The 112,201-nt window shown below is 68.8% G+C and carries 104 protein-coding genes and 6 tRNA genes; 62 read left to right on the top strand and 48 right to left on the bottom strand.

What is annotated here, in order from left to right:
- The first annotated feature begins 20 nt into the window (after positions 1–20).
- Positions 21–752, top strand: a complete 732-nt coding sequence (ctrA, locus tag JJL56_RS00545; RefSeq protein ID WP_145627202.1) for a response regulator transcription factor CtrA — start codon at positions 21–23, stop codon at positions 750–752.
- A 70-nt stretch (positions 753–822) separates the two neighbouring features.
- Here ctrA and JJL56_RS00540 read toward each other — a convergent pair whose 3' ends face one another.
- Positions 823–1,005 carry a DUF1127 domain-containing protein gene (locus JJL56_RS00540; protein WP_145627203.1) on the bottom strand — a complete coding sequence of 61 codons (183 nt, stop codon included), beginning with the start codon at positions 1,003–1,005 and terminating at the stop codon, positions 823–825.
- Between the two features lie 176 nt (positions 1,006–1,181).
- On the opposite strand from JJL56_RS00540, the gene JJL56_RS00535 reads away from it, so the two are divergent.
- Entirely contained in the window at positions 1,182–2,090 is a 909-nt protein-coding gene (locus tag JJL56_RS00535) for a transcriptional regulator GcvA (RefSeq protein WP_145627204.1), read from the top strand.
- Here the strand turns inward: JJL56_RS00535 and JJL56_RS00530 are convergent.
- The 6 genes from JJL56_RS00530 to JJL56_RS00505 all read right to left on the bottom strand — a co-directional run bounded on the left by JJL56_RS00530 (position 2,074) and on the right by JJL56_RS00505 (position 8,811).
- Positions 2,074–2,919, bottom strand: coding sequence for a CheR family methyltransferase (locus JJL56_RS00530; protein ID WP_145627206.1), 846 nt, complete (start codon positions 2,917–2,919; stop codon positions 2,074–2,076). The genes JJL56_RS00535 and JJL56_RS00530 overlap by 17 nt on opposite strands.
- Positions 2,916–4,016, bottom strand: coding sequence for a protein-glutamate methylesterase/protein-glutamine glutaminase (locus JJL56_RS00525; protein WP_186453000.1), 1,101 nt, complete (start codon positions 4,014–4,016; stop codon positions 2,916–2,918). The genes JJL56_RS00530 and JJL56_RS00525 overlap by 4 nt, the downstream gene beginning before the upstream one ends.
- A gap of 138 nt (positions 4,017–4,154) precedes the next feature.
- On the bottom strand, positions 4,155–4,520 hold the full coding sequence (locus tag JJL56_RS00520) for a response regulator (RefSeq protein WP_145627210.1): 366 nt from the start codon (positions 4,518–4,520) through the stop codon (positions 4,155–4,157).
- A gap of 48 nt (positions 4,521–4,568) precedes the next feature.
- The gene (locus JJL56_RS00515; RefSeq protein WP_014198311.1) at positions 4,569–5,069 is read right to left on the bottom strand and encodes a chemotaxis protein CheW; all 501 of its coding nucleotides are present in this window, start codon (positions 5,067–5,069) and stop codon (positions 4,569–4,571) included.
- A complete protein-coding gene (locus JJL56_RS00510; protein ID WP_145627211.1) occupies positions 5,066–7,831 on the bottom strand; it encodes a hybrid sensor histidine kinase/response regulator in 2,766 nt (921 codons plus the stop codon). Before JJL56_RS00510 ends, JJL56_RS00515 begins: the two co-directional genes overlap by 4 nt.
- 335 nt (positions 7,832–8,166) lie before the next feature.
- Positions 8,167–8,811, bottom strand: a complete 645-nt coding sequence (locus JJL56_RS00505) for a histidine phosphotransferase family protein (RefSeq protein WP_200483801.1) — start codon at positions 8,809–8,811, stop codon at positions 8,167–8,169.
- A gap of 230 nt (positions 8,812–9,041) precedes the next feature.
- On the opposite strand from JJL56_RS00505, the gene JJL56_RS00500 reads away from it, so the two are divergent.
- The 4 genes from JJL56_RS00500 to JJL56_RS00485 all read left to right on the top strand — a co-directional run bounded on the left by JJL56_RS00500 (position 9,042) and on the right by JJL56_RS00485 (position 13,376).
- Positions 9,042–9,224, top strand: coding sequence for a DUF3553 domain-containing protein (locus JJL56_RS00500; protein ID WP_145627214.1), 183 nt, complete (start codon positions 9,042–9,044; stop codon positions 9,222–9,224).
- Entirely contained in the window at positions 9,221–9,607 is a 387-nt protein-coding gene (locus tag JJL56_RS00495) for a c-type cytochrome (RefSeq protein ID WP_145627215.1), read from the top strand. The genes JJL56_RS00500 and JJL56_RS00495 overlap by 4 nt, the downstream gene beginning before the upstream one ends.
- A 116-nt stretch (positions 9,608–9,723) precedes the next feature.
- A complete protein-coding gene (locus JJL56_RS00490) occupies positions 9,724–12,144 on the top strand; it encodes a penicillin acylase family protein (protein ID WP_200483800.1) in 2,421 nt (806 codons plus the stop codon).
- Positions 12,141–13,376, top strand: a complete 1,236-nt coding sequence (locus JJL56_RS00485) for a threonine ammonia-lyase (protein WP_247889541.1) — start codon at positions 12,141–12,143, stop codon at positions 13,374–13,376. The genes JJL56_RS00490 and JJL56_RS00485 overlap by 4 nt, the downstream gene beginning before the upstream one ends.
- A 12-nt stretch (positions 13,377–13,388) precedes the next feature.
- On the opposite strand, the gene JJL56_RS00480 is transcribed toward JJL56_RS00485, so the two are convergent.
- Positions 13,389–13,868: a flavin reductase family protein gene (locus JJL56_RS00480; protein ID WP_145627218.1), complete on the bottom strand. Its 480-nt coding sequence runs from the start codon at positions 13,866–13,868 to the stop codon at positions 13,389–13,391.
- 245 nt (positions 13,869–14,113) lie between these two features.
- Between JJL56_RS00480 and JJL56_RS00475 the strand changes: the two genes are divergently transcribed.
- From JJL56_RS00475 to JJL56_RS00450, 6 genes are all read left to right on the top strand, one after another.
- Entirely contained in the window at positions 14,114–15,184 is a 1,071-nt protein-coding gene (locus tag JJL56_RS00475; protein ID WP_145627220.1) for a flagellar motor protein MotB, read from the top strand.
- Between the two features lie 198 nt (positions 15,185–15,382).
- Positions 15,383–16,867, top strand: a complete 1,485-nt coding sequence (locus JJL56_RS00470) for a circularly permuted type 2 ATP-grasp protein (protein ID WP_186452993.1) — start codon at positions 15,383–15,385, stop codon at positions 16,865–16,867.
- Positions 16,864–17,841 (top strand): alpha-E domain-containing protein, encoded by a 978-nt coding sequence (locus JJL56_RS00465; protein ID WP_145627222.1) that lies wholly within the window; start codon positions 16,864–16,866, stop codon positions 17,839–17,841. Before JJL56_RS00470 ends, JJL56_RS00465 begins: the two co-directional genes overlap by 4 nt.
- 91 nt (positions 17,842–17,932) lie before the next feature.
- Positions 17,933–18,673 carry an arginyltransferase gene (locus JJL56_RS00460; protein ID WP_200483799.1) on the top strand — a complete coding sequence of 247 codons (741 nt, stop codon included), beginning with the start codon at positions 17,933–17,935 and terminating at the stop codon, positions 18,671–18,673.
- Positions 18,674–18,896: 223 nt separating this feature from the next.
- Positions 18,897–19,436 (top strand): TRAP transporter small permease subunit, encoded by a 540-nt coding sequence (locus tag JJL56_RS00455; protein ID WP_145627225.1) that lies wholly within the window; start codon positions 18,897–18,899, stop codon positions 19,434–19,436.
- 20 nt (positions 19,437–19,456) lie between these two features.
- On the top strand, positions 19,457–20,968 hold the full coding sequence (locus JJL56_RS00450; RefSeq protein WP_200483798.1) for a TRAP transporter large permease: 1,512 nt from the start codon (positions 19,457–19,459) through the stop codon (positions 20,966–20,968).
- A 119-nt stretch (positions 20,969–21,087) separates the two neighbouring features.
- Here the strand turns inward: JJL56_RS00450 and JJL56_RS00445 are convergent, their stop codons facing one another.
- From JJL56_RS00445 to recO, 3 genes are all read right to left on the bottom strand, one after another.
- A complete protein-coding gene (locus tag JJL56_RS00445) occupies positions 21,088–22,185 on the bottom strand; it encodes a TRAP transporter substrate-binding protein (RefSeq protein ID WP_145627228.1) in 1,098 nt (365 codons plus the stop codon).
- A 492-nt stretch (positions 22,186–22,677) separates the two neighbouring features.
- Positions 22,678–24,936, bottom strand: a complete 2,259-nt coding sequence (gene parC / locus JJL56_RS00440; RefSeq protein WP_200483797.1) for a DNA topoisomerase IV subunit A — start codon at positions 24,934–24,936, stop codon at positions 22,678–22,680.
- An 18-nt stretch (positions 24,937–24,954) separates the two neighbouring features.
- On the bottom strand, positions 24,955–25,677 hold the full coding sequence (recO, locus tag JJL56_RS00435) for a DNA repair protein RecO (RefSeq protein WP_200483796.1): 723 nt from the start codon (positions 25,675–25,677) through the stop codon (positions 24,955–24,957).
- Positions 25,678–25,881: 204 nt separating this feature from the next.
- Here recO and JJL56_RS00430 point away from each other — a divergent pair, with 204 nt between their 5' ends.
- Positions 25,882–28,413, top strand: coding sequence for a sensor domain-containing protein (locus tag JJL56_RS00430; protein WP_200483795.1), 2,532 nt, complete (start codon positions 25,882–25,884; stop codon positions 28,411–28,413).
- Positions 28,414–28,519: 106 nt separating this feature from the next.
- On the top strand, positions 28,520–28,903 hold the full coding sequence (locus tag JJL56_RS00425) for a hypothetical protein (protein ID WP_014198290.1): 384 nt from the start codon (positions 28,520–28,522) through the stop codon (positions 28,901–28,903).
- Between the two features lie 10 nt (positions 28,904–28,913).
- Here the strand turns inward: JJL56_RS00425 and JJL56_RS00420 are convergent, their stop codons facing one another.
- The 3 genes from JJL56_RS00420 to JJL56_RS00410 form a co-directional block, all read right to left on the bottom strand.
- Positions 28,914–29,426: a hypothetical protein gene (locus JJL56_RS00420; protein WP_145627235.1), complete on the bottom strand. Its 513-nt coding sequence runs from the start codon at positions 29,424–29,426 to the stop codon at positions 28,914–28,916.
- Between the two features lie 101 nt (positions 29,427–29,527).
- The gene (locus JJL56_RS00415; RefSeq protein WP_200483794.1) at positions 29,528–31,216 is read right to left on the bottom strand and encodes a DHA2 family efflux MFS transporter permease subunit; all 1,689 of its coding nucleotides are present in this window, start codon (positions 31,214–31,216) and stop codon (positions 29,528–29,530) included.
- A 65-nt stretch (positions 31,217–31,281) separates the two neighbouring features.
- Complete coding sequence (locus tag JJL56_RS00410) at positions 31,282–32,388, bottom strand: HlyD family secretion protein (protein WP_200484308.1); 1,107 nt, start codon at positions 32,386–32,388, stop codon at positions 31,282–31,284.
- Between the two features lie 318 nt (positions 32,389–32,706).
- Here JJL56_RS00410 and JJL56_RS00405 point away from each other — a divergent pair, with 318 nt between their 5' ends.
- Positions 32,707–33,327, top strand: a complete 621-nt coding sequence (locus tag JJL56_RS00405) for a TetR/AcrR family transcriptional regulator (RefSeq protein WP_145627239.1) — start codon at positions 32,707–32,709, stop codon at positions 33,325–33,327.
- Between the two features lie 11 nt (positions 33,328–33,338).
- Here JJL56_RS00405 and JJL56_RS00400 read toward each other — a convergent pair whose 3' ends face one another.
- The gene (locus JJL56_RS00400; protein ID WP_145627240.1) at positions 33,339–34,013 is read right to left on the bottom strand and encodes a zinc-ribbon domain-containing protein; all 675 of its coding nucleotides are present in this window, start codon (positions 34,011–34,013) and stop codon (positions 33,339–33,341) included.
- A 219-nt stretch (positions 34,014–34,232) separates the two neighbouring features.
- On the opposite strand from JJL56_RS00400, the gene ftsE reads away from it, so the two are divergent.
- Genes ftsE through JJL56_RS00385 form a run of 3 tightly spaced genes read left to right on the top strand, consistent with a single transcriptional unit; the run spans position 34,233 to position 36,515 of the window.
- A complete protein-coding gene (gene ftsE / locus JJL56_RS00395; RefSeq protein WP_014198283.1) occupies positions 34,233–34,913 on the top strand; it encodes a cell division ATP-binding protein FtsE in 681 nt (226 codons plus the stop codon).
- Between the two features lie 22 nt (positions 34,914–34,935).
- Positions 34,936–35,838 (top strand): cell division protein FtsX, encoded by a 903-nt coding sequence (locus tag JJL56_RS00390; RefSeq protein ID WP_200483793.1) that lies wholly within the window; start codon positions 34,936–34,938, stop codon positions 35,836–35,838.
- A 35-nt stretch (positions 35,839–35,873) separates the two neighbouring features.
- On the top strand, positions 35,874–36,515 hold the full coding sequence (locus tag JJL56_RS00385; protein ID WP_145627243.1) for a YdcF family protein: 642 nt from the start codon (positions 35,874–35,876) through the stop codon (positions 36,513–36,515).
- A 10-nt stretch (positions 36,516–36,525) separates the two neighbouring features.
- Here the strand turns inward: JJL56_RS00385 and JJL56_RS00380 are convergent, their stop codons facing one another.
- Complete coding sequence (locus tag JJL56_RS00380; RefSeq protein ID WP_200483792.1) at positions 36,526–38,268, bottom strand: calcium-binding protein; 1,743 nt, start codon at positions 38,266–38,268, stop codon at positions 36,526–36,528.
- A gap of 165 nt (positions 38,269–38,433) precedes the next feature.
- Between JJL56_RS00380 and JJL56_RS00375 the strand changes: the two genes are divergently transcribed.
- From JJL56_RS00375 to JJL56_RS00365, 3 genes are all read left to right on the top strand, one after another.
- On the top strand, positions 38,434–39,216 hold the full coding sequence (locus JJL56_RS00375; protein ID WP_145627246.1) for a lysophospholipid acyltransferase family protein: 783 nt from the start codon (positions 38,434–38,436) through the stop codon (positions 39,214–39,216).
- Complete coding sequence (locus JJL56_RS00370; RefSeq protein WP_200483791.1) at positions 39,216–40,193, top strand: alpha/beta hydrolase family protein; 978 nt, start codon at positions 39,216–39,218, stop codon at positions 40,191–40,193. Before JJL56_RS00375 ends, JJL56_RS00370 begins: the two co-directional genes overlap by 1 nt.
- 118 nt (positions 40,194–40,311) lie before the next feature.
- The gene (locus tag JJL56_RS00365) at positions 40,312–42,576 is read left to right on the top strand and encodes an adenosylcobalamin-dependent ribonucleoside-diphosphate reductase (protein ID WP_200483790.1); all 2,265 of its coding nucleotides are present in this window, start codon (positions 40,312–40,314) and stop codon (positions 42,574–42,576) included.
- Between the two features lie 6 nt (positions 42,577–42,582).
- Here the strand turns inward: JJL56_RS00365 and JJL56_RS00360 are convergent, their stop codons facing one another.
- The 3 genes from JJL56_RS00360 to pdxR form a co-directional block, all read right to left on the bottom strand.
- Complete coding sequence (locus tag JJL56_RS00360) at positions 42,583–43,227, bottom strand: DedA family protein (RefSeq protein ID WP_211110780.1); 645 nt, start codon at positions 43,225–43,227, stop codon at positions 42,583–42,585.
- A gap of 112 nt (positions 43,228–43,339) precedes the next feature.
- Positions 43,340–44,041: a glutamine amidotransferase gene (locus tag JJL56_RS00355; protein ID WP_200483789.1), complete on the bottom strand. Its 702-nt coding sequence runs from the start codon at positions 44,039–44,041 to the stop codon at positions 43,340–43,342.
- Between the two features lie 137 nt (positions 44,042–44,178).
- Entirely contained in the window at positions 44,179–45,669 is a 1,491-nt protein-coding gene (gene pdxR, locus JJL56_RS00350; RefSeq protein WP_200483788.1) for a MocR-like pyridoxine biosynthesis transcription factor PdxR, read from the bottom strand.
- Positions 45,670–45,783: 114 nt separating this feature from the next.
- Here pdxR and JJL56_RS00345 point away from each other — a divergent pair, with 114 nt between their 5' ends.
- A complete protein-coding gene (locus JJL56_RS00345) occupies positions 45,784–47,007 on the top strand; it encodes a benzoate/H(+) symporter BenE family transporter (RefSeq protein WP_200483787.1) in 1,224 nt (407 codons plus the stop codon).
- A 12-nt stretch (positions 47,008–47,019) separates the two neighbouring features.
- Here JJL56_RS00345 and JJL56_RS00340 read toward each other — a convergent pair whose 3' ends face one another.
- Positions 47,020–47,949 (bottom strand): LysR family transcriptional regulator, encoded by a 930-nt coding sequence (locus JJL56_RS00340; RefSeq protein ID WP_200483786.1) that lies wholly within the window; start codon positions 47,947–47,949, stop codon positions 47,020–47,022.
- A 96-nt stretch (positions 47,950–48,045) separates the two neighbouring features.
- On the opposite strand from JJL56_RS00340, the gene JJL56_RS00335 reads away from it, so the two are divergent.
- Positions 48,046–48,828, top strand: coding sequence for an NAD(P)H-dependent oxidoreductase (locus tag JJL56_RS00335; protein ID WP_200483785.1), 783 nt, complete (start codon positions 48,046–48,048; stop codon positions 48,826–48,828).
- A gap of 5 nt (positions 48,829–48,833) precedes the next feature.
- Here the strand turns inward: JJL56_RS00335 and JJL56_RS00330 are convergent, their stop codons facing one another.
- Together JJL56_RS00330 and JJL56_RS00325 are read right to left on the bottom strand one after the other, a co-directional pair.
- Positions 48,834–49,286, bottom strand: coding sequence for a DMT family transporter (locus JJL56_RS00330; RefSeq protein WP_200483784.1), 453 nt, complete (start codon positions 49,284–49,286; stop codon positions 48,834–48,836).
- 108 nt (positions 49,287–49,394) lie between these two features.
- On the bottom strand, positions 49,395–50,105 hold the full coding sequence (locus JJL56_RS00325) for a helix-turn-helix domain-containing protein (RefSeq protein ID WP_247890889.1): 711 nt from the start codon (positions 50,103–50,105) through the stop codon (positions 49,395–49,397).
- A 122-nt stretch (positions 50,106–50,227) separates the two neighbouring features.
- Between JJL56_RS00325 and JJL56_RS00320 the strand changes: the two genes are divergently transcribed.
- On the top strand, positions 50,228–51,847 hold the full coding sequence (locus JJL56_RS00320; protein ID WP_200483782.1) for an ABC-F family ATP-binding cassette domain-containing protein: 1,620 nt from the start codon (positions 50,228–50,230) through the stop codon (positions 51,845–51,847).
- A 121-nt stretch (positions 51,848–51,968) separates the two neighbouring features.
- Complete coding sequence (locus tag JJL56_RS00315) at positions 51,969–52,181, top strand: hypothetical protein (protein ID WP_145627259.1); 213 nt, start codon at positions 51,969–51,971, stop codon at positions 52,179–52,181.
- A 59-nt stretch (positions 52,182–52,240) separates the two neighbouring features.
- On the opposite strand, the gene JJL56_RS00310 is transcribed toward JJL56_RS00315, so the two are convergent.
- The 5 genes from JJL56_RS00310 to JJL56_RS00290 all read right to left on the bottom strand — a co-directional run bounded on the left by JJL56_RS00310 (position 52,241) and on the right by JJL56_RS00290 (position 58,234).
- Positions 52,241–53,329, bottom strand: coding sequence for a TRAP transporter substrate-binding protein (locus tag JJL56_RS00310; protein WP_145627260.1), 1,089 nt, complete (start codon positions 53,327–53,329; stop codon positions 52,241–52,243).
- 144 nt (positions 53,330–53,473) lie between these two features.
- A complete protein-coding gene (gene hypD, locus JJL56_RS00305; RefSeq protein ID WP_145627262.1) occupies positions 53,474–54,613 on the bottom strand; it encodes a hydrogenase formation protein HypD in 1,140 nt (379 codons plus the stop codon).
- 123 nt (positions 54,614–54,736) lie between these two features.
- Positions 54,737–55,378, bottom strand: coding sequence for an SH3 domain-containing protein (locus JJL56_RS00300; protein WP_145627263.1), 642 nt, complete (start codon positions 55,376–55,378; stop codon positions 54,737–54,739).
- Positions 55,379–55,474: 96 nt separating this feature from the next.
- Positions 55,475–57,418, bottom strand: coding sequence for a M1 family metallopeptidase (locus JJL56_RS00295; RefSeq protein ID WP_200483781.1), 1,944 nt, complete (start codon positions 57,416–57,418; stop codon positions 55,475–55,477).
- Positions 57,419–57,595: 177 nt separating this feature from the next.
- Positions 57,596–58,234, bottom strand: a complete 639-nt coding sequence (locus tag JJL56_RS00290; protein WP_145627266.1) for a gamma-glutamylcyclotransferase — start codon at positions 58,232–58,234, stop codon at positions 57,596–57,598.
- Between the two features lie 108 nt (positions 58,235–58,342).
- Here JJL56_RS00290 and JJL56_RS00285 point away from each other — a divergent pair, with 108 nt between their 5' ends.
- Positions 58,343–59,356, top strand: coding sequence for a DUF2125 domain-containing protein (locus JJL56_RS00285; RefSeq protein ID WP_200483780.1), 1,014 nt, complete (start codon positions 58,343–58,345; stop codon positions 59,354–59,356).
- Positions 59,357–59,490: 134 nt separating this feature from the next.
- On the opposite strand, the gene JJL56_RS00280 is transcribed toward JJL56_RS00285, so the two are convergent.
- The 5 genes from JJL56_RS00280 to JJL56_RS00260 form a co-directional block, all read right to left on the bottom strand.
- On the bottom strand, positions 59,491–60,750 hold the full coding sequence (locus tag JJL56_RS00280; RefSeq protein WP_200483779.1) for an insulinase family protein: 1,260 nt from the start codon (positions 60,748–60,750) through the stop codon (positions 59,491–59,493).
- 112 nt (positions 60,751–60,862) lie between these two features.
- A complete protein-coding gene (locus JJL56_RS00275; RefSeq protein ID WP_200483778.1) occupies positions 60,863–61,030 on the bottom strand; it encodes a hypothetical protein in 168 nt (55 codons plus the stop codon).
- A 113-nt stretch (positions 61,031–61,143) separates the two neighbouring features.
- Positions 61,144–61,914, bottom strand: coding sequence for a hypothetical protein (locus JJL56_RS00270; RefSeq protein WP_200483777.1), 771 nt, complete (start codon positions 61,912–61,914; stop codon positions 61,144–61,146).
- 31 nt (positions 61,915–61,945) lie between these two features.
- On the bottom strand, positions 61,946–62,371 hold the full coding sequence (locus JJL56_RS00265) for a DUF350 domain-containing protein (protein ID WP_200483776.1): 426 nt from the start codon (positions 62,369–62,371) through the stop codon (positions 61,946–61,948).
- A gap of 26 nt (positions 62,372–62,397) precedes the next feature.
- Positions 62,398–64,077: a DUF2491 family protein gene (locus JJL56_RS00260; RefSeq protein ID WP_247889544.1), complete on the bottom strand. Its 1,680-nt coding sequence runs from the start codon at positions 64,075–64,077 to the stop codon at positions 62,398–62,400.
- 512 nt (positions 64,078–64,589) lie between these two features.
- Here JJL56_RS00260 and acnB point away from each other — a divergent pair.
- Positions 64,590–67,175 (top strand): bifunctional aconitate hydratase 2/2-methylisocitrate dehydratase, encoded by a 2,586-nt coding sequence (gene acnB / locus JJL56_RS00255; protein WP_145627274.1) that lies wholly within the window; start codon positions 64,590–64,592, stop codon positions 67,173–67,175.
- Between the two features lie 241 nt (positions 67,176–67,416).
- Here acnB and JJL56_RS00250 read toward each other — a convergent pair whose 3' ends face one another.
- Positions 67,417–68,217, bottom strand: coding sequence for an AraC family transcriptional regulator (locus JJL56_RS00250; protein ID WP_200483775.1), 801 nt, complete (start codon positions 68,215–68,217; stop codon positions 67,417–67,419).
- Positions 68,218–68,357: 140 nt separating this feature from the next.
- On the opposite strand from JJL56_RS00250, the gene JJL56_RS00245 reads away from it, so the two are divergent.
- The 4 genes from JJL56_RS00245 (at position 68,358) to JJL56_RS00230 (ending at position 70,994) form a co-directional block, all read left to right on the top strand.
- Positions 68,358–69,563: an MFS transporter gene (locus tag JJL56_RS00245; RefSeq protein ID WP_200483774.1), complete on the top strand. Its 1,206-nt coding sequence runs from the start codon at positions 68,358–68,360 to the stop codon at positions 69,561–69,563.
- A gap of 182 nt (positions 69,564–69,745) precedes the next feature.
- Complete coding sequence (gene fldA / locus JJL56_RS00240) at positions 69,746–70,228, top strand: flavodoxin FldA (protein ID WP_145627280.1); 483 nt, start codon at positions 69,746–69,748, stop codon at positions 70,226–70,228.
- Complete coding sequence (locus JJL56_RS00235; protein WP_247890808.1) at positions 70,207–70,593, top strand: DUF2023 family protein; 387 nt, start codon at positions 70,207–70,209, stop codon at positions 70,591–70,593. Before fldA ends, JJL56_RS00235 begins: the two co-directional genes overlap by 22 nt.
- A 110-nt stretch (positions 70,594–70,703) precedes the next feature.
- Entirely contained in the window at positions 70,704–70,994 is a 291-nt protein-coding gene (locus JJL56_RS00230) for a hypothetical protein (protein ID WP_200483773.1), read from the top strand.
- A gap of 78 nt (positions 70,995–71,072) precedes the next feature.
- Here the strand turns inward: JJL56_RS00230 and rraA are convergent, their stop codons facing one another.
- Positions 71,073–71,570, bottom strand: coding sequence for a ribonuclease E activity regulator RraA (gene rraA, locus JJL56_RS00225; RefSeq protein ID WP_200483772.1), 498 nt, complete (start codon positions 71,568–71,570; stop codon positions 71,073–71,075).
- A gap of 58 nt (positions 71,571–71,628) precedes the next feature.
- Complete coding sequence (locus tag JJL56_RS33865) at positions 71,629–72,675, bottom strand: NUDIX hydrolase (protein ID WP_145627284.1); 1,047 nt, start codon at positions 72,673–72,675, stop codon at positions 71,629–71,631.
- Positions 72,676–72,913: 238 nt separating this feature from the next.
- Here JJL56_RS33865 and JJL56_RS00215 point away from each other — a divergent pair, with 238 nt between their 5' ends.
- Both JJL56_RS00215 and JJL56_RS00210 read left to right on the top strand, forming a co-directional pair.
- Complete coding sequence (locus JJL56_RS00215; protein ID WP_145627285.1) at positions 72,914–73,567, top strand: DUF47 domain-containing protein; 654 nt, start codon at positions 72,914–72,916, stop codon at positions 73,565–73,567.
- Between the two features lie 4 nt (positions 73,568–73,571).
- Positions 73,572–74,579: an inorganic phosphate transporter gene (locus tag JJL56_RS00210; protein ID WP_145627287.1), complete on the top strand. Its 1,008-nt coding sequence runs from the start codon at positions 73,572–73,574 to the stop codon at positions 74,577–74,579.
- 141 nt (positions 74,580–74,720) lie between these two features.
- Here JJL56_RS00210 and JJL56_RS00205 read toward each other — a convergent pair.
- Positions 74,721–74,795, bottom strand: a tRNA-Gly gene (locus JJL56_RS00205).
- A 351-nt stretch (positions 74,796–75,146) separates the two neighbouring features.
- Between JJL56_RS00205 and JJL56_RS00200 the strand changes: the two genes are divergently transcribed.
- Positions 75,147–78,188 carry an ATP-binding protein gene (locus JJL56_RS00200; RefSeq protein WP_200483771.1) on the top strand — a complete coding sequence of 1,014 codons (3,042 nt, stop codon included), beginning with the start codon at positions 75,147–75,149 and terminating at the stop codon, positions 78,186–78,188.
- A 16-nt stretch (positions 78,189–78,204) separates the two neighbouring features.
- On the opposite strand, the gene JJL56_RS00195 is transcribed toward JJL56_RS00200, so the two are convergent.
- Positions 78,205–78,513 (bottom strand): ribbon-helix-helix domain-containing protein, encoded by a 309-nt coding sequence (locus JJL56_RS00195; RefSeq protein WP_094303425.1) that lies wholly within the window; start codon positions 78,511–78,513, stop codon positions 78,205–78,207.
- Between the two features lie 231 nt (positions 78,514–78,744).
- Between JJL56_RS00195 and JJL56_RS00190 the strand changes: the two genes are divergently transcribed.
- From JJL56_RS00190 to JJL56_RS00155, 8 genes are all read left to right on the top strand, one after another.
- A complete protein-coding gene (locus JJL56_RS00190) occupies positions 78,745–78,939 on the top strand; it encodes a hypothetical protein (protein WP_145627290.1) in 195 nt (64 codons plus the stop codon).
- Between the two features lie 166 nt (positions 78,940–79,105).
- Positions 79,106–80,368 (top strand): YcaO-like family protein, encoded by a 1,263-nt coding sequence (locus JJL56_RS00185; RefSeq protein WP_200483770.1) that lies wholly within the window; start codon positions 79,106–79,108, stop codon positions 80,366–80,368.
- A gap of 55 nt (positions 80,369–80,423) precedes the next feature.
- Positions 80,424–81,206 (top strand): TfuA-like protein, encoded by a 783-nt coding sequence (locus JJL56_RS00180; RefSeq protein ID WP_200483769.1) that lies wholly within the window; start codon positions 80,424–80,426, stop codon positions 81,204–81,206.
- A gap of 57 nt (positions 81,207–81,263) precedes the next feature.
- Positions 81,264–81,974 carry a Crp/Fnr family transcriptional regulator gene (locus JJL56_RS00175; protein ID WP_200483768.1) on the top strand — a complete coding sequence of 237 codons (711 nt, stop codon included), beginning with the start codon at positions 81,264–81,266 and terminating at the stop codon, positions 81,972–81,974.
- A 105-nt stretch (positions 81,975–82,079) separates the two neighbouring features.
- Complete coding sequence (locus JJL56_RS00170) at positions 82,080–82,466, top strand: ribbon-helix-helix domain-containing protein (RefSeq protein WP_145627295.1); 387 nt, start codon at positions 82,080–82,082, stop codon at positions 82,464–82,466.
- Positions 82,467–82,684: 218 nt separating this feature from the next.
- The gene (locus tag JJL56_RS00165; RefSeq protein WP_200483767.1) at positions 82,685–84,727 is read left to right on the top strand and encodes an MASE3 domain-containing protein; all 2,043 of its coding nucleotides are present in this window, start codon (positions 82,685–82,687) and stop codon (positions 84,725–84,727) included.
- Positions 84,705–85,100: a response regulator gene (locus tag JJL56_RS00160; protein ID WP_247889545.1), complete on the top strand. Its 396-nt coding sequence runs from the start codon at positions 84,705–84,707 to the stop codon at positions 85,098–85,100. Before JJL56_RS00165 ends, JJL56_RS00160 begins: the two co-directional genes overlap by 23 nt.
- 337 nt (positions 85,101–85,437) lie before the next feature.
- A complete protein-coding gene (locus JJL56_RS00155; RefSeq protein WP_200483766.1) occupies positions 85,438–86,385 on the top strand; it encodes an NAD-dependent epimerase/dehydratase family protein in 948 nt (315 codons plus the stop codon).
- An 18-nt stretch (positions 86,386–86,403) separates the two neighbouring features.
- Here JJL56_RS00155 and JJL56_RS00150 read toward each other — a convergent pair whose 3' ends face one another.
- Positions 86,404–88,044, bottom strand: coding sequence for a Na/Pi cotransporter family protein (locus JJL56_RS00150; protein WP_345772526.1), 1,641 nt, complete (start codon positions 88,042–88,044; stop codon positions 86,404–86,406).
- Positions 88,045–88,240: 196 nt separating this feature from the next.
- A complete protein-coding gene (locus tag JJL56_RS00145; RefSeq protein ID WP_200483765.1) occupies positions 88,241–89,152 on the bottom strand; it encodes a DMT family transporter in 912 nt (303 codons plus the stop codon).
- 104 nt (positions 89,153–89,256) lie between these two features.
- Here JJL56_RS00145 and JJL56_RS00140 point away from each other — a divergent pair, with 104 nt between their 5' ends.
- From JJL56_RS00140 to JJL56_RS00125, 4 genes are all read left to right on the top strand, one after another.
- Entirely contained in the window at positions 89,257–90,132 is an 876-nt protein-coding gene (locus JJL56_RS00140; RefSeq protein ID WP_200483764.1) for a LysR substrate-binding domain-containing protein, read from the top strand.
- A gap of 119 nt (positions 90,133–90,251) precedes the next feature.
- Complete coding sequence (locus tag JJL56_RS00135) at positions 90,252–91,037, top strand: HNH endonuclease family protein (protein ID WP_145627304.1); 786 nt, start codon at positions 90,252–90,254, stop codon at positions 91,035–91,037.
- Positions 91,038–91,181: 144 nt separating this feature from the next.
- The gene (locus tag JJL56_RS00130) at positions 91,182–92,867 is read left to right on the top strand and encodes a GGDEF domain-containing protein (RefSeq protein WP_200483763.1); all 1,686 of its coding nucleotides are present in this window, start codon (positions 91,182–91,184) and stop codon (positions 92,865–92,867) included.
- A 157-nt stretch (positions 92,868–93,024) separates the two neighbouring features.
- On the top strand, positions 93,025–93,285 hold the full coding sequence (locus JJL56_RS00125; RefSeq protein ID WP_014197674.1) for a hypothetical protein: 261 nt from the start codon (positions 93,025–93,027) through the stop codon (positions 93,283–93,285).
- Between the two features lie 17 nt (positions 93,286–93,302).
- Here the strand turns inward: JJL56_RS00125 and JJL56_RS00120 are convergent, their stop codons facing one another.
- The 3 genes from JJL56_RS00120 to JJL56_RS00110 all read right to left on the bottom strand — a co-directional run bounded on the left by JJL56_RS00120 (position 93,303) and on the right by JJL56_RS00110 (position 94,287).
- Positions 93,303–93,518: a SlyX family protein gene (locus JJL56_RS00120; protein WP_200483762.1), complete on the bottom strand. Its 216-nt coding sequence runs from the start codon at positions 93,516–93,518 to the stop codon at positions 93,303–93,305.
- A gap of 89 nt (positions 93,519–93,607) precedes the next feature.
- On the bottom strand, positions 93,608–93,859 hold the full coding sequence (locus JJL56_RS00115; protein WP_145627309.1) for a hypothetical protein: 252 nt from the start codon (positions 93,857–93,859) through the stop codon (positions 93,608–93,610).
- Positions 93,859–94,287, bottom strand: a complete 429-nt coding sequence (locus JJL56_RS00110; RefSeq protein ID WP_186453001.1) for a Fur family transcriptional regulator — start codon at positions 94,285–94,287, stop codon at positions 93,859–93,861. Before JJL56_RS00110 ends, JJL56_RS00115 begins: the two co-directional genes overlap by 1 nt.
- Positions 94,288–94,727: 440 nt before the next feature.
- Between JJL56_RS00110 and JJL56_RS00105 the strand changes: the two genes are divergently transcribed.
- From JJL56_RS00105 to JJL56_RS00090, 4 genes are all read left to right on the top strand, one after another.
- Positions 94,728–95,909 carry a GNAT family N-acetyltransferase gene (locus JJL56_RS00105; RefSeq protein ID WP_247890888.1) on the top strand — a complete coding sequence of 394 codons (1,182 nt, stop codon included), beginning with the start codon at positions 94,728–94,730 and terminating at the stop codon, positions 95,907–95,909.
- 47 nt (positions 95,910–95,956) lie between these two features.
- The gene (locus tag JJL56_RS00100) at positions 95,957–97,165 is read left to right on the top strand and encodes a carboxylate--amine ligase (protein WP_200483760.1); all 1,209 of its coding nucleotides are present in this window, start codon (positions 95,957–95,959) and stop codon (positions 97,163–97,165) included.
- 13 nt (positions 97,166–97,178) lie between these two features.
- Complete coding sequence (locus tag JJL56_RS00095) at positions 97,179–98,000, top strand: metallophosphoesterase family protein (RefSeq protein WP_145627315.1); 822 nt, start codon at positions 97,179–97,181, stop codon at positions 97,998–98,000.
- A gap of 337 nt (positions 98,001–98,337) precedes the next feature.
- Positions 98,338–100,041, top strand: a complete 1,704-nt coding sequence (locus JJL56_RS00090; protein WP_200483759.1) for a methyl-accepting chemotaxis protein — start codon at positions 98,338–98,340, stop codon at positions 100,039–100,041.
- 232 nt (positions 100,042–100,273) lie between these two features.
- Here JJL56_RS00090 and JJL56_RS00085 read toward each other — a convergent pair whose 3' ends face one another.
- Both JJL56_RS00085 and JJL56_RS00080 read right to left on the bottom strand, forming a co-directional pair.
- The gene (locus JJL56_RS00085) at positions 100,274–100,450 is read right to left on the bottom strand and encodes a YqaE/Pmp3 family membrane protein (protein ID WP_040134614.1); all 177 of its coding nucleotides are present in this window, start codon (positions 100,448–100,450) and stop codon (positions 100,274–100,276) included.
- 52 nt (positions 100,451–100,502) lie between these two features.
- Positions 100,503–103,283, bottom strand: a complete 2,781-nt coding sequence (locus JJL56_RS00080) for a carbohydrate-binding domain-containing protein (RefSeq protein ID WP_200483758.1) — start codon at positions 103,281–103,283, stop codon at positions 100,503–100,505.
- A 236-nt stretch (positions 103,284–103,519) separates the two neighbouring features.
- Between JJL56_RS00080 and JJL56_RS00075 the strand changes: the two genes are divergently transcribed.
- A complete protein-coding gene (locus JJL56_RS00075) occupies positions 103,520–103,999 on the top strand; it encodes an RT0821/Lpp0805 family surface protein (protein WP_145627320.1) in 480 nt (159 codons plus the stop codon).
- A gap of 73 nt (positions 104,000–104,072) precedes the next feature.
- Here the strand turns inward: JJL56_RS00075 and JJL56_RS00070 are convergent, their stop codons facing one another.
- On the bottom strand, positions 104,073–105,392 hold the full coding sequence (locus tag JJL56_RS00070) for a class I SAM-dependent methyltransferase (protein WP_345772525.1): 1,320 nt from the start codon (positions 105,390–105,392) through the stop codon (positions 104,073–104,075).
- A 177-nt stretch (positions 105,393–105,569) separates the two neighbouring features.
- Here JJL56_RS00070 and JJL56_RS00065 point away from each other — a divergent pair.
- From JJL56_RS00065 to JJL56_RS00025, 9 genes are all read left to right on the top strand, one after another.
- Positions 105,570–105,644, top strand: a tRNA-Thr gene (locus tag JJL56_RS00065).
- A gap of 1 nt (position 105,645) precedes the next feature.
- Positions 105,646–105,721 (top strand) — tRNA-Ala (locus JJL56_RS00060).
- Positions 105,722–105,820: 99 nt separating this feature from the next.
- Positions 105,821–105,897: transfer RNA gene (locus JJL56_RS00055), tRNA-Asp, on the top strand.
- Between the two features lie 36 nt (positions 105,898–105,933).
- A tRNA-Val gene (locus JJL56_RS00050) sits at positions 105,934–106,008 on the top strand.
- Position 106,009: 1 nt separating this feature from the next.
- Positions 106,010–106,083: transfer RNA gene (locus JJL56_RS00045), tRNA-Gln, on the top strand.
- 148 nt (positions 106,084–106,231) lie between these two features.
- Entirely contained in the window at positions 106,232–106,441 is a 210-nt protein-coding gene (locus JJL56_RS00040; RefSeq protein WP_145629739.1) for a hypothetical protein, read from the top strand.
- Positions 106,442–106,509: 68 nt separating this feature from the next.
- Positions 106,510–106,995: a hypothetical protein gene (locus tag JJL56_RS00035; RefSeq protein ID WP_200484344.1), complete on the top strand. Its 486-nt coding sequence runs from the start codon at positions 106,510–106,512 to the stop codon at positions 106,993–106,995.
- Positions 106,996–107,115: 120 nt separating this feature from the next.
- Positions 107,116–107,457: a Gas vesicle protein V gene (locus JJL56_RS00030; RefSeq protein WP_145629740.1), complete on the top strand. Its 342-nt coding sequence runs from the start codon at positions 107,116–107,118 to the stop codon at positions 107,455–107,457.
- Between the two features lie 252 nt (positions 107,458–107,709).
- On the top strand, positions 107,710–108,474 hold the full coding sequence (locus JJL56_RS00025) for a Crp/Fnr family transcriptional regulator (protein ID WP_145629741.1): 765 nt from the start codon (positions 107,710–107,712) through the stop codon (positions 108,472–108,474).
- A gap of 19 nt (positions 108,475–108,493) precedes the next feature.
- Here JJL56_RS00025 and JJL56_RS00020 read toward each other — a convergent pair whose 3' ends face one another.
- The gene (locus JJL56_RS00020; protein WP_145629742.1) at positions 108,494–108,994 is read right to left on the bottom strand and encodes a hypothetical protein; all 501 of its coding nucleotides are present in this window, start codon (positions 108,992–108,994) and stop codon (positions 108,494–108,496) included.
- Positions 108,995–109,134: 140 nt separating this feature from the next.
- Between JJL56_RS00020 and JJL56_RS33595 the strand changes: the two genes are divergently transcribed.
- Positions 109,135–109,263: a hypothetical protein gene (locus tag JJL56_RS33595; RefSeq protein ID WP_257792917.1), complete on the top strand. Its 129-nt coding sequence runs from the start codon at positions 109,135–109,137 to the stop codon at positions 109,261–109,263.
- Positions 109,264–109,270: 7 nt separating this feature from the next.
- Here JJL56_RS33595 and JJL56_RS32860 read toward each other — a convergent pair whose 3' ends face one another.
- Complete coding sequence (locus tag JJL56_RS32860; protein ID WP_247889694.1) at positions 109,271–109,720, bottom strand: hypothetical protein; 450 nt, start codon at positions 109,718–109,720, stop codon at positions 109,271–109,273.
- Positions 109,721–109,833: 113 nt separating this feature from the next.
- Between JJL56_RS32860 and JJL56_RS00010 the strand changes: the two genes are divergently transcribed.
- Positions 109,834–112,065: a helicase-related protein gene (locus JJL56_RS00010; protein WP_200483756.1), complete on the top strand. Its 2,232-nt coding sequence runs from the start codon at positions 109,834–109,836 to the stop codon at positions 112,063–112,065.
- 7 nt (positions 112,066–112,072) lie between these two features.
- Here JJL56_RS00010 and JJL56_RS32855 read toward each other — a convergent pair.
- Positions 112,073–112,201: 4Fe-4S dicluster domain-containing protein (locus JJL56_RS32855; protein WP_247890923.1), on the bottom strand; the 129-nt coding region annotated here is incomplete at its 5' end.

The raw sequence follows: 112,201 nt of genomic DNA, 5'->3' as shown, positions 1-112,201 counted from the left end.
TCAAACATCGGGATATCGCCATGAGGGTTCTGCTGGTCGAAGACGACTCCTCCACGGCCAAAAGCATCGAACTGATGCTCCAGTCGGAAGGCTACATCGTCGACTCTACCGACCTCGGTGAGGATGGACTCGAAATCGGCAAGCTGTACGATTACGACATCATCATCCTCGACCTGATGCTGCCGGACATCGACGGCTACGAGGTGCTGCGCCGCCTGCGCGCCGCCCGTGTGACCACGCCGATCCTCATTCTTTCCGGCCTGTCGGAGCTTGACCATAAGATCAAGGGTCTGGGCTTCGGCGCCGACGACTACCTGACCAAGCCCTTCGACAAGCGCGAGTTGATCGCCCGCATCCAGGCCATCGTCCGCCGCTCCAAGGGCCATTCCGACAGCATCATCCGCACCGGCCGCCTGACCGTGAACCTGGACACCCGCACGGTGGAGGTGGACAACCAGCCGCTTCACCTGACCGGCAAGGAATACGGCATCCTGGAGCTGCTGTCCCTGCGCAAGGGCACCACCCTGACCAAGGAGATGTTCCTGAACCATCTCTACGGCGGCATGGACGAGCCGGAGCTGAAGATCATCGACGTCTTCGTCTGCAAGCTGCGCAAGAAGCTGGCCGCCGCCACCCAGGGCGACAACTATATCGAGACGGTGTGGGGCCGCGGCTACGTGCTGCGCGACCCGCACGAGGAAGCGTCCCCGCTCCCGCGCGTCCCGCACCAGCAGGCCCAGGCGGCCGGCTGACCGCCGGCTGCCCAGAAAAGCCATTTTTCATACCGGCAGGCGGCGGGCTCAGGCCTGCCGCCTGCCGCGGTCATTCCTGCCAGAACGCCTTGTCGGATTCGCGGCGGGCTTCGGTGCGGCTCAACCCGACATCGCGCAGCAGATGGTCGTCCAGCGCCGCCAGGGAGCGGCGCTGCCGGTGGCGCTCGATCATCCCCAGCATCTCCCCGAACGCCCGCGCCACGAACCGCCACGCGCCGCCGGGGGACGTCATGTCCCGGTCTGCGGAAACGACGCCCAGCGCTCTCCTGCCCATGATCCGACACTCCGCTTGATGAATTCCGTTCCCTAGGAATGCACCCGGAAGCGGCTTGTCCGCAAAGGATGCTTTCTCTAACCTGCATGAGAGAATTTCATGCGGCCGGGCAACAATCCGGCGGATGCGGACCCATGCAGATCCCTCCCCTCAACGGCCTGCGCGCCTTCGAAGCGGCGGCGCGCCATCTCAGCTTCACCCGCGCGGCGGAGGAGCTGAACGTTACCCAGAGCGCGATCAGCCACCAGATCCGCACGCTGGAGGATCGGCTGGGCATCCGGCTGTTCCGCCGGCTGAATCAGGCGCTGGTTCTGACCGATGCCGGCCAGCTCCTGCTGCCCAGCGTGCGCGACGCCTTCGCACGGCTGGCCACCGGTCTGGAGCGGGTGATGGAGCATGAGCGCTCCGGCGTGCTGACGATGAGCGTTTCGCCCTCCTTCGCCAGCCGCTGGCTGATGAGCCGCATCGGCCGCTTCCGCGCCCGCCACCCGGAAATCCATCTGCGGATCAGCGTCAGCCAGCACGAGATCGATTTCGAGCGCGAAGCCGACATCGACATCGGGCTTCGCCATGGCCTCGGCCGGTGGGAGGGGTTGCGGGCCGACCGCTTCCTCGACGACGCGGTGTTCCCGGTGTGCAGCCCGGCCTTGCTGCAGGGACCGACGCCGCTGCGGCAACCCGCCGACCTGCGCCATCATGTTTTGGTCGAGGAAACCGGCCACAGCTATTGGGCGACGTGGCTGGCCATGGCCGGGTTGGGTGATCTGAAGCCAAGCTCCGAGATGGTCTTCGACGAGATCGGCATCGCCATCGAAGCCGCGGAAAATGGTCAGGGCATCGCCATGGCACGCGGCACCCTGGTGTTGGAGGAGTTGGCGAGTGGGCGGCTGACCCGGCTGTTCGACCTCGCCCTGCCGGGAGACTTCGGTTACTACCTCGTCTGCCCGGAGGTGACCGCCGACCGGCCCAAGATCGCCGCTTTCCGCCGTTGGATCATGGAGGAAGGCGCCGCCGACCGCCTCACCATCACACCGCCGCCTTGAGCCCGCTCGGCACCTGGAAACCGCCTAGGCTGTAGAGGCCGCGCTGGCCTTCCACCGGCTTGAAGCGGTCGGTGATGCCCAGCACGGTTTCCGCACCGCCCAGATAGAGCACGCCGTCCTGCGGCATCTGACGGGCGATCGCCTCCAGCACCTTGGTCTTGGTCGGCTGGTCGAAATAGATCAGCACGTTGCGGCAGAACACGATGTCGAACTGCCCCAGCCCCGACAGGTCGCCCAACAGGTTGAATTCGCGGAAGGAGGCCATCTGGCGAAGCTGCTGGCTGATCTGCCATTTGTCGCCCTGCTGTTTGAAATGCTTCACCAGCATTTGAATCGGCAGGCCGCGCTGCACCTCGAACTGGGTGTAGATGCCCGACTTGGAGCGTTCCACCATCTCCGCGGAGATGTCGGTGCCGACGATCTCGATCCGCCAGCCGGCCAGCTTCGCCGAATCATCGTTCAGCAGCATGGCCAGCGAATAGGCCTCCTGCCCCGACGAGCAGGCCGCCGACCAGATGCGGATCGACCGCTTCGCCGACCGTGCCTCGAGCAGCCGCGGCAGGACGATCTGCTTGAACTGGTCGAAGGGCTTCTGGTCGCGGAAGAAGGACGACTCGTTGGTCGTCATCGCCTCCGTGATGTCGCGCAGCAGGGCTTCGTCCTTGCGCGTCCGCACGGTGGAAGCCAGTTCCTCCAGCCCCTTCATGTTCCACTTGCGCGCCACCGGCATCAGCCGGGATTCGAGCAGGTAGGCCTTGTCGCGGGTCAGGACCAGGCCGGAACGCTGCTTGAGCAGCGTGGAGAACATGTCGAAATCTTCGACTCTCATGCTGCCCTCGATGCGAACTTGCGGATGTAGGGACCGATTTCCTTGAGCGGCAGCACCGCGGAACAGATGCCGGCCTGGGCGACGGCGCCCGGCATGCCCCACACGACGCTGGACGCCTCGTCCTGCGCGATCAGGGTGCCGCCGGCGTTCACCACCTCGGTGCAGCCCTTCAGCCCGTCCTGCCCCATGCCCGTCAGGATGCAGGCGAGAACCTTGCGCCCACCGAAGGCGCGGAGGATCGTCCTCATCATCGGGTCAACCGCCGGACGGCAGAAATTCTCCGGCGGGTCCTTGGTCAGCGAAATCACGTTGGCGCCCGCGCGCTGGGTCACCAGCATGTGGAAGTCGCCCGGCGCGATGTAGCAGCGCCCCGACACGATCGGCTCGCCGTCCTTCGCCTCCTGGGCGTTCAACCCGCATTGGCGGGTGATGTGCTCGGCCAGGATGGTGGTGAAGGTCGCCGGCATGTGCTGGGTGATCAGGATCGGCTGCGTGACGCCGGCCTTCAGATGGGCCAGCACCTCGAACAGCGCCTGCGGGCCGCCGGTGGAACTGCCGATCGCGATCACGTCCGGCTTGACCTGCCCGGCGGAGCCGACGGCGGGGGCCGGGCGCAGCGTGACGGGCGGCGTCTCGCGCTTGAGGAAGGCGGCGGGCATCGGGGTCAACGGGCGCAGCTCGCCGCGGGTGCGGGACCCGGCGCGCCGCGCGGCGGCACCCAGCGCCTTGACCTTCGACACCAGCTCGCGCTTGAAGGCGTCCGCCCCGCCGATTTCGCGGGTGGAGGTCGGCTTGGGGATGTAGTCGGCGGCCCCTGCGGACAGGCAGCGCATGGAGATGTCGGCCCCGCGCAGCGTCAGCGTCGAGGCCATGATGATCTTCACCTGCGGCGCCACCGCCAACAGCTTCGGGATGGCGGTCAGCCCGTCCATCACCGGCATCTCGATGTCGAGGACGATGACGTCGAGCGAGTTGCGCTGCAGGGCGTTGACCGCCATCTGGCCGTCGCCGACCGACGCGACCACGCGGATTTCGGTATCGCCTTCCAGCGCGCGGGTCAGAAGGCCACGAATGACGGCGGAATCGTCGACCACCATCACCCGGACGGGGTCGCCACCGGCCGCACCGGTCGGATGCCCCGCCGGTGCGGGGGGAGGAGGTCTGCCGAAACGATCGGACATAACGCAATCAGCCTTTCAGGGTCGGAACGGTGCGCGGCGCGGTGGTCCCGCCGGTCACAGCAGCCCGACCTGCTGGAACTTGGTCTGGATGATGTCGCTGTCGAACGGCTTCATGATGTACTCGTTCGCCCCGGCGGACAGCGCCTCCTGGATGTGGGCGAGGTCGTTCTCCGTCGTGCAGAACACGACCTTGGGAAAATCCCCGCCGCTCATCTTGCGCAAACGGCGCAGAAACTCGATGCCGTTCATCACCGGCATGTTCCAGTCCAGCAGGATGGCGTCCGGCATCTTATGCGCGCAGGCCTCCATGGCCTGTTTGCCGTCCTCCGCTTCGGTGCAGGCGAAGTGCAGCTCTTCCAGGATCTTCCGCGCGACCTTGCGGACCACGCGGCTGTCGTCGACGACCAGGCAAACTTTCATGGTGAACGGGCCTCAGGCTTCGCTTTGCACACCGACCGGGGTTTCGCCTCAGGCCGCTTCCATCGTGGTGAAGTTCAGCAGACGCGGCACGTCCAGAACCACCATGAGCTGACCGTTCAGGCGATAGATGCCCGTGGACACCTCGCGCCAGCGCGGGTCGAGGGTGGCCGGGTTGCGCTCGAAGTCATCATTGGAGAGGCTCAGCACCTCCCCCACCGAATCGACCATCAGGCTGTAGAGTTCGCCGCGCAGGTCCACCACGATGGACATGCCCGGCTTGTCCTTCGGGCGCGACGTCAGGCCGAGCCGCAGGCGCACGTCGATGGCGGTGACGATGCGCCCGCGCAGGTTCAGCGAGCCGGCGACCTCCGGCGGGGCCAGCGGGATGCGGGTGATCCTCTGGTGCCCCAGCACGTCCTGGACCTGCAGGACCGGGATGCCGAACAGCTGGTCGGCGATCGTCATGGTCACGTAGTCCTGGCTGCCACCGGAGGTGATCTCGTCGCCCTTGGACTTCTTGGTGGTGGCGGGCAGCTTGGCGTTGCTCATGCGGCACCTTTCTGCTCGGACAGGGTCTGCTGCAGCGCGTACAGCAGCGCGTCACGGTCGAATTTGGCGACATAGTCGGTGAACCCGGCCTGACGGCCGCGGTCGAGGTCGCGCGGGGAGGCGTGGCTGGACAGGGCGACCATCGGCGTGCCGCTCCAGCGGGTGCCGCCCTGGCGGACCGCCTCGGCGAAGTCGAAGCCGCTCATCCCCGGCATCTCGATGTCGGAGACGATGACGTCGAAGTCCTCGCCCGCCTCGCAGAGCGCCAGCGCCTCGTTGGCGTTCTCCACGGCGGTGACGTCGTAGCCGGCGACCGACAGCAGCGGGGTCAGCAGGTTGCGGAAGAAGGGGCTGTCGTCGACCAGCAGAACGCGCTGCAGCGCCCTCTCCTCCTCGTACGCATCGGTCGAGGACGAGCCGAACCAATCCTTGTAGGCCTGGGTCAGGAAGAAGCCGGCGTCGAGCACGTCCGTCGCCTTGCCGGCGATGATCGCCGAGCCCATCAGGCCCGGACGGTCGGCGGTAAGCTGCACCACCAGACGCTCCTCCACGATGTCGACGATCTCGTCGACGATCAGCCCCATCGAGCGGTCGCCGTCGGCGAAGACCAGAACCGGCTGGCGGCCTTCCTGGCCGATCATGAAGCCCGGATCGATCGGCACCAGCGGCATCAGCTTGCCGCGGTACTGGACCACCGGCATGCCGTTGGACGATTCGACGCTGGCGAGGTCCACATCCTCCAGGCGGGCGACCAGCGACAGCGGCACCGCCTTCGGCGCGCCGGCCCCGGCGCGGAACAGCAGGAGCGCCATCTTGTCCTCCTGGCGGGTCGCCTGGACGGAGGTCGCCTCCTTCGACGCGGTCTCGCCCATGGCCATCTCGCCGGTCGCCGACGCGATGCCGTTCGGGTCGAGGATCATGATGACCGAGCCGTCGCCGAGGATGGTGTTGCCCGAGAACATCTCGATGTGGCGCAGGATCGGCGCCACCGGCTTCACCACGATTTCCTCGGTGTCGAACACGCGGTCGACCATGATGCCGAAGGTGTAGGTGCCGACCTGCGTGACCACGATGAAGGTCTCGTCGGTCTTCTTCTCCCCGCCCTCCTGGTCGTCCAGCCGCAGCAGCTCCTGCAACGAGACCAGCGGCAGCAGGCGGTTGCGCAGGCGCAGGACCGGCGTGCCCTTCAGCCGCTCGATGGTGTGCTCGCTGTCGGCGGCGGCGCGCACCAGCTCGACCACGCTGATCTGCGGGATGGCGAAGCGCTCGCCGGCGCACTCCACGATCAGGGCGGAGACGATGGCCAGCGTCAGCGGGATCTTGATGACGAAGGTCGAGCCCTTGCCCTGCTGGGACTTGATCTCGATCGTGCCGCCGATCTTCTCGATGTTGGTCTTGACCACGTCCATGCCGACGCCGCGGCCCGACACGTTGGTGACCTTCGCCGCGGTCGAGAAGCCGGGCTTCATGATGAACTGGATGATCTGCTGGTCGGACATCGCCGCCAGCTCGCCTTCCGAGGCCATCCCGTTCTGGATCGCCTTCTGCTTGATCCGGTCGATCGCCAGGCCTTTGCCGTCGTCCTGGATCTCGATGATGATGTGGCCGCCCTCGTGGTAGGCGTTCAGCGTGATCCGCCCGGTCTCCGACTTGCCCGAGCGCACCCGGTCGGCGGGCACCTCCAGGCCGTGGTCGGCGGAGTTGCGCACCATGTGCGTCAGCGGGTCCTTGATCAGCTCCAGCACCTGACGGTCCAGCTCGGTGTCGGCGCCGAGCATCTGGAGGTCGATCTTCTTGCCCAGTTCGTGCGACAGGTCGCGCACCAGGCGCGGCAGCTTGGCCCAGGCGTTGCCGATGGGCTGCATGCGCGTCTTCATGACGCCTTCCTGCAGCTCCGACGTCACGTGGTTCAGACGCTGCAGCGGGGCGGCGAACTCGCTCTCCTTCTGCGACCGCAGGATCTGGAGCAGCTGGTTGCGGGTCAGCACCAGCTCCGACACCATGGTCATCAGGTTTTCGAGCAGGTCCACGTTGACGCGGATGGTCTGCGCGGCGACCGCCGATTCCTTCGTCGCGGCCTCGCCGCCCGCACCGGCGCCGGACGCGGCGTCCGCGGCGGGAGCGGGCATCTTGGCGGCGGCGGGGACCGGATCGGGGTCCGGCACCACCAGATCGTGCGAGGGGGCGGGCTCTTCCGCCGGTTCCGCGGCGACCGGGGCCAGCGCGGTGCTGGTCGGGCCGGGCGTGGAATTCCAGATCGCCTCAAGCTCGTCCAGCGTGAGGTTGCCCGAGGAGGCCGGGGCCACCTCCGCCGCCGCGACCGCGGGGGCCGGCGGGGGCTCCGGGGCCGGGGCGGGCTTGGCCGGGGCGGCGCCGGAGCCCAGCTTGCCTTCGGCGCACAGGTTCAGCCGCTCGATCAGCGGCAGATCGTCGCCCGGCGGCTCCGCCTCCGTCGCCTCCAGCACCGCCAGCAGGCTCTTGATGGTGTCCAGCGCCTGAAGGATCAGCGAGACCGCTTCCGGGTTGATGGTCAGTTCACCGTCGCGGAACTTGCCCAACACGTTTTCCGAGGCGTGCGCGACCTTTTCCAGGCGCGGCAGGCCGAGGAAGCCGCAGGTGCCCTTGATGGTGTGCACAAGACGGAAGATGTTCGACAGAAGTTCCGGATTGTTGGGATTCTGCTCCAGACGGACCAGTTCCACGTCGAGAACCGACAGGTTCTCGTTGGTTTCCGTCAGGAATTCGGAGAGCAGATCATCCATGTCGCGATCCCCACGCCCGCAATTGTATCCGTTTCCGGCCGGGCCGTCCGGAGGGCGGCGTGCGCGACGCCGCCGGTACGGGCCTTTCCAGCTATGGTGGGAGCCTGTCAAACACTGATTAAGAGAACCTTACCTCCTTCGATACCACTCTCGGGGCTCCGCCGTCTTGCCAAGCCAGCCGGCACAAGGTCACAGCCCGCAAGGCCGCTGCCGCGGCAGCGGCTTATGACCGCCCGGCACGCGGTGCGCGAACACGACCAAGCGCCGCGCACCGGACCGGCGGCGGTTTGAAACACGTCGTCAATGCGCGGGTTGCGCCCCCGGCGGAGGCCGCGTCACCACTCCACGGTGAAGACCAGCCGGTCCGGTCCGGCCGGGGTGGCGGCGACGCGGTAGCCGTCGTCCTCCGCGAATCGCCCGGTCATATAGGCGTGGATGCTGCGCGGGGTCAGGTCGGCGGCGGCCACCGTGCCGGCCAGCGCCGCCGCGGACTCGTCCTTCAGGGCGCCGGGCCGCCCGGCGGCGGTGATGATGAAGCGGCCCGCCTGCTCGTCCCCCTCCGCCGCGACGGTGATGGTGCCACCGTGGGTCAGCGCCTCGTCGGCCAGGATGATGACGTTGAGCAACACCTTCGACGCACCGCGCTTGAAGGCGAGTTGATCGTTCGGCACCCCCGCCGGCCAGTCCAGCGAGGTGCGCCCGCCCTCCAGCAGCCCCTGCGCGGAGGAGCGGGTGTCGCCGAAGCCCTTCTGCTCCCGTCCGGCGAGGCCGTAGGCCAGCCGGAAGACGCGCAGCCGCCGGTCGGCCTGCCCGGAGGAATGCTCGATCAGCTTCACCGCCTCGCCCATAAAGCCCCCGGCGGGCTCGTCCTCCATCTCCTCGATCAGTTCCAGCCCGTTGCGGATCGCTCCCACCGGGCTCACGAGGTCGTGGCAGATGCGGGAAGCGACAAGCTCGATCACGCGGATGTCCAGCGGCACGGGTGGTCTCCAGATCGTTGATGGCCGATGGTCGGCGAAGCGGCCGTCGGCCAAAGCCCGGACATGGGAACTTCCCCCGGCCGGGCGGCATTCTGTAGCATGCCGGTGCCCCATGGGGATGGCCGGCGACGTCGTTCGTTTGTATCATTCCAGGGGCGCGGATGCCGCCGCTTTTCCGCGGTCATCCCGCGAAAGCGATAACCGATTCCGGGGGATGGAGGAGACGCGGCATGGACGATTCACTGGTTCCCGGTGCCTGGGTGCGCCACCCTGCCCGCCCCGACTGGGGTCTTGGGCAGGTGCAGTCGGCCATCGGCGACCGCGTCACCGTGAACTTCGAGAATGCCGGGAAGCTGCTCATCAACACGTCGGTGGTCTCCCTGACCGTCACCGATCCGGACGACGCGCCGTGAATGGAAGGTGGCCGCTGGCCGTCCTTCTCCTGCTGGCCGCCGGCAGCCCCGCGCTGGGCGACGACGCGCCCGATCCGGAGCGCGGCAAGACTTTGTTCCGCGCCTGCGCCTTCTGCCACACGCTGACGCCGGACGGCGGCAACCGCGCCGGCCCGACGCTGTGGGGTCTGTTCGGGCGCCCCGCCGGTGCGGTGGAGGGCTACCACTACTCCCCGGCGCTGAAGGGCAGCGGCATCGTCTGGGACGAGGCGGCGGTGGCCCGGCTGTTCGAGATCGGCCCTGACGTGATGACCCCCGGCAGCAAGATGCCGATGCAGACCATCGCCAGCGCGTCCGACCGCCGGGATCTGGTCGCATACCTTAGGGAAGCCACGGCGCCGTAAATCCGGATTGCGAGGCCTGCAAGCGGAATTGAGGAGCATGGCCCCGGACGAACCCCATCCCCATCTCTGTCTGTCGAACCCCCTTTCCGAGCCCCCTTTCCCAGCACTGGCCCCCGATGATTCCCCGCGCCGTCCGCAAGCCCCTGGCCATCCTGGTCGCCGTTCTCGCCCTGGTGGTCGTGGTGCCGGTGCTGGGAGCGGGCGGAGTCCTGCTGTGGCTTCGCCAGCAGACCCCAGCCTACGAGGGCGCGGCCACCGTTCCGGGGCTGGAAGGCCCGGTGGAGATCCTGCGCGACCGCAACGCCATCCCGCACATCTTCGCCGCCACCGAGCGGGATGCCTATTTCGCGCTCGGCTACGTCCACGCGCAGGACCGGCTGTGGCAGATGGAGACGATGCGGCGCAGCGCCGCCGGGCGGCTCGCCGAGCTGGTCGGCACGCGCTTCGGCGACTGGGCGCTGCGGCTCGACCGCTCCATGCGCACGCTGGGCGTCCACCGCCGGGCCGAGGAGGCCTATGAGGAGCTGTCGCCGGAAGCCCGCCTGGCCTTCGACGCCTACGCCGCCGGGGTGAACGCCTGGATGGAGACGCGCCCCGAAGCGCTGCCCATCGAGTTCCAGCTCCTGCGCCACACGCCGGAGCCGTGGCGGCCCGCCGACAGCCTCGTCTGGGGCAAGCTGATGGCGCTCCAGCTCTCCGGCGATTCGCGGGACGAGCTGTTCCGCGCCAGCGCCCTGAAAAGCCTGACGCCGGAGCAGATGCGCGATCTGTTTCCGGACTCGGACCCCACCGCCCCGGTGACCCTGGCGGCGGCGCTCGACGGCATGGACCTGCAAGGTATGCTGGCCGCCTTGCCCGACCTCGGTTTCGACACCGCGTCCAACGAATGGGCGCTGACCGGGGTGCGCAGCGCGACCGGCAAGCCGATCATCGCCAACGATCCCCATCTCGGGCTGGAGGCGCCGATCCTGTGGTATCTGGCGCGCATCGTGACGCCGGAACACCGCATCGCCGGAGCGACCATCCCCGGCGTGCCGCTTCACATCCTGGGGCACAACGGGCGCGTCGCCTGGGGCTTCACCACCACCCACAGCGACACCCAGGACCTGTTCATCGAGAAGCTCGACCCGCAGGACCCCGGCCGCTACCTGACGCCAGACGGCAGCGCGGCCTTCGGGACGCGCCGGGAGACGATCCGCATCGCCGGCCAGCCGGACGAGACGCTGACGGTGCGCGAGACGCGGCATGGCCCGGTGCTGACCACGCCGGACGCCGCCGACGCCGCGCCGGAGGGCCATGTGCTGGCGCTGGCCTTCCCCGGCCTGACCGCCGCCGACACCACGGCGGAGGCGCTGTACCGCCTCAACCACGCCGCCGACGCCGCGGCGGTGCGCGAGGCGCTGTTCCTCCACGTCGCGCCGCAGCAGAACGTCGTCTATGCCGACACGGCGGGAACGCTGGGCTTCCTGTCGCCGGCACTGGTCCCCGTGCGGCGCGGCGGCGACGGGCGCGTTCCGGTGCCGGGCTGGACCGGCGAATACGACTGGATCGGCTACATCCCCTTCGACGCGCTGCCCCAGGCGGTCGATCCGCCGTCGGGCCAGTTCGTCAACGCCAACAACGCGGTGGTCGGCCCCGGCTACCCCTACGCCCTGGCGACCGAATGGCCGGACCCCGCCCGCGCGGAGCGGATCGTGCAGATGCTGGGCGACGGCCCGCACACGGTGGAGGAAGTCGCCGCCCAGCAGATGGACGAGCTGTCCCTGCCGGCGCGCGCCCTGCTGCCCCTGATGCTGGAGCCGCTGCGCACCGTGCCCGACCTCGACGGACAGGCCCGCGCCGCGCTGGACCGTCTGGCCGGCTGGGACGGGCGGATGGACCGCGACCGGGCCGAGCCGCTGATCTTCTCCTGGTGGGAGCGGGAGTTGGTGCGCAGCGTCTTCGCCGACGAGCTGGGGCCTCTGTTCCAGAGCTATTGGGACCTGCGCCCCCGCGCCCTGCACCGCGTGCTGACCCAGGCGCCGCAGTGGTGCGACGACCGCACGACGCCGGACCGCGAGGACTGCACCGCCATGCTGGCCAGATCCCTGAAATCGGCGCTGGCGGAGATCGAGCGGCGCCACGGAACGGACATGAACAATTGGCGCTGGGGGGCAGAGCACAAGGCCGCCCTGAACCACCGGCTTCTCGGCCGCGTGCCGCTGCTCGGCGAAATGTTCGACCTGTCCATCCCGACCGGCGGCGGCGCCTTCACCGTCAACCGCGGCACCACCCGCGTGCGCGACCCGCAGGACCCCTTCTCCCACGTCCACGGTCCGGGACTGCGCGCGGTCTATGATCTGGCGGATCTCGGCAACTCCCGCTTCTCCATCGCCACCGGCCAGTCGGGCAACCCGCTGTCGCCCCATTGGGGGGATCTGGTGCGGGGCTGGCGCGACGGCGTCGGCCTGCGGCTGACCGGCGACCGCGGCACGCTGGCCCGCGACGGCGCCACGCTGCTGACGCTTTCCCCCAGCCGTCCAGGGAGTTCCCAATGACTGAAGACGTCCCCGAACTGCCCCTGACTCTGGACGACGTCCGCGCCGCCGCCGCGCGGATCGGGAACCGCCTGCCGGTCACCCCCACCGAAGCCTCGCCCCGCCTGTCGGAGATCACCGGCTGTTCGGTGGTCCTGAAGCTGGAGAACCAGCACCTCACCGGCTCCTTCAAGGAGCGCGGGGCCCTCAACAAGCTGCTGTCGCTGGGCGAAGCGGAGCGGCAGGCCGGGGTGATCGCCATGTCGGCGGGCAACCACGCCCAGGCGGTGGCCTGCCACGCCACGCGGCTGGGCATCCGCTCGGTCATCGTGATGCCGTCCTTTACCCCCTTCACCAAGGTGGAGCGCACGGAAAGCCTCGGTGCGCGGGTCGAACTGCACGGCGAGACGCTGAGCGACGCCGCGGCCTATGCCCAGGAACTTGCGGCGCGCGAGGGGCTGGTCTTCGTGCACCCCTACGACGATCCGCTGATCGCCGCCGGCCAGGGCACCGCCGCCCTGGAACTGCTCGACGCCGCGCCGGACCTGGAGATGCTGGTGGTGCCGGTCGGCGGCGGCGGGCTGATCGGCGGCATGGCGGTGGCGGCCAAGGCGCTGAAACCGGACATCGCGGTGATCGGGGTGGAATGCGCCATGTTCCCGTCGATGCGCCAGGCGCTGGCCGGGCAGCCCATCACCTGCGGCGGCGCCACCATCGCCGACGGCATCGCGGTCAAGGCCCCCGGCGCCGTCACCCTGCCGCTGGTCCGCCGGCATGTGGACGCGGTGGTCGAGGTGGGCGAGCCGCGGCTGGAGGAGGCCGTCTACCGCCTCGCCACCGTGCAGAAGCTGGTCGCCGAGGGGGCCGGGGCGGCGGGGCTGGCCGCGGTGCTGGACGATCCGGAGCGCTTCCGCGGCAAACGGGTGGGCATCGTCGTGTCCGGCGGCAACATCGACGCGCGCATCCTGGCGCAGGTCCTGACGCGCGGGCTGGTCTACGAGGGGCGCATGGTGCGGCTGCGCATCGGCATCACCGACGCCCCCGGCGCGCTCGCCCGGGTGGCCCGCCTGCTCGGCGAGGCCGGGGCCAACATCGTGGAGGTGCACCACCAGCGCCTGTTCCACGACGTGCCGGTGCGCATGGCCGAGATCGACGTGGTGCTGGAAACCCGCGGGCGCAGCCACGTCCAGCGCCTCGTCGCCCACATGGAGGAGGCGGGCTTTCCGACGGAGCTGATGACGGATATTTCCTGACCCGGACCCGGCTCAGGGAAGCTGCGAATAGACGCCGCGGAAATAAAGCAGCGGCTTTCCGTCCTCGCTGCCGGACAGGCGGCGGACGCGGCCCACGATGATCACGTGGTCGCCGCCGTCATAGACATGCTCCCGGTCGCACTCCAGGCTGGCGAGACAGCCGGTGAGGATCGGCACGCCGCTGTCCCAGCGCTCGACACCCACCCCGTCCCAGCGCTCCTGCAGGTCGCGGCGCGAGAAGCGGTTGGACAGTTCCGCCTGCCCTTCGGCCAGGATGTTCACCGCGAAGGACGGCGCGGTGGTGAAGGCCTCGAACGACATGGCCGCGCGGCCCAGACAGAACTGCACCAGCGGCGGGTCGAGCGACACCGACGAGAAGGAGTTGACGGTCACGCCGATCGGCTCGCCGTCCGGGGCGACGGTGGTGACCACGGCGATGCCGGTGGCGAAGCATCCGAGGGCATTGCGGAAGGCCCGAGAGTCGATGGTCATGGCGGCCTGTGTGGGCTCGTCGGTTATTGGGGCGAGGGTGCGACGGCGAAACAGCGGGATTATCCCAGCCGGACCCTCGGTGCAAGCCGCATCTGCCCCGGACCGTCCGGAAGCGGCCGCCTGCCGCGTTGGCCGGAAGCCGCCATCCGCCGCATTAAACGGATCTTAAGGATGATGGCCCACCCTTCGGGCGTCCGCACTGGCCGCGAATTCCCGACCTCAAGGCCCCATACAGCCAAGGCTTCATGTCAGCGAACCCGTCCGGCGGCGAACGGCCGATCATCATCAAGAAGAAGAAGGGCGGCCACGGCGGCCACCATGGCGGCGCCTGGAAAGTCGCCTACGCCGACTTCGTGACGGCGATGATGGCCTTCTTCCTGCTGCTGTGGCTGCTCAACGTCACCACGTCGGACCAGCGCAAGGGCATCGCGGACTATTTCTCGCCCACCTCGGTCAGCCGCGAAAGCTCCGGGTCCGGCGGCATGCTGGGCGGGCGCACCATCACCGCGCCGGGCGCCCAGATCTCCCCCTCCTCCCCGATGTCCGCCGACGTTCCGGTCTCCGGCCCGCCCGGCCATTCGACCCAGGAGGACGAGGAGGCCAACGATCCCACCGACGCCGCCCCGCCCCCCTCTTCACCCCCGGCCTCGCCCGCCGAGCAGAAATCCAGCGAGTCGCGCCTCGACTACCAGAAACGGCTGGAGGAGCAGGCCAAGCAGCTCGGCATCCCCGGTCAGAAGCCGGGCGAGCGGCTGTCCGATTTCGCGGAACGGGTGAAGGAAGGCGGCGAGAAGCTGCAGGATGCCCAGAAGGAGGCCCGCCAGTTCCAGCAGGCCGCCACCGAGATCCGCCAAGCCATCCAATCCGTGCCGGAACTGGAGCCGCTGGCCCAGAACCTGATGATCGACCAGACGCCCGAGGGTTTGCGAATCCAGATCGTGGACCAGGACCGCGTCTCGATGTTCCCCGGCGGATCGGGCCAGATGTACCCGCAGACCCGCCAGCTCGTCATGCAGGTGGCCAAGGCGCTCGCCAAGCTGCCCAACAAGCTGTCGATCAGCGGCCACACCGACGGCATCCCTTTCACCTCCGGGGCCGGGCGCGACAACTGGGACCTCTCCACCGAACGGGCCAACGCCACCCGCCGCGCCCTGATCGCCGGCGGCATCCCGGAAGAGCGCGTCCAGGACGTGATCGGCCGCGCCGATCGCGATCTGCTGGTGCCCGACCAGCCGGGCAGCCCGCGCAACCGGCGCATCAGCATGGTTCTGCTGCGCGAAAGCAAGACCCCAGCCGCTCCCGCCGCCACGAACTGATACCAAAGCCGATGCGGCGCTGGTACCAAGGCGTTAGTTCCTTGCCTTTGAACGTGCCCCTTCTTGTTTTGTCGATGCGCCGCACAACGCGGGGAATGTTTGCCCTGTTCAAATGGCGAAGCGATGGTTCATACTTCGCGGCAGACACCATTGCCACATGGCATCGGTCAATCAAGGGCGTTAGCTGCGGGGGAGTCTGTGAGCGTACCCGAAGGCAAGGCGACTGACCTTTTGACGAACTACGATCCCGGCCTTTACTACGACGAATTGTTCGGAGGCCGTGATTATCCAGCCGAGCACTCGGCACTGATCCGGCAGAGACTGGCCGGTCTGAACTTCGGGGATCTGTTGCGGCGGTCGCAGGACGCCGAACGAGAACTGTACAATCTGGGCATCACCTTCCTCGTTTACTCGAACAAGGATGCGGTGGACCGGATTCTTCCCTTCGACATCATTCCACGGGTCATTTCGGCCAAGGAATGGGCGCATCTGGAGGCGGGGATCACTCAGCGCGTCACGGCGCTGAACCTGTTCCTCCACGACATCTATCACGACCAGAAGATCCTGAAGGACGGGGTGATCCCCACCGACCTCGTGCTGGGCAACGGCTGCTTCCGGCCGCAGATGGTCGGGCTGGACGTGCCGTTCGACACCTACATCCACATCATGGGCACGGATCTGGTCCGCGACCGCGAGGGGACCTTCCGCGTGCTGGAGGACAACGGGCGCGTGCCGTCCGGCGTGTCCTACGTGGTCGAAAACCGCCACATGATGCAGCGCGTGTTCCCCGACCTGATGCAGGACATTGGCATCCGCCCGGTGGACAATTACGGGCACAAGCTGCTCGACGCGATGATGGAGATCGCGCCGCAGGACGTGGCCGACCCACAGGTCGTGCTGCTGTCGCCCGGCTCCTACAACTCCGCCTATTTCGAGCACATCTTCCTGGCGCGCGAGATGGGCGTGCCGCTGGTCGAGGGCCGCGATCTGGTGGTGGAGAACGACCGCGTCTACATGAAGACCACCAACGGTCTGGCGCGCGTCGATTCGATCTACCGCCGCATCGACGACGCCTTCATCGATCCCAAGGCCTTCAACCCGGACAGCATGCTGGGCGTGCCGGGCCTGCTGGAGGCCTACCGCAAGGGCAACGTGGCGCTGGCCAACGCCATCGGCACCGGCGTGGCGGACGACAAGGCGATCTACTGCTACGTCCCGCGGATGATCAAATACTACCTGGACCAGGAGGCGATCATCCCCAACGTGGACACGCGCATCTGCCGCGAGGCCGACGCGCTGCGCTACACGCTGGACAACCTGGACAAGCTGGTGGTGAAGCCGGTCGGCGAGGCCGGCGGCTACGGCATCACCATCGGCCCGCGCGCCAGCAAGGAGGAGTTGGCGGATTGCCGGGCCAAGCTGCTGGCCGATCCGTCCAACTACATCAGCCAGCCGGTGGTCGACCTGTCGGTCTGCCCCACCGTGACCGACGACGGCATCGATCCCCGCCACGTCGATCTGCGCCCCTTCGCCATCACGGGAAAGAACACCTGGGTGCTGCCCGGCGGCCTGACCCGCGTGGCGCTGAAGAAGGGCACGCTGATCGTCAACTCGTCGCAGGGCGGCGGGTCCAAGGACACCTGGGTTCTCCAGGATGGCGCACAGGAAGGGAGCGCGTCGTGAATCTGCTGGCCCGTTACGCCGAATGCATTTTCTGGATGGCGCGTTACATGGAGCGCGCCGAGAATCTCGCCCGAATCCTGGACGTGCATGAGACCTTCGCGCGCGACACGCGGGGGATGACCAATTGGTTCTCCATCGTCCAGCTCAATGCCGACGAGAAGGACTTCTTCAGCCGCCACGACCGCCCCACGGCGGAGGCGGTGGTCCATTACTACATGTTCGACACCCAGCACACGAACTCGCTGGTTTCCATGCTGCGCATGGCGCGGGAGAACGCCCGCGTCCTGCGCCCCTGGATCTCCACCGAGATGTGGACGCAGATCAACGTGTTCCACAACAAGCTGGTGGAGATGAACGGCAAGGACGTCGCCCTGTCCAACCTGTCCAAGGTCTGCACCTGGATCAAGGAGGAGTGCCAGACCCACACCGGCATCACCGAGGGCACCTTCTACCGCGACCAGGGCTGGTACTTCTACCAGCTCGGCAAGTACATCGAGCGGGCGGACCAGACCACCCGCCTGCTCGACATCAAGTACCACACGCTGCTGCCCTCCCCCGTGGTGGTCGGCTCCACGCTGGACATGAGCCAGTGGACGACGGTGCTGCGCTCCGCCGCCGGGTACCACGCCTTCCGGCGCGTCTACCCGCGCGGCATGTCGCCCACCACGGTCGCCGGCTTCATGATGTTCAACGAGGGATTCCCGCGATCCGTTGTGATGTGTGTGCGACAGATCGACGGCCTCTTGACCCGCCTGAAGTCCCGTTACACCCTGCGCAACGGCAGTGATGCGATGGAGAAGGTGGACGAGTTGCTCGGCGCGCTTCTGGCACGCCCGATCGAGGAGGTGATCCAGCTCGGCCTGCACGAGTATCTGGACGGCGTGCAGGCCCAGCTCTGCGGCATCACCACCGAGATCGGACGCGCCTTTTTCGGCCAGGACACCGTCACCATGACCCAGAGCCAGTCCCAGTAACTTCCGTTAAGGCAACCTCCGTTCAGCACCTCTCCAGCCGCCGAACCCCAACAGCCGGCCCCGGGCCGGTGATTCAGAAGTCAGCCAGCCGATGTCGGTCATCCAGCCGCAACTCCGCCCGCTCCAGCAGTTCTTCCGGTCCGGGCCGATGCCCTGCCCCTATCTGCCGGGCCGGGTGGAGCGCAAGCTGTTCACCCGGCTGTTGGGCCCCCATTCGGCGGAGGTCAATTCCACCCTGTCGCGGGCCGGCTTCCGGCGCAGCCACGACATCGTCTACCGGCCCGTCTGCCCGAACTGCCAGGCCTGCGTCCCGGTCCGCATCCCGGTGGCCTCCTTCGCCCCCACCCGGTCGCAGAAGCGCGTCCGCCGGGCCAACGGCGACCTGACCCTGGCGGAGGCCCCCGCCGCCGCCACGACGGAGCAGTACCGGCTCTTCTCGCTCTACCAGAACTCCCGCCACGGCGAATCCGACATGGCGCGCATGGCGATGGCCGATTTCGCCGCCATGATCGACGAGGGGCGGGCCGACACCAGCCTGTTCGAAGCCCGCGACGCCGAGGGGCGGCTGGTCGGCTGCATGCTGACCGACCGGCTGACCGACGGCTATTCCGCGGTCTACAGCTTCTACGACCCCCGCCAGGACCGCCGCAGCCTGGGCAGCTTCCTGATCCTCAGCCTGCTGGAGCGCGCCCGGGCGGACGGGCTGCCCTACGTCTATCTCGGCTACTGGATCGCGCAGAGCCGCAAGATGGCCTACAAGGCCAAGTTCCGCCCGCTGGAGGCGTTGGGCCGCGACGGCTGGTTCCGCCTGCCGAACGGTTCGACCGACTGACTGAACGCCTTTCGGATTGCCCATCACTGGGGAATATTGGGGCAATCACGTATAAGGGCCTTCAAGCCCTTGCATAGCGGGGCCGCCTGCGGAATATTGCCGCAGAATACACACCCTTGGTGTTACCATAAAAGATTGAACCGGCGCCCAGCGCCACCGTTCACAGGGCAACAAAAGGAACGGACGGGGTATACCCGTTCCAAACCAACAGGGAGGCTCTCCGTTGAGGTTCCTGCTCCGAATCAGCGGGCTGATCGATGCTGTCAACAACGGCATCGGCAAACTCGTTTATTGGCTGGTGCTGGTCGCCGTGATTGTCAGCGCCGGCAACGCGGTCATCCGCTACAGCCTCCATTACAGCTCCAACGCCTGGCTTGAGCTGCAATGGTATTTGTTCTCCGCGATTTTCCTGTTGTGCTCGGGCTACACGTTCCTGCGCAACGAACACATCCGGATCGACATCGTGCTCGGTCGCTTCTCCAGGCGCGTCCAGTGCATGGTGGACATCTTCGGGATCGTCGTCTTCCTGTTCCCGATGGCCATCCTGATCATGTGGCTTTCCTGGCCGATGTTCTGGGACAGCTTCATCACCAAGGAGATGTCGAGCGACGCCGGCGGCCTGATCCGCTGGCCTGCCAAGATCCTGGTTCCCGCCGGTTTCTTCCTGCTGACCATGCAGGCGGTGTCCGAGCTGATCAAGCGCATCGCCTTTCTGGCCGGTCTCATTGACGAGCCCGGCGAGAAGATGCACAGCCACTCCTAAGAGACCGGGGACCACACACGATGGCCGCCTTCCTCATTGAGAACATGGCGCCGCTGATGTTCGCGGCGCTTGTTCTTTTCCTATTGATGGGTTTCCCGGTCGCCTTCGCGCTCGCCGCGAACGGCCTCCTCTTCGGTCTGATCGGCATCGAGCTGGGTCTGCTGACCCCGGCGCTGTTCCAGGCGTTGCCGGAGCGCGTCTTCGGCATCATGCGCAACGACACGCTGCTGGCCATTCCCTTCTTCACCTTCATGGGCCTGATCCTCGAACGATCCGGCATGGCCGAGGATCTGCTCGACACGGTCGGGCAGCTCTTCGGCCCGCTGCGCGGCGGTCTGGCCTACGCCGTGATCTTCGTCGGCGCGCTGCTCGCCGCCACGACGGGCGTGGTTGCCGCGTCGGTGATCTCGATGGGCCTGATCTCGCTGCCGATCATGCTGCGCTACGGCTATGACCGGCGGGTCGCCACCGGCGTCATCGCGGCGTCGGGCACGCTGGCTCAGATCATCCCGCCGTCGCTGGTGCTGATCATCCTGGCCGACCAGCTCGGCCGTTCGGTCGGCGACATGTACGCCGGCGCCCTGGTCCCCGGCCTGGTGCTGACGGGTCTCTACACCGGCTACATCCTGATCACCAGCATCGTCCGCCCCGAGTACACCCCGGCCCTGCCGCCGGAGGCGCGGAGCCTGCGCGGCTTCCAGCTCCTGTTCCGGGTGCTGACCTCGCTGGTGCCGCCGCTGGTCCTGATCTTCCTGGTGCTGGGCACCATCTTCCTCGGCATCGCGACGCCGACGGAAGGCGGCGCCATGGGCGCCACGGGCGCCATGATCCTGGCGCTCATCAAGCGGCAGCTGAGCTGGTCGCTGATGCGTCAGGCGATGGACACGACGGCGAAACTGTCCTCCTTCGTTATCTTCATCCTGATCGGCTCGACGGTCTTCGGTCTGGTGTTCCGCGCCGTGAACGGCGACCTGTGGGTGGAGCATCTGCTGACCGGCCTGCCGGGCGGCGAACTGGGCTTCCTGATCGTCGTCAACATCATGGTCTTCCTGCTCGCCTTCTTCCTCGACTTCTTCGAGCTGGCCTTCATCATCGTGCCGCTGCTCGCCCCGGTCGCGGAAAAGCTGGGCATCGACCTGATCTGGTTCGGCGTCCTGCTGGGCGTCAACATGCAGACCTCCTTCATGCATCCGCCCTTCGGTTTCGCCCTGTTCTTCCTGCGAAGCGTCGCTCCACGGGAGGATTACAAGGACAAGATCACCGGGAAGATTATCAAGAAGATCACCACCGGCCAGATCTACTGGGGTGCTGTGCCATTCGTCTGCATCCAGCTGATCATGGTGGCGCTGGTCATCATGTTCCCGGAGATGGTCTTCTCCGGCCTGGACCGCGGCGAGCCGATCGACATCGACAACATCCAGATCGAGATCCCGGCCTTCGATTCGGGCGAACCGCCGCCGCCCTTCGGCGCGCCGGAACAGCCCGCCGAGGACCCCAACGCCGACCTCATGCGGCAGTTGCAGGGCAAGTAACCGGCCTACCTCTCCCTCCTCTCCCGCCCTGCGGGGGAGGACCCGGGAGCGGAAAGCCAACCGGGTCATCGGCACAAAAAAAGCCCCGCTTTCGCGGGGCTTTTTCGTGTCCGGCTTTGTCAGGACTTCTTTTTCGGCGTCGGGGCCGAGTAGACGAAGTTGTCGAAGGTATTCTCGGCGACGCGGAACCACAGATATTCCTCGTCGCGGAACTTGCGCCACTGCTCGTAGACCTTGCGGAACTTCTCGTTCTTCGCGGCCTCCTCCTCGTAGACGTCGAAGGTGGCCTGATAGCAGGCCTGCAGGATGTCGCGCGGGTAGGGCTTCAGCACCGTGCCGGCGCCGACCAGACGCTTCAGCGCGTGCATGTTCACCACGTCGTACTTGCCGACCATGTCGGCGGTCGCGTCGGCGCAGGCCGCTTCCAGAACCGCCTGATAATGCTTGGGAAGCTGCTCCCATTGCGGCAGGCTGACGAGGAAGGAGACCTGCGGACCGCCTTCCCACCAGCCGGGATAGTAGTAGTATTTGGCGACCTTGTTGAAGCCCAGCTTTTCATCGTCGTAGGGGCCGACCCACTCCGCCGCGTCGATGGTCCCCTTCTCCAGCGCCGGATAGATGTCGCCGCCGGCGATCTGCTGCGGCACGACGCCCAGGCGTTGCAGGATGGTGCCGGCGTAGCCGCCGATGCGGAACTTCAGGCCCTTGAGGTCCTCAACGGACTTCAACTCGTTGCGGAACCAGCCGCCCATCTGGGTGCCGGTGTTGCCCGCCGCGAACTGGATGATGTTGTAGCCCTTGAAGAACTCGCGCATCAGGTCCATGCCGCCGCCGTGGGTCATCCAGGCGTTCTGCTGGCGGGCATTCAGGCCGAAGGGCATCGCCGCGTCGAAGGCGAAGGTCGGGTCCTTGCCGACGTAATAATAGGAGACGGTGTGGCCGCACTCCACGGTGCCGTCCTTCACGGCGTCCAGCACCTGCAGGCCGGGAACGATCTCGCCGCTGGCGAAGGTGCGGATCTGGAACTTGCCCTCGGTCATCTCGGCGACCCGCTTGGCCACCCGCTCGGCACCACCGTAGATGGTGTCCAGGCTCTTGGGAAAGCTCGAGGCGCAGCGCCACTTGATCTCGGGGTTGCTCTGCGCGATGGCGGGGGCGGCCAGCGTGCTGGCGGCGACACCGACACCGGCGCTGGTGATGAAGGTACGGCGTTTCATGGCGGTCTCCTTGGGTCCTCTCGTCCCGGCGCGGGTGCACGCCGCCGTTCCGGCCCCCGGAAAGGGAGCGCGGCGTGCGAACCGAAAGGCTGTTGTTTGTTGGAAGTTATCTGGCAACGCCGGATCGACGTCACCGTGCGGGTCACGGACCGGGACTGCCGGAGCCGATGGGACCCCGTGCCACCGCTGTGCCTTCACACGGATCTGTGGTGACCATGCGCGTGCCTCCCCTGTCGCCCGGTGTTCCTTCGGCCCTGATGCCCCCGTTCGGGGCACCGCTTCGGCCGACGGCACCGAGTTCCTTTTGATACGATGACTATGCCGGAATCGCGGGTCAGAGTTCAAGTCCGAGCATGGCTCAACCCTACCAATTCGGGAACTTTCCGTCGGGAATTCCGCCAAAAGTGAAACGGGGAGCCAAAAGCCCCCCGTTTGCGTGCAACGTTAGGTCATCCAGGTCAGATGAAGCGCCAAACCGCGCGAACCGCCAAATTACGTAAAGCGGTTGACCTTGGGGAAGCCGTTGGGCGGCATCTTGCCCACGCCCGCGCGGTTGCCCAGCCAGCCGGTCAGGTTGGTGACGTTGAACTGCCGCTCGCCGTGCTTCCAGCTCAGCCCCTCGGCGATGGTGAAGACCTTGAGGTCGGACAGGCTGCCGTCCTTGTACTTCTGAAGCTGAACGCCCTTGCCGCGGGCCATCACCGGCACCTGATCCAGCGGGAAGACCAGCAGCAGGCGGTTGTTGCCGATGACGGCGACATGATCGCCCTCCGCCGGGATGCAGATCTTGGCGTCCTTGTTGTCGTCGGGGTTGAGGATCTGCTTGCCGGAGCGGGTCTGGGCGACGATTTCGTTCTCCTCGACCTGGAAGCCGCGTCCGTCCTCCGACGCGACGAGCAGGCGCCGGTCGGGCTGGTGCTTGAACAGGGTGATGATGTCCGCCTCGTTGCCGAGGTCGATCATCAGCCGCACCGGCTCGCCGAAGCCGCGCCCGCGCGGCAGCTTGTCGGCGGACAGCGTGTAGAACTTGCCGTTGGTGCCGAAGACGAGGAGCTTGTCGGTGGTCTCGCAATGGACCCAGAAACCTTCCTTGTCGCCTTCCTTGTACTTCACGTCGAGGCGCTCGGCGTCAGTCAGATGGCCGCGCACCGCGCGAATCCAGCCCTTCTGCGAGCACAGGACGGTCAGCGGCTCGCGCTCCACCATGGCGTCGACGGGGATGTCGATGATCGCCGTCGCGACGGCCACCTGCGTCCGGCGATCCTCGCCGAAACGCTTGCGCGTGTCCTCCGTCTCCTTGCCGATCCGTTCCCAGCGCAGGACCGTGTCGGAGAGAAGCTCCGTCAACCCGGCCCTCTCGGCGCTCAGCGCGTCGTTCTCGCGCTGGATCTCCATCTCCTCCAGCTTGCGCAGGTTGCGCAGCCGCATGTTGAGGATGGCCTCGGCCTGCACCTCGGTCAGGGAGAAGGCGCGCATCAGCTCCTGCTTCGGCTCGTCCTCCTCGCGGATGATGCGGATCACCTCGTCAAGATTCAGATAAGCGATGAGATAACCGCCCAGCACCTCCAACCGGTGGTCGATCTTGGCCAGCCGGTGACGGGAGCGGCGCTCCAGAACCTCCATCCGATGGTCGAGGAAGGCGTCCAGCACCTCGAACAGGTTCATGACGCGCGGGGCGTTGTCCTTGCCCAGCACGTTCATGTTCATGGCGAAGCGGATTTCCAGATCGGTCGTCTGGAACAGCGAGGCCATCAGGACCTCGGGGTCGACGTTGCGGCTCTTCGGCACCAGGACGAGACGCACGTCCTCCGCCGACTCGTCGCGCACGTCCTCCAGCAGCAGCAGCTTGCGGTTGGTCAGAAGCTCCGCGATCTTCTCGACCAGACGGGCCTTCTGCACCTGATACGGGACCTCGGTGACGACGACCTGCCAGGTGCCCTGCCCCAGCTTTTCCACTTCCCACCTGGCGCGAAGGCGGAAGGAGCCGCGCCCGGTCCGGTATGCCTCCACCACGTTGGCCCGCGGCTCCACCAGCACGCCGCCGGTCGGGAAGTCGGGGCCGGAGATCAGGGTGACCAGATCCTCGATCGACGGAGGGGGCGGCGCTTCCTTCTCGGCCATGAGCGCCTTCTCGCGGCGCTGCCGGTACTTCACGATCAGCCGCAGGGCGGAGCAGAGCTGGGCGGCGTTGTGCGGCGGGATGTTGGTCGCCATGCCGACCGCGATGCCGCTGGAGCCGTTGGCGAGCAGGTTGGGGAAGTTGGCGGGCAGAACCGCCGGCTCATCCCCGTCGCCGTCGTAGGTCGGGCGGAAATCGACCGCGTCCTCGTCGATGCCCTCCAGCAGGGCCTTGGCGACGTCGGTCAGGCGCGCCTCGGTGTAGCGCATGGCCGCGGCGTTGTCGCCGTCGATGTTGCCGAAGTTCCCCTGCCCGTCCACCAGCGGGTAGCGCACCGCGAAGTCCTGCGCCAGACGGACCAGCGCGTCGTAGACCGAGGTGTCGCCGTGCGGGTGGAACTTGCCGATCACGTCGCCGACCACGCGGGCCGACTTCTTCGGCGGCGTCGAGGGGTCGAGCCGCAGCTGGCTCATGGCGTAGAGCAGCCGCCGGTGCACCGGCTTCAGCCCATCGCGCACGTCGGGCAGCGACCGCGCCATGATGGTGGACAGCGCGTAGCTCAGATACCGCTCGCTCAGCGCGTCGCGGAGCGGCTTCTCCTGGATGTCGAGGACGGGGTCTTGGGACGTCATGGCGAGTGGATACCAAATCTAGCGGCCACGCGCCACAGTGTTCTCGTAACGTTCTCTTAATCGTTGCCTTGCGGGCGGCAACGGGCCGTTGAGCAGATGACGTTCCAGGAAATGGCCGGTCAGGCGCAGCCCGTCCTCCACCGCCTGCGGCCCGCCGCCGCCCAGCCCGATCAGGAATCCGGGCAGCGGCAGCAGCCGGTCGCGGTAGGGTTCCCCGGCCGACGCCGACACCGCGCGACCGGTGCGCGGGCTGACATAAGCAAGATAGTCGTTCGCCCCGGTGACCGCGCAACGGTCGAGATCCAGCCCGAATCCGAGATCCGCCAGCAACCCGACCTCCCACCGCACGTAGGATTCGGCCCAGGCGTCACCGCCCAGCAGGCCGAAGAGCGCCAGAAGGCCGTCGAACAGCGCCGGGTGCGGCTGATGTTCCGGCAGGGCGGCCTCGGTCAGCGCGCAGGCCGCGGTCAAGGTCGCGAGTCGCAACGGGTCATCCAGGAAGGCCGCGGCGTAGCCCTGCACCACCTCCAGCGTCAGCGTGCCCAGATGCTCCGGCAAACGCCCGCGCCAGCGCGCCGACACCAGCGTGCCGGGCTCCAACGCAGCGCGCGTGCGGCTGGACCGCCCGCCCATCACCATGCCGGCGTGCCGCCCATGGTCCCGCGTCAGCAGGGTGACCACCGCCGAGGTCTCGCCATGCGGACGGGCCGACAGCACAACCCCCTGATCGGACCACTCCATGGGCCTGCTTCCTTACGTTGACGGGCCACGACCTGTTCGCCCACGGCGCCCTGGCATGCCGCAGGGCGCCCGCAAGGCGGGTTCGGTCAATTTTTTCGCCAGCATGGCGTAAATCCTTTGCGACGGGGCTTCATTTCTCATTCACCATTCGGGCACTATGTTGCGAGTCACGGAATGCGGGCGTGCCGCGGCGGTGAGGGGGCTTTGAGCAGCACGATCGAGCGATATCTGCTGGCCGAGAAGGCTGGCTCCGAGGGCGTCTGGGACTGGGACCTTCGCAACGATACGATGTTCCTGTCTCCCCGCTTCAAGGAGTTTCTCGGCCTGCCGCCGGGCGAGATCAATCGCCCGGAAGATTGGCTCGACCATGTCCACCCCGACGACATCGACTGGCTCTACGCCTCCTTCGAAGGCCAGATGGTCGGCGTCTCGCTTCCTTTCCAGATCGAACACCGCGTCCGCCGCGTCGGAGCCGGGGTGTCTCCGGACACTATCGACTCCAACCGGGTTGACTCCAACTGGCGCTGGCTGGTCTGCCGTGGCATGGCGGTGCCCGACGAGTCGGGCGATCCGGTCCGTCTCGTCGGGTCGGTCGCCGACATCACCGATCGCAAGCACGCCGAACGCCAGCTGCGCAGGAGCGAGGAACGCTACGCTCTCGCCGCCGCGGCCAGCAACGATGGGTTGTGGGATTGGGACCTCGACGCCGGAACCGCCTATTATTCGCCGCGCTGGCTGTCGCTCCTCGGGCTGGCGGAGGGCAGCATCGGCACCAGCCCGGACGAATGGATGGAGCGCGTCCATCCCGACGACCGCCGCTCGTTGCGCGAGGCGCTCGACGTCCTGGGCGGCGACAACACCGTGTTCCAAATCGAATACCGCGTGCACCATGCCGATGGCGGCATCCGCTGGATGGCCTGCCGCGGCATCGCGGTGCTGGACACCCAAGGCCGCCCGGTGCGGCTGGTCGGCAGCCAGGCCGACGTCACCGACCGCAAAACCGCCGAGCAACGCCTGCTGCAGAGCGAGGAGCGCTACGCGCTGGCCGCTGCCGGAGCCAACGATGGGCTGTGGGACTGGCGGCTGGACACGGACGAGGTCTACTACTCCCCGCGCTGGGCGGCGATGCTCGGCTTTGCCGTGGACAGCCTGTCCAACCGCATCGGCGAATGGTTCGACCGCGTGCATCCCGACGATCTGGCCGGGCTGCGCACAGCCTTCGACCTGCATCTGACGGGCGAGCGGGAGCATCTCCAGCATGTATTCCGCATCCGCGCCGCCGACGAGGACGAGTTGTGGATGCTGGTCCGCGGCCTTGCCGTGCGCGACGGGTCGGGCCGGTCGGTGCGGATCGCCGGCTCGATGACCGACATCACCGCCCAGAAGCGGGCGGAGCAGCAGCTTCTGTTCGACGCCTTCCACGACGGCATGACCGGCCTGCCCAACCGCACCCTGCTGCTGGACCGCATCGGCCAGGCGCTGGACCGCAACCGGCGGGCCGGCGGCAAGGCTTTCGCCGTCATTTTCATCGATCTCGACCGCTTCAAGTCGATCAACGACGCGCTGGGGTCCGGCGTTGGCGACCGGCTGCTGAAGACCATCGCCGAGCGGCTGGACGAAACCCGCCGCATGGGCGACACGCTGGCCCGCCTGTCGGCGGACGAGTTCGCCGTGCTGCTGGACGGCATCGACGACGTGGGCGACGCCCTGTCCGCGGCGGAACGCATGGGCGAGGCCGTCGCGCGGCCGCTGGCGCTGGACGGGCACGAATTCGTCCTGTCCGCCTCCATCGGCATCGCGCTCAGCGTCTCCGGCTACGACCGGGCGGAGGAGATGCTGCGCGACGCCAGCCTCGCCATGTACCGGGCCAAGTCGGGCGGGCGGGCGCGCATCGATGTCTTCGACAGCAACCTGCGCCGTCAGGCGATGGCCCAGATGCGCACGGAAACCGACCTGCGCACGGCGTTGGAGCAGAACCAGCTGGTCCTCTATTACCAGCCGATCGTCGCCCTGTCCTCGGGCCACATCGCCGGCTTCGAGGCGCTGATGCGCTGGCAACACCCGCAGCGCGGGCTGGTCCCGCCGGGTGAGTTCATCCCGCTGGCCGAGGAGTCGGGCCTGATCGTCCCGATGGGCCGCTGGGCGCTGCGCGAGGCGGCGCGCCAGCTCGGCCAATGGCAGACCCGTTTCCCGCGCTCCACCCCGCTGTTCATGAGCGTGAACGTCTCCTCCCGCCAGTTCAGCGACGACGACCTGATCGGGCTGGTGAGCGAGGTGCTGCAGGAAAGCCGGGTCCCGCCGTCCAGCCTGAAGCTGGAGATCACGGAAAGCCTGCTGATGAAGGACCCCGCCAAATGCCGGGTGCTGATGCAGGGCATCCGCGACATGGACGTGCGCCTGTCCATCGACGATTTCGGCACCGGCTATTCGTCGCTGTCCTACCTGCACAAGTTTCCGGCGGACACGCTGAAGATCGACCGCAGCTTCGTCCAGGCCATCTCGTCGGGCGAGGGCAACGCCGCCATCGTGCAGGTGATCGCCACGCTGGCCGCCATCCTGGGCATGGAGGCGGTCGCCGAAGGCGTGGAAACCGAGATGGAGTCAGAGTTCCTGCGCGACATCATGTGCAAGTACGCGCAGGGCTACCTCTACGCCCGACCGGCCCCCGCCGACGCCATCGAGGCGCTGCTGGCCCGCGAGGCGGAGAAACCGCTGGCCGTTCCCAGCCTGGCGTAGCCTCCGCATCCCCCATCCCGGCCCCATCCAACGGACACTTTCCCCGGCACCGTTCTTTGTGCGAGTGTCCGCGCTCTTTCATTGGGACAGATCAGGATCTCGCGTTATGGCCGACCGCAACTGCGGAGAATGCACGCTGTGCTGCAAGCTGATGGGCGTGCCCGAACTGAAGAAGCCTTCGGCCAAATGGTGCGTGTCCTGCGACCAGGGCAAGGGCTGCACCGTCTATGAGGAGCGCCCGCAATCCTGCCGGAACTTCCAGTGCTTCTGGCTGATGGACGAGAATTTCCCCGATGAGTTCAGGCCCGACCGCATCCACGCCCTGGCCGCCTTCAACGACGTGAAGGACAGCTGCGTCCTCCACGTCGATCCGGCCAAGCCGCGGGCCATGTCCAGCCCGAAGGTCAACGCCCTGATCGACGCGCTTCTCAAGAGCTACGCCAAGGTGTTCGTGCTGTCCGGCAAGGAAAGCGCGCTGATCCAGCGCTGACCGCCTGCGGTCACCCCCCGCGGAAGTTGAGCAGGCTCGGCGCCTTGTCGATGATCTCCTCCAGGATCAGGGAGGCTGTTTCCAGATCGCGCTCCAGGTCCGTGCCCAGCTTGCCGGCGTAGTTGGGGCGCTGCAGCTTCTCGTGGGCGTCGTGCAGGCTGCGCAGTTCCGCCACGAATATCTCGCGGGCGCCCATCGGCAGGATCGGGTTGGCCGACAGCACGAAGAAGAAGCGCATGCTGGCCCGCACCAGGAGGGCCAGCATCACCGTGTCCAAGCGCTCGAACTGATCGCGCAGATCGTCGGACCGGGTATCAACGAGGTTGCGAAGCCGCTGCTCGATCAGGATGACGAGCGCCTGGAACTCGCCCACCTTGTCGCGGAACTCGCGGTAGGCGCCGAAGCTGTGCTTGCTCGCCTCGTGCTCGGCCAGCTGGGCGAGCTTCGACGCCTCCCGGCACTGGCGCTCCAGCGCGGACAGCAGTTCCTTGACCTCGGCGCGGGTGTATTGGCGCTTGCTCATGACGGTGGAGAAACCCTTCGACGCGACGGCCTGCCCTATAGCACGAAGACAAGCGCCGGTCACCGGGATGCTTCACCGGCGCACAGGAAAGGCAGCCGTCCTCAGTGATCCGCCGCCGCCGGCTTGCCGCCCGGACGCCGCACCAGCGGCATCAGCAGGAGCCCGGCGAAGAACACGCCGGCCATCAGCAGCAGGCAGTCGTTGAAGGTCAGCACCATCGCCTCCCGCTCCACCATGCGGGCCAGCGTCTTCATGGCGGCGGCCTGCGGATCGGCGACCAGCCCGTCGAACTTGGTGGCCAGCCCGTCCAGCGTCTCCTGCACCAGCGGGCGGGCGAGGTTCAGATTGTCGCCCAACCGGTTCATGTGCAGGGCCGCCCGCTCCAGCAGCACGGTGTTGATCGCCGCCAGACCGATGGCGCCGCCCAGGTTGCGCATCAGGTTGTAGAGGCCCGACGCGTTCTTGAGCTGCTCCGGCGGCAGGGTGCCCAGCGCGATGGTGTTCACCGGGATGAAGCACAGCATCAGCGACAGGCCGCGCACCGCCTGCGGAAGGAACAGCTCCCAGAAGCCGGACTGGTTGGTCAGGTGGGCGTTCAGCCAGACGCCGGTGCCGAACAGGCACAGCCCCAGCGCCAGCATCACCCGCAGGTCGAGCTTCTTCGACAGCACCCCGGCGATCGGCGCGGACAGGAACTGGAAGGCGCCGGTCACGAACATGATCGTGCCGATCTGCAGGCTGTTCAGCCCGCGCACCCGCGCCAGGAACAGCGGCTGCAGATAGACCGCCCCGTAAAGCCCGATGCCGATGATGAAGCTGTAGAGCGAGCCGATGGCGAAGTTGCGGTCCAGGAAGGCGCGCAGTTCGACGATCGGGTTGCGGTAGGTCAGCACCCGCCAGAAGAAGCCGACGGCGGACACCGCGGCGACCACCGCGAAGATCGCCACATACTCGTCCTGGAACCAGTCCTGGCGCGGACCTTCCTCCACCACGAACTCCAGGCTGCCGAGGAAAGCGGCCATCAGGCCCAGACCGATGAAGTCGAAGCCCTTGCGCAGCGCCGGGTTGGGCTTGTCCACGTCGACCAGCGTCCACACCAGCGAGGTCACGGCGATGCCCGGCAGCACGTTGGCCAGGAACAGCCAGTGCCAGGAGAAGCTCTGGGTCAGCCAGCCGCCCAGCGTCGGCCCGAGCGTCGGCGCCATGGTGGCGACCAGACCGATCATCACCGACACGCCCGCCCGCCTTTCCGGCGGGAACAGGGAGAAGCTGGTGGCGAAGACGGTCGGGATCATCGCGCCGCCGATGAAGCCCTGCAACGCCCGCCACACGATCATCGATTCGATGCTGGAGGTGAAGGCGCAGGCGACGCTGGTCAGGGTGAAGCCGGCGGCGGCGATGGTGAACAGCACGCGGGTGGACAGAATCCGCGCCAGCATGCCGGACAGCGGGATCATCACCACCTCGGCGATGAGGTAAGAGGTCTGCACCCACGAGATCTCGTCGGCGCTGGCCGCGAGGCCCGCCTGGATCTCCGACAGGGAGCTGGAGACGATCTGGATGTCCAGGATCGCCATGAACATGCCGACGACCATGGACAGGAAGCCCAGCCAGTCGCGCGTCGTCACCGGACGCGGTCCCGCCGTGGGCGGGGAAGAGGGAGCCGCCGCGCCCCGGCCCGCGGGGGGCGGGGGAGTTTGGAGCCGGGACGCGGCGGTCTCGCCGCCCGCATCCGCCGGGGGATTGGCGTCGCGGGCGGTGGGCGTGTCGTCGCTGGTGATGGCGGTCATGGTCGCCCTCTCCAGGACGAAAGAGATTGGAACGAAAGCGGTTGTCGTCTCACGCTAAGGCGCGGTTACTTCGACGCGACCGTCCGGCCGGGGACCAGCGCGCCCATGACGGTGCCCGCGTGGTGCGGCTGGTCCTCGGCGCCGCGGGTGTCCACCTCGGCGACCACCGACAGGCCGGGGCGCAGCAGGCCGGACAGCGCGCTGTCGCGCGGCAGGGCGATGCGCACCGGCACGCGCTGGACGATCTTGGTGAAGTTGCCGGTCGCGTTCTCCGGCGGCAGCAGGCTGAACTGCGAGCCCGACGCCGGGGCGAAGCTCTCGACCCGACCCAACAGGCGCCTGTCCGGATAGGCGTCCACCTCCACCGTCACCGGCTGGCCGGGGCGCATGCGGGCGAGCTGCGTCTCCTTGAAGTTGGCGACCACATAGACGTCGGGCAGCGGCACCAGCGAGAGAAGCTGCACGCCCGGACGCGCGTACTGGCCGACCTGGACGCCGCGGTTGCCGACCACCCCGTCCACCGGGGCGCGGATGACCGTGTTGTTCAGATCGTTGCGCGCGGTCTGCAGGGCGGCCTCGACCTGGCGCAGCCGGGCGTCGGTCTCGCTGCGGCTGGCGTTCAGCACGCCGACCTGGTCCTGTTCCGCCACCAGCGCCGCACGGGCGCGGGCGGTTTCAGCCACCGCCTTGCGCAGATCGGCGTCCGCCGTCTCGAACTTCTGGCGGCTGGCCCAGCTGTCGTTGGCCAGCGCGCGGGTGCGGTCGAAATCCTGCTGGGCGCGGCGCTGCTCCGCCTCGGCGCTGGTCACCGAGGCGGCGGCCTGATCGATGATCGCCTTCTGGAGCTGCAGCTTGCTGTCGATGGTGCCGAGAGCCGCCCTCTGCGCGGCGACGTTGGCCTCAGCCTCCGCGACCTTGGCGCGGAAGTCCTGATCGTCCAGAACCGCCAGGACGTCGCCGGCGGCGACCTGCTGGTTCTCGGCCACCCGGACGTCCCGCACATAGGCGGACACCTTGGGGCTCACCACCGTGATGTCGCTGTGCACATAGGCGTTGTCGGTCGACTCGAAGAAGCGACCCTCGGTCCACCAGCCCCAGCCGGCGTAGCCGCCACCGGCCAGCGCCGCCACCGCCACACCCGACAGAACGATCTTCCGCACGGCCTTGACCATCGTCTTCCAACCCACCCGTTTCGGTTCTTCGCCCGTCACGGGCCGGCTTGCCGCCGCCCCACCGGAACTGAACCGTTCAGTTTAGTCTTGCGGAAAAATGATCGAGGCCCTACCTGTTGTCAAGAGTGAACTGAACGGTCTAGTTTTAACGTTTGGGATTGTGGTTGAATGCGGAACGCGCTACGGCAGCGGGGACTCGGCGCACGAAGTCCCGCAAGCACCGCCGGCACCGTGGCCGGCACCGTGGTAGAACAGGACGCAGGGTCGGTTGCAGGACACCCGGTTGCAGCACACCCGGTTTCAGGATACGAGGAACGCATGAGCACGCTGGTCGCCCCCACACCGGAGGCAGGATCGAAGCCCGCGCAGATCCTGGAGGCCGCCGGAAAGCTGTTCCTGGACCATGGCTATGGCGCCGTCAGCATGGACGCCATCGCCAAGACGGCCAACGTGTCCAAGGCGACGCTCTATGCCCATTTCGGCAGCAAGGACGAGCTGTTCCGCGTCATGGTCGCCCGCGAATGCAAGGGGCAGGCGATGGCCGCCGTGTGCGACGAGGCACGCGCGCTCGACATGGCCGACGGGCTGCGCCTGATCGCCCGCCATTTCGTCACGCTGATCCTGTCGCCGCAGGCGCTGGCCGGCTACCGCGTGGTGGTCGGCGAGGCGCACCGCTTCCCCGAGCTGGCGAGCGCCTTCTACGAAGCCGGCCCGGCCCGCACCATGGAACACATCAGCGCCTTCATGACCGACCTCGACCGTCGCGGCCAGCTGCGCATCCCCGACCCGCTGCTGGCGGCGGAGCAGTTCGTCGGCCTCGTCAAGTCGCACACGCATCTGCGTTTCATGCTGTGCCTGTCAGAACGCCCGACGGAGGAGCAGCTGACCCGGATCGTCGACGGCGCGGTCTCCCTGATCATCCGGGGCTACGCGCCATAACAGAACTGGGCTCAGCGTCCCCCGTCGAAGGTGATCATGACCTCCTGCACACCGGCGGCGTCCGCCTGGACATCGCGGAAGGTGGCGATCTCACCGGGAAGGATCTGCGGCGGCACCGGTTCGACGGTCCAGTTCCTCAACGGCTGACGGTCGGCGCCCAGCGCGGTGACCCGCAGCGTCGGCACCATGCGCGCCGTCTCGGAGACGTTGAGAATCTGCCCTTCCACCAACAGAGCCGTCTTGCCATCCTCGGCCTTCTGTTCCGAGCGGACGTTCTGAAGCTGGAGGCCGCTGCCCGGCGGTTCCACAGGCAGGCCGACCGTCTCGTAGAACAGGGCGGCCGGAGGCCACAGCCGCACCACGGTGGCACGGCCGAAATAGCCGGCGGCGCCGATGACCACCAGCACCGCCACGAAGGCCCCCCAGCCGACCAGCGCCCGGCGCCGCGCTCCCGCCGCCGCCGCGGACTTGGCAGGCGCCTTCTTCTTGGAGGATGGCGTTTTGGAGGATGGCGGCGGGACCGGGTGGAACTCGGTCACCTCGTCCGGATGGAAGACGGAGTCGTCCTGCGGCGACTGCCACCACATGTGGCCGCATTGGGCGCAACGCACCTTCCGGCCCTGCGGACCGACCGCCGAATCGGCAAGAGTGTACCGTGTGTCGCAGGCCGGGCAGGTGATGATCATAGATGCCGATCGTTGTCACCGAATTTGCAGACTGTCCTTATAGGTAGTCATGAGGTGTGAAGCAAGGAACGCACGGGCGCCACGTGCGGCCGTCCCAAACCGGATGATCGGTGCCGCAGGACGGACAGCGGTGGACGCGCCGGCCCCTGCCGGTGCATTGTCCATCCGCGCACCCGGCGGGACGCCGCCGGGGCCTTCCGTTGCGCCTTTGGTGGGACCGTGATCCGTTTCGAGAATGTGGGACTGCGCTATGGCACCGGACCGGAGGTGCTGCGCGACATCAGCTTCACCCTGCCGCCCGGCTCGTTCCACTTCATGACGGGGGCGAGCGGGGCCGGCAAGTCGTCGCTGCTCAAGCTGATGTATCTGGCGCTCCGCCCGTCGCGCGGGCTGGTCACCCTGTTCGGCAAGGACATGGCACGGGTCAAGCGCACCGACCTGCCGGCGCTGCGCCGCCAGATCGGGGTGGTGTTCCAGGATTTCGCCCTGCTCGACCATCTTTCGGCGCTCGACAACGTGGCCCTGCCGCTGCGCATGGGCGGTGCCCGCGAATCGGACGTGGTGGAGCACTGCACGGAGATCCTGCGCTGGGTCGGCCTGGGCAACCATCTCAATTCCCTGCCCTCCACCCTGTCGGGCGGGCAGCAGCAGCGCGTCGCCATCGCCCGCGCGGTCATCAACCGCCCGCGCCTGCTGCTGGCCGACGAGCCGACCGGCAACGTCGACGACGGCATCGGCATGCGCCTCCTCTATCTGTTCGAGGAGCTTCACAAGCTGGGCACCACCGTGGTCATCGCCTCCCACAACGAGGCGCTGATCCGCCGTTTCGAGCACCCGCGCCTGATGCTGGAGAACGGGCGTCTGCACGTCCTGCCGGCGCACGCCTCGCGCTGGGCCTGAAGCGGAGGAAAGGAGACACGTCATGGCCCTGCCGCCGCTGACACGCCGAAACTCCGACCTGCCACTGGCGAAGGACCCGACCTCGCGCTTCCTCATGGGGCTGACCGCGCTGATGGTCTATCTGGCGGCGCTGGCGCTGGCCGGGGCCCTGCTCGTCTCCGACATGACCAGGCGCTGGGACAGCGGCTTGGCCGGCGGGCTGACGGTGCAGATCATGCCCTTGCCCGACAGCGCCCAGGCCGACCCGCTGGAAGAGCGGACGGAGGCCGCGCTGACCGTCCTGCGCTCCACCCCCGGCATCGCGACTGCCAGCGTGCTGTCCAGCGGCGACGTCGGCCGGCTTCTCGAACCCTGGCTGGGCAAGGAGGCCGCCGACCCGCTGCTGCCGATGCCCCGGCTGATCGACGTGATGACCAACGGGCCGGTGGACACGGCGGCGCTGTCGTCGCGCCTGACGTCCGCCGCCCCCGGCGCGACGCTGGACGACCATGCGGTGTGGCTGGCCGATCTGCGCCGCTTTGCCGGGGCGATGCATCTGGCGGCGCTGGGCATCGTGGCGCTGATCGGCGGAGCCGGCGTGATGGCGGTGATCTTCGCCGTGCGCTCCGGCCTCGCCATCCACCGCCATGTGGTGGAGTTGTTGCACCTGATGGGGGCCACCGATCGCTATGTGGCGCGACAGTTCGAATCGCACGTCATCGGCCTGACCCTGCGCGGCGGGCTGACCGGGCTGCTGCTGGCCGCCGGCACGCTGGGCGGGATCGGCCACGCCGCCGCCGGGCTTCACGCCAGCCTGCTGCCGGACCTCGCCACCTCGCCCTGGTGGGCCGTCGCCGCGCTGGCCGCCGTGCCGCTGGCCGCCTGCCTGCTGGCCGCCCTGACCGCGCGCTGGACGGTGCTGCGCACGCTGGAGTCGATGCCGTGACCGCGCTCCCGCTCCGTCCGTCCGGAGGCTGAGGGATGGCGACCCACACGCGGCGCGCCCGGGTCCTGCGGGCTTTGCGACGGCTGCTGCTGCTGGCGATGCTGGGCGGGCTGGCGTGGCTCGGCGGGCTGTTCTGGTTCGCCGCGTCGATCCCCCGCACCCCGCCGCTGCCGGGCAGCGCCGAGGCCACCCGCAACACCGACGCCATCGTCGTGCTGACCGGCGGCAGCGGGCGGCTGAGCACGGGATTGGAGCTGCTGGCCGACGGGCGGGCGCACCGGCTGTTCGTCTCCGGCGTCTACGAAGGGCTGGAGGTGCAGGAGCTTCTGAAACGCTCCCGCCAGTTCCCCGGCGAGATGGAATGCTGCATCACGCTTGGCTATTCGGCGGACAGCACGGTCGGCAACGCCTACGAGACGGCGGACTGGCTGCGCGCCCAGGGCTTCACCTCGATGCGGCTGGTCACCGCCAACTACCACATGATGCGCAGCCTCCTGGAGTTCCGCATGGTGATCCCGGAGGTCGAGGTGGTGCCCCACCCCGTCGCCTCCCCCAACGTCCATCTGAACGACTGGTGGCTGTGGCCGGGCACCGCGAATCTGCTGATGACGGAATACAACAAATACATTGTGACCTACGCGCGGTCCTTGCTGGCGTCCGTCATCGACAGCCGGTGAGGCCTTCCCTTCACGTGAACCACGCGTCCGAGATGCCGGTGCGCCCGATCACCGTGAGGGTGCTGCCGTCGGACAGGGAGAACACGGTGCTGCCGCCCGAGACTCTGGCTCCCGCAATCAGTTGGGTGACGGTGGCGTCGCCGAAGCTCAATGTGTCCTCCTCCGGGTTGAAATCGAACACGAGGTCGTGACCATCGCCGAGGCCAAACGAGAAGACGTCCCGTCCGGCTCCGCCAACCAACCAATCGTCACCGGCGAAACCACGCAGGAGGTCGTCACCGCCCCCACCGAACAGCGTGTCGTTCCCGGCGTCCCCAATCACCGTGTCGTTGCCGGCGCCGCCATCGATCAGATCGTTGCCGCCGCCGCCGCCCAGCAGATCGTCGCCGTCGCCACCCAGGATCGAATCGGCTCCGTCACCGCCGACAATGGTGTCCGCGCCCTCGTCACCGGTCAGCAAATCATCGCCGGCCATTCCGAAGATGAGATCGGCACCCCAACCGCCGATCACGGTGTCGGTTCCGTCCTCCCCAATCAGCGTGTCGTCACCGTCGTCGCCGCTGATGAGATCGGCGCCGTCGCCGCCCCCGATGAGATCGTTTCCGCCGCCTCCCAACAGCGTGTCGTCGCCGCTGCCGCCGGAAAGGGCGTCGTTTTCCCCTCCTCCGGAAACAAAGCGGTGGTTGCCAGACGGACCGCCATTGCCAGGCGGGTTCTCCGGAGGCGGTTGGTAGCCTGGCAACACCAGGACGCCCGGCGCTCCGGGCAGCTGGTTCAGGACCAGCCCCTTGTCCAGAATGATGGTGCGGTCCATCATGCCGTCACCGTCCCGATCGATCTCGATCAGTGTGGATTTGGCAGTGGTCCGGTAATAAATGAATCCCCGACCCCGATAGCCGTCCGGCACGCCGGGATACGGCAGCTCCCCGAGAAAGGGCATGCCCAGGGCTGACAGGTCGATACGGTCGTCCTTGCTGAAATCGGTGATCTGGACGGGGTCATGTCGGTCCGTAGGCAGGATGCGGAAGACATCATGCCCGGCCCCGCCGGTCATGACGATGTGCCCGCCACCACTCACCAGCGTGTCGTTCCCATCTCCGCCGGCCAACGTATCCGCACCACCCCCGCCGATGAGACTGTCGTCACCGTCACCACCGTCCAAGCTGTCGTTGCCTCCAAACCCGCGCAAAGTGTCGTTCCCGGCACCGCCCGTCAGGGTGTCATGGCCGCCTCCACCATCCAGCAAGTCGTTTCCGCCGGTGCCGCCGACCGCACGGTCCTGCACGCGAACCAGAACGCCCGAGGAACCGGCAAGCTCCTCAAGGGCATGCCGCCCCTCCAGCGTGATGGTCCGGCTCAACATGCCGTCGCCATTGTTGTCGATGACGATCTGGGTGTTGCCCGCCACGACGCTGTAGCGAATGTGCCCTATCCCGTGGTACCCGGCGGGCATTCCCGCAATCGGTGCTTCTCCAATGAAGGGCAGGTTCAACGCCGCCAGATCGATACGGTCGCCGTCACTGAAATCCTTGATGATGGCGTAGGGATAGCCCGTTTCCGGAGCGAACCGGAACACGTCGTTCCCAAGGCCGCCAAACAAGGTGTCGGCACCCGCCCCGCCATACAGCGTATCGTCACCGTCACCGCCCACCAGATGATCGTCACCCGCCTCACCGAGAATATAAGCCACGACAGCAACCTCGAAGAAGTATTTATGGATTTTCCATCTACCATTTCGCGAAATTTTCTTCAACCCATGATGATTTCAGGCCGATGCAGGCTGCTATTTTAACCAAAAGGCGCATCGCGCGCTTGCGTCTCGGGCTTGGAGCGCCGACCGGCGCCATCATGGGCAGCACCGTGTCCGGACCGTGCTCCGAGCTTGAGAAGCGGAGCGAATCCTGACAAGTTCTCGGCCATGATCTTCCTGCGCTCCCTCGCCTTCAACGTCGCCTTCTACGTGTGGACGGCGGTCATCTGCGTCGGCATCCTGTGGACGCTGCTCCTGCCGCGGCGGAGCATGATCCGCGTGATCACGTGGTATTTCGGCACCGTCTCGTGGCTGGAGCGCACGCTCGCCGGCATCCGTTACGAGGTGCGCGGGCGGGAGCACGTCCCCAAAAGCGGGTCGTTCCTCCTGGCCGCCAAGCACCAGTCGGCCTGGGAGACGATGAAGCTGCACTTCCTCGTCAACGACCCAGCGATCATCCTGAAGCGCGAGCTTCTGTGGATTCCCATCTGGGGCTGGTACGCCGCCAAATCCCGGATGATCGCCGTGGACCGCGGCGCCAAGGGCCGCGCCGTCGCCTCGATGGTCCGGAACGCCCGCCCGGTGCGGGACGAGGGGCGGCCCATCGTGATCTTCCCGCAGGGGACGCGGGTCGCCGTCGGCGCCTATCGCCCCTACCGGATCGGCGTGGGCGTGCTCTACGACCATCTCAAAATCCCCATCGTGCCGATGGCGCTGAACGCCGGCCTCTATTGGGCGCGCAACAGCTTCATCAAGCGGCCGGGCACCATCATCGTGGAATTCCTGCCCCCCATCCCGCCGGGCCTGGGCCGCGCCAAGGCCATGCAGGAGTTGGAGGAGCGGCTGGAGGCGGCCACCGACCGGCTGGTCGTCGCCGCGGGCGGCCCGGCGACCTTGCGGCCCAAGACGGCGGAACCGGTCACCGCCGACGTGGCCGAAACCGCGTCCTGATGCGCCGCGGCGAGGCCTTCGCCATTATCGCGGGGCTCACCCTGGCGATGGCGACGGACGCGCAAGCCCAGTCCAAGCCGAGCGCGGAACGCTTCTCCAACGCCGCGGTGACCGGGGGCGTCACCATCACCCGAAAGGCCTGCGCCGCGTTGGAGGCGCAGGAAACCGCCGCCTGGGTCGAGGTGGACGGGCGTGGGGAATGCCTGCGCTACTACGCGGCGGGCCTGCGCCCCGCCCCCGATCCCAACCCCATCGCCGCGGCCTGGATGCACGGCGACATCATGGGGACCAAACCGACCTCCGTCGGCCATCAGGAGGGATTGGGCGTCGCCGCCATGATCGACCAGGAACGGGCCTTGTCGGAGCGGTTCGGCATTCCCTTCCTGTTCCTCGCCCGGCCCGGCGCCTATGGCAGTTCCGGCCGCTTCTGGACGACGCGCCACACGCCGCGCGAGGCGGCCTTGATGAACGCGTTGCTCGACGTCCTGAAAGCCCGCTACGGCGTGACGAGTTGGGCGCTGGGCGGGCACAGCGCCGGGGGCACGCTGACCGCGGAGTTCCTGGCCCGCCGCAATGACCTGCGCTGCGCGGTCATCTCCTCCGGCGCGCCGGCCTACCGCGCCTATCTGGAGGCTCGGGGGCTGCGGACGCTGCTGGCCCGCCCGCAGGGCTGGTTCGACCCCGCTGACTCGCTGGACCGCATCCCGCCCGATCCCAAACGCCGCGTCTTCATCATCGGCGACCCGCGCGAGACCAACATCCCGTTCCACACCCAGCGCGGCTATTTCGACGCCTTGACGTTGCTCGGGCACGCGGCGTGGCTGGTGCCGCTGGAGCGGGCGCCCGCCCCGCGCCACCACAGCCTGGTGGACTTCGGCGAAACCGCTCTCGGCCTGTGCGGGTCCGGCGCCGACAGCGGACAGATCCTGGCGACGCTCAAGGCCATGCCGGACCAGCGGGAGCGGATCAGCAACTGACAGCCGGAACGCATGAGGAACGGGCGGGTTGACCCCGGCAAGGGCGCCCCCTACTCTTCGGGCACCGCTGTCGGCGGGCCGGCGCTGCGGACCGGCCGCCCGCGCGAAGGGAGGACGCATGACGGGGATCGCCGCCATATCCCAGCGGATCTGGGACATGAAATACCGCTTCAAGTCCGCCGCGGGCGACCCCATCGACCAGACCGTCGCCGACACCTGGCACCGCGTCGCCATGGCGCTCGCCGCGCCGGAAGCCGACCCGCCGGTCTGGGCGCCGCGCTTCGAGCGGGCGTTGTCCCGTTTCGAGTTCCTGCCCGCCGGGCGCATCCTGGCCGGGGCCGGCACCGGGCGGACGGTGACGCTGTTCAACTGCTTCGTCATGGGGCGGATCGAGGACGACCTCGGCGCCATCTTCGCCCACCTTCGCGAAGCCGCGCTGACCATGCAGCAGGGCGGCGGCATCGGCTACGACTTCTCCACCCTGCGGCCCAAGGGCGCGCTCGTGAAGGGCGTCGGCGCCGACGCCTCCGGCCCGCTGTCCTTCATGGACGTGTGGGACAGCATGTGCCGCACCATCATGTCGGCGGGCGCCCGGCGCGGCGCGATGATGGCGACCCTGCGCTGCGACCATCCCGACATCGAGGATTTCATCGACGCCAAGCGCGAGCCCGGCCGGCTGCGCATGTTCAACCTGTCGGTCCTGGTCACCGACGCCTTCATGAACGCGGTGCGCGAGGACCGGCCCTGGCCGCTGGTCTTCGACGGGCAGGTCCACCGCGAGGTGCGGGCCCGCGGCCTGTGGGACCGCATCATGCAGGCCACCTACGCCTATGCGGAGCCGGGCGTCATCTTCATCGACCGGGTGAACGGGCAGAACAACCTGAATTATTGTGAGTCCATCTCCGCCACCAACCCCTGCGGCGAGCAGCCGCTGCCCCCCTACGGCGCCTGCCTGCTCGGCTCGATCAACCTCGCCGCCCTGGTGCTCGACCCGTTCGAGGAGACGGCCCGGCTCGACACCGACCGGCTGAAGGAGCTGACGGCGCTCGCGGTCCGGATGATGGACAATGTGGTGGACGCCTCGCGCTTCCCGCTGGAACCGCAGGCGCGGGAGGCCCACGCCAAGCGCCGCATCGGGCTGGGCGTCACCGGGCTGGCCGACGCGCTGATCCTCTGCCGCGCCCGTTACGGCGGCGAGGCGGCGGTGGCGCTGACCGACTCCTGGCTGAAGACGATCCGCAACGAGGCCTACCGCGCATCCGCCCGGCTGGCGGGGGAGAAGGGAGCCTTCCCGCTCTACGACCGCGACGCCTATCGGAACGCCCCGATGGTGCGGGGACTGGACGAGGACGTGCGCGGCCTGATCGCCGAGCATGGCATTCGCAATGCGCTTCTGACCTCCATCGCGCCGACGGGCACGATCTCGCTGTTCGCCGACAACGTGTCGTCGGGGATCGAGCCGGTCTTCTCCTACAGCTACGAGCGCACCGTCCTGATGCCCGACGGCACCCGTCGCACGGAGGAGGTGAGCGACCACGCCTACCGCCTGTTCCGCGCACGGTTCGGAACCGAACAGCCCCTGCCCGATTATTTCGTGGACGCGCAGTCCCTGACCCCGGCGGAGCATGTGGTGATGCAGGCGGCCGCCCAGCGCCATGTGGACAGCTCCATCTCCAAGACCATCAATTGTCCGGAGGACCTGCCCTTCGACGCCTTCAAGGACGTCTATTGGCAAGCCTATGAACTCGGCTGCAAGGGCTGCACCACCTACCGCCCGAACGCGGTCACCGGCTCCGTCCTGTCGGTGAAGAAGGAGGGCACAGCATCGCCTCCCGTTCCGATGGCCAAGCCGCCCGATCGTCCGGAGACCCTGCCGGGCGAAACCTACAAGGTGCGCTGGCCGGACAGCGACCACGCCATGTACATCACCATCAACGACATCGTGGAGGACGGCCGCCGCCGGCCCTTCGAAGTCTTCATCAACTCCAAGAACATGGAGCATTACGCCTGGACCGTGGCGCTGACGCGGATGATCTCCGCGGTGTTCCGCCGCGGCGGCGAGGTCGGCTTCGTCGTGGAGGAGTTGAAGGCGGTCTTCGATCCACGCGGCGGCGCCTGGATGCAGGGCCGCTACGTCCCCTCCCTGCTGGCGGCCATCGGGGACGTGATCGAACGGCATCTGAAGGCCATCGACATGCTGCCGGACGACGGGGCGCTGAGCGCGCCGCCGTCCGCCGATTTCGAACCCGCTTCCGCGACCGTGGTCAGCGGAACCGAGCCGGCCAATCTCCGGCAATGCCCGAAATGCGGCCAGCCCGGCCTGATCCGGCAGGAGGGCTGCGACACCTGCCTGAGCTGCGGCTACTCCAAATGCGGTCCGTGAGGGGGATCAGCAGCGGGACGGCTGGCCGGAAATCGGTGGTGCCAACACGCAGGGCCTATCGCCTCCATTCCGAGACGCGGCAGGCGTCGCCGTGGCGCCGGACAGGAGTTCGTCGATTCCGACTCCCTTCGCGATGGCGAAGCCGGGCGTCATCATCAAAGGCACCCAGATCACCGCGGACAACAGGTTGGCGGTCTGGAAGCTGTGGTGAGGCATCGCCATCATTCCGGCGGTGATCGGCACCACCGGCCGCAGCGGCCCGAGGAAGCGGGCAAAGAAGACGCTCTTGCCGCCGTGGCGCAGGAAGAAGCGGCTGCCCCGCTCCAGGAGTTCCGGCCGCTGGCGAAAAGGCCAAACAGCCGGGACACGATCACCGAACACCCGGCCGAGCCAATAGGACACGGCGTCGCCCAGCACCGCGCCCAGCGCGATGGCGGCGTAGACCTGCCAGAAGCCGAGAGCGCCGGAGGCGACCAGCGCGCCCCCCGTGGCGATCAGCACCACACCCGGCACCACGAGCCCCACGAAGGCCAGGGACTCCGCGAAGGCGCACAGGAAGAGAATCACCTCCGCCCAGGATGCATTCGCTTCGATGAAGGCCCCCCAACGCTCCATGCCGTCGATCAGCACGTTCCTTGCTGCGTCGTTCATTCAAGTTCCCTGTGAGGCGGCTCGTTGGAGCGGACTGTGCCACAGATCGGCGCCACAGATCGGCAGCGTCGTGCAGATCAGTGAAAATCCCATCCCGCCTCGCCGCACAGGGTCAGGCCACACCCTGAAGCCACTCGGCCAGCATCCTTTGCCCGGCCTCGCGCAACTCCGGACCGATCCGCGCCGCTTGGCCGCGCAGCACGCGCGGGTCGATGCCGGCCCCGGCCAACTCGGCGGCATGCCCCGTCAGCCATCGCTCGATGCCGGCGGCCACATCGACCTCCGGATGGAATTGCAGGGCCAGCGCATGGCGGCCGAGCGCGAATCCCTGGGTTGCGCAGAGCGGCGTCGACGCCAGGTTCTCCGCCCCGGCGGGGATCTGGAAGGCGTCCCCATGCCAGTGCAGCACCGGAACGCCCTCCAGATGGCGAAGCGGTCCAGCCCGTCCGGCATCACTGAGCGTGAGCGGGCCGAATCCGATTTCCTTGTGGCCCATGGGGCGCACCGCCGCGCCGAGCGCCTTGGCGATCTGCTGCGCGCCCAGGCAGATGCCGAGCGTCGGTCGCTCCGCGGCCAGCCTGTCCGCCAGGAGGGAGGTTTCCTCGGCGAGATACGGATAGGCGTCGCTTTCGTAGACCCCGACGGGACCGCCGAGGACGATCAGCAGATCCGGCTCCAGCGGGTCGAGCGTCGCGAAAGGGGCCGCGTCGAGATCGTGATAACGCACCGTGTAGCCGGCCTCCGACAGCACCGCGCCGAAGATGCCGAGGTCTTCAAAATGGACGTGCCGGATCGCCAGCGCCGTTTTGTGCATGGGTCGCCTTCCCTTTCCAAATGGGAATCATCAAGGATTGGTCGGCTTTCCGATAGCAGGAAAATGGCACGCCATACCCAGCCATTCCCAGACACCCAACCAGACCAATTGATCCGATGCCGCGCGCCCGCGCCATGCTATGGCTTCGTCGCCGCGCGAAACGCCTTCTCCAGCGTCCTGACCGCCGTCTCGATCTCAAAGGGCGTGTAGGCCGCGAAGCCCATCAGGAAACCGGCCTTGCCGTCGCCGGCGGCGTGCAGCGCCGACAGGCCGAGGAGTTCGATCCCGGCCCGTCGCGCCGCGTCGACGGCGGTGCGCTCCGCAAGGCCGCCGGTCAACAGGCAGGGCATCTGCAGCCCGCCGATGGGAACCTGCGGCTCGACGAAATCCGACAGGTGCTTGCCGACGAGGCCCGCCAGCACGTCGAGGCGTTCGGCGTAGACGCCGCGCATGGCGCGGACATGCGCCCCGAAATGCCCACCCTCCATGAAGCGGGCCAGCGTGAGTTGCGCCATGGGGGCCGTGTGCCCATCCAGCAACGTGCGCGCGACGGTCATCGGCTTCACGAGCTGGGGCGGCAGCACGGCGTAGCCGATCCGCAGTCCGGGAAAGAGCGATTTGGTGAAGGTGCCGATGTAGATGGTGCGTCCATGCGGATCGAGACCCTGCACGCAGGCCGTCGGCTTGCCCGCGTAGCGGAACTCGCTGTCATAATCGTCCTCGATGATCCAGGACCGATGCAGGGCCGCCCATTCGATCAGGGCCAAGCGGCGGTCCAGTGCCAACGTCGCGCCGGTTGGGAACTGATGGGACGGCGTCAGGAAGACCGCCTTCGCCCTGCGCGGCTCGGCCAGTATCTGATCGACGACGATGCCGTGCCGGTCGACGCGGATCGGAACGCAGTCCAGGCCCGCCGCCTCGAACGCCTTGCGCGCGCCGTAATAGGCCGGGTCCTCCAGGAAGATCCCGTCGCCGGGGTCGAACAGCATGCCCGCGCAGAGCGCCATGGCCTGTTGCGAGCTGGTCAGCACCAGGACGCGGTCGGCGGTGGCGCGCGCGCCGCGTTCGAGGTTCACATAGTCGGCGATGGCGCGGCGAAGCGGCTCGGTCCCCTGCGGATCGCCGTGGAACAGGCTTTGCGCGCCGACCTCCTTGCGAACCTGCCGTTCCAGGCGCTCCCAGAGCGCAAGCGGAAAGGTCCGGGTTTCCGGAACGCCGTGAGCGAAGGGCCGCGGCACCGGCATCTCTCGCACGCCGCCACCGCTGAACACGGCGGCCCCGCGCCGGCTGAGAGCCGGTGCCTGATCGCTCGGGAACGTGTCACGCCGGGGCAGGCGTCGGCCGGGGGTGAACTCGGTGATCTCCGCGACGAAGCTGCCGCTGCCCACGCGCCGGTCGATGAATCCTTCGGCGTGAAGCTGGGCGTAGGCCGCCTCGATCGTGTCGCGCGACACCCCCAGCGATACGGCGAGCGCGCGCGAGGCGGGCAGCGGCTTGCCCGGCCCAAGCGCGCCGTCGACGATCAGTTGCCGGACAGCCCGCTGAATCCGCGCGTGGAGCGGCATCGCCGCGTGGGCGGGGTTGGCGATCCACGCCTTCACGGACTCAAGCTGGGAATGCCGGAACAAATGGTCTGGCCTTCTTTGGGAAAGCGGATGGGCACATCAGGCCATTGGTCGGGTAGTTGTCAAGGCCGCTCATCGCCCTTGCGGCTCACAACCGTCCGGAGGTCCCGCTCAACCATGCCACCCAAGTCGACTCCCATCCGCCTCAACGATCTCACCCACCCCGTCGTGGCGGGCCTGATCTCCGTCATCGTCAATTATGGCGGCACCTTCATCCTGGTCTTCCAGGCGGCGAAGGTCGCGGGCCTCGGCCCCGACCTCACCGCCTCCTGGGTCTGGTCGGTCTCCATCGGCGTCGGATTGACCGGGCTGTTCCTGAGCTGGCGCCATCGCGAGCCGATCATCACCGCCTGGTCCACCCCGGCAGCGGCGTTCCTCGTCACCGCGCTGGCGACGACGCCCTATGCCGAGGCGGTCGGCGCCTACATGATTTCGGCGGCGGCCTTCGTTGCGCTCGGCCTGTCGGGCTGCTTCGAGAAGGTCATCCGGCTGATCCCGCCCGGCATCGCCTCCGGCCTTCTCGCCGGCATCCTGCTCCCCTTCGGCATCGGGGCGTTCGGCGGGGCCAGCGTCGATCCGCTGCTGGTCGGCCTGCTGATCGTCGCCTATGTCGCGCTGAAGCGGCTCTCCGCCCGCTACGCCGTGGTCGGCATCCTCGTCCTCGGGCTGGCCTTCCTGCTGACGCAGGGCCGCGTCGATCTGTCGGGGTTGTCGCTGGAGTTCGCCGCCCCGGTCTTCACCGCGCCGGACTTCTCGCTGAACGCGCTGCTGTCGGTCGCGCTGCCGCTGTTCCTCATCACGCTGTCCGGCCAGTACATGCCGGGAATGCTGGTTCTGCGGAACGACGGCTTCACGACGAGCGCCAACCCCATCGTGACCGTGACCGGCCTCGGCTCGCTGCTGATGGCTCCGTTCGGCTCCCACGCCTTCAACATCGCCGCCATCACCGCCGCCATCGCCACCGGCAAGGAGGCGCATGAGGACCCGGCCAAGCGCTGGATCGCCGGGATCGCCGCGGGTGTCTTCTACGTGCTCGTCGGCGTGTTCGGGGTGACGCTGGCCGCCGTCTTCATGGCGTTTCCCGCGACCTTCATCACCGCGCTCGCCGGTCTGGCGCTGCTCGGCACCATTGGCGGCAGCCTGGCCGGGGCGATGGCCGACCCGGCGTCCCGCGAGGCGGCGCTGATCACCTTCCTGGCGTCCGCCGCGAACATCAAGCTGCTCGGCATCGGCGGGGCCTTCTGGGGCCTGCTGATCGGCCTCGTCGCCCACCTCGTCCTCAACGGGCGCCTGCGCCTGCCGCGCCGCAGCCTGGCGGTGACCGAGGGCGCGGCCCCGTAATCGCCCTATCGGCTATCCCCGGGACGACCTCTCGATCCCGGGGATGGTCGCGACCGTCTCCGCCAGGAACTCCACCAGCAGCCGGACCCGCGCGATGCCGGCCCGTTCCGGCACGATCAGCAGGTTGAGCGGCACGGCGGGCGGCGCGTGGTCCGGCAGGAGAACCTCCAGGCGGCCGTCGGCCAGCAAATCATCCACCAGCCAGACATGGGCCGGGCCGATGCCGCGCCCGGCAAGGTAGGCCTCGCGCGCGGCCAACCCGTGATCGACCCGCAGCCGTCCCCCGAGGGACACGGCGTGAAGAGCGCCGTCCGGCCCTTCGAGCGTCAGCCGGTCGCTCCCCGCGATGTTCGACATGCGGACGCCGTCGAACCCCGCGAGGTCGTCCGGCGTCGTCGGCCGGCCCTGCCGCTCCAGACAGGCCGGCGACCCGACGAGGACGCGCCGGCTCAGCCCGAGCGCCCGCCGCTTCAGGGAGCTGTCGGCGAGGGGACCGAGGCGGATGGCGATGTCCACGCCGTCGCGCACGAGGTCGATGCGCTCGTCGGTCAGGCCGAAATCGACGGCGATGTCCGGATGACGGTCCTGAAAGGCGAAGATCAGCCGGCTGATATGCCGGACACCGAGCGCCGCCGTGCAGGACACCCGCACCGTTCCGGCCGAGGCGCGGCCGGTGTCGCGCGCCTCGTCGCCCGCCTGTTCGACGAGGCGCAGGATCTGGACGGCGTTGGCGTAGTAGCGCTCGCCCTCCGCGGTCAACGCGACGCGCCGGGTGGTCCGGCTGAACAGGGCGACGCCGAGCGCCTCCTCCAGTTCGCGGATGTGCCGGGTGACGCTCGATTGCCCGATGGCCATCTCGCGCGCCACCGCCGACAGGCTTCCCCGTTCGGCGACGCGGATGAAGCTGCGCATGCGGTCCAGCGTGACGTTCGATTGATCCATTTTACGGCAGAGTTCTATTCAGTCACCCCATCTACCGGATCAATTTCCACCCGCATAGCTTGAGGCGCAAGCGTTTCAAGCGAACAGGTGCCTGTGATGAACGTGCTGATCGTATTCGCCCATCCCGATCCCCGCTCCCTCAACGCCGCCCTGCGCGATGCCGCCGTCGCGGAACTGGAGGCGCAGGGCCATACGGTGCGGGTCTCCGACCTATACGCCATGAGCTGGAAGGCCACGGTGGACCACGCCGACTTCCCCAGCCTCGGCGAGGGGGAGCGCCTGAAGGTGGCCGCCGCCTCCGGCGCCGCCTTCGCCGCCGACGCGCTGACCAACGATGTGAAGGCCGAGCAGGAAAAGCTGCTGTGGGCCGACGCGCTGATCCTGCAATTCCCGCTCTGGTGGTTCACCATGCCGGCGATCCTCAAGGGCTGGGTCGACCGCGTCTACGCTTACGGCCTCGCCTATGGCGTCGGCGAGCACAGCGACCGGCGGTGGGGCGACCGCTACGGCGAGGGCCGCTTCGCCGGCAAGCGCGCCATGCTGGTGGTGACGACGGGCGGCTGGGCCGAGCACTACGCGCCGCGCGGCATCAACGGCCCGATCGACGACCTTCTGTTTCCGATCAACCACGGCATCCTGCATTACCCCGGCTACGACGTGCTGCCGCCCTTCGTCGCCTACCGGGTGGACCGCTTCGACGAGGCCGGCTTCGCGCAGGCGGCGGAAAGCTTGCGGGAGCGGATGCGGACGCTGGAGACGGCGCCGCCGATCCCTTTCCGCCGCCAGAACGGCGGCGACTATGCGATCCCCAGCCTCGAACTCCGCCCGGAGTTGGAAGCCCCCGGCGCGTCCGGCTTCGCCCTGCACCGGAGTCTTTGAGCGCGCTACAGCCGGATCAGGACGACGCCGAGGATCAGGGAGGCGGCGCCGGCCAGCCGGGTCGGGCTCACCGGCTGCTGCGGCAGGCCGAGCAGACCGACATGGTCGAAGGCGAGGGAGCCGAGCATCTGGCCGACCACGATCAGCGCCAGCACCGTCGCCGCCCCCAGGCGGGGCACCATCAGGATCGCGGTGCCGATGAACAGCGCGCCGAACAGCCCGCCGGTCCAGGTGACCCATGATCCGGCCCCGCTCACCGCGTCGGCAAGGCGGGGGCCGGGTGCGAGGAGCGCGACCGCCAGCATCGCCAGCATCCCGACGACGTAGCTGACGAAACCCGCCCACCAGGGCGAGCCGAGATCGGCCCGCAGATTGGCGTTCAGGACCTGTTGCAACGCGACGCTGACCCCGGCGCCGACCACCAGGAGGTACGAGACGGCGGACACTGCGATGGACATGCCATGCTCCCAAGCTTGCCTGTGGCCGCACCGCCGGACCGTGTCCGTGCGGCGCTCTCGGACGGATGGTTAGCAGGCGGACCGGCGGCGGTCTGGTACGGATGTGACCTATCCGGCGCGGTAGCGGCCCGGCGTCACGCCGAAGGCGCGGCGGAAGCAGCGCCCCAGATGGCTCTGGTCGGCGAAGCCGGTGTCCGCCGCGACCGCCGCGATGGGCTCACCGGCGCGGAGCAGGAGCCGCGCGTCGTTCAACCGGTCCTGAAGCTGGAAGGCGTGCGGCGGCACGCCGTGCTGCTTGCGGAAGCGACGGGAAAAGCCCTCGCGGCTCATCCCGGCGCGCCGCGCCGCCGCGCCGACGGTGTCCCACGGTTCGTCCCCCGTCAGTTCCACCAAGGGCTCCACCCCAGTCCCGATGGCGAGCCGGTGGTCCTCGGCGATCCGCGTCAGGTCGGCCCATTCCAGCCCGCCCGTCCTCCGACAGTGCCGGGCCAGCGCGGCAACCATCTCCGGCGCGGCGTGGAGGCCGGGCGGCGTGTAGAGGTTGATGCAGACGACCTCGTCCGGCCCGCACAGGGAGCGATGAGGCGTTCCCGCGGGGATATGTACCCCCTCGCCGGGACCGGCCTCGCACAGTTCGCCCGCGATGACAAAGCGCCGCCGCCCCGCCAGGACGAAGGTCAGCTGATCCTCGCGATGGAAATGCACCGGCAAGGCCACGTCGACGCCGCGCACCGTCCCCAGCTCGACGATGCCGCCGCCGATGGGGCGCCAATAGTCCCAAACCTGCGGCGGACGCCCCATGACGACGATCCTTCCCATGACACTGTTCTCGGATTGCGATTTTCGCATGGCACCGATCAGGACTCCATCGCACCGCGCATCCTGTGGCATAAGAGCCCCCGCCACGCCATGGGAACAACGCCGCAGGAACGCAGCCGCACATGATCCGCTTCGACAACATCAGCAAGCAGAATGGTCACCGAATCCTCTTCCTCGAAGCATCGGCGGCGTTGAACCGGGGCGAAAAGATCGGGCTGGTCGGTCCCAACGGGGCGGGCAAGACGACACTGTTCCGCATGATCACCGGCGAGGATTTGCCGGACACCGGTCAGGTGGCGATCGAGAAGCAGGCGACCATCGGCTACTTCAACCAGGACGTCGGCGAGATGTCCGGCCGCTCCGCCGTCGCCGAGGTGATGGACGGCGCCGGCCCGGTCAGCACCGTCGCCGCGGAACTGGCCGAACTGGAGGCCGCCATGGCCGACCCCGACCGCGCCGAGGAGATGGACGCCATCATCGAGCGCTACGGCGAGGTCCAGGCCCGCTTCGACGAGCTGGGCGGCTACGAGCTGGAGGGCAAGGCGCGCGAGGTGCTCGCCGGCCTCAGCTTCAGCCAGGAGATGATGGACATGGACGTCGGCATGCTGTCCGGCGGCTGGAAGATGCGCGTGGCGCTGGCCCGCATCCTGCTGATGCGGCCCGAGGTCATGCTGCTCGACGAACCGAGCAACCATCTGGACATCGAAAGCCTGATCTGGCTGGAGGGCTTCCTCAAGGGCTTCGAGGGCGCCCTGCTGATGACCTCGCACGACCGCGAGTTCATGAACCGCATCGTCAACAAGATCATCGAGATCGACAGCGGGTCGCTGACCAGCTACTCCGGCGACTACGGCTTCTACGAGCGCCAGCGGGCGCTGCGCGAGAAGCAGCAGGAGGCGCAGTTCGAACGCCAGCAGGCCATGCTGGCCAAGGAGCTGAAGTTCATCGAGCGCTTCAAGGCCCGCGCCTCACACGCCAGCCAGGTCCAGAGCCGCGTCAAGAAGCTCGACAAGATCGAACGCTTCGAGCCGCCCAAGCGCCGCCAGATCGTGACCTTCGACTTCCCGCCGGCCCCACGCTCCGGCGACGACGTCGCGGTGCTGAAGAACGTGCACAAGGGCTACGGCAGCCGGACCATCTACGAGGGGCTGGACCTGACGATCCGCCGCAAGGAGCGCTGGTGCGTCATGGGCGTCAACGGCGCCGGCAAATCGACGCTGCTGAAGTTGGTAGCGGGTGCCACCGAGCCGGACAGCGGCACCGTCGCGGTCGGCGGCAGCGTGCGCATGGGCTATTTCTCCCAGCACGCCATGGACCTGCTCGACGGCGACAAGACCATCTTCGAATCGCTGGAGGCGTCCTTCCCGCAGGCGAGCCAGGGGTCGCTGCGCGCGCTGGCCGGTTGCTTCGGCTTCTCCGGCGACGACGTCGAGAAGAAGTGCCGGGTCCTGTCCGGCGGCGAGAAGGCCCGGATGGTCATGGCGACCATGCTGTTCAACCCGCCCAACTTCCTCGTGCTGGACGAGCCGACCAACCACCTCGACCTCGACACCAAGCAGATGCTGATTTCGGCGCTGGGCGCCTATGAAGGCACCATGCTGTTCGTCTCGCACGACCGCCATTTCCTGGCCGCCCTGTCGAACCGGGTGCTGGAGCTGACTCCGGAGGGCATCCACCAGTACGGCGGCGGCTACACCGAGTATGTGGCGAGCACCGGGCAGGAAGCGCCGGGCATCCACTGACGCCGGCCGGTCAAAGCGGGGATGCGTGCGCCGCAACAAGCGGCTTGCGCAACCCGTGGCCTCCATGGAAACTCGTCCCCGTGTCGTTCGGGCTGGGTTGCGCAACCATGGAGATTTTGGAATGGCTGGGTACGACAACGCCGACGGCCCCGCGGGGCTGGTCATCCGCCTGATCGACACCGCGGTGAAGGCCTTGAACGAGATGTCCGACGCCGCGGGCGAGATCGCGCCGGACGTCGGCAATCTGACGGACACGCTGGTGGCTGCCCAGCGCGTCGCCGACCGCGCGTCGCAGGATCTGCAACGCCTGTCCCAGAAAGTGTCGGCCCAGTAGCGGCCGAAACGGTGCGGCGCCGCGACGCGCCGCACCGACCCGCCCTTACCGGCCTTTGATCAACGACGTTGCCCGGCGGTGAAGGTGAAGTTGTCGAAGCTGTTCTCGGCAACGCGGAACCACAGATACTCCTCGTCGCGGAACTTCTTCCACGGCTCGTAGATCTTGGCGAACTTCGGGTTGTTCTTGGCCGTCTCGTCGTACAGTTCGTAGGCCGCCTTGTAGCAGGCCTCCATCACCTCGCGCGGGAAGGGACGGAGCTGGGCGCCGCCGGCGACCAGACGCTTCAGGGCGGCGGGGTTGTCGGAGTCGTACTTGGCGTTCATGATGGCCAGCGCCTCGAAGCAGGCCGCTTCCAGCGCCGCCTGATAGGGCTTCGGCAGTTCTTCCCACTTCTGCTGGTTGACCAGAAGCGACACGTTCAGGCCGCCTTCCCACCAGCCGGGATAGTAGTAGTACTTGGCGACCTTGTTGAAGCCCAGCTTCTCGTCGTCGTAGGGGCCGATCCACTCGGCGGCGTCGATGGTGCCCTTTTCCAGCGACGGGTAGATGTCGCCGCCGGCGATCTGCTGCGGCACGACGCCCAGCTTGGTCAGCACCTGACCGGCGAAGCCGCCGATGCGGAACTTCAGGCCGCTCAGGTCCTGGACCGTCTTGATCTCCTTGCGGAACCAGCCGCCCATCTGGGTGCCGGTGTTGCCCGCCGGGAAGTTGACGACGTTGTAGCCCTTGAAGAAGTCGCGCAGCAGCTCCATGCCGCCGCCCTGGAGAATCCAGGCGTTCTGCTGGCGGGCGTTGAGGCCGAACGGGACCGTCGAATCGAAGGTGAAGGTCGGGTCCTTGCCGACATAATAATAGCTGGCGGTGTGGCCGCACTCGACCGTGCCGTTCTGCACGGCGTCGAGCACCTGGAGGCCGGGGACGATCTCACCGGCGGCAAAGGGGCGGATCGTGAACTTGTTGTCGGTGATGGCGGCGACGCGGCGTGAAATCACGTCGGCGGCGCCATAGATGGTGTCCAGGCTCTTCGGGAAGCTGGAGGCGAGGCGCCAATGCACCTCCGGGGTGCTCTGCGCGATGGCCGGAGCCGCCAGGGTGCTGGCCGCGACGCCGACACCGGCGCTGGCGAGGAATGAACGGCGTTTCATGCGGGAAGTCCCCTCCTGTTCTTTTGTTCGGGAACGAACCTATCAGCGTCCTCCGAACCCCCGCAAAAGGTTAGCCGTGCAAGGAGCGAATAGCTTCCCTGACGAAATATTTCGTGACAAACGGTTTGCCGCTGAAACCAACGGTCACGGCACCGCCGATCGGTGGTCGCGGAAACGCCCATAGGTGTAATGGGCGGCACAGCCCCCCTCCGCCGACACCATGCAGGAGCCCATCGGGTTCTCCGGCGTGCAGACCGTGCCGAACAGCTTGCAATCGCTGGGTCTCTTCACCCCGCGCAGGATGTCGCCGCACTCGCAGCCCTTGTGGTCGGGCACCGCGCGCCCCGGCACGGCGAAGCGCCGCTCCGCGTCGAAGGCGGCGAAGCCCTTCTTCAACCGCAAGCCGCTGTCGGGAAGCGACCCGAGGCCGCGCCATTCGAAGCTGGGACGCACGTCGAAGGTATCGGCGACGATCCGCTGGGCCTTCCGGTTGCCGTCCGGGGTCACGGCGCGGGTGAACTGGTTCTCCACCTCCGCCCGCCCCTCGTTCGCCTGCCGGATCAGCATCAGGATGGCCTGGAGCACGTCCAGCGGCTCGAACCCGGCGATCACCACCGGCTTGCCGTAACTTTCCGCCACGAACTCGTAGGGACGGCTGCCGATGACCACGGAGACGTGCGCCGGCCCGACGATGCCGTCGAGCGGCAGCGTGCCCATGCTGCGCACCTCCGGGCTGTCCATGATGCCCCGGATGGCCGCCGGGGTCAGGACGTGGTTGCAGAAGACGCTGAAATTCCGGAGGCCCTTGGCCTGGGCGGCATGAACGGCCACCGCGGTCGGCGGCGTGGTCGTCTCGAAGCCGATGGCGAGGAAGACGACCTCGCGGTCCGGGTTGTCCTCGGCGATGCGCAGGGCGTCCTGGGTGGACAGGACCATCCGCACGTCCGCCCCCTCGGCCTTCGCCTTCAGCAGGCTGACCCGCCCCGATCCCGGCACGCGCAGCACGTCGCCGTAGGTGCACAGGATCACGCCGGGCTGACGCGCAATGGCGATGGCGTCGTCGATCCGCCCGACCGGCAGGACGCAGACCGGACAGCCCGGCCCATGGATCATCCGCACGTTGTCCGGCAGCAGGTCGGGAATGCCGTAGCGGGACACCGCGTGGGTGTGGCCGCCGCAGAACTCCATCAGGTGATAGGTCCGCCCGCTCGCCGCCTCTCGCCCGATGGCGGCGGCGATGCCGCGGGCCAGCGCCGCGTCCCGGAATTCATCGACGTACTTCATCGCTTCCCGCCCCCTCCGCCTGCCACAGCGGCATTTGGACGGCGGCGGGGAGCGCTGGCGTTGATGCGGATCAAGAATGGGGCGCGGCGGGAGGCATCACGCCCTCCCCGCCGCGAAGCCCCTTTACTTCGAGGCGCCCATCATGGGCAGCGACAGCTCCGGCCCCCGCCCCGAATCCTCGATGGCGATCGCGGAGGAACCGGGGGAGCCCAGCGCCACGCTCACCGGACGCCCGTTGTTGTGGTTCTTCCACATCTCGTAGAGGGCCAGCGCCGCGTAGATCTTGGCCTCGCGGCTGGTGTTGTAGAGCCATTCCTGGGTCGGGATGACGCGCAGCGCGCCGTTGCCCGGCTGCTCCACCCGCTCCGCGAAGCGGTAGCCGAGCTGGTTGTTGATGCCCGCCAGCAGCCCGTCGAATCCCGAGGAGATCCGCCCGAACCCGGCGTCCGACGCCGCGGACGACGCGCCGCCCAGCGTGCTCGGCGTCTGCCGTTTCACGAGGTCGCCGAAGACCCAGCCCTCCTCGCCGGTGCGCATCGACCGCACGCCGATCCAGTTGCCCTCCTGCTTCAGCTCGATCACCTCGTCGCCGCGGGTGACCGTGGAGCGGACCGAGGCATTGTCGGAGGGGGCCGCGCGCAGGTTCACCTTCTCGCCGGTCACCGTGTGGATGTCACCGGGGGCCGCCGCCGCGGGCAGGGCCAGCGCCGCCGCCACGCCGAGACCGGCCAGGGTTCCGAGGAAAGTCTTCGTCATCCGAGACATGTGCATTCTCCCGCAGAACGCGCGCATCGCGCGCCGTTTCCCCTACAACAGGCAAAGGCGGGGTATGCTCCATGGACAGCTGCCGGGCGGTCGGGGCTACTCGAAAGACACACGCAACGGGCTGTCGCCGGCGGGCCAGACGCCGCGGTCCACGGCGCGGACGCCCTCGAAGACCAGCCAGCTCTGCCGCCCGTAATGGGGCAGCGGGCGCAACAACGCCTGGAGCGCCGCCGCGTCATCCGCCGCCACCACCAGCAATGGGCGGCCCTGCGGGGTTCTTGCGGTCCACACCCGCGCCGTGCCGCGCCCTTTGAGGCTGTCCGGCATCGGCGGCAGGCCGAGCCGGGCCAGCAACCGCTCGACCTCCCCCGCCGTCCCGATCACGGCGAGCGGGGCGGCGGGATCGGAACGCTCAGCGGCGGCAATGCGCGGTTTGCCATCGGCCAGACGCTCGGCCAGCGCGCGCGCAGGCGCTGCGGCCGGACCATCGGCGGCGATCACCGTGGTGGCCGCGTGGTCCAGCGTCACGTCGCGCAGGGTTGGCGGCGCCTCCCCCGGCGCGAGACGGCGGAACAGGCCGAAGCCGGGATCGACCGCGAGGGCCTGCGGCACGCCGGCGGTCCGGATCGCCACAGTGGTCTCATTCCCGTCGAGACGGATGGTGTGGCGCTCCGTCCCCGCCGTGGTCCGCACCTCCACCGGCACGGTCAGGCCATAGGCCGGCTCGCCCTGGCGCAGGGTCAGCACCACCCCGTCGCCGTCACCCCTCGCCCCCACCAGTTCCAGTGCGGGCGCCCCGACGCGGGTCAGCCATTGGTCGAAGAAGGGTCCGAGCTCCCGGCCCGACGCCGCCGCGAAGGCGCGGCGCAGGTCGTCCCACCCCGCATCCTGAAAGCGCCTCTCCTCCCAGAAGCGGCGGATGCCCGCGTCGAAGGCCTCCGCCCCGATCTCGGCGCGCAGCATGTGGAACAGCATCGCCGCCTTGCCATAGCCGACGATCTGGGCGGCGTCGTGAACCTTGGCGCGGAAGTCGGTCAGGGCGGAATCGCGCTCCGCCGGCAGGGCGGCGTAGTCGCGCAGCCAGTCCAACCGCATCGCCCGCGCCGCGTCCTCGCCGCGCGTCTCCGCCGCCGCGTAGTCGGCCATGAAGGTGGTCAGCCCTTCCGACCAGTTGCCGGGCCAGTTTCCGCCCTCGCCGACGCGCACCCCATTGCCCCACCAGTTGTGCAGGATCTCGTGGGGCAGCGACTGGGCGCGGACGAAGGGCAGCGGCATCACCTGCCGCCCGATGTAGGTCAGGCCGGGAAAGCCCAGACCGACCGGCAGCGGCGCCGACAGGACGGCGAATCCGGCAAAGGGATAGGCGCCGATCCGCGCCGCCTGCGCGTCGATGGTCCGGGCGCTGAGGTCCAGATACTCCTCGGCCAGCGGGGCCTGCTCCGGATGGAAATAGGTGCGGAGACGAAGACCACCGTGCATCCGCTCCGTCACCCGCCACGGTCCGGCAAAAAGCGACGGTTCCTCGACGCTGCAGTCCTCGGCGAAGGTCGCGGCATAGCCCATGCCGTCGCGCGTCTCCTCGACCAGACGGCCGGTCGCCACCGCGACGAAGGGCGCCGGCACCCGGACCGACAGGCGCCAGGAGGGCGGGGACTCCGCGGTCTCGGATGTCGGAATCCAGCCGGTGCCGGCGGGCAGATAGGCGCCCTCCGCCCCTCCGCCCCCGCCGCGCGACTCCGGCGTCAGGGGCGGCAGGGTTCCGGCGTAGCGCAGGCGGAGTTCCCCGCCACCCTCCGGCACGGTCACCGGCAGGGCGTTGCCGCGCACCGCGACCGGCTTCCCGTCGAGCAGCGCTTCCCCCACCGCCAGCCCCGGCGCCAGCCGCAGCCGGTGCGGACCGGCGGGCAGGCGCAGACGGTCCTCCACCTCCAGCCGCCGCGCGGCGGGGTCCAGCGTGACGGTCAGATCATGGTGCAGGCCGGCGGCCCAGCCGGGCGAGGCGGCGAGGATGCCGCATAGGGCGAGAAAGAGGGTGCGCATGGCCCAGGAATATAAGGCTTGGGCTGCGCCGCGCCAGCGGTGGTGTGGGTGTTGCGCTTGCCCCCACCCCGGCCCTCCCCCCGCTGCGCCGGGGAGGGAGAATCCCGCAAAGCGGCGGCAGTCCGCTCCCCTGCGATAGCGGGGGAGGGTTAGGGTGGGGGCAACACCGGAACCACCTCACCCCACCCGCGCGCGCACCGCGGTCAGCAGGCTGCACAGCCCGCGGTCGTGGATGCCGATGGCCTCCAGATGGGCGACCGTGTTGGCGAGGTAGTCCAGGTTCGGGCCGCGCTCGCCCCGGCATCCGGCGATGCGCTCGGCCATGGCGGTCTCGTCCATGCAGCCGCAATATTGCCGGTGGCGGCGGTCCACCACGAAGGTGCAGGCGGTGACCGGCGCCCCGCCGTCGCGCGGGCGCACCGGCAGCAGCTTTGGCCGGTAGACGCGGTTCAGCATCTCGCGGTCCCACAGGCAGTCCAGCGTCTCCGGCACCCGCTCCGCCGCCACCCGGAAGACGATGCCGCGGCAGGAGCCGCCGCGGTCCAGCCCGAGCACCAGACCGGGCCGCTCCGGCGTGCCGCGGTAGCGGTGGGAGGACACGCAGAAGCGGCGATGGTAGCCGCCCAGCACCGCCGGATGGCGCTCCAGGAAGGGGAACTCCGGGTTCCACATCAGCGAGCCGTAGGCGAAGACCCAAAGGTCGTCGCCGGGCGTCACGGCGATGTCGGCGGACCAGCAAGAGGCGGCGGTAGCCGTGCGCTGCGTCGGTGCGGTGACCGGAAGCTCGGCAACAGGCGATTGCGTATCGAGCAGCATGACCCTTAAGTAATGCAGCGTGCGCCGACTGGTGGCGACACGGTGAATGCTAGCACGGCCCCAGGCCGCCCGCTATAAGGTGGGTGCCACAAAACGGAAATGCCACAGATGCGCGTTCGGAAGATCTTGGGCTTCGCCGTTCTCGCCCTCGCCCTGCTGGCCGGCGCCTATTCGGTCTGGTGGTGGCAGGCCGCAGCGGCGGTGGAGCGCGGCGTGCTCGCCTGGATGGACGAGCAGCGGGCGGCCGGTGCGGTGGTAAACCATGGCGGGCTGAGCGTCGGCGGCTACCCCTTCACCATCCGCGCCGCGCTGGAGGCGCCGCAGTTCGCCACCCGCGACATGGAATGGCGGGGCACCCGGCTGGTGGCGGAGGCGCCTCCCTGGAACCACACGCGCATCGCCCTGACCCTGCCCGGCGAACAGCGGGTGACGGTGGTGCAGGCGAACCAGCCGCCCTTCACGCTGGTAGCCCGCGACGGCGGCCAAGGCCAAGTCGGCCTCACCCTGACTGGCCAGCCGGTCGAGGCGCGGCTCGCCTTCACCAACCTGGTGGCGCAGCCCGACGCCCTGCCCGTTCCGATCGCCGCCCTGGACCTGACCGCCACCCAGCCCGCCGCGCCGCCGGCCAGCCACACCGACACCGGCCTGTCCGTCACTCTGGAGGCGCGCGGCGCCACCCTTCCCGACGGCGCGCCGGACTCGCTGGGTCGCGAGGTGCAGCGGCTTCTGCTGACCGCCCGCATCCTCGGCCAGCCGCCGAAGCCGGAGCCGGTCAGCCTGTCGGCCTGGAGCCGCGACGGCGGCACGCTTCAACTCGACGGGCTGAATTTGGATTGGGGGCCATTGAAGCTGGCGATGAACGGCACGCTGGCGCTCGACGCCGCCTTGCAGCCGCAAGCCGCGCTGACCGCGGAGGTGCGCGGGTATCAGGCGGTGCTGGACGCGCTCCAGGGGATGTTCCGGCCCAAGGAGCTGGCGATGGCCCGCACCATGCTGGGCTTGCTGGCCCGCCCCACCGGTCCGAACGGCGAGCCGGTGCTGACCGCCCCGGTCACCGTGCAGAACCGTGGGCTGTTCCTGGGTCCGCTGAAGGTCGCGGCGCTGCCGGTGGTGGTCTGGTAGAGGCGACGTATTGCCCCCACCCTAACCCTCCCCCGCTGGGCGGGGGAGGGAACGGAGGCTACGGCGCAATCATCTCCCTCCCCCGCTGGGCGGGGGAGGGCCGGGGTGGGGGCAAGCGTCGCTGCACAACAGCCTCACGCCGCCTTCAGCATCCCCTGCATGTCCTCGTAGGACGGCAGATGGTCCAGCTTGCCGACCGCGGACACGGCCATCGGGCCGGCGAAGACGCGGTTGGCCGCCACCGCCACATCCTCCGGGGTCACGGAGTCGATGCGCTCGAAAATCTGCTCGATGGTCCGCACCTCGCCGGTGCGCAGCAGGGTACGGGCGAAGCGGTCGGCGCGGCGCATCGTCGATTCCAGCGACTTGCCCACCGAGAAGCGCATCTGCTCCTTCGACCGCTCCAGCTCCACCGCGGTCACGCCGTCGCGGGCCTTGCGCAGTTCCTCGAAGAAGACCGGCACCAGCTCCGCCACCTCTTCCGGCCCGGTGCCGGCGTAGAAGCTGAGCGCACCGCCGTCCGCGTACTGGATGGGTGCCGCGTAGACCGAATAGACCAGCCCGCGCTTCTCGCGGATCTCCTGGAACAGGCGCGAGGTCATGCCGCCGCCCAGGATGTTGGCGAGGTGGCGCAGCGCGTAGCTCGCGGAATCCTCGGTGCCGACGCCGGGGAAGGCCGCCATGAAATGCACCTGCTCGGCGTCGCGCTTCAGCAGCGCCGCCCCGCCCTTGTTGACGACCGTCTCCTGGAACGGGTCGTCCTTGGCGGTCAGATGGCCGAACAGCCCCTCCACCCGGCGCACCACGGTGCCGTGATCGACGTTGCCGGACACCACATAGACCATGCGGCGCGGGTCGTAATGGGACACGTAGTCGAACAGATGCTCCCGCCCGAAGCCCGCGACGTTCTCTTTCGGGCCGAGGATCGGACGGCCCAGCGCCTGCCCGTCGAAGGCGGTGCGGCGCAACGCCTCGTAGACCACGTCCTCCGGCTCGTCGGCGTAGCGGCCGATCTCCTGGATGACCACGCCGCGCTCCTTCTCCACCTCCTCCTCCGGGAAGACGGAGTTGAGGACGATGTCGCCGATGATCTCGCAGGAGACGTCGACGTGCTTGGCCGCCATCTGCGTGTAATAGGCGGTGACGTCGTAGTCCGTGTAGGCGTTGAATTCGCCACCGCGGTTCTCGATCTCCAGCGCGATGCCCAGCGCGTCGCGGCTTTCCGTTCCCTTGAAGATCATGTGCTCCAGGAAATGGGCGATGCCGTTCACCGCCGGCCGTTCGTTGCGCGCCCCGACGCCGACCCAGACGCCGCTGGTCACCGTGCCGAGATGCGGCAGGTGGTCCGTCAGCACGCGGAATCCGTTGGCGAGGGTGGTCAGTTGGATCGTCACACAGGGTCTCCTGGTTGGGCACGGGATCGCCCGGAACATCGGGGGCGTTGCATTGACGTGGGGCGCCGTCCGCGCAGGAACAACGCCTCGCGGGCTGGGGTCAAGCCTGCCGTCAACCGCGCGGCGGCGCCAAAGCGGCGCTGAGGGCCCGGCGGTTGCGGTGGGCGCGCATCAGCAGCGGGGCCGGAACATGGCCCTGCACCAGCAGGCGCCCACCCGGCAGCAGCCGCACGCCGTGCCGTTCCAGTTCGTTCAACAGCTCCGCCATAGACCTGCGCATCGGTTCCTCCAGCGAGCAGACGTTCACCGTCTGGCATCATGGCGGAGGAATCCGATAGGATCTATGCGGATCATCCTATTCGATCAATAGGATGATCCTATTCATCATACCCTTCAATGCCGGCCTTTCAGAGAGGCCAGACGGTCGGACAGGGTGCTGGGCGCCGGCTTCGCTCCCGAAGCCGCATCGAGCGCCGCCTTGATGTTGGGATCGTCCTCCTCGGGCTTGGACGGCTTCAGCAGGCGGGCCTTGGCGCTGGACGCCTCCGCCTGGGCAAGGTCGCGGGCCGCCGCGTCCTGCATCGCCTTCAGCGCCGTGCCGAGGCTGGAGGTGGCGCCGCTCAGCCCCGCCGCCTGCCGGGCCGCCTCCGCCCGCTGCTCGGCCATGTCGCGCTGCTGGGCGGCGCGGCCCATGTGCCGTTCGGCCCGCTGCAACGCGCTGCGGGCGGCCTTCAACTTGCCGCCGGCCTCGGCGTAGGTCGTTTCCAGCATGGTCAGGAACTCGCGCGCGTCCACGGCGTCCTGCTCCTCCCGATCGATGTCCGGAGCCATCTGCTCCAGCATCCCCACCAGCGTTTCCAGGCTCGTTTCGAGCTGGGCCTTGCGACCGGCGTCGGTTTCCGCCTCCATCTGACGCTGAAGATGCTCGGCGGCGGCCATGCGCTGGCTGGAAAGTTGAAGGATGACCTCGGCCTCCTTCTGCTCCTTCTCATAGGCGGCGCGCGCCTGCGCGACCTGAAGGCCGAGACGGTCCAGATGCTCTTCCATCGTGCGCAGTTCGGCCTCCGTCGCGGCTTTCGGGTCCCAGCGGACCAGGGCTTCCACCGCCGACTGGACGGCCTGATCGGTCTTCACCCCGACGAGGTTGCGGATGAACGAGATCATGGTTGCGGTTCCTCTCTGTTTGGGCGGGTCTTCATCCCGCCATGGCTCCGGCGTTCAGCAGCGCGACGGCGATCTGGAGCCCGGCCAGCGCCGTGCCCGCGGCGACGTTGCCGGATTCGATCATGGCGCGCAGGTCGCGGAACAGCCAAATGGCGATCAGGAAGGTAATCAACTGCAGCACCAGGGCAACCGACCCCCAGATCAGGATGTCCACCAGGACGAGGCTGGTCGCCAGCGTCGCCGCCAGCGGGATCGCCAGCGCCACCAGCGTGCCGCCCAGCACCACACCGGCGGCCTGGTTGCCGCTCGCCAGCAGGTCGCGCTCGTGCAGCGGCGTGACCGCGACGTAGACGGCCACCCCGATCAGAAACAGAGCCAGGGTCGCTCCGAAATGCAGAAGCAGCAGCGGCAGGCCGGATTCGAGGCCTTGCAGGATTTGCGCGACGCTGGTGTCCATGGTGTCTTCCATACGGGCTGGCGGGATCAGGCGAGCGAAAGTGAGGCGGGGTTGACGTCGATGCCGGCGCGGACCTCTACCCACGCCTCGCCGCCGTCCTCCACCGCCGCCGCCAGCACATATTCGGTCCGGGGCGCGGGGTCCGCGGCGCCGGTGGGGGCGGCGTAGAGCATGGCGGTCAGGCGGCGGGTGCGGCTGCCGCGGTGGTCGGTCAGCGTCTCGTCGAAGGTGATGGGAGCGATGCGGGACGCGCCGGGCGACCACAGCCGCCCGTACAGCTTGCCGTCCTTGGTCTGGAACTGCGGGTAGCCGATCATCCCGTCGCCAGGGTCCAGCCAGAAGCCCCATTCGTCGTTGTCGGTGGGGTGGACCTCGTCCAGAACGCTGAACCAGCGGCATTCGTCCGGCGCGCCCCCGGCTCCCAGATGAAGCTGGTAGAAGCCGCGCCCGCCCGGAAGATACAGCCGGTGCAGCGTCACGCCGCCTCCCGTCAGCGTGCCCACGGCCTCCACGCTGACCATCGTGCCGGCTCCCTCCGGCGCCACGGCCTTGATCGCGCCGCCGCCCAACAGGAAGGGCGTGGGATCGGGCGTCAGCGTCATGCCCACGCGGAACAGCGACGGTTCGTAGGAGGCGCCGGTGGCCTTGGCCTTGACGATGCCGGCGGCGGTACTCCAGGGCGAACGGGTCATGGCGGAACCTCCGGAGCGGGAGCCCGACGAGCGGCGGCGCAGCACGGTCACGGCCACCACCATCCCCCCGACGAGCAGAATCAGAAGGAGCAAGGTGCCCATGCCTCCCCCGGAATCACCCGAGGAAGACGGCGTCTCCGGCGCGGCCTGCGCGACGTCGCGCGGGATGTCCGGCGGCAGGTAGCCGGGATCGCGCGGACGGTCGTCCTGCGCGCGGAGGCGGGTGTCGAGATCGTCCAGGCGACGGCGCAGGTCGGGGTCGTCCTGCGCGCGCCGCTCCGCTTCCGCGCGCCATTCCGCGTAGCCGGGGTCGCCCTGGTGGTTGTGGAACCAGTCGGCGTAGCCGGGGCGCGACAGATTGTCGAGCAGGAACCACAGGAACAGCCCATTCCACAGGCCGAAGCTGGGACGGCTGCCATAGGCCCAGCCCGGCGGGCGCCAGCCGCCGTACCAGCCGCCCGGCCCATAGCCGCCGGTACGCCGCTGCCCCCAGCCCGAGCCGGAGTTGCCGCCGCCCTGCCACCCTCCCCCGCCCCAGCCGGTCCCGGAGCCAGAGCCGGAACGGGGAGGCGGCGCGGCGACCGGCGGGGTGCGTTCCCGCTGTTGCTGTTGCTGCTGCTGTTGCTGCTGCGCTCGGTAGCGGTCCAGCGCCTCGCCGCTCGACCGCCGCGACACGCCCAGATCGCCACCGCCGGACGGCGCCCCGCCTGGCAAGCCGTAGGACGGCCCGCTCTTGGGCCGGCTGTAGCCGCCGCTGCCGGTGGACGGCGCGCGCGACGGGGCGGAGCGGGTGGAGAAGGACGGGGTACGCACGGACGGGCGGCTGTATCCCCCGCTGGAACTGCGCCCCCCACCGGCCCGCGCCTCCGCCGCCTGCGGCCAAAGCAGCGCGGCGGTGGCCGCGGCCAGCCCGACGGGCACCGCCGCGGGGATGGCGGCGGGCAGCGGCTGGAGCGGAGCCAGCGCCAGAAGAAGGCTCAGGAACCGGGCGGCGATCCGGTTCCGAATGGGCATGGGGCCAGGGGACATGGAACCAGGGGGCGTGGAGCCAGAGGGCATGGGGCCTGCGCGGTGCCGTGGATGCACAGCCGGAACACCCTACATGCCCAATTGTTCGCCATCAACCTCTTCGCCGACGGGCTAGTCATGGTGATGCGACGGCCTGCGCAGAAACCCCGCCGGGGCGTTCATTGCAAAAACGATGAGGAATTCAGCAAATCGACACCCCTCCACAAGCCCGGCGGGAGCAAGTTGTAATACCACTTCTATGGCCGGCGCCTGAAAACGTGTCGCAGGCGGAGCGTTGACTTGACGACTCCCAAGGCGGCGACGTAAGACATCTCCGTTCCGCGGAAGTTCCTTCCGGAATGGAAGGACCGGCGGCGTGGGGTGCGCATCCGGCCCTTTCCTTTTCGTCCCGCAGTGTGGGAAGGCGCCGCAAGGGCGAGGAAACCGGACCCGCGAGCGGACCCCCAGGTCGGGGAATCGGACGACTGTCGAGCAACCTTGGATGAGAGGATCGCACCGTGCTTGAAGCTTACCGCCAGCATGTCGCTGAGCGTGCCGCGCTCGGAATTCCCGCCCTGCCGCTTTCGGCCAAGCAGACCGAGGAGCTGGTCGACCTTCTCCTGAACCCGCCGCAGGGCGAGGAAGCCTTCCTGGTCGATCTCATCACGCACCGCGTTCCGGCGGGCGTCGACGACGCCGCCAAGGTCAAGGCCGCCTTCCTGGCCTCGCTCGCCAAGGGCAACGAGACCTCGCCGCTGATCTCCAAGGTCAAGGCGACGGAGCTGCTGGGCACCATGCTCGGCGGCTTCAACATCAAGCCGCTGATCGACCTGCTGGGCGACGCCGAGTGCGGCGAGGCCGCCGCCGCCGGCCTGAAGACCACGCTGCTGATGTTCGACTACTTCCACGACGTCAAGGAGCTGGCCGACAAGGGCAACGCCAACGCCAAGGCGGTGATCCAGTCCTGGGCCGACGCGGAGTGGTTCACCAGCCGCCCGGCCGTCCCGGAAAGCCTGACGCTGACCATCTTCAAGGTGTCGGGCGAGACCAACACCGACGACCTGTCGCCGGCCCCGGACGCCTGGTCGCGCCCGGACATCCCGCTGCACGCCCTGGCCATGCTGAAGAACCCGCGCCCCGGCATCGTGCCGGAGGAAGCCGGCGTTCGCGGCCCGATCAAGCAGCTTGAGGATCTGAAGGCCAAGGGCAACCTCGTCGCCTATGTCGGCGACGTGGTCGGCACCGGCTCCTCGCGCAAGTCGGCCACCAACTCCGTGCTGTGGTGGACGGGCGAGGACATTCCCTACGTCCCGAACAAGCGCTTTGGCGGCGTCTGCCTGGGCTCCAAGATCGCCCCGATCTTCTACAACACGATGGAAGACGCCGGCGCCCTGCCGATCGAGCTCGACGTCTCGCAGATGGAGACGGGCGACACGGTCGAGCTGCGCCCCTACGAGGGCAAGGCCCTGAAGAACGGCGCGGTGATCGCCGAGTTCACCGTCAAGTCCGACGTGATCTTCGACGAGGTGCGCGCCGGCGGCCGCATCCCGCTGATCATCGGCCGCGGCCTGACCGCCCGTGCGCGTGAGGCGCTGGGCCTCGCCCCGTCGACCCTGTTCCGTCTGCCGTCCTCCCCGGTGGACAGCGGCAAGGGCTTCACGCTCGCCCAGAAGATGGTCGGCCGCGCGGTCGGTCTGGCGGAAGGCCAGGGCGTGCGTCCGGGCACCTATTGCGAGCCGAAGATGACCACGGTCGGCTCGCAGGACACCACCGGCCCGATGACCCGCGACGAGCTGAAGGATCTGGCCTGCCTCGGCTTCTCCGCCGATCTGGTCATGCAGTCCTTCTGCCACACCGCGGCCTATCCGAAGCTGGTGGACGTCAAGACCCACCGTGAGCTGCCGAACTTCATCTCGACCCGCGGCGGCGTCGCCCTGCGTCCGGGCGACGGCGTGATCCACTCCTGGCTGAACCGCCTGCTGCTGCCGGACACGGTGGGCACCGGCGGCGACAGCCACACCCGCTTCCCCATCGGCATCAGCTTCCCCGCCGGCTCGGGCCTCGTCGCCTTCGCCGCCGCGACCGGCGTCATGCCGCTGGACATGCCGGAATCGGTGCTGGTCCGCTTCAAGGGCACGCTGCAGCCGGGCGTCACGCTGCGTGACCTCGTCAACGCGATCCCGCTCTACGCCATCCGCCAGGGCCTGCTGACGGTGGAGAAGAAGGGCAAAAAGAACATCTTCTCCGGCCGCATCCTGGAGATCGAGGGTCTGCCCGAGCTGAAGGTGGAACAGGCGTTCGAACTGTCCGACGCCTCGGCCGAGCGCTCCGCCGCCGCCTGCACCGTCCGGCTCAACAAGGAGCCGATCATCGAGTACATGCGCTCCAACATCACCCTGATGAAGTGGATGATCGCGAACGGGTACGAGGACGCCCGGACGCTCGGCCGCCGCATCAAGGCGATGGAGGACTGGATCGCCAACCCGTCGCTGCTGGAGCCGGACGCCGACGCCGAGTACGCCGCGGTGATCGAGATCGATCTGGCCGACATCAAGGAGCCGATCGTCGCTTGCCCGAACGACCCGGACGACGTGAAGCTGCTGTCGGAGGTTGCCGGCGACAAGATCGACGAGGTCTTCATCGGCTCCTGCATGACCAACATCGGCCACTTCCGCGCCGCCGGCAAGATCCTGGACGGGAAGACCGACATCCCGACCCGCCTGTGGATCGCCCCGCCGACCAAGATGGACGCCCAGATCCTGACCGAGGAAGGCTATTACGGCGTTCTCGGCAAGTCGGGCGCGCGCATGGAGATGCCCGGCTGTTCGCTGTGCATGGGCAACCAGGCGCAGATCCGCAAGGGCTCGACGGCCATCTCGACCTCGACCCGCAACTTCCCGAACCGCCTGGGCATCGACACCCGCGTCTATCTCGGCTCCGCCGAGCTGTCGGCCGTCGCCGCCCTGCTGGGCAAGCTGCCGACCCCGGCCGAGTATCTGGAGCAGGTGAGCGTCGTTAACCAGAAGGCCGGCGACATCTACCGCTACATGAACTTCGACCAGATCAAGGAGTTCCAGGACGTCGCCGACACGGTCGCCGCCTGATCCACTCTTCCCCTCCCCCCGCCCAGCGGGGGGAGGCCGGGAGGGGGGCCGAGTGAGAGAATATCTGCGTTGATGAAAAGCCCCGCCGGGATCGCTCCGGCGGGGCTTTTCTTTTTTGGTATCAAGATTTGAACCACAGAGACACGGAGAGTTTCAGGCTACGCGCCATTGCCTCTCTGTGTCTCCGTGTCTCTGTGGTTCAACTTTCTTAAATGCCAAGACCCGCCAAATTTGCGCGGCTTCAGGCCGAACGCTCCGGGCCATGACCACCAGCCTTCGCAAGATACGCCCTTGGTGACGCCCCCAATGTCCGCTTGAACATCGTCGTGAAGGCCGCCGGGTTGTCGTAGCCGAGGTCCAGCGCCACCGTCGTCACCGGAACCCCGGCGACCAGCCGCGGCAGGGCGGACACCAGACAGGCCTGCTGGCGCCATTCCACGAAGCTCAGCCCCGTCTCGCGCCGGAACAGCCGCGTGAAGTTGCGGCGGCTCATGCCCAGCCCGTCGCTCCACGCCTCGATCGTCACCTGGATCGTCGGCTCCTGCAGGAACCGCCGGCAGCGCTCCGCAAGGGCGGCGTGGGCAGGGAAGGGCAGCGACAGCGGCTCCACCGGAAGCCGCCGCATCTCGTGCAGAAGCAACGCCATCACCGCGCCGTCGTGGCCGTCCGGATCGTAGTCCACCGGCACATCGAGCGCCCGCGCGATCAGGCTGCGGAAGAAGGGCGACAGCGCCACCACCTCGCAACGGCCCGGCATGGTGTCAGCGAGCGCGGGGGCCAGATAGAGGCTCTGCGTCATGACCATCCCGATCATGCGGACCTCGTGCGGGACGCCCGGCGGAATCCACAGCCCGCAATGGGGCGGCATCACCCAGCGCCCCTGGGCGGTGGACAGCACCAGTGTTCCCGTCGCCCCGGACAGCAGTTGCCCCCGCCGGTGCGTGTGGGCGGCCAGCAAGGTGCCGTCCGCGTGATCCTGCCCCAGGGCGATCAGCGGGCTGGGCGACTCCTCGACCGTGTCGATGCGCAGGTTCCGGACCATGGCCCAGTCTCGTAAGAAATCGGCCTGACCGCGGTGGCAGGCCGCCACGGCTCACCATAGGCTGTTGCCCTACACCAAGCAACGCGCCGCCCGCCGGCCAAGCGCCAAACCCGGCCAAGCGCCAAAAAAGGCTTTCCTTCGTGACCGACACCACCCTGTCCCGGCCCAAGGCCGGGGGGACGGCGCTGCCCGTCCTGGGGACGATCAGCGTCTGCCATCTGCTGAACGACCTGATCCAGTCCCTGCTGCCCGCGATCTATCCGCTTCTGAAGGGCGGATTCGACCTCAGCTTCGCGCAGATCGGCCTGCTCACCCTGACCTACCAGATCACCGCCTCGCTGCTTCAGCCGATCATCGGGCTCGCCACCGACCGGCGGCCGGCGCCCTACTCCCTGACCATCGGCATGGGGGCGTCGCTGGTCGGGCTGGTCACGCTGGCCTTCGCGCCGAACTACGCGGCGCTGCTGATCGGGGCGACCCTGCTGGGCTTCGGCTCCTCCGTCTTCCACCCCGAGGCGTCGCGGATCGCCCGTCTGGCCTCCGGCGGCGCGCACGGGATGGCGCAGTCGCTGTTCCAGGTGGGCGGCAACGCCGGCTCGGCGCTGGGGCCGCTGCTGGCCGCCTACATCATCCTGCCGCGCGGGCAAGAGAGCCTGTCCTGGTTCGCGCTGGCCGCCCTGGGCGGCATGGCCTTGCTGACCGGCATCGGGCGCTGGTACGCCCGCAGCGACCACGCCCGCCCGGTCCGCCGCGGCGCCGCGGTCCGTCACCCCGGCCTGACCAGCGGGCAGGTGAACCGGGCGCTGGCCGTGCTGATGGTGCTGATCCTGTCCAAATACGTCTATCTGGCCAGCCTCACCAGCTACTACACCTTCTTCCTGATGGAGCGCTTCGCCCTGGCGCCGGATTCGGCGCAGCTCTGCCTGTTCGTCTTCCTGGCGGCGGTCGCGATGGGCACGATCATCGGCGGGCCGGTCGGCGACCGGATCGGGCGCAAGACGGTCATCTGGGTGTCCATCCTCGGCATCCTGCCCTTCACGCTGCTGCTGCCCCATGTCGGGCTGACGGCGACGGTCGTGCTCAGCGCGGTGATCGGGCTGGCGCTGGCCTCGGCCTTCCCCGCCATCATCGTCTACGCGCAGGAGCTGATGCCCGGCCGCGTCGGCATGGTCTCCGGCCTGTTCTTCGGTCTGGCCTTCGGCATCGGAGGCATGGCCGCCGCCGGGCTGGGCGTCCTGGCCGACTGGAAGGGCATCGGCTTCGTCTTCCAGGCCTGCTCGGTCGTCCCGCTGCTCGGCCTCGCCGCCGCCCTTCTGCCCAACGTTTCCCCGCACAAGGCTTCCTGAACCGTCGACGAGCCGCGCCGTACCCCTGGCGCGGTGCGTCCCTCGACAAATTCCCGCAATTTCCTCATGGTCATATTGCAAATGCGAATCATTCTTATTATCATTCTCCTCAGGCCGGACGTTCTCGCCTTTGCTTGCCGGCCCTGATCCGATTGCCCCACAGGATTGCCCAGAGAGAGACCATGAACGTCACGATCATCTATGGCTCCGACGGCGGCGCGACCAAGTCGGTCGCCTCGCGCATCGCGAAGAAGATTCAGGGGAAGACCGTCGACATCGCCCGCGCCTCCACCGCGGATTTCGAGAATTGCGACCTGCTGATCCTCGGCGCGCCGACCTACGGGGTGGGCGATCTGCAATGCGACTGGGAGGCCAATTTCGCCACGCTGAAGGCGGCCAACCTGAACGGCCGGAAGGTCGCCCTGTTCGGCACCGGCGATCAGGTGACCTACCCGGAGTCCTTCGTGGATGCCATGGGCACCCTCTACGATCAGGTGGTGGCGCAGGGCGGGGTCGTCGTCGGCTTCACCGACACCACCGGCTACGAGCATTCGGGCTCCACCGCCGAGCGTGACGGGCGGTTCGTCGGGCTGGCGCTCGACCAGGACAACCAGTCCTCCCAAACCGACAAACGGATCACCGCATGGATCAGCCAACTGACGTGATTCCCAATGACGGGCCGGCCATGCCCGTTCATCTGCTCGGGCACCATCTGTACGAGTACAGCAAGGGCGTCCGGCCCATGGTCATGATGACGCTCAGCACGCGGGACGCCGACACGGTGACCCGCAAGCTGGCGGAGCGGTTCGTCGACTACCACGTCCAGACGGTGACGGAGGCCAAGGTCAACGTCTTCTTCGGCAACGCGGCCTGTGTCGCGATGGTGCGCAGCGTGGTGCGCAAGCCGCTGAACCAACTGACGCCGGAGGAGGATTTCATCCTCGGCACGCTGCTGGGCTACGACCGCGAACAGCAATGCCGGCGCTTCCTGGCCATGACGCAGGCCGGGCGGAGCGGAGCGGCGGCCTGATCCATCCGTCAGGGCGCCGTCTCCACCATCCGGAAAAACTTCGTCGCGGTCTCGACAGACCGGGCCGCCGTCGTCAAATCTGATTCCCAAACAATCAAAGGGAGGCAGGGATGGCAGCGGCTCCGTCCGGGATGGTGTTCGAGAATCCGGAGAGCGGCCAGCGGGAGGCGGTGACCAACCGCGAGATCCTCTGGGCCTTTCTGCTCGGCCCCGTCTACTTCGCGAAAAAGGCCGAATGGCTGCACGCCGGAATTCACGCGGCGCTGATCCTCATCTCCATCCCACTGTGGCCGACCGGCGTTCTGATGACGTTGGGCGTCTGGGTCGGCTACGCCTGCGCGGCGCCGACGATCCTGGAGTACCGGTACCAGAAGATGGGATGGGAGAAGGTCGCGGGCTGAGGTGCGACAGGGCGCCGTCGTTGGTGCCCCCACCCAACCCTCCCCCGCGCGGCGGGAGAGGGCTTTCGATCGGCCGGGTCAGGCGGTTGCGCCGAACTCCTCGGCAGTCAGCACCAGCACGCCATCCTCGTCGGCGAAGACCAGATCGCCGGGGGTGATGCGGATGCCGGCCAGAGTCACCGGCAGATCCTTCTGCCCCTCGCCATAGCGGACGGTCTTGCGCGGGATCGCCGCCAGCGCCTTGATGCCCAGGTCCAGCGTGGCGAGCACGGCGGCGTCGCGGACGCAGCCGTGGATGACCACGCCCTCCCAGCCGTTCTTCACCGCGTCCTTGGCGATCAGGTCGCCCATCAGGGCGGCGCGCAGGCCGCCGCCGCCGTCCACCACCAGCACCTTGCCCTGCCCCGGCGTGCCCAGCGTCTCCTTGACGCGGGAATTGTCCTCGAAGCACTTCACGGTCACCGCCACGCCGCTGAATTTGCAACGCCGGCCGAAATCGCGGAAGACGGGGTCGGCGACGCGGGCGGTCCTCTCGAACCGGTCGTAGAGGTCGCAGGTGCTGTCGAAATCGGTCATGCGCGTTCGCTCCCCTTGTTTCGGTATTGGCGGCAGGATACCCCCTAAACGGCGATGGTCAATCCTCCGGGGAGGCGATGGCTCCCGTGCTGGTCCGCTCCAGGATGGCGCTGCGGCGGAAGCGGTAGAGCTCGGCGGGGCGCCCGCCGGTCTGGCTCTCATACTGGCCGGTCGGCTCCACCAGCCCGCCGGAGATCATCAGGCGCCGGAAATTCTGCTTGTGCAGCCGCTCGCCGGACAGCGCCTCCACCACCTGCTGAAGCTGGTGCAGGGTGAAGGTCGGGGGCAGCAGCTCGAACACGATGGGGCGGTATTTCAGCTTGCCACGCAGACGTTCCAGCGCCGTCGCCAGGACGCGGCGGCCGTCGCGGGCCATCGGGCGGCCCAGCGCGCGGGGCATCTCCAACCGTACCGTGCGCTCCTCCACCCCCGCCCGGCGGGCCAGGTCATGGTCGCGGAACGCCTCCACCACCAGCCCGGCCTCGTAGAGAAGCTCATAGCGTTCCAGCACCCGTTCGGAATCCCAGTCCCCGCCGTCCAGGGCGAAGGCCATGCGGGCGCGCTCGCCGCGCCGGGCACGGGCGGGCTCGTCCGGCGCTGCGGCGACCCAGCGGGCCAGCGCCGGGCGGATCACCGAATCGAGCAGCGGCGGCGGCGCATCGCGCCAGTCCTCCCAGGGGAAGAACTCGTACAGGCCGCGCCACTCCGCCCCGTCGATGCGCAGCGGCGCCTCGCGCAGCAAGGCCAGATAGCCGACCACCAGCGAGCGCGGGCCGCCGAACAGCTCGTGCGGGTCGCGGTAGCGGTCGCCGAAGCTGTAGAGCTGCTCCACATAGCGCAGGGTCAGCCCGGCCGCGTCCTCCGCCACCGCGCGCAGGCCGTCCTGAAGGGTGCGGAAGCGCTCGGGATCGAAGGGCGCGCCCGGCAGGGCGTCGCGGTGGGGCGGCGGCTCGTCGCCGCGGCGGTGCGATTCGGGGATCTCGAAGCCGCTGCGCACGGTCACCACGCGCGGCTCGGCGCCGTTCGCCGAGGACACGCCCACCGAAACGATGGCCGCCGTTAGCCCGATCTGGGTTTCCGTGCCGATCTGCGTTTCCCCTGCCACGCGCCACCCGCCTCCCCGCTGCCGATCCGTCGGCGGCAGGATAAGCGGCCCGCCGCGGCAAATCACCGGTCTTTCCGCCGGGCACCCCCGTGAAATCTCGCCGCAAGCCGGCCCGGCATGACACTTTTGTGACTCCCCATAAGCGCCGGGGATGTTACACCAGCCGCGACGCTGGGGCTCGCGCGCGTCCGTGCGGGGTCCCCAGCGGTGCAGGCCGGCGTAAGTTGGAGAACCACGCATGCTGAATTTGTTCCGGGCCCTGATGCCGCGCGAAGAACGGTTTTTCGACCTGTTCGCCGACCATGCCCGGACCGTCGCCACGGGCGCCGAGGCGCTGCGGGCGATGATGGCCAGCGGCCAGGACCTGGAGGAGCGGTTCCAAACCATCCGCCGGGTCGAGAGCGAGGCCGACGCCATCGAGAAGGACATCCAGCTCGCCGTCCACCGCAGCTTCATCGTGCCCTTCGACCGTTCGGACATCCAGGAACTCGGCAAGCGGATGGACGACGTCCTCAACCTCATCGAGGAGACCGCGCGTCACCTCGTCGAGGCGGGCTTCAACGACTACACGCCGGAAATGCACGCCCAGGCCGATGCCATCGTGCGCTGCACCAATCGGCTGAGCGCGGGCATCCCCCTGCTCCGCGACATTCCCAAACACGTCGAGCAACTCCACGCGATGACCGCCGAGGTCTCGCGGATCGAGAGCGAAGGCGACCGGCTCCTGCGCGAGGCCAACCATCGGCTGCGCGACGAGAGCGGCGGGCTCGACGCCCCCATCACCCATCGCCACGCCCTTCAACGCGAGATCATCGAGCTGCTGGAACGCGTGCTCGATGCGTGCGAGGACGTGGCCGACACCATCGACGGCATCATCGTCGAACAGGTCTGATCCCATGGAAGCCGCTACCCTCGCCCTGCCCATCCTCATCGGGCTGATCGGCGTCGCCCTCCTCTTCGATTTCCTCAACGGGCTGCACGACGCGGCCAACTCCATCGCAACGGTCGTCTCCACCCGCGTGCTGTCGCCGCGGACCGCCGTCGCGATGGCCGCCTTCTTCAACTTCATCGCCTTCCTGTTCTTCGGGCTGCATGTGGCGACCACCATCGGTACCGGCATCGTCGGGGCGGGGGTGGTGGACCCGCACGTCATCTTCGGCGCGCTGATGGGCGCTATCGTCTGGAACGTCTTCACCTGGTGGCTGGGCATCCCGTCCAGTTCCTCCCACGCGCTGATCGGCGGCCTCGTCGGGGCCGGCGTGGCGAAGGCCGGGCTGGACGCCGTGGTGGTGTCGGGTCTGGCGAAGACCGCCGCGGCCATCGTCGTCTCGCCGGTGGTCGGCTTCCTGCTGGCCAGCGTGATGATCGTGGCGGTGTCCTGGCTGTTCCGGCGCACCACCCCCTTCGCGGTCGACCGGCTGTTCCGCCACCTGCAGATCGGCTCCGCCGCGCTCTACAGCCTGGGGCACGGCGGCAACGACGCGCAGAAGACCATGGGCATCATCGCTGTCCTGCTCTTTTCCCAGGGGCTGCTGGGGCCGACCTTCCACGTGCCCTTCTGGGTGGTCATCACCTGTCAGGCCGCGATGGGGCTGGGCACGCTGTTCGGCGGCTGGCGCATCGTCAAGACCATGGGGTCGAAGCTGACCGACCTGAAGCCGGTCCAGGGCTCCTGCGCGGAGACGGGCGGCGCGATCACTTTGTTCGTCGCGACATGGCTCGGCGTTCCGGTCAGCACGACCCACACCATCACCGGCGCGATCATCGGCGTCGGCGCCGCCCGCCGTACCAGCGCGGTGCGCTGGGGTCTGGCGCAGGGCATCGTCATGGCCTGGGTCATCACCCTGCCGGCGACCGCCATCGTCGGCGCGCTTTTCTACGAGGTGTCGCGGGTGCTGTGGTAGCCGCGACGCCGGAGCGCGGCACGGCGGGCCGAAAAGGCCCGCCACCGGCTTACGGACCGTACTCACGGCTTGGCAAAGAAACGCAAAACGCGAAAAGGGCGGCCCGAGGCCGCCCTTTTTCGTACCATCCGCGCTGTGTCATGGAGCGGGCGAAGGGATTCGAACCCTCGACCCCAACCTTGGCAAGGTTGTGCTCTACCCCTGAGCTACGCCCGCGCCGCTCCAGCGGAGGAGCGCCCGTATACGCCCCGGCGACGGCCAAAGCAAGTCTATTTTTTCACGCGACGCCAATCCGTGCGTCGAAGGAGCCTCGGCACGGCAGGAATGCAGGCGGGTGGAGGCCGCCGCTTGCGGATTGCGCAATAAAACATACCAACATATGTTACGCTGCCTCGTTCAGAACGGAATTACCCAACCGTTGTTTTGAATGTCTGCGCATTCGAATTTGTTTCCTCTAACATGCCGATGACGCTCCGCAGGGGGGCTTCGATGGCCGGAACGGATATGGACCTGGGCGAATCGCGACCGATGCCCACGGCGGCGCCTCGGGAGGCGTTGTGCCGGCCCATGCCCGCGCCAGACGTCACGCGCGCCGCGGATTCAGCGGATGGCGGAGCGGCCCGGCGCAACAGCGCGGAACGCAAGGTCGTCACCGTCCTGTTCGCCGACATCGTCGAATCCTCCAGCATGGTGTCAGGCCGCGACCCGGAGGAGGCCGACCAGACCCTTCTCACCATCCTGCAAGTCCTCACCGACTCGGTGGATCGCTACGGCGGCACGGTGGCCCAGGTGCTGGGCGACGGCATCATGGCGGTGTTCGGCGCGCCCTCCGCGCAGGAGGACCACGCGCTGCGCGCCTGCCTCGCCGCGCAGGACATCGCCCGCTCGGCCATCGATTCGGACGAGTTCAAGATGCGGGTCGGCATCAGCTCCGGCGAGGTGGTGGCCCAGATCATCGAGACGGGGGTCTGGACCGACTACCGCACCGTGGGCGAAACCGTTCATATCGCCGCCAAGCTGCAGCAGCGGGCGCAGCCCAACAGCGTGCTGCTGAGCCGCGAGACGCTGGATCTGGTGCCCAAGGGCCTGACGGTCCGCCCGGCGGGAACCCTGCGCCTGTCCGCCACGGCGGAGCCGGTGACCGCCTTCGCGCTGGAAGCGGCGCGGGCGATGCGGCTCACGGCGATGGACCTGCTGTCGGCCGAAGGCACCCTGTTCGTCGGGCGCCAACCCGAACTGGCGGTGCTGACCGGAGCGCTGCGGCGGGCCGAGCGGGGCCGCGGCGCCTGCGCCATCCTGATCGGAGAGGCCGGCATCGGCAAATCCCGGCTGACCGGAGAGCTGATGCGCAGCCCGGAAGCCGGGGCTTTCACCATCGCCATCTGGCCGCAATTCCCGATCCGCCGCCTGGGTGACCCCGACGACCTGGAGGCGGCGGCCTGTTGCCTCGCCCTGTCGGTCTGCGGGGTGGTGGACGGCTCGGCGGTGGCGCGGCTGACCGCCGCCGCGGCGCGCAACGGTGGCGAACTGGCCGGCGAGGCGATGCGGGAATTGCTTGGCCAGCTTTCCGTCCACCCGCTGTGGCAGGGGCTCGACCCGGCCCAGAAGGCCGATTTCAGCGTCGAGGGGCTGGTCGCGGCGATCCGCGAGCTGTCCGTGGAGCGCCCGCTGCTGATCCTCGTCGAGGATGCGCACTGGACGCGCGGGCTGACCAACCGCCTGCTGGACGCCCTCGCCGAAGGGGTGGAGGATGCCCGCGTCCTCGTCCTGGTCACGTCACGGCCGGACACGCCGGGCGGCTGGACCGCGCCGGACTCCGTTCACGCCCTCGCGCTCGAACCGCTGGAGCCGCTGCAGGCCGACGAGTTCCTGGACCATTGGCTGGGCCACAGCCCGTCGCTGGCCGACCTGAAGGCGCGCGTCGCGGCGCAAAGCCAGGGCGTGCCGCTCTATCTGGAGGAATCGCTGCGCACGCTGGAGACGACCGGGGCCATCGTCGGCAGTCCGGGCCGCTACAGCCTGGGCAAGGCGGACGCCCGGATGGCCCTGCCGGCCACGGTGCACGGCCTGCTCGCCTCGCGGATCGACGCGCTGGAGCCCGGCCCGCGGCGGGTGCTGATGCACGCGGCGGTGATCGGCACCTCGGTCGATCTGGGCCTGCTGCGCGCGGTGTCCCCGATTCCCGCCGCCGAACTGCCGTCGGCTCTGGCCCGGCTGGAGCAGAGCGGCTTCTTCGCGCGCTCCCGCCTGCTGCCGAACCTGGAGCTGACCTTCCGCCACGCGCTGGTCCAGGAAGTCGCCTACGCCACCCTGACCAAGCGGGAGCGCCAGCCGCTGCACGGGCGCGTCCTGCACGCCCTGCGGCGGCGGTCCGACCGCAACCTGCCGAACCGGGCGGAACTGATCGCCCATCACGCCTTCTACGCCGAGAATTGGCCGCTCGCCTGCGCCTATGGCCGCCGGGCCGGGCGCCGGGCGGAGATGCGCTGCAAGCATTTCGACGCCGGACGCTTCTACGAGCAGGCGCTGAAGGCCCTGGACCATCTGCCGGACACCCGCCGCAACACCCAGCGGCGGATCGACCTGTGGGTCGGCATCCCTCTCGTCCTGCTGCCGCAGGGGCGCCAATTGGCCGGCGACCCGCTGGAGGAGGCGCGGGACATGGCGCTGGGCATCGACGACCGCATCCGCTACGCCCGCGCGACCTCGCTCAAGGCGTCCTTCCAATGGGTCTACGGCGTGCTCGACGGAGCCATCGCGCTCAGCCGCAGCGCGCTCGACCATCTGGGCAACCAGGGGACGATGGAACTGCGCATCCAGGGGCTGATGCGGCTGGGCGGCATGCTGGTGGACAAGGGGCATTTCCCGGAAGCCCAGGAGAAGCTGGAGCAGGCGCGCAGCCTGGCGCTGGCCCATGCCCCACGCGCGCGGTTCGGCCTGACCGCGGTGGCGGTCGCCATCACCGCCGCCTACCAGGGCCGTTGCCTCGCCGAGTTGGGGCGCGACGAGGAGGCCGTCCGGGTGATGCTCCACGCGCTCGACATCGCGGAAGGGGTCGGGCACGCCTTCTCCGTGTCGTCGGTGAAGGTCCATTTGGCGCTGGTCCACATCATCGGCGAGCGCTTCGCCGAGGCGCTGCCGCTGCTGAAGGACGCCGTGACGATCACCGAGGCGACGCGCCTGCACATCTTCCAACCGATCACGCTGGGCGCGCTGGGCTACGCCATCGCCCGCACCGGCGGCTCTGCGGAGGGGGCGCGCCTGCTGAACGCCAGCCTGGAACAGGCGCACATCCTGAATCACTCGCTGCCCAGGCCGCGGATCTTGAACTGGATGTCGGACCTGGCCCTGGAAACGGCGCAGCACGACACCGCGATCGGCTGCGCCGCCAAGGCGCTGAGCATCGCGACGGACGCCGGACAGCTGTCCGAACAGGGCTGGTCGCACTTCGCCCTGGCTCAGGCCTTCACCGCCACCGGCCAGCGCCGGGAGGCCATGGAGCATCTGGCGGCTGCCGAGACGATGAGCCGCCAGCTGTCCATGATGCCGCTCTCCGACCGCTGCCGGGCCTTCCGCCGCTGCCTCGCCGCGTCCGACCTGACCCGGTGAACGCCCCGCCGGAGCGTCAGGCGACCAGCGTGGTGGTGCCGGCGGCGGTGCTGCGGAAATGGTTCAGCACATAGACCCGGACGCTGGTGGCGAAGGGGATTCCCTCCGTCCGGCTGTCGTGGATGTCGGCGCACAGCGCCTCCAGCGACTTGCCCTGGGACTTGGCGATGTCCTTCAGCCCATCCCAGATCGTCGCCTCCAGCCGCAGGCTGGCGCGGCGCCCCCCGATCGTCAGCGAGCGCGTCACCACGGCGGGCGGAGCCGCGAGCGAGCTGAGGTCGGCCATTTCGTCGAGGCTGCGGGGAATGCGGCGGTCCAACTTCATCGGTACGCTCCTGTCTCGGCTGGCCGGTTCTCGGCTTGGCGAATTTTTCCCGGGTCGCCGGAATTTTTCCGGGACTGAACATGCGTGTGTGCGCGTGTAAGCGATTTTTACCCGGCGCCGGGGCGTCCGGCATGTGAAGTTCTTCACAGTCCGGGCGGGTCATAGCGGCCAAGGTTTCGACATACCGCAGTATTCGCGGTTCCTCGAAACCCACGCCCAGGAGCTGTTCCCATGACCGCCATCATCGACCAGGCCGCCCTCATCCGTGGTGCCGACGGCCGTCTCTTCGCCGTGACCGCCCAGGGCGTGACCGAGGTTGCCGAGCAGGCCACCACCCTGACCGCCGCCGCCCGCATCGGCGACCGCCGCGCCTTCAACAGCGACGACCACGAGGCCGCCCGCCACGCGATCACCCCGGGCCTCTGACCGGCGGGGCGAACCCGCCAAAGCCCATCGTTCGGGCATTTTTCTTCGGGCCGTGGCGGCCGGCGTTTTCCCTGACCGGCCTGCCACGGTCCCCGCCCGCTCCCTCGTCCTTCGCCTGTTTCCATTCCGGTCCACAACGGGCCTTCCACGGCGGAGACCCTCTCCCATGCCCCTCGATTTCGTCCGCGGCATCGCGCGGGACCCGGCCATGTCCGACCAGCCGCTGAAGGTCCACACCACCGGAACCCACCGGATCGCCACGCCGGACCAGACGCTGGCCCGCGTCGCCCCCTTCCTTCCCGTCATGGGCATCACGCGGGTGGCGAACGTCACGGGGCTGGACCATGTCGGCATCCCGGTGGTGATGGTGACCCGGCCGAATTCCCGCTCCATCTCCGTCGCCCAGGGCAAGGGCGTGACCCTGGCCGCCGCCAAGGCGTCGGGCGTCATGGAGGCGATCGAGAGCTACCACGCCGAACGCATCACCCTGCCGCTGAAATACGCCAGCTACGACGAGCTGCGCTGGACCCACCGGGTGGTGGACGTGTCCCGCCTGCCGCGGCTGTCGACCAGCGCCTTCACCCCCCACACCCCGATGCTGTGGATCGAGGGCGACGACCTGCTGGGCGGCGGGCGGACATGGGTGCCCTTCGAGACGGTGCATCTGAACTTCACGTTGCCGATGCCGCCGGGGTCCGGCTGCTTCCTGGCCGGGTCGAACGGGCTGGCCTCGGGCAACAGCCTCGCCGAGGCGACCGCGCACGCCATGACCGAGCTGGTCGAGCGCGACGCCGCCACCCTGTGGCGCCTGACCTCTGCGGAGGCCCAGGCCGCCACCCGCATCGATCCGGCCAGTGTCGCCGATCCGGTGTGCCGCTCCCTGCTCGACCGCTTCGACGACGCGGGAGTCGCGGTCGGCCTGTGGGACATCACCAGCGACATCGGCCTGCCCGCCATCCTCTGCCGCATCGCGACGCTGGACGACGCGCCGCAGCACAGCATCCGCCCGGCGATGGGCATGGGCTGCCACGCCGCGCCGGAGGTCGCGCTGTCCCGCGCGCTGACCGAAGCGGCGCAGAGCCGGCTGACCTTCATCGCCGGGGCGCGCGACGACATGCCCCGCTCCGAGTACGAACGCCACCTCGACCCGGCGCAGCACGCGCGCTGGAAGGCGCTGATCTCCGAGGGCACCGGGGGCCGCGACGTCGCCGCCATCCCCAGCCTCGCCGGGCGCACCATCGAGGAGGACCTGGCCTGCCAGCTCGACCGGCTGCGCGCCGCCGGCATCGAGGAGGCCGTGGCGGTGGACCTGACCAAGCCGGAGTTCGGCATCGCCGTGGTCCGCCTGGTCATTCCCGGCCTGGAGGGGCTGGACTCCTCCCCGGACTATGCGATGGGTGCGCGGGCGCGCGCCGTCGCCGGCCTCTGACACCGGCCCTCATGATCCGGCCCTTATGATAGAGAGAGCGAAGGCGGAGACTCCCATGCAGACGCCGGACGGCCTTTACGTCTTTCTCGGCCCCACCCTGCCCCGCGGCGAAGCGGCCCGGCGGCTCGACGCCACCTATCTGCCGCCGGTCGCCCAGGGCGACATCATCCGGCTGTGCGAACGCAGACCGCGGGCGATCGGCATCGTGGACGGCTACTTCGAGAACATCCCCTCCGTCTGGCACAAGGAGATCCTGCACGCCATCCACCAGGGGGTGGCGGTGTTCGGGGCGTCCAGCATGGGCGCCCTGCGCGCCGCGGAGTTGCATCCCTTCGGCATGATCGGCGTCGGCGCCGTCTTCGAAGCCTTCCGCGACGGGCGGCTGGAGGACGACGACGAGGTGGCGGTGATCCACGGCCCGGCGGAACTCGGCTATCCCAGCCTGTCCGAGGCCATGGTGAACATCCGCCGCACCCTGGCCGACGCCGCGCAGGAGAGGGTCGTCCCCGCCGCCACGGCGCGGCGGCTGGAGGCCATCGCCAAGGCCCTGCCCTATCGCGAGCGCGGCTTTGGCCGGATGCTCCGCCTCGCCGCCGCCGAGGGGCTGCCGGAGGAGGAACTCGCCGATTTCCGCCATTGGCTGCCCACCGGGCGGTGCGACCAGAAACGGGAGGACGCGCTGGACCTGCTCCAGGCCATGCGCCGCTGGGCGATGGGCGGCGGCCGGGCGCCCGAGGCGCGGTTCCATTTCGAGCACACCGCCCTGTGGGAGCGCGCCCTGCGGGACGGCGCGCATCGTCCCGCCCCGCATTCCACGGCGGGGAATCCGCTGGACTGATCGTCCGCCGGGTGCCATCAACGGTCCGACGGCACTCAACCGGGGACCGCGAACGCCATGGCCTTACTGAAGGACGTCGCCGGCATCCTGCAGCGCAACCGAATGTTGGGGGTTCTCGACGACGCCCGGATGCAGGAGCTGGTCGCGCTGGGCCGGGTGTCGCGGTTCAGTGAGAACCAGACCGTCTTCAGCAAGGGCGATCCCGGCGATTGCCTGTACGCCATCATGAAGGGGCAGATCGCCGTCTCGACCTCGTCCGAGGACGGCAAGACGATGCTGCTCAACATCCTGAACCCCGGCGACGTGCTGGGGGAAATCGCGCTGATCGACGGCAAGGACCGCACCGCCGGGGCCACCGCGCTGCGCCCGGCGGAACTGTTCCGCATCGACCGTCCGGAATTCATCTCCTTCCTGGAGCGGCATCCGTCCCTGTGCATCCGGATGATGGGCGTGCTGTGCGAACGGCTGCGCTGGGTATCGGAGAACATCGAGGATGCGGTTTTCCACGACGTGCCGCGCCGGCTGGCCCGGCGAATCCTGTTGCTCGGCGACACGTATGGGCAGAAGACTCCAACAGGCTTGCGAATCAACCAGCCCGTGTCGCAGGAGGCCTTGGCAGCAATGTTGGGTGTTACCCGCGAGATGGTGAACAAAAGTCTGCGTGCACTGCGCAACTCCGGAGCTATTACCTATAACAAAGGTTTTATCGTCGTTACCAATCTGTACATGCTGAAGGATATGGCGGGAGAGTCGGGTGACGTGCCGTAAGGCCACCCTGCACGTCTGAGGAGTTTTATCGTCGCAAATTTTTTCAATCGCGCTATATTGGCTGCGTGACTTCAAACACGACTGACATTCAAGGAATACAGGGCTATGTCGGGTCAGGATTCGCAGGCGTCCAACGCGCCATCGCCGCTGAGCGCCATCCCGCTGGTGACGCGCACCGTCAAGCTGTTCGGACAACCGACGCCGCTTCGGCTGGAACCCTCCTACTGGGAAGCGTTGGACGACATCTGCCACCGGGAAGACCTGACCGTGGATGAGCTGTGCAGCGACCTCAAGGACCGCCTCGATTCGCAGTCCCGGCGGTCGCGCGGGGTTGCCGTGTCGCTGGCCAACGCGGTCCGCGTGTTCATCGTCGGCTATTACCGCAAGGCGGCGACCGAGAAGGGGCACGACCGCGCCGGCCATGGCCGCGGCGATCCCTTCGTCAGCACGCCCTTCGACCAGCCTCCGGCCCAGCCCGCCAAGGAAGGCTGAATTCTCTGGCGGCATCCCGCTGAGCCGCGCGTGTGCCGACAACAGGACGGTTTCAACCACTCGCCTGTGAGGAATCGCCGCGTCCGATTGAACGAAGCAACGTCCGGCTTGCGCTGCGGCGGGATTTGGTGTGTTGATCGGTCCAGCGGCATCGCCACGGTCGGCTGATCGGGCCATCCGTGGGCCGCCCCTCCCGTCCACCGCGGAGCCGACCGTTCATGAGCGGGACCCAGCCGTCCGCCATCAGACCGACGTTCACCCGCTGGCTCCGGGAGCGTTCCTTCCTGTCCGGCCTGACCGCCCTGCTGATCCTCATGGCGGTGCTGGGCACGGTGATGCGCCACAACTACCTGCTGTTCCATCTCTGCGTGGAGTTGTTCGCCGTCGCCATCTCCATGACGATCTTCACGATCGCCTGGAACACGCGCGACACGAATCAATCGCCCTTCCTCGCCTTCGTCGGCCTGTCCATGCCGGGCATCGCGCTGCTGGACCTGCTGCACGCCATCGCCTTTCCCGGCATGAACGTCATCGGCGGGGCCGGCGCCAACCAATCCACCCAGCTCTGGATCGCCGCCCGCGGCCTTCAGGTCGCGGTCTTCCTGGCCGCGCCGCTGCTGACCGAAAGGCGGCTGCGCGCGGGCGACGTGCTGCTGGTCCAGGCCGCGGTCGTGGCCTGCACCCTGCTGTCGATCTTCACCTTCGGCATCATGCCGGACAGCTTCGTTCCAGGCATCGGCTTGACCTCCTTCAAGGTGGGCGCCGAGTACATGTTCAGCGCCGCGGCGGTCGTCGCCTGCCTTCTGCTGTGCCGCAAGCGCCGGCAGTTCGAGCCCAGGGTGTTCGGCCTGACCTTCGCCGGCATCGCCCTGCTGGCTCCGCAGGAGTTGATCTTCACGCTCTACACCGATCCTCACGGGCCGATGAACGCGCTGGGTCATTTCATCAAGATCCTGTCCTTCTACCTGCTGTACCGGGCGATCATCGTCACCGCCCTGCAAAACCCCTACGACCTCGCCTTCTACCGGATGCGCCGCAGCGAGGAGGCCCTGCGCGACCATCTGAGCGGACTCGAATCGCTGATCGCCACCCGCACCGCCGAACTGCGCGAGAGCGAGGCGCGCTGGCGGGCGCTTCTGGAATGCTCCAACGACTGGTTCTGGGAGACCGACGAGCGCGGGCGCTTCACCGCCCTGTCGCCACGCGCCCAGGAATCCACCGGGCGCGGCGGGGCGGAGCTTCTGGGTTTCACCCACGCCGACCTCCTGGATCGCAACCGTCCGGAGGAGGATTTCCCCGCCCTGGCCGAGGCGCTGCACCGAAGGGAACCCTTCCGCCGCCTGTCCTTTCCGCTGGCCTCGCCGGGGGGGAGTGCGCGCTGGGTGATGGTCAGCGGCACGCCGCGCTATGACGGCAGCGGCACCTTCCTCGGCTACCGCGGCACGACCAGCGACATCAGCGCGCGGCGCCAGTCGGCGGAAGCGGCGCGGCAGAAGCAGACCATGGCGGCGCTCGGCAGCCTCGTCGGCGGCCTTGCCCACGAGATCAACAACCTGTTGCAGCCGGTCATCAGCCTGTCCGATCTGGCGCGCGGCCGCGCCGGAGAGGACCGCAAGCTCCACGCCTATCTGAACGCCATCCACGACAGCGGGGTGAAAGCCCGCACGATCATGCGCGACGTCCTACAGTTCGCCCGCGTCGAGGTGGCCGAGTCTCCGCCGGGCAACCTCGAGGAGGCCGTGCATTCCGCCCTGGAACTCGCCGCGCCCTCGATGCCGGCGTTCATCGAAACGCGCACGCGGCTGGAATCCGGCCTGAACGCGGTGACGATCACCGCGACCGAACTGACCCAGGTGCTCCTGAACCTGATCCAGAACGCCCGCGATGCCATGCCGCAGGGCGGCGCGCTGACCATCGGCGCCCATTCCTTGAGCCTGAAGGAGCGGGACGCATCCCGCCGCCAGCTCGGCGAAGGCGATTATGTGCGGCTGACCGTCGCCGACACCGGCACGGGAATGGACGAGGCGACCCGCCAGCGCGTGTTCGACCCCTTCTTCACCACCAAGCCGGTCGGCACCGGGACGGGGCTTGGGCTTTCGGTGGTATATGGTATCGTAAGGAACGGGGGCGGCGACATTCTGGTGGAGAGCGCCCTCGGACGCGGAACGTCCTTCATCATCGACCTGCCCACCGCCCCGCCCGGCGGACCGGGCCAAACGACACATGGGATGCTGGTTCATGGCGAAGGTGCTGGTCGTTGAGGATTCGGCCGCCGTGCGGCTGGCGGTCACCGAAGTGATCGAACAGGCCGGCCACGAGGTCGCGGAGGCGGAAAACGGCCGCGTCGCCATCGCCCTGCTGGACGGCGGCGCGGTCTTCGACCTGATCGTCACCGATGTGCTGATGCCCGAGGCCGACGGGGTGGAGGTCATCAAGGCCGCGCGCACCCGCAACCCCGGAGGTCGCGTGCTCGCCATGTCCGGCGGGGCGCCGAACCTGCCCGCCGGGTATGCGCTGAAGATGGCCGAGATGTTCGCGGCCGACGCCGTGCTCTACAAGCCCTTCCTGAACGAGGAGCTGCGCAAGGCCGTGGCCCGCCTGCTGTCGATGACGGGCGAATCCGAGGCCGGCTGACAGCGGGGCCATCTCTTCCGGATGTTGCTCAAAACACACGATGACACCCCTGTGACACCCTGGGGGCGCTCCGGCGGCCATCGCTCTCCTTGACCGAAGTTATCCACAAAATAGTGCATAAGATGGTGGATAAGGCTGTTGAACCCTCGGTCCCGCCTGCCCGCCGCGGGGGTGCCGGGAAACGCCCCTGAATCGGCGCCGATTCGGGATGCGACACCCCGAACGGCCAGGATCGGCGCACCCCTTGCGCCCTTCGCTACCCCTAAGATGGGCTGGTCCGCCCCGCACCGCCTCGCCACTATGACACCATGCATTGCCTAGGTGGAAAGGACGGCGCATGGCCCATTTTCTCGTGACCGGCGGCTGCGGATTCATCGGATCGCATCTGGCCGACCGACTGATCGGCGACGGGCACCGCGTCACCATCCTGGACGACCTGAGCACCGGCCGGCTGGAGAACAAGCCGCTGCTGGCGAAGCTGGTGGTCGGCGACGTCGCCGACCCGGACGCGGTCCAGCAGGCGATCCAGGGGGTGGACGGCGTGTTCCATCTGGCCGCCGTCGCGTCCGTCCAGCGCTCGCGCGAACTGTGGGCGGAAACCCACCGCACCAACCTGTCGGGCACCGTCACCGTCTTCGAGGCGGCGCGCAGCGCCCGCAACGGCAACCCGGTGCCGGTTGTCTACGCCTCCTCCGCCGCGGTTTATGGCGACAACACGGCCACCCCGCTGCGCGAGGACGCCGCGACGCGCCCGCTGTCCGCCTACGGCGTGGACAAGCTGGGCTGCGAGTTGCACGCCAACGTCGCCTGGGCCATCCACGGGGTGCCGACGACGGGCTTCCGCTTCTTCAACGTCTACGGACCCCGGCAGGACCCGTCCTCGCCCTACTCCGGGGTGATCTCGATCTTCGCCCGCCGGGTGGCGCAGGGCGAGGACGTGACGATCTTCGGCGACGGCGAGCAGGTGCGCGACTTCGTGTTCGTCGGCGACGTCGTGCGCTTTCTCGTCAAGGCGATGGAGGTCAAGGCGATGGAGCGCCGCCCCGAAGGGGCCGAGGTCTTCAACCTGTGCACCGGCCGGCCGACCTCGCTCCTGATGCTGCTGGAGGTGTTGCAGGAGCTGTGCGCCAGCCGGGTGCGCCGCCTGCACCAGCCGGCGCGGGCGGGCGACATCCGAGTGTCCATCGGCGACCCGGCACGGCTGCGCGCCGCCTTCGGCGAGGGCTGCCGGTTCGGCCTGCTGCAGGGGCTGAGCGCCACCCTGACCGGGCAGATGCCACGGTAACGCCGCGCTTCCCCTTCCCTACACGTCGCGGCTTTCCAGCCGGGGCAGCCCGACCACCTTCAGGCGGCTTTCGCGGAGTTCCCCCACCTGATCAAGGATCGGCAGGGCGACCGCGGCGACGTGGGCGTTGATGCGCTTCAGGTCGCGCAGGATGTCCAGCACCAGGGCGCTGGTCTCGATGCTGGCGGCGTCGCCGCGGCGCACGCGGTCGAGGTGGCGGGCGGCGGCGGTGCGCTCCAGCGCCCGCACCGCGTCCTTCCCGGCGATGAGCTGCCGGGCCAGCCGCCGATCCTCCCCGATCAGGATGCCGAGCGCCGTGCGCAGATTCTCCACCGTGCGGCGGTGCAACTCCTCCACCTCCCGGAAATCCTCCGGCGCGAAATGCAGGTGGTGGCGGATGCGCTTGGCGGCGAGTTCCATCAGGCTCTTATCGATGATGTCGCCGATGTGCTCCAGGTTGATGGCGAAGGCCATCAGGTCGTCGACCCGCCGGGTCTCCTCGGCGTCGAGGTGGCGGCGGCCGAGCTTGGCGAGGTAGAGCTTCAGCGCGGTGTGCAGCCGGTCCACCCGGTCGTCGGCGCGGCTGACCTCGGCGATCGGGCGCTCGTCGTTCTGGCGCAGGGCGGTCAGGCTGCGGCACAGCATGTCCTCCACCAGATCGCCCAGCCGCAGGGTCTCGCGCACCGCGCCGGCGATGGCGACGGAAGGGGTTTCCAGCGCCGACTCGTCGAGATGCCGGGGCGTCGCCGCGTCCTCGCCCACGTCCGCCGGTTCAGGCAGCAGCCCTTCGGTCAGCCGGGCGAGCGGCGTCACCAGCGGCAGGAAGAGCAAGGCCAGCGCCGTGTTGAAGGCGACATGCGCGGTGACCACCGCCGTCAGCGGGGCCATCCCGGCCAGGAACGACGCCGCCATCGGCACCAGCGGCAGGGCCAGCAGCGACCCGGTCACCCGGACCAGCAGGTTGCCCAGCGGCACCCGCCGCGCCGCCGCCCCGTCCGCCGACGTGGCCAGCACCGCCGGCACGGCGCCGCCCAGATTGGCGCCCAGGACCAGGGCCACCGCCGTCTCGGTCCCGATCACCCCCGCCCCGGCCAGGGACCCCGCCAGCATCACCGTGGCGAGGCTGGAATGCACCGCCGCGGTCAGCGCCGCCGCGACGATCAGGGCGAACAGCGGCTCGCCGCCCAGCGCCTCCAGCATCGCCTGGACCAGCGCCGACTCCCGGACCGGCAGGGTGGCGGCACCGAGCAGCTTCAGGGCCAGCAGCATCAGCCCGATGCCGACCAGGATGCGGGCCAGCGCCCGGCGCCCGCGATGCTCGCCGCCCGCCGCGTGCAGCGCCCCGCCGATCAGCAGCAGGCTGGGCGAGAGCCAGTGCAGGTCGACGGCGAGCAGCCGGGCGACGAGGCTCGTCCCGACGTCGGCGCCCAGCATCACCGCCAGCGCCATGGCGGTGGTCATGAAACCCTGCCCGGCCATCGAGGCGGTCATCAGGGCGGTGGCCGTGCTGCTCTGCACCGCGATGGTGGCGGCGACGCCGGCCAAAAAGGCGGCCAGCCGGTTGCGCGTGCCGTAACCGACCCAGCGGCGGACCGCCGCTCCGCCCCACCGGAAGACGCCCGTCCGCACCAGCCGTAGCGCCCACAGCAGCAGCGCCACGGCGCCAAGGATGTCGATCAGGACGAGGGTGGGCGAGACGGCGGCGGTCGTGATGGCGGGCCTCCCGGCGTGTGGGCCTCAACAAAAGGACGATGGAGAGTGGGGCGTCATGAAAACGTAACAATCGCAGGGCGCAACCTGATCCCCCGCGAAAGGCGTATCCCCTTTGCCGGGACGCCGCACTCGGGCCTTCCGCTCACCCCCGCGTGACCAGCCAAATGCCCAGGGCCACCGGCAGAATGCCCAACAGGTCCCAGGGCTGCACCGCCTCGCCCAGCAGCAGCCAGCCAAACAGCATGCCCAGGGGCGGCATCAGGAAGTGATAGGCGCTGGCCTCCGTGGCGCTCGTCCGCTGCAACAGGCGAAACCACAGCAGGTAGCCGCCGATCGACACCACCAGCGCCTGATAGACCAGCGACCCGGCGAAGCCGGCGGTCAGCCGGATCGACCCGGCGTCCTCCAGCAGCAGCCCGATGGGCAGCAGCGCCAACCCCGCCGCCAGCACCTGCACGCCGGTGCCGGCGAGCAGCCCCGTCTGCGGCGCCAGCCGCTTGAACAGCAGCGTCCCCGCCGACAGCGCCACCAGCGCGCCGACCGCCAGCGCCATGCCCAGCGGTGCATCCATTCCGCTGCCCAGCCGCCCGCGCACCACCAGCGCCACCCCGGCCACCCCCAGCGCCAGCCCCGCCGCCTTGCGCCGGTTCATCGCCTCGCCCAGCAGCAGGGCGGCCAGCGCCGCGGTCAGCACCGGGTTGGCGCTGACGATCAGCGCCGTCAGGCCGGAGGACACGTAGGTCATGCCGCTGTAGCTCAACCCCAGATAGAGCGCATGGTTGAGCAGGCCGAGCAGCGCCAGCAGGCCGAGCGTCCGTCCGGCTATCCCGCGATACTCGCCCCGCCACGCCGCGACGGCGGCGAGCAGCGCCCCGGCGATCAGGAAGCGGAAGGCCAGCAGCAGCAGCGGCGGGCAGTCGGCCAGCCCGATCTTTCCCGCGGCGAAGGCCGAACTCCAGGCGAGGCAGAAGGGCACGACCAGGGCGAGCGGCGCCGCCCGCGGGTCGGTCAGGGGTAAGGGGTGCGTGGCGGCGTGCGTGGCGGCGTGCGTCATGGCCGATCCTCTCCCATGCGGAATGCTCTGCGTTGGGGAGAGGATGGCGCGGACTCTTTTCATTTGGAAATTGGATGATATCATCCATTGCATTCGAAACCTGAATGGTCGGTCCGGTGCGTGAGATGGATCTGGGCCTGCTGCGCACCTTCGTCTCGGTGGTGGACGCCGGCGGCTTCACGCGGGCCGGAGAGCGGGTGCACAAGACGCAATCGACGGTCAGCCAGCAGATCCGCCGCCTGGAGGAGCAGGTCGGCCTGCCGCTCCTCGACCGCAACAGCCGCGCCGTCGCGCTGACCGACGACGGGGAGCGGCTGCTCGGCTACGCCCGCCGGCTGCTGGCGCTGAACGACGAGGCGAACGCCGTGCTGTCCGGGCGCCCGGCGGCGGAGGTGGTGCGGCTGGGCGTACCGGAGGATTACGCGGTGGAGCGGTTGCCCCGCCTGCTCGCCGACTTCGCGCGGGCGAACCGGCGGCTGCGGCTGGACGTGCGCTGCGATCTGTCGGTGCGGCTGCGCGCGGACGTGGAGTGCGGCGACCTCGACATCGCCCTGGTCAAGCAGGAACCCGGACGCCCCGGCGCGCTGCGCGCGTGGCGGGAGCCGCTCTGCTGGGTCGGCCCGGCGGTGGAGGATCTGCACCGCGATGACCCGCTGCCGCTGGTGCTGTTCCCCCAGGGCTGCGTCTACCGCAACCGCGCGGTGCATGAGCTGGAGCGCGCCGGGCGGCGCTGGCGGGTGGCCTATTCAAGCCCCAACCACGCCGGGGTGCGCGCCGCGGTGTCCGGCGGGCTGGGCGTCAGCGTGCTTCCCCACAGCGCCCTGCCTGCCGGAGCGCGCTTCCTGGGCGTGGCGGACGGATTGCCCGCGCTGCCGGAGACGGAACTGGCGCTGCTGACCGGAGGCGCGGCGCGGGGTGGCGGGGTGGAGCTGGTCACCGGCCTGCTGATGGAAAGCCTTCCGGAGCCGGTGTGGGCGTGACGGGGCTACCCGGCGCAACCACTCCTCTCGCACCGTTGCGCCACGTCCCCAAAGCGCCATAGAACAGGCCAGGAACCATATCCAGGTATGGCGAAGAACAGGGTTGAGGGACCAAGGGCATGGCGCGACGGAGAAGCGGAGCACCGCGAGGCGGCCGGAGGGGCCGTCCGCTGACGCTGGGCGGGCTGATCGCCGTTCTGCTGGCGCTGGCTGCGGTCTATGCGGCGGAGCGCTTCCACCTCGTCCCGCCCGGCACGCTGGATTCCATCTTCGGGGAGGAGAAGACGCAGCGCCCCCGGCCCATTCCCCGTCCCGTCCCGGACGCCAGCATCGACTACGCCGCGGTCGCCGCCCAGCTCGACCGCATCCGGGTGGAGGAGGAGCGCCGCCGCGGCTATGTGCGGGACGAGTGGCCGCACTGGCTGACCCTCGACGCCAAATGCCTGAACACGCGCGAGCAGGTGCTGATCCGCGATTCCGCGAAGCCGGCGAAGCTGTCCGCCAACGGCTGTTCCGTGCAGTCCGGAGTCTGGAACGATCCCTACACCGGCGAAACCTTCACCGAGCCGAAACAGGTGGACATCGACCACCGCGTGCCGCTGGAGGAGGCCCATGCCAGCGGCGGCTACGACTGGCCGCGCGAGAAGCGCGCCGCTTATGCCAACGACCTGAGCGACCCGCTGACCCTCGTCACCGTCTCGGCGGCGGCCAACCGCGCCAAGGGGTCGAAGGGACCGGAGGACTGGCTTCCCCCGCGGGAGGAGTACATCTGCGCTTATGTGGCGGGCTGGATCGCCGTGAAAGCGCGCTGGGAGCTGACCATGGACGAGCGGGAGCGCGTCACCGTCGGCAACATCCTGTCCGACTGCCGCCGCACCGCCGTGGGGACTCGGCCCGCTCGCTGACCCGCCTTCCCAACAAAATCATGCGCCGGTATGCACGGCCATCCCCTGATGTCACTTTTGAAACCTGGCCGAACTTGTTAGAACCTTCGTATGCGGTCTTCCTGACGGAACGGCGGCGGGTGTCGAGGGGAGCGGCCGGACGTCATGGCGAGGGAACGCGGTCTGCGGACGACGGTGGCTCTGACCGGCGCCGTTCTGGTCCTTGGCGTCTCCGTTGTGCTGGCGGCACTGACCGGCCTGCGCTCCCGCGAGCGGATCGAAAGCGAGATCGGTCACTCGCTGGCGGAAGCCGCGCACAACATGGCCGACCGGCTGGACCGCTCCATGTGGTCGCGCGCGAGCGAGATCGGCATGCTGGCCAAGCTCGGCATCACGCCGGCCATGGACGATCCGGTCCGGCTGCGCTGGCTGCTGGAGCAGTTCCAGGAGTTCTTCCCGACCGTCTCCTGGATGGGCGTGACCGACACCAAGGGCAAGGTGCTGGCCGCCACCGGGGGCCTGCTGGACGGCGTTGACATTTCCCAGCGACCGGTCTTCCGCAACGGGCAGAAATCGCAGTTCGTCGGTGACGTGCACGACGCGGTGATGCTGGCCTTCCTGCTGCCGAACCCGACGGGCGAGGCCATGAAGTTCGTCGACATCTCCACCCCCGTGCACAACGACCGGGGCGAGGTCGTCGGTGTGCTGGCCACGCATCTGAGCTGGGAGTGGACGCGCGAGATCCGCCGCTCCCTGATGGACACCATGCGGGGCCGCTCCGAGTTGGAGCTGATCGTGGTCGCGGCGGACCGCACCGTGCTGCTCGGCCCCCGCGAAATGCTCGGCACCAGCCTGGACATCGCGGCGGTGCGGAGCGCGCAGAAGAACGAGAGCGGCTGGATCGTCGAACGCTGGCCGGACGGGCAGCGCTACCTGACCGGCTACGCCTATGGCAACGGCTATCTGAGTTACCCGGGCCTGGGCTGGAGCGTGGTGGCCCGCCAGCCGCTGGCCGTCGCCTACGCCCCGGCCACCGCCCAGATGGTCGAGACCGTGCTGGCCGGCGGCGCCATGGTGCTGCTGTTCAGCGTGCTCGGCTGGATGGCCGCCGGGCGGGTCACCCGGCCGCTGCGTCGCATCGCCCAGGCGGCGGAGCGCATCCGCAGCGGCGAACGCGGGGCGGAAATGCCGGTGCTGGGCGGCAGCGCGGAAATCACCTCGCTGTCGGCGACGCTGCGCGATCTGGTGGACGGGCTGACCCACCGCGACGCCGCCCTGGTCCGGCTGGAGGACATCGCCTATCAGGACCGGCTGACCGGCCTGCCGAACCGCCGCTACTTCGAGCAGTATGTGGAGGCCACGACCGCCGGCAACGGCTCCGCCGCCTTCCTCTACATTGATCTGGACGGCTTCAAACCGGTGAACGACCGGCTGGGCCACGATGCGGGCGACCTCGTGCTGCGTCAGGTGGGGGAACGTCTGGCCGCCTGCTTCCGCGGCGACGACGTGGTGGCCCGGCTGGGCGGCGACGAGTTCGCCGCGGTGCTGCCGCAACGCGCCGGGGTCGAGCCGCCGGACCTGGACGGGCTGGCCCGCCGCATCATCGAGGCGGTGAACGAACCCGTCGGCATCGACGGCGAGGCGGTGCGGGTCGGCTGCTCCATCGGCATCTCCCTGTGGCCCGAGGATTCGCCCGACGTGGCGGAAACCCTGCGCCGCGCCGATCAGGCGCTCTATCAGGCCAAGCGCGCGGGCCGCAACCGCGGCATCCGCTGGACGGCGGACCTGCCGCCCTCCCCCGCCGAGAGCCGGGGCATAGCCGCGGAGGCGACAGAGACCCCAGCGTCCTAGGCCCCGCGGCCAAGCCTCCGCCAAGCGGGGAACCGCGTCCGGCGGGGCGCCCGGCCAGCGGTGGGTAAGGCCGTTGCACGCTGGAGCCTTGGCCCTTTTCTGCCGTTTCATGTCCATCGGAGCACGATTCGGACGGCCATGGCGGGAGATTTGGAAGATGAGCCTTGACACCAAGGGACAGCGGGCCCGCATGCTGCGTCTGCTCGCCGTCGTCGAGCATTATGAGCGCAACAGCGCGGCCGGCGCGCAACTGATGCGGGGCACGCGCTACGAGCTGGCGGTGCAGGCCACCGACGTGAACGGCGACCGCTGCCTGTTTCCGGCCTGCAACTGCGCCCAGGCCGACTGCTCGCGCCAGCCGCCCGCCGGCCCGCAGCTCAGCTGGTGCGGTCCGCGCGGCGGCTGGAAGATGCGGTGACGATCCGCAAGGAATGATCAGTAATGGGGCGGGGGCGGCTCGTCCTGCGGCGCGCGGGAAACCCCGGACTCCAGTTCCGCGATCCGGTCGCGCAGGCGACGCATCTGCGCCGTCATGAGGTCGATGGCCCGCCCCTGCTCGAACAGCACGGCGGACATCTCCTCGGCCATACGCTCGTGATGGGCGAGGCGGGATTCCAGCTCGGTCAGGCGGCTTTCGGCGTCGGCGTCCATAATGGCCCTGCGGTGTCGCGGTAGGGACAGAGCTTTAGAACCGCTCCGCCGGCCAAGGCAAGATCAATGCACCATCAATGCAGCCGGTATCAATGCAGCCGGCCTTGTGCGATCACCCAGCGCTCAACGATCTGAAGCGCCTGCGGCACGTCCAGTTCCGGATGATGCCAGCGCAGCACCACCGTGGCGGCCTCCAGCGCGTGGCGGTCGGGGCGCCCGCAATCGACCAGTTCGCGGTAGGCCCGCTCCACCACCGGACGGCAGCCGCAGACCGCGGCCTCGCAGGCGGCGAAGCGCTCCGCCGGATCGCGCTCCGGCCCGGTTCTCCGCTCGGCCGCCATCAGGTCGTCTCCGGGCCTTTGCGCTGGACGCGGCGCCCGAAGATCTCCAGTCGCTGCCCGATCATGTCGAAGCCGAGATGCCGGGCGATCCGGGTGACGGCGGCCTCCAGTTCCGGGTCCTGGAACTCCACCACCTCGCCGGTTTCGATGTCGATCAGGTGATGGTGGTGGTCGCCCCGCGCCTCCTCGTAACGGGCCCGCCCATCACCGAAATCGTGGCGCTGGATGATCCCGATCTCCTCGAACAGCCGCATGGACCGGTAGACGGTCGCCAGACTGATTCCGGCGTCGATCGCCGCCGCGCGGCGGTAGACCTCCTCCACATCGGGGTGATCGGCGGCTTCCGACAGGACGCGGGCGATGATCCGGCGCTGGCCGGTCATCTTCAACCCCCGCTCGGCGCAGGCGCGTTCGAGCCGCGACGGCAGGGCTTCTTCGGGCGTGGTCACGGGGCCGGTCCTTTCCGATGCCTAACCCATGGACTCAAAGAGATGGAGAGGAATCCCGAAAAGGACAACGGTCATCCGCAAGACCTGGACAAATGGCCGGGGACGGATGGCCGGCCCTCCGACCCATGGCATCGGGCGAACGGCTTCCACGAGGCAGACGGACACCCCCATCTCGCAGTCGCATCACCACCCGATACCCCGGATGACCCGGACGGGCTCCCCCACCGGGACACCGCAACCCACCTTCCGCCACCGCGTTTTTTGCCGCAGTCATCCGTACATGAAGCAGACGCCGGAACACAGGAAAGATCGGATGAAATCCAAGTTTTCGAGATGTCGATCCAATTCCATTTTATGCACGTAGACATTCGAAGCCGCCCCTTCATCAACATCCCCCAGGGAAGACCGAGCCCATGGACATGAGGACTCTTGTTGAGGACGACGGCGACTCCATCGACATCACGCTGCACCCTCTGGAAAATCCGCGAAAATTTGAGAAGATTTGGATTGATCTGGAACGGCGCGCCGACGGATCCTTCTTCCTGAGCTGGCAGTGGATCGGCAATTGGCTGGCCTCCCTGCCCCCCGGCACGCGGCCCCACGCGCTGGTTGCCCGGCGCGGCGGACAGGTCGTCGGGTTGGCGCTCCTCTGCCCGCGCACGCAATGGCGTTTCGGTCTGCTGCGCACACGCTGCTGGCTGCTGCACGAGACCGGGGAGCGGACCTTCGACCGGCTCTTCGTGGAATACAACGGCATCCTGGCGGACCGGAGCTGCGCGGACGCCGTGCTGGCCGCCTGCTTCGACTGGCTGGGACGCCGCCTGACCAATTGGGACGAGCTGGTGCTGGGCGGGCTGGAGCCCGGGGCGGAAGCGGCGGTGCGGCTCGCCGCGGCGCGGCAGGGCCACGAGTTGCAGGTCCGGGTCGCCGACAGCTGCCAATGGGTCGATCTGGACGGCGTGCGCCGGCAGGGGGCCGGCTACCTCGCCAGCCTCGGCAAGAACACCCGCGCCGCGGTGCGCCGGGCCATGCGGCTCTACACGGAGCGCGGCCCCCTGACCTACCGCGTCGCCGCGACGGCGGACGAGGCGCTGGAGGATTTCCACGCCATGGAGATCCTGCATCAGGCGAGCTGGAACGCCCGCGGTCAGTCCGGCGCCTTCTCGAACCCGGCCTTCCGCCCCTTCCACGAGCGGCTGATCGCCGGCGGCGTGCCGGCGGGGACGGTGCGGCTGTGCCGGGTCAGCGCCGGGGACGCGGTCATCGGCTATCTCTACAACTTCGTCCATCGCGGGCGGGTGATGAACTACCAGGGCGGTTTCGCCTATGAGGCCGACAACCGGCTGAAGCCCGGTCTGGTCGCCCATGTCCTGGCCATCGAGGACACGCTGGCCCGCGGCGAGGACTGCTATGACTTCATGTCCACCCCGGCGGGGCACAAGCCGCTGCTGTCCAACACGGAGCAGCCGATGAACTGGATCGCGCTCGGCCCCGACCGGCTGAGCCGCCAGATCGACACCCGCCTGCGCCGAGTCAAGGCGGGTTTGGCCGACCGGATGAGGCGGCTGATCCGCAGCCCGCTGCCCCTGATGAACCGCTAGAGACGCAACCGCAGGGCCGCCGACCGGGCGGTTGGAGGATGCCGAGAATGAAGAACACCCCCGCCGCCATGAAGTCCGCCGCCATCAACCCCGCCTTGGCCTGCGTGATGGGCGACATGGACATGGTCCGCCCGCTGGGGCTGGCCGGGCTGCGCTGCGCCGTGGTCACCCATCCCGGCGCCCCCGCCCTGCACTCCCGCTTCACCAGGGACGCCATCCTGTGGGACGACCCTGCGCGCAACCCGGACGGGCTGGTCGAGGTGATGATGGCCTTCGCCAAGGACCAGCCGGAAAAGCCGGTCCTCTATTTCCAGGACGACACCCAGCTCCTGCTCGTCTCGCGCAACCGGGACCGTCTCGCGGAGGGGTTCCGCTTCGCCATCGCCGACGCCGAGCTGGTGGAGGATCTGGTCGACAAGGGCCGCTTCCAGGCGCTGGCCGAGCGGCTGGACCTGCCCGTCCCGGCGACCCACCGCCTTTATCCGACCCGCGAGGCGGCACCCGACGTGGTGGACCTGCGCTTTCCCCTGATCGTCAAGCCGCTGACCCGCCGCCGGGTGTGGGACGAGGCGGACGGCTTCGCCAAGGCCATCCAGGTCGACTCCGCGGAGGAACTGCGCGCCCTGTGGCCGCGGCTGGCGGCGGTCGGGCTCGACCTGCTGGTGCAGGAGATGATCCCCGGCCCGGAAACCCGGATCGAGAGCTACCACGTCTATGTCGATGAGCGCGGCGGCGTGGCCGGGGAGTTCACGGGTGCAAAGATCCGCACCTACCCGCTCGCCTACGGGCACAGCACCGCCCTGACCATCACCGACGCGCCGGACGTGGCGGCGCTGGGCCGCTCGCTGACCGAACGGCTGGGCCTGCGCGGCGTCGCCAAGTTCGATTTCAAGCGCGCCCCGGACGGCTCGCTGCATCTGCTGGAGGTCAACCCGCGCTTTAACCTGTGGCACCATCTGGGGGCGGTGGCCGGGGTCAACCTGCCGGCGCTGGTCCACGCCGACCGGCTCGGCCTGCCGCGTCCGGCGGTGGGCAAGGCGCGGGCCGGGGCGCGCTGGTGCCACATCACCAAGGACCGGCTGGCAGCAAAGGACAGCGGCCTGTCGATGGCCACGTGGCTGCCCTGGGTGCTGGGCTGCGAGGCCAAGGCCATCGCGCTCGACGACCCCATGCCCTTCCTGCACAACCAGCTCGCCCGTTTCCTGCCGTCGCGTGCGCCTCACGACGCGCCCGGCGGCGCGATGACGGCGCAATGAGGGTGCCGCGGCGATGAGGATCGGCATCCTGTCGGACATCCACGCCAACCGCGAGGCGCTGGAGGCCACGCTCGCCGACATGCGCGGCGCCGGGGTGGAGCGCGTCGTCTGCCTGGGCGACGTGGTGGGCTACAACACCGACCCGTCGCCCTGCATCGCCCTGCTGCGCGAGGCCGGAGCGGTCTGCGTCGCCGGCAACCACGACCGCGCGGTGACCCGCCAGATCCCCACCGACGGCTTCAGCGTCCGGGCCATCCGGGCCATCGCCTGGACGCGCAAGCGCCTGCCGCCGGAGGACGTCGCGTGGCTGTCCGCCCTGCCGCTGAAGACCAGCGTCGGCGACCAGCTCGTCGCCGTTCACGGGGCCTTGCATGTGGACCGGGGCTGCGAACTGGTCCGGCTGAACAGCGATGATCGACTGCGGCGCACGGCGCAGGCCCTGCTCGGCCACCCCTCCGGCGCCCGCGTCTGCGCCTATGGTCACACGCACCGGCTCGGCATCCACGAATACCGCAACGGCGAACTGTCGGAGCACGATCCCGACAGCGAGGTCGCCCTGCGCGGCGGCTCCTGCTATCTGCTCAATCCCGGCACGGTGGGGGAGCCGCGGAGCGAGGAGCGGCGGGCGACCTGGATGCTGTTCGACACCGGCCGCAGGACGGTGAGCGTGCGGCGGGTCGCCTACGACGACCGCGCGGCCTTCGACAAGACGCGCCGGGCGGGGATCGAGCCGCGGCGCCTGCTGTCCATTCCGGCGCCGTTGCGCGCCGCCCTTCAGGGCGGGCTGCGGCGGATGGGGATTTACGAGATGGTGCGGCGGGTCATCAACTCGTGACCCGTTTCCTCATTGAACCGTCGCCAGCATCAGCAGCGACGCGCCGAGCGGCAACAGGGCGAGCAGCAGCTTGAGCATGGGTCCAGCCATCGGGGTCTCGCAAGGGGGGGCTTCAAACGCGCGCGACTTTAGCCGGACGGCGGGCAATTATCTGTGACAAATCCCTCAACCCAGCCATCCCCTCCCGCGTCCTGAAAAATTTTCCTTTTGATCCAATCTCTCGGCAAATCCGTATCAACTCTTTGGTGCTATCGTCGGTTCCGCCGCAGGACGGGCTATCGGCAACCGGCGGCATCCAACGAGTCTTCGACGACACGGACCGGCGGGAGTGTGGACAATGAATTGGTTCCGAAACGCCAAGGTCGGCCTTCGGCTGATGCTGAGCTTCTCCAGCATCCTGGTGCTGATGGTCGCCCTGGCGGCCATCGCCATCTACAAGGTCAACAGCATCAACGACAGCCTTTCCACCATCAACGACGTCAACAACGTCAAGCAGCGCTACGCCATCAACTTCCGCGGCAGCGTGCATGACCGGGCGATCAGCCTGCGCGACGTCACGCTCCTCTCCGACGACGCCGCGCTCAAGGCCGAACTCGCCACCATCGACCGGCTGGCCGCCGATTACGCGCGCTCGGCCGAGCAGTTGGACCGCATGTTCGCCGTCGGCACCCACATCAGCACCAAGGAGCGCGAGATCCTCGCCTCCATCAAACAGACGGAGGCCAAGACCCTGCCGCTGGCCCGCGGCGTCATCGAGGCGCGCCAAGCCGGCGACACCGCCCGCGCCGTCAAGATCCTGGTCGAGCAGGCCCGCCCCGGCTTCACCGAGTGGCTGGCCCGCATCAACGCCTTCATCGACCTTCAGGAAGCCGAGAGCCAAGCGGTGGCGAAGCACGCCCGGACGGTGTCCGAGAGCTTCCAGGTTCTGATGATCTCGCTGTGCGCGGTGACCGTCCTGCTCGGCGCCGGACTCGCCTGGTGGTCGATCCTGACGGTGCGGCCGCTGCGCCGCTTGACCGACACGACGCTGAAGCTGGCCGAGGGCGACCTGACCATCGCGGTGCCGCAGGCGACCAGCCGCGACGAGGTCGGCGAGATCATCCGCGCCGTCCAGGTCTTCAAGGATAACATGGTCCGCGCCCGCCGCATGGAGTCGGAGAAGGAGGAGACGGAACGCCGCGCCGAGGCCGAGAAGCGCGAGGCGATGAACGGGCTGGCCGACCAGTTCGAGCGCAGCGTCGGCTCCATCGTCGAGCTGGTGTCCCACGCCGCCGCCGAGTTGGAGGGCGCCGCCCAGACGCTGAACGCCACCATGGAGCGGGCCAACGATCAGGCCGGCACCGTCGCCGCCGCGGCGACCCAGGCGACCGCCAACGTGGAATCGGTGGCGGCGGCCTGCGGGCAGCTCGCCGGGTCGGTCAGCAGCATCGGCCAGCAGGTCCGCCAGTCCGCCGACATCGCCAACCGCGCCGTCCGCAACGCCGAGGACACCCAGGCGACCGCGGAAGGTCTGGTCAGCACGTCGCAGAAGATCGGGGAGGTGGTGCAGCTCATCAACTCGATCGCCCAGCAGACCAACCTGCTGGCGCTGAACGCGACCATCGAGGCGGCCCGCGCGGGCGAGGCCGGCAAGGGCTTCGCGGTGGTGGCGAGCGAGGTGAAGAATCTCGCCAACCAGACCGCCAAGGCGACGGAGGATATCACCGCCCAGATCGCCGGGGTTCAGGACGTGACCCTGCGCACCGTGCAGTCGATCCGGGAAATCGCCCAGGTCATCGGCGAGAGCAGCCAGATCGCCGACGACATCGCCCAGGCGGTCGAGCAGCAGGGCATCGCCACCCAGGAGATTGCCCGCAACGTCCAGCAGGCCTCGGCGGGCACCGCGGAGGTGTCGGGGGCCATCGTACAGGTCAGCGGCGCCGCCTCGCAGGGCGGGACCGCGGCGGGCCGCGTGCTGGGCAGCGCCCAGGAATTGAGCCGCTCCGCCGCCCGCCTGCGGACGGAGGTCAGCGGCTTCCTCGCGAAGGTCCGCGCGGCTTAACGAGGCGATTTATTCCCTCTCCCCTCCGGGGAGAGGGTTAGGGTGAGGGGGTTGCGCTTGTGCCGGACGTACCGCCATGCGCAACCCCCTCACCGGCTCTCAGCGGATGCCAGAGGCATTCGCCTGCCGCCGTGAGCGCTGGCCTTCGGCCAGCGCGAGAGGCCCTACGGGCCACCCCCTCCCCGGAGGGGAGAGGGCTAGAATGGGCCCAAGACAGGAAGCTCCCCCGGCCTCACGCCGGGGAGCGGTCCTTGTACTTCACGATGACGTACAGCGCGTGAATCATGCCCGGAATGTAGCCGAGCAGGGTCAGCAGCACGTTGATCCAGAACTGGGCGCCGAACCCCACCTGGAGGAAGACGCCGACGGGCGGCAGCAGAAGCGCCAGGATGATGCGTATGATGTCCATGCCGCGATAACGCTCCCGCCCCGCCCCCGGTTCCCTTCGCCGTTCGCGATCCTCAGCCCAGCAGGCCGATCTGGTCGAAGGGCAGATGGTCGAACCCATGCTGGTACACCGCCGAGCCGGCGGCCGGCGCGAAGTTGTCGTGCGCGGCGTCGGTGAACTGCGGGTCGACGGTGAAGGACCCCTTGTCGTAGCCGGCGGCCTGCCACTGCGCCAGCGTGCCGATGGCGCCGCTCGCCATCACCTGCGGCCAGACCTGGAACAACGCCTCGTTGGGGTCGAGGCCGGCGTAGAAGTTGCCGGTGAAGGTCCCCGCCGTCTTCGGCCCGTCGATGGCGACCGCGCGGCCGTCCCCGGCGTCCACGATGTTCTGGGTGATGGTGTTGTTCGCCATCGGCGTGCCCTTCCAGCCGCCCCAGCCGACGCTCTGCTGCAGGCCGATCTGGGTGCCCAGATTGTCGGCCAGGATGTTGTCGGTGACCGTGTTGTTCCAGCCGCCGTGCAGGAAGATGCCGCCGACGTTGTCGTGGACGACGTTGCCCTTCACCGTGGTGCCGCTGGTCCAGTCGTCCAGATAGATGCCCCAGCTCACCAGCTTCGTCGGGTCGAGGAAGGTGGGGGAGACCTTGCCGTCCCAGGTCACGTTGCCGAAGGCGGTGGTGCCCGACACCTCGTTGTAGGCCACCGTGTGGCCGGCCAGATCCTGCTGGCGGTTGATCAGGTAGATGCCGCCGCCGTCGCTGGTCTCCTGGTTGGCGCCGACGATTTTGTTGTGGGTGATAGTCGCCCGGTAGGTGGCGTCACCCGATGCCTGGACGGAGCCGACCGCGATGGCCTTGCCCGGCGTGTCCTCGATCTGGTTGTGGGTGATGGCGACGTCGTTGCTGCCGTTCACCCACAGCGCGTCGCCGCCGTGGTCGACGGCGCTGGCGTGCTGGATCAGGTTGTCCGACACCTTGGTGAAGTTGGAACCCGCCTTGACGTAGACGGCCTCCCGCCCGGTCTCGGCGAAATGGTTGCCGGAGACGGTGCTGTTGGCGCTGCCCTCCACCGTGATGCCGTAGCCGGTGTTGGTGACGGTGTTGTTCTTGAAGGTCAGGCCGGCGGCGTTGTTGGCATAGACCGCGTGCCCGTCCGGCGCGCCGTCGGTCAGGGTCAGCCCCTCGATCGTCACGTTCTTGGCACCGCCCAGCCCGATCAGAACGGGAAGCTGTGCGGCGACGACCTTGTGCCCGGCGACCGCCCCGCCCTCCGGCTTGAAAAGCACCTGGTTGGACGCCTTGTCGAAGAACCACTCCCGCGCGGTGTCGAGCTGATCCTTGCCGTTGAACAGGTAGAAGCGGCTGCCGGCGCCGAGCGCGTCGTAGGTGCCCTGGGCCAGCGTGATGGTGTTGCTGCCGTAGTCGATGCTCTTCACCGGCACGGTCATGTTGTCGTATCCGTGCTGGCTGAAGACGCTGACCATCAGCCCGTCGGTGCTCGAATAGGTCGGGATCGCCCCCGCCTTGAAGCCGAACTGGGTGGAGGCGTTGGCCCCGGCCTTGGTGGCGATCAGCCAGCCGCCGTCGATGGGGTGGCTGGGGTCGGCGTTGGGTGTGCGGGCCACCGTCTGCCGATCGCCGTCCATCGACAGGTCGAGCACCGCCTTGGACCCGCCGGGAAGCTGCGCGCTGTAGAGGCCGTTGCCGCGCGACACCCAGTTGTCAACCAGCGAGCCGCCGTGGAAGACCGGCTTCTCGCTGCCGTAGGCGGCGAAGCGGACCCCGCTGTCCTGGCCGTCCAGCCAGAGCATGTCCTTCATGTAGTAGTCGCCGCCGCGGACGTAGGTCACGTCGATGTTCGGGTCGGCGCGCATGGCGTCGCGAGCGGCGGTCAGAGTCGCCTTCGGCCCGTCGGTGCCGTTGGCGTTGGGAGCGGCCAGCTTGCCCGACCAGCTGTCCTTGCCGTTGGTCGCCACGAAGATCGCCGGCCCGGTCGGGGCGGGGGACGGCGTGGGGGTCGGCGTCGGCGTGGCCGTACCGGTGGCGAAGAAGCTCTTGTCGGCGTCCACCACCAGCGTGCCGTTCCACCACATCCCGGACTGGCCCTTGACCACGTCCTTCCCGTCCAAGGCACCCTTGTCGTAGGTGACGATGCTGTCGGTGGCGGAGACGGACTTGCCGTTGATCGTGACCTTGTTGACGATCAGTGAGCGGTCCTGCCCGTTCACCACGGCGTCGTTGTCATACTGGATCTGCACCTTGTGCGCCTGGTCCGGCGCCACGTTGGCGGTGAAGCTGTAGTCCTTGGCCGCGGTGCCGACCGTGCCCTCCCCCACCTTCTTGCCGTCAACCATCAGGTTGAAATGCGCGTTGGTGCCGCCCGCCGAGATACCCTGCGCGTTCACCACGAAGGTCGAGGTTCCGGCAACCGGCGCCGCCGGGGCGGCGGGGAAGTCGGAGGCCGGGGTGTCCACCACCAGCGTGCCGTTCCACCACATCCCGGACTGGCCCTTGACCACGTCCTTGCCGTCGAGCGCGCCCTTGTCGTAGGTGACGTTGGCGTCGGTCGGCTTGTGGGTCTTGCCGTTGATGGAGACCCCGCTGACGATCAGCGAGCGGTCCTGGCCGTTCACCACGGCGTCGTTGTCGTATTGGATCTGCACCTTGTGCGCCTGCGCCGCGGTGACCGGCACCGTAAAGCTGTAGGCGGTCGGGCTGGTGGCGTTCACGGTTGCCTGGCCCACCTCGACGCCGTCGATCAACAGGCGGAAATGCGGCCAGATGCCTCCGGCGGACTGCCCATAGGCACTCACGACAATCTTGGCGTCGGTCTTGCCCGTGGTGGTCGAAGCCATTGGATGGTTCCCTCGCTCTTATGCTCAACGGCGGCGAGCATGGCGGGGCCGGCCAGACATTTGTGCGCCATTTTGATAACAGGCGACGGACACCGGGTCCGTGCTTCTATCCGCCGCCGCCTATGACGGGAGAGGCGGTTGAACGGGAGTGATACGCACCAAAGCGCAGGCTCCCCCGGATTAAAGCGAAGCCTTACGTGTTGATGGCTTATACGGAACCAAGAGGCAGAGACCCCATGAAGAAGATCGCTGTTACCGCCCTTGTCGCCCTGTCGCTGACCGCCTGTGCCCAAAGCGGCGGCGGCAGCGGCTTGGGGACCAAGCAGACGGTCGGCGCGCTTGGCGGCGCGGCGGCTGGCGGCGTGATCGGTTCGCAGTTCGGCGGCGGCACCGGCAAGCTCATCACCACCGGTGTGGGCACGCTGCTCGGCGCCTATCTCGGCAGCGAGCTTGGCCAGTCGCTCGACCGCGCGGACGAGGGCTACGCCCAGCGCGCCGCCACCCAGGCCTATGCGGCGCCGATGGGCTCGACCATCCAGTGGAACAACCCGGAATCGGGCAACCGCGGCACCATCACCCCGATCCGCGACGGCCGCGACAACTCCGGCAACTACTGCCGCGAGTACCAGCAGACCGTCTATGTCGGCGGCAAGGCCGAGCGGGCCAACGGCACCGCCTGCCAGCAGCCGGACGGCAGCTGGCGCATCGTGTCCTAACACCCGGCACGCCCCCTGCCCCGGCCGCCGTTCCTGCTCTCGCGCGGAAACGACGGCCGGGGCGGGAGCCCCGTCACGACACCGGAAGCGCGGTCAGCCGGATCGCCACTTGCTTGGTGTGCGGGCTGACGGCGATGATCTCCCATGCCGCACCAGACTCGGCGGCATATTCCATGAAGGCGCGGTACTCGTCCTCGCGCCAGGTCCGGTTCCCGATGAACTCGTCGAAGACCAGAACCGTCCCCGCCCGGAAGCGCGACGCCAGGGCGGTCAGCACCGTCCGCGCCGACGAGTAGATGTCGCTGTCCACATTGACGAAGCGCACCGCGCCGTCATGGGCCGTCAGGAAGGGCGGCAGCGTGTCCTCGAACCAGCCCGCGTGCAGCACCGCGTTGTCGCGCACCGGCGGCAGGCTCTTGCCCGTGCTGAGCACGCCGCGCGGCGCGTTCACCCAGCCCTCCGGCAGCCCTTCGAACGAATCGAAGCCGTGCACGGTCTGCCCGGCCACCGCGGCGATCTGGTTCAGCGACGTGCCGCGGCGCACGCCGAATTCCAGCACCAAACCGGGCACCCAGGCCCTCTCCAGCGCGAAACGCAGCAGGTCCGCCCCCACACCGAACAACCGCGCGTCCGGGGCGAGGTGCGGACGAATCGCCGTCACCGCCTCCACCAGGGCCAAGCGCTTCGGCTGACCGGCCAGCTTCTCGCCGTACAGCGCCTCGGCCTCCGCGTCGCGGCCCAGCAGCAGCAGATAGGCGCACAGGAAGCCCCAGTATTTGCCCGCCGCCCCCGGACAGTCCGCGGCCCGGCGCAGGCGGCGCAGCGCGTCCTCCACCCCGTTCAGGCCCAGTGCCGCGGCATGGCTGCCGAACCACGCGGCGGCGTGTTCCGGATCGTCGGCCAGCCGCTCGTCGAAGACGGCCAGCGCGCCCGCCGCGTCGCCGAGATGGGCGAGACTGACCGCCCGCTCATAGAGGATGTCCGCCGACCGGTTTCCGGCGGTCAGCGCCTCTCCGGTCACCTCCAGCACTTCTTCATAGAGGGCGTCGCGGCGGTAGGCGCCGGCCAGCGCCTCGCGGAGGCCGGGATAGGCGGGATCGGCCGCCGCGACCCGCTCCAGCCACCGCACGGCCTGCAAGCGGTCTCCGCCAGCCAGCACGGCCTGGGCCAGATGATAGAGGGTTTCCGAGTGCCCCGGCTCGCGCGTCAGGGCACGGCGCAGCGCGGCGGTGGCGGCGGTGGCGTCGCGGCGGCCCAGAGCGGCCATGCCGGTCAGCCGGTCGCGCTCGGCGGACCCGGCAGAGTCAGCCGCGGTGTCCCGCAGCAGGCGCACCGCCTGCCGGTAATGCCGCGCCGCGATCAGGCGGCGCGCTTCGGTCAGAACCTCATCCACGGGGAAAACCTGTCGGTCGGGCATGGTCGGAATGGGGCACAGATGCCCCGCGTCAGCGGCGGGATGCAAGTGCCGCCTGCGGCCCTTGGCGGGGTGAAAAGAAAGAAATGCCCCCTTCGATATTTTTCCCTTTGACAGGGGGCCGCCTGGATTGCTATTCACCCGCTCCCGCCGGACGCTGCCGTAGCTCAGTGGTAGAGCACTCCCTTGGTAAGGGAGAGGTCGAGAGTTCAATCCTCTCTGGCAGCACCATGGGGCCGTAGCTCAGATGGGAGAGCGCCTCGTTCGCAATGAGGAGGTCAGGGGTTCGATCCCCCTCGGCTCCACCAACTTCTTCGGCGGTTGGTTGGTTGACTTGAGTAAGTTGGGTAAGGTTGAATTTAGTGCTTGCTTCGGCGGTCTTTGTTCTTTAGAAGGTCGCCTACGACGCGGGTGTAGCTCAGTTGGTTAGAGCGCCGGCCTGTCACGCCGGAGGCCGCGGGTTCAAGTCCCGTCACTCGCGCCACGTTTCTTGTGGTTAGGTTTAGGTATCTCGCGGTTTGGTCCTGTAGCTCAGCGGGAGAGCACTACGTTGACATCGTAGGGGTCACTGGTTCAATCCCAGTCGGGACCACCATTGGGGGATCGTCTAGCGGTAGGACTCCAGACTCTGACTCTGGCTACCTAGGTTCGAATCCTAGTCCCCCAACCAAACCACCTACTCTTCCTCCTCCACCCACACATCGCCTGATCGTCGCGGCTCGCCGCCCCATTCCGATGCCTCTTTTTGTTGCTCGTCCGTTGACGGCAACCTGAGGTAAGGTTTCGTTAACGAAACTCGGGATGCGGGAGTTGGAACCATGCTGCGACTGGGCACGAAGGTCCGGCATCATGGGCAGGACGCCATGGTGATCGCGCGGACCTTGGGTGGGCATCCATCCTATGATTTGCGGCTGGCCGACGGCAGCATCGTGAAGTACGCCCGGGAGGCGGACTGCGAGGCCATGCCGTCCGATGGCGGTTTCCGGCCGGCTGTCGGCACGGGTTCGGCGGAAGGCCGCCCCGGCTGAGTTTCCAGGTCAGAACGCCGCGAAACAGCGCCGTTGCCGAATCCCCTCCACCCGCGCAATATCGCGCGATGGAACGGCTGGAAGACAATGGCGGCTGCCCACGGCAGCGCTGGCGGGTGATCGAAGGTGGCGGGGCCCCGGTCGAGGTGTCCGGCACGCCCCGGGATGGCGGCGCGCTCCCGGACGGCGCCGCGGAGGCCACGGCGCGCCCGGTGCCTGAGGATTATGGGCTGACTCGGGAGGATTTGCGAATCTGGTACGCGCCGGGCCGTGTCGGGGTCCTGCTCGCCCTGGCGGCCACGCTGGGGATGGCGGGGATGCAGGCCTACGACGCCGGGCGGCTGTCCGATCCCTGGATCTTGGGCGCCCTGCCCGGCCTGCTCTACGGCACGCTGATCGGCGGATTCGCCGGAATGGGGCTGATGGTGCTGGTCCACTGGTGCGACCCGCTGGTCGGCATGGCCTGGCCGACCTACGCGCGGCTGCGTCGATACCGCGACGCGCTGGCCACCGCGGTCGCCGCCGAGCGAAGCGTCAATGAACGGATGCCCTGACCGCCGGACACCGATCGCCGCCGCTGCCACCAGCGGTGGAAATGCAGGGCCTATCCCATTCGAACGATGGTGCAGCGGCGCGCCGACCCAATCTGCTTAAGAGCAGACAGGAGGAACGCAGTGAACCGATTCGACGAAAAAGTCTATCGCGTGACGAAGCGCCGGGACGGGCCGAGCCTTCAGGAACAGAAGAGCCAGTTGCTCCGCCTGAAGCAGGATCTCGAACAGTTCAAGTCCCGTCAGGCGGGCGCCGCGGTCGTCGGCAGCCTGCAGGCGCGCATCCGCGAGCTGGAATCCTCGCTGTCCCGCGCCGAGGCGGCGCGGGTGACGGACCGCGATGCCCGCCGCCCCCGCGGCGACGAGGAGGATGCGGAGTCCGGCACCATGCCGATGCCGGAGGACACCATGCGCGCCACCTCCAGCCGCTTCCCGCCGCGCGGACGGCCCGGTCGGACCTTCTGAGCCGCAGAGACGTCACCCCCCACGGCCCGGACCATCCTCCGGGCCGTCGCCTTGTCTGGCTGCCCCGTAGCTTGGGCGTTTCCATGGCCGGGCGATCCGGGGTCCGGTTGATCCAGATCAGGGCGGGTCCTGGTCGAACTTCATACCTTTGGCTCGGTTCCAGGACCTTAGTCTGATTTTGGCCTGGACCGGACGTCCGAATCGAGCGCGCCGTTGACGGCGCCGAAGCGAGACAGACCAGGGGTACAAGACATGACCTTCTCCGTCGCCACCATTGCCGCCGAAGCCGTTGCCCCGCCGCCGATTCCCGCCCCGCAGCCGCGGACGGCGGAGGCGGTGACCGGTCGTTGCGCCGGCTGCTCGGCACGGAGCAAGGGCCTGTGCGGCGCCTTGACCGCCGGGGACCTTCCCGACCTGTCAACGACGTCCCGTCCGCTGGACCTGCTGTCGGCGACCCCGGTGGTGATGGAGGGGGAGGAGGCCGATGCCGTCTTCACCGTCATGTCGGGCATGCTGAAGCTCTACAAGACCCTGCCGGACGGTCGGCAGCAGATCACCGGATTCGCCACCGCGGGCGACGTGATCGGGCTGGCGGTGGGCACGGGCTACGCCTACACCGCGGAGACGGTCACCGCCTCCACCGTCTGCCGCATGTCGCGAACGGCGCTGCGCCGCCTGATGGAGCGGCACCCGGCGGTGCAGGGGCGGCTGCTCGCCATGACCTCGGTCGAGCTGTCGGCGGCGCAGGACCAGATCCTGCTGCTCGGCTGCAAGACGGCGGTGGAGCGGGTGTCCAGCTTCCTCCTCGCCCTGTCGCGGCGGTCGCGGCCCCTAGCGGACGGCACGCCCAGCGTCTTCCTTCCCATGCCGAAGGTGGACATCGGCGCCTATCTCGGCCTGCGCCCCGAAACGCTGTCGCGCGTCCTGCGCAAGCTGGAGGGCGCCGGGGCGATCACCCGCCTGACCAACGACCGCATCCGCATCGAGGACCCGGCGGTGCTCGAAGCCGCCGCCTGATCCCCCGCTCCATTCCGTTTCAGGCCCGGCCCGCCACCGGATAGCCCTCGCCGCCGAACCCCGCCGCCACGTCCTTCACGAAGGCCTGCCCGACCCGGCGATAGCCCAGCCGGGTGAACAGGCCCGCAGCGTCGAGCTTCGGCGCGGTCGCCGCGACGACGCAGCCGCGCTCGTCCACCACCACCGACGAGCAGCCCAGCTTACGCGCCAGCAGGTCGATGCCGTCGGCCTGCGCCGCCGAGGTCACCGCCGCGTCGAACAGCCCCACCGCGATGAAGATCGGCACCGTCAGCACGCGGATCATTCCTTCGGCACTGACGCGGTAGCAGAACAGGCCGCGGATGTGGCCGTCGCTCATCTCGCAGGCCATCACCCCGCCGTCGCCGCCGGACTGCAGGAAGAGGGAGGCCACCTCCCGCCACTCGTCCAGGGTCATGTTGCGGTGCAGGGTCTGGACGACGGGCAGCGCCTGATCGGCCTGGGTCTTGGCAAGCGGGGCGAGGATGAAGCTTCTGGGCATGGGCGGGCGATCCTTTCGCGGGCATTCTCCCCGATGCCCCGGTCCGTCGCTTTGATTTTGGTCATGCGCCGCGCCGGTGGAGCGATTGCGCAGAGGCGGTGTTTCCACAGGACAGCCCACCCCATCATCGGAAACCGGACATGAGCCCCTACCCGCCGCCCCGCCAGGAACCCGACGTGCCGATCCCCATGCCGCCGCCGCCCGACGCCCCGCCGGACGAGCCGGTGGAGGCCCCGCCCATGCCCGGCGAGCCGCAGGAACCCGTGTAGCGGACCATCAGGGCTTGCGGCGGTAGAGCGCCATCGCGCGCTCCAGAATGCCCGGCGCCGAATAGTCACCGAGGAACAGGTCGCCCAGCGCGCGGCGCATCCGCGCCCGGATGCGGGAACGGATGGCGTTGCGCAACGCTTCCTCCTGCATGTGGCAGCGGCGGCAGAGATTCTTCGGGCGGGCCTCCGGGTTGCCGGAGGGGCGGACCGGGCGGACGACGACCTGCACGTCGCGGGTCTCGGCATACTCCACCACGTCGGGCCAGGCCGCCCGCCGCCCGCGCCCGTCGCGCCAGGTCTGGTCGGCGGCGTCGTACCAACGCCCGTCCGGCAGGCAGCGCACGACGGCGCCGCCGGGCCGCCCGCAGCAGCGGCAGCGGTTCTCCCCGCTGGCGCCCTTGCGGGCGGCCGGATCGAGGTCGGGTCGGAGAATCTTTGCGCGGAGCGGTCTGGTCATGGCTTGATGCCTGCCTCGGGGCCGGGACTGCCCCTGCGGGACGTGGCTCATGACATGGATGGGCTCGGATCGCCAGTGCGAATTTGTGAAAAGTTCTCCAGAGACCGCGCCCTATGGACATGACCTCCCCCGACACTTCCGGCGCCGACGAGTCCGCCGACCCGCATCTGGTGCACGAGCTGGCCAGCGCCCACCCCGACGTGGTGACCGCCGCCGCCGCGGGCGTGGCGCGGGTGGCCCATGGCGAGGGGCTGGGTCTGGTGCCGCTCGGCCTGCCGTTGCCCAAGGGCAAGCGCGACCTGCTGGTCCCGGCGGAGCGCCGCGAGGCGGTGCTTCTGGAAATCCAGGGGACGCTCGACCGCGCGCGGCGGCGCAACGCCCTGCTCTCCCAGGGGCGACGCGCGCTGGAGGGCTGGTCGACCAGCCTGCACCCGGCGGACGACCGCACGCGGGTCAGGGCGGTGCGCAGCGAGGACCTGCCCTGGCCCGGCCTGCCCGCCCCGGTGCGGCTCCAGGTGTCACGCGCGCTCGACGCCATGGAACTGGCCGACCTGACGGACGACGATCTGGCCCTGCGGCTGGAGGGCGACCCGGCGCTGGCCACCGCGCTGGAGGACGCGCTGTCGCGCACCGCCGCCCGGCTGCACCGCTACGCTGGGGAGACGGACGGAACGGAGGACAGCTGGACCTTCGCCTCGCTGGCCGACCGGCTGTCCCGCGCCGCCCGCAACCGCCATGGCGTGGACGAGTTGCTGGAGCGCTGGGACCGCGAGTTCGCCGTGTGGCGGCGCGAGCGGGCGGAGGCGCGCGGCCGCGCCTATGTGGACCGGCATTTCGACCTCGCCCGCTTCGAGAAGCTGTTCCCGGTGGCCCGCGGGCTGGGGCGGCGGCTGGTCCTGGTGGTCGGCCCGACCAACTCCGGCAAGACCCACCACGCCATCGAGGCGCTGAGGGGCGCCTGGGACGGCATCTATCTGGCGCCGCTGCGCCTGCTGGCGCTGGAGGTGATGGAGCGGCTGAACGCAGAGGGCACACCCGCCTCCCTGCTGACCGGCGAGGAGGCGATCACGACGCCCGGCGCCCGCCACACCGCCTCGACCATCGAGGTGATGGACCCCGACCGCCCGGTGGAGGTGGCGGTGATCGACGAGATCCAGATGCTCGCCGATCCCGACCGCGGCTGGGCCTGGACGGCGGCGCTGATGGGCGCGCCGGCGGACACCGTCTACATCCTGGGCGCCCCGGAGGCCCGTCCGCTGGTCGAGCGGGTGGCGGCCCATCTCGGCGAGCGGCTGGAGGTGATCGAACTGGAGCGCAAGGTGCCGCTGACCCTGATCGACCGCCGCCTGAACTGGGAGGAGGTGGAGCCCGGCGACGCGCTGATCGCCTTCTCCCGACGGGAAATCCATTCCGTGCGCGACACGCTGCGCGCCAAGGGCCTGTCGGTCGCCGCGGTCTACGGCGCGCTGGCCCCGGAGGTGCGGCGGCGGGAGGCGGCGCGCTTCCTGTCCGGCGAGGCCGACGTGGTGGTGGCGACCGACGCCATCGGCATGGGGCTGAACCTGCCCTGCCGCCGCGTGCTGTTCACCGCGCTGGAGAAGTTCGACGGGACCAGCGTCCGCCCGCTGACCGCGACGGAGGTCAAGCAGATCGCCGGCCGTGCCGGGCGCTTCGGCAAATTCGAGTCGGGGGAGTTCGGCGTGGTCGGCCGCGGCACGCCGCAGGCCCTGCGCACTCTGTTGGAGAAGGCGGACGGACGGCTGCGGGCCGACGCCCCGCTGACCGTGCGGCCGACCCGCGCCATGCTGGCCCGTCTGGCCGGGCATATCGGGACGGAGGAGACGGTCCTGCTGCTCGACTGCTTCGCCGACGCCCGCACGGCTGGGTCGCCCTACCGGGTGGGCGACTTGTCGGGGATGCGGCGGCTGGCGGTGATGTTGGACGAGCGGCGGCTGAGCCTGCCCGCCAAGCTGGACCTGCTGCTGATCCCCGCCGACCTGGAGGACGAGGCCGAGGCACGCATCCTCGCCGCCATCCTCGGCGCCGTGGAGGCCGGGGAGCCGTCACCGCTCGGGCGCTTCGTCCCGGCGCGGCTCGACGGGCTGGACGGGGCGGCGCTGGAGGGGTTGTCGCGGGCCTGCGACCTCTATTACTGGGCGGCGCGCAAGTTCCCGTCCCTGTTCCCGGAACGGGAGGCTGTGCGCAGCCGCCGCGGCGAGGTCAGCCGGCGTCTGGCCGATCTGCTCGCCACGCGCGGGGCGCGGTCCGCCGGGCAGCGGCGCGAGCCGCCGCCCAAGGCCGGTTTCCGCGGCGCCCCGCGCAAGCGCTTCGGACCGCGACGGTAGAGCGGGCTTACATCCCACCGGGATAGTTCGGGCCGCCGCCGCCCTCGGGGACGACCCAGTTGATGTTCTGGGTGGGGTCCTTGATGTCGCAGGTCTTGCAGTGCACGCAGTTCTGCGCGTTGATCTGCAGGCGCGG

It is taken from the genome of Azospirillum aestuarii (genome assembly GCF_016632405.1).
In the GTDB taxonomy this organism is placed as follows: Bacteria; Pseudomonadota; Alphaproteobacteria; order Azospirillales; family Azospirillaceae; genus Azospirillum; species Azospirillum aestuarii.
This window is presented reverse-complemented; position numbering and strand designations above follow the sequence as displayed.

What these genes read in the sequence shown, in the direction of transcription:
- JJL56_RS00105 (WP_247890888.1), top strand. Translation starts at nt 94,728, where the DNA reads ATGAGGACTCTTGTTGAGGACGACGGCGACTCCATCGACATCACGCTG.
- JJL56_RS00400 (WP_145627240.1), bottom strand. Translation starts at nt 34,013, where the DNA reads ATGATCATCACCTGCCCGGCCTGCGACACACGGTACACTCTTGCCGAT.
- JJL56_RS00500 (WP_145627214.1), top strand. Translation starts at nt 9,042, where the DNA reads ATGGACGATTCACTGGTTCCCGGTGCCTGGGTGCGCCACCCTGCCCGC.
- JJL56_RS00445 (WP_145627228.1), bottom strand. Translation starts at nt 22,185, where the DNA reads ATGAAACGCCGTACCTTCATCACCAGCGCCGGTGTCGGTGTCGCCGCC.
- JJL56_RS00355 (WP_200483789.1), bottom strand. Translation starts at nt 44,041, where the DNA reads ATGCACAAAACGGCGCTGGCGATCCGGCACGTCCATTTTGAAGACCTC.
- JJL56_RS00215 (WP_145627285.1), top strand. Translation starts at nt 72,914, where the DNA reads ATGCTGAATTTGTTCCGGGCCCTGATGCCGCGCGAAGAACGGTTTTTC.
- JJL56_RS00260 (WP_247889544.1), bottom strand. Translation starts at nt 64,077, where the DNA reads ATGCCCATTCGGAACCGGATCGCCGCCCGGTTCCTGAGCCTTCTTCTG.
- parC (WP_200483797.1), bottom strand. Translation starts at nt 24,936, where the DNA reads ATGACGTCCCAAGACCCCGTCCTCGACATCCAGGAGAAGCCGCTCCGC.
- JJL56_RS00035 (WP_200484344.1), top strand. Translation starts at nt 106,510, where the DNA reads ATGGAACGGCTGGAAGACAATGGCGGCTGCCCACGGCAGCGCTGGCGG.
- JJL56_RS00385 (WP_145627243.1), top strand. Translation starts at nt 35,874, where the DNA reads ATGGCGACCCACACGCGGCGCGCCCGGGTCCTGCGGGCTTTGCGACGG.
- JJL56_RS00540 (WP_145627203.1), bottom strand. Translation starts at nt 1,005, where the DNA reads ATGACGTCCCCCGGCGGCGCGTGGCGGTTCGTGGCGCGGGCGTTCGGG.
- JJL56_RS00190 (WP_145627290.1), top strand. Translation starts at nt 78,745, where the DNA reads ATGACCGCCATCATCGACCAGGCCGCCCTCATCCGTGGTGCCGACGGC.
- JJL56_RS00010 (WP_200483756.1), top strand. Translation starts at nt 109,834, where the DNA reads ATGGACATGACCTCCCCCGACACTTCCGGCGCCGACGAGTCCGCCGAC.
- JJL56_RS00420 (WP_145627235.1), bottom strand. Translation starts at nt 29,426, where the DNA reads ATGAGCAAGCGCCAATACACCCGCGCCGAGGTCAAGGAACTGCTGTCC.
- JJL56_RS00325 (WP_247890889.1), bottom strand. Translation starts at nt 50,105, where the DNA reads ATGGGAAGGATCGTCGTCATGGGGCGTCCGCCGCAGGTTTGGGACTAT.
- JJL56_RS00425 (WP_014198290.1), top strand. Translation starts at nt 28,520, where the DNA reads ATGGCCGACCGCAACTGCGGAGAATGCACGCTGTGCTGCAAGCTGATG.
- JJL56_RS00040 (WP_145629739.1), top strand. Translation starts at nt 106,232, where the DNA reads ATGCTGCGACTGGGCACGAAGGTCCGGCATCATGGGCAGGACGCCATG.
- recO (WP_200483796.1), bottom strand. Translation starts at nt 25,677, where the DNA reads ATGGAGTGGTCCGATCAGGGGGTTGTGCTGTCGGCCCGTCCGCATGGC.
- JJL56_RS00515 (WP_014198311.1), bottom strand. Translation starts at nt 5,069, where the DNA reads ATGAGCAACGCCAAGCTGCCCGCCACCACCAAGAAGTCCAAGGGCGAC.
- JJL56_RS00075 (WP_145627320.1), top strand. Translation starts at nt 103,520, where the DNA reads ATGAAGAAGATCGCTGTTACCGCCCTTGTCGCCCTGTCGCTGACCGCC.
- JJL56_RS00265 (WP_200483776.1), bottom strand. Translation starts at nt 62,371, where the DNA reads ATGGACACCAGCGTCGCGCAAATCCTGCAAGGCCTCGAATCCGGCCTG.
- JJL56_RS00185 (WP_200483770.1), top strand. Translation starts at nt 79,106, where the DNA reads ATGCCCCTCGATTTCGTCCGCGGCATCGCGCGGGACCCGGCCATGTCC.
- JJL56_RS00230 (WP_200483773.1), top strand. Translation starts at nt 70,704, where the DNA reads ATGGCAGCGGCTCCGTCCGGGATGGTGTTCGAGAATCCGGAGAGCGGC.
- rraA (WP_200483772.1), bottom strand. Translation starts at nt 71,570, where the DNA reads ATGACCGATTTCGACAGCACCTGCGACCTCTACGACCGGTTCGAGAGG.
- JJL56_RS00025 (WP_145629741.1), top strand. Translation starts at nt 107,710, where the DNA reads ATGACCTTCTCCGTCGCCACCATTGCCGCCGAAGCCGTTGCCCCGCCG.
- JJL56_RS00525 (WP_186453000.1), bottom strand. Translation starts at nt 4,016, where the DNA reads ATGGTGGTCGACGATTCCGCCGTCATTCGTGGCCTTCTGACCCGCGCG.
- JJL56_RS00285 (WP_200483780.1), top strand. Translation starts at nt 58,343, where the DNA reads ATGCGCGTTCGGAAGATCTTGGGCTTCGCCGTTCTCGCCCTCGCCCTG.
- JJL56_RS00275 (WP_200483778.1), bottom strand. Translation starts at nt 61,030, where the DNA reads ATGCGCAGGTCTATGGCGGAGCTGTTGAACGAACTGGAACGGCACGGC.
- fldA (WP_145627280.1), top strand. Translation starts at nt 69,746, where the DNA reads ATGAACGTCACGATCATCTATGGCTCCGACGGCGGCGCGACCAAGTCG.
- JJL56_RS00510 (WP_145627211.1), bottom strand. Translation starts at nt 7,831, where the DNA reads ATGGATGATCTGCTCTCCGAATTCCTGACGGAAACCAACGAGAACCTG.
- JJL56_RS00520 (WP_145627210.1), bottom strand. Translation starts at nt 4,520, where the DNA reads ATGAAAGTTTGCCTGGTCGTCGACGACAGCCGCGTGGTCCGCAAGGTC.
- JJL56_RS00130 (WP_200483763.1), top strand. Translation starts at nt 91,182, where the DNA reads ATGGCGAGGGAACGCGGTCTGCGGACGACGGTGGCTCTGACCGGCGCC.
- JJL56_RS00115 (WP_145627309.1), bottom strand. Translation starts at nt 93,859, where the DNA reads ATGGCGGCCGAGCGGAGAACCGGGCCGGAGCGCGATCCGGCGGAGCGC.
- JJL56_RS00535 (WP_145627204.1), top strand. Translation starts at nt 1,182, where the DNA reads ATGCAGATCCCTCCCCTCAACGGCCTGCGCGCCTTCGAAGCGGCGGCG.
- JJL56_RS00085 (WP_040134614.1), bottom strand. Translation starts at nt 100,450, where the DNA reads ATGGACATCATACGCATCATCCTGGCGCTTCTGCTGCCGCCCGTCGGC.
- JJL56_RS00175 (WP_200483768.1), top strand. Translation starts at nt 81,264, where the DNA reads ATGGCCTTACTGAAGGACGTCGCCGGCATCCTGCAGCGCAACCGAATG.
- JJL56_RS00170 (WP_145627295.1), top strand. Translation starts at nt 82,080, where the DNA reads ATGTCGGGTCAGGATTCGCAGGCGTCCAACGCGCCATCGCCGCTGAGC.
- JJL56_RS00390 (WP_200483793.1), top strand. Translation starts at nt 34,936, where the DNA reads ATGGCCCTGCCGCCGCTGACACGCCGAAACTCCGACCTGCCACTGGCG.
- JJL56_RS00200 (WP_200483771.1), top strand. Translation starts at nt 75,147, where the DNA reads ATGCCCGCGCCAGACGTCACGCGCGCCGCGGATTCAGCGGATGGCGGA.
- JJL56_RS00155 (WP_200483766.1), top strand. Translation starts at nt 85,438, where the DNA reads ATGGCCCATTTTCTCGTGACCGGCGGCTGCGGATTCATCGGATCGCAT.
- JJL56_RS00405 (WP_145627239.1), top strand. Translation starts at nt 32,707, where the DNA reads ATGAGCACGCTGGTCGCCCCCACACCGGAGGCAGGATCGAAGCCCGCG.
- JJL56_RS00160 (WP_247889545.1), top strand. Translation starts at nt 84,705, where the DNA reads ATGGCGAAGGTGCTGGTCGTTGAGGATTCGGCCGCCGTGCGGCTGGCG.
- JJL56_RS33595 (WP_257792917.1), top strand. Translation starts at nt 109,135, where the DNA reads ATGAGCCCCTACCCGCCGCCCCGCCAGGAACCCGACGTGCCGATCCCC.
- JJL56_RS00300 (WP_145627263.1), bottom strand. Translation starts at nt 55,378, where the DNA reads ATGTCTCGGATGACGAAGACTTTCCTCGGAACCCTGGCCGGTCTCGGC.
- JJL56_RS00330 (WP_200483784.1), bottom strand. Translation starts at nt 49,286, where the DNA reads ATGTCCATCGCAGTGTCCGCCGTCTCGTACCTCCTGGTGGTCGGCGCC.
- JJL56_RS00145 (WP_200483765.1), bottom strand. Translation starts at nt 89,152, where the DNA reads ATGACGCACGCCGCCACGCACGCCGCCACGCACCCCTTACCCCTGACC.
- JJL56_RS00315 (WP_145627259.1), top strand. Translation starts at nt 51,969, where the DNA reads ATGGCTGGGTACGACAACGCCGACGGCCCCGCGGGGCTGGTCATCCGC.
- JJL56_RS00490 (WP_200483800.1), top strand. Translation starts at nt 9,724, where the DNA reads ATGATTCCCCGCGCCGTCCGCAAGCCCCTGGCCATCCTGGTCGCCGTT.
- JJL56_RS00020 (WP_145629742.1), bottom strand. Translation starts at nt 108,994, where the DNA reads ATGCCCAGAAGCTTCATCCTCGCCCCGCTTGCCAAGACCCAGGCCGAT.
- JJL56_RS00100 (WP_200483760.1), top strand. Translation starts at nt 95,957, where the DNA reads ATGAAGAACACCCCCGCCGCCATGAAGTCCGCCGCCATCAACCCCGCC.
- JJL56_RS00140 (WP_200483764.1), top strand. Translation starts at nt 89,257, where the DNA reads ATGGTCGGTCCGGTGCGTGAGATGGATCTGGGCCTGCTGCGCACCTTC.
- JJL56_RS00180 (WP_200483769.1), top strand. Translation starts at nt 80,424, where the DNA reads ATGCAGACGCCGGACGGCCTTTACGTCTTTCTCGGCCCCACCCTGCCC.
- JJL56_RS00125 (WP_014197674.1), top strand. Translation starts at nt 93,025, where the DNA reads ATGAGCCTTGACACCAAGGGACAGCGGGCCCGCATGCTGCGTCTGCTC.
- JJL56_RS00485 (WP_247889541.1), top strand. Translation starts at nt 12,141, where the DNA reads ATGACTGAAGACGTCCCCGAACTGCCCCTGACTCTGGACGACGTCCGC.
- JJL56_RS00290 (WP_145627266.1), bottom strand. Translation starts at nt 58,234, where the DNA reads ATGCTGCTCGATACGCAATCGCCTGTTGCCGAGCTTCCGGTCACCGCA.
- JJL56_RS00475 (WP_145627220.1), top strand. Translation starts at nt 14,114, where the DNA reads ATGTCAGCGAACCCGTCCGGCGGCGAACGGCCGATCATCATCAAGAAG.
- JJL56_RS00310 (WP_145627260.1), bottom strand. Translation starts at nt 53,329, where the DNA reads ATGAAACGCCGTTCATTCCTCGCCAGCGCCGGTGTCGGCGTCGCGGCC.
- JJL56_RS00210 (WP_145627287.1), top strand. Translation starts at nt 73,572, where the DNA reads ATGGAAGCCGCTACCCTCGCCCTGCCCATCCTCATCGGGCTGATCGGC.
- JJL56_RS00530 (WP_145627206.1), bottom strand. Translation starts at nt 2,919, where the DNA reads ATGAGAGTCGAAGATTTCGACATGTTCTCCACGCTGCTCAAGCAGCGT.
- ctrA (WP_145627202.1), top strand. Translation starts at nt 21, where the DNA reads ATGAGGGTTCTGCTGGTCGAAGACGACTCCTCCACGGCCAAAAGCATC.
- JJL56_RS00095 (WP_145627315.1), top strand. Translation starts at nt 97,179, where the DNA reads ATGAGGATCGGCATCCTGTCGGACATCCACGCCAACCGCGAGGCGCTG.
- JJL56_RS00450 (WP_200483798.1), top strand. Translation starts at nt 19,457, where the DNA reads ATGGCCGCCTTCCTCATTGAGAACATGGCGCCGCTGATGTTCGCGGCG.
- JJL56_RS00270 (WP_200483777.1), bottom strand. Translation starts at nt 61,914, where the DNA reads ATGATCTCGTTCATCCGCAACCTCGTCGGGGTGAAGACCGATCAGGCC.
- JJL56_RS00235 (WP_247890808.1), top strand. Translation starts at nt 70,207, where the DNA reads ATGGATCAGCCAACTGACGTGATTCCCAATGACGGGCCGGCCATGCCC.
- JJL56_RS00460 (WP_200483799.1), top strand. Translation starts at nt 17,933, where the DNA reads ATGTCGGTCATCCAGCCGCAACTCCGCCCGCTCCAGCAGTTCTTCCGG.
- JJL56_RS00340 (WP_200483786.1), bottom strand. Translation starts at nt 47,949, where the DNA reads ATGGATCAATCGAACGTCACGCTGGACCGCATGCGCAGCTTCATCCGC.
- JJL56_RS00415 (WP_200483794.1), bottom strand. Translation starts at nt 31,216, where the DNA reads ATGACCGCCATCACCAGCGACGACACGCCCACCGCCCGCGACGCCAAT.
- JJL56_RS00080 (WP_200483758.1), bottom strand. Translation starts at nt 103,283, where the DNA reads ATGGCTTCGACCACCACGGGCAAGACCGACGCCAAGATTGTCGTGAGT.
- JJL56_RS00195 (WP_094303425.1), bottom strand. Translation starts at nt 78,513, where the DNA reads ATGAAGTTGGACCGCCGCATTCCCCGCAGCCTCGACGAAATGGCCGAC.
- JJL56_RS00165 (WP_200483767.1), top strand. Translation starts at nt 82,685, where the DNA reads ATGAGCGGGACCCAGCCGTCCGCCATCAGACCGACGTTCACCCGCTGG.
- JJL56_RS00090 (WP_200483759.1), top strand. Translation starts at nt 98,338, where the DNA reads ATGAATTGGTTCCGAAACGCCAAGGTCGGCCTTCGGCTGATGCTGAGC.
- JJL56_RS00365 (WP_200483790.1), top strand. Translation starts at nt 40,312, where the DNA reads ATGACGGGGATCGCCGCCATATCCCAGCGGATCTGGGACATGAAATAC.
- JJL56_RS00320 (WP_200483782.1), top strand. Translation starts at nt 50,228, where the DNA reads ATGATCCGCTTCGACAACATCAGCAAGCAGAATGGTCACCGAATCCTC.
- JJL56_RS00370 (WP_200483791.1), top strand. Translation starts at nt 39,216, where the DNA reads ATGCGCCGCGGCGAGGCCTTCGCCATTATCGCGGGGCTCACCCTGGCG.
- JJL56_RS00345 (WP_200483787.1), top strand. Translation starts at nt 45,784, where the DNA reads ATGCCACCCAAGTCGACTCCCATCCGCCTCAACGATCTCACCCACCCC.
- JJL56_RS00335 (WP_200483785.1), top strand. Translation starts at nt 48,046, where the DNA reads ATGAACGTGCTGATCGTATTCGCCCATCCCGATCCCCGCTCCCTCAAC.
- JJL56_RS32860 (WP_247889694.1), bottom strand. Translation starts at nt 109,720, where the DNA reads ATGACCAGACCGCTCCGCGCAAAGATTCTCCGACCCGACCTCGATCCG.
- JJL56_RS00250 (WP_200483775.1), bottom strand. Translation starts at nt 68,217, where the DNA reads ATGGTCCGGAACCTGCGCATCGACACGGTCGAGGAGTCGCCCAGCCCG.
- JJL56_RS00375 (WP_145627246.1), top strand. Translation starts at nt 38,434, where the DNA reads ATGATCTTCCTGCGCTCCCTCGCCTTCAACGTCGCCTTCTACGTGTGG.
- JJL56_RS00120 (WP_200483762.1), bottom strand. Translation starts at nt 93,518, where the DNA reads ATGGACGCCGACGCCGAAAGCCGCCTGACCGAGCTGGAATCCCGCCTC.
- JJL56_RS00295 (WP_200483781.1), bottom strand. Translation starts at nt 57,418, where the DNA reads ATGCGCACCCTCTTTCTCGCCCTATGCGGCATCCTCGCCGCCTCGCCC.
- JJL56_RS00480 (WP_145627218.1), bottom strand. Translation starts at nt 13,868, where the DNA reads ATGACCATCGACTCTCGGGCCTTCCGCAATGCCCTCGGATGCTTCGCC.
- hypD (WP_145627262.1), bottom strand. Translation starts at nt 54,613, where the DNA reads ATGAAGTACGTCGATGAATTCCGGGACGCGGCGCTGGCCCGCGGCATC.
- JJL56_RS00410 (WP_200484308.1), bottom strand. Translation starts at nt 32,388, where the DNA reads ATGGTCAAGGCCGTGCGGAAGATCGTTCTGTCGGGTGTGGCGGTGGCG.
- JJL56_RS00135 (WP_145627304.1), top strand. Translation starts at nt 90,252, where the DNA reads ATGGCGCGACGGAGAAGCGGAGCACCGCGAGGCGGCCGGAGGGGCCGT.
- JJL56_RS00360 (WP_211110780.1), bottom strand. Translation starts at nt 43,227, where the DNA reads ATGAACGACGCAGCAAGGAACGTGCTGATCGACGGCATGGAGCGTTGG.